This is a genomic window from Rhizobium gallicum bv. gallicum R602sp, assembly GCF_000816845.1.
In the GTDB taxonomy this organism is placed as follows: Bacteria; Pseudomonadota; Alphaproteobacteria; order Rhizobiales; family Rhizobiaceae; genus Rhizobium; species Rhizobium gallicum.
The window spans coordinates 461,374-576,716 of record NZ_CP006880.1 but is presented as its reverse complement, the minus strand read 5'-3'; the positions used below and the strand labels follow the sequence as shown (position 1 = coordinate 576,716).

At 59.8% G+C, this 115,343-nt stretch carries 104 protein-coding genes and 3 pseudogenes (1 of these 107 running past the window's edge); 47 read left to right on the top strand and 60 right to left on the bottom strand.

Translation table 11 applies throughout. The annotated features are described in order from the left end of the window. Positions 1-138 precede the first annotated feature (138 nt). From RGR602_RS25990 to RGR602_RS25970, 5 genes are all read left to right on the top strand, one after another. Positions 139-1,155, top strand: a complete 1,017-nt coding sequence (locus RGR602_RS25990) for an ABC transporter substrate-binding protein (RefSeq protein WP_040114911.1) — start codon at positions 139-141, stop codon at positions 1,153-1,155. Positions 1,156-1,221: 66 nt separating this feature from the next. Then, entirely contained in the window at positions 1,222-2,673 is a 1,452-nt protein-coding gene (locus RGR602_RS25985; RefSeq protein ID WP_040114910.1) for a sugar ABC transporter ATP-binding protein, read from the top strand. Then, positions 2,670-3,617 carry an ABC transporter permease gene (locus RGR602_RS25980; RefSeq protein ID WP_040114909.1) on the top strand — a complete coding sequence of 316 codons (948 nt, stop codon included), beginning with the start codon at positions 2,670-2,672 and terminating at the stop codon, positions 3,615-3,617. The genes RGR602_RS25985 and RGR602_RS25980 overlap by 4 nt, the downstream gene beginning before the upstream one ends. Further along, positions 3,614-4,561, top strand: coding sequence for an ABC transporter permease (locus RGR602_RS25975; RefSeq protein ID WP_040114908.1), 948 nt, complete (start codon positions 3,614-3,616; stop codon positions 4,559-4,561). Before RGR602_RS25980 ends, RGR602_RS25975 begins: the two co-directional genes overlap by 4 nt. Positions 4,562-4,575: 14 nt before the next feature. Then, positions 4,576-5,490, top strand: coding sequence for an SMP-30/gluconolactonase/LRE family protein (locus tag RGR602_RS25970; protein ID WP_040114907.1), 915 nt, complete (start codon positions 4,576-4,578; stop codon positions 5,488-5,490). 163 nt (positions 5,491-5,653) lie between these two features. Here RGR602_RS25970 and RGR602_RS25965 read toward each other — a convergent pair whose 3' ends face one another. Further along, a complete protein-coding gene (locus RGR602_RS25965) occupies positions 5,654-7,102 on the bottom strand; it encodes an ATP-binding protein (protein ID WP_040114906.1) in 1,449 nt (482 codons plus the stop codon). Then, a complete protein-coding gene (locus RGR602_RS25960; RefSeq protein ID WP_040114905.1) occupies positions 7,099-7,821 on the bottom strand; it encodes a response regulator in 723 nt (240 codons plus the stop codon). Before RGR602_RS25960 ends, RGR602_RS25965 begins: the two co-directional genes overlap by 4 nt. 360 nt (positions 7,822-8,181) lie before the next feature. On the opposite strand from RGR602_RS25960, the gene RGR602_RS25955 reads away from it, so the two are divergent. The 4 genes from RGR602_RS25955 to RGR602_RS37670 all read left to right on the top strand — a co-directional run bounded on the left by RGR602_RS25955 (position 8,182) and on the right by RGR602_RS37670 (position 12,008). Next, a complete protein-coding gene (locus RGR602_RS25955; protein WP_246703703.1) occupies positions 8,182-8,565 on the top strand; it encodes a c-type cytochrome in 384 nt (127 codons plus the stop codon). A gap of 375 nt (positions 8,566-8,940) precedes the next feature. Continuing rightward, complete coding sequence (locus tag RGR602_RS25950; RefSeq protein WP_040114904.1) at positions 8,941-9,411, top strand: (2Fe-2S)-binding protein; 471 nt, start codon at positions 8,941-8,943, stop codon at positions 9,409-9,411. A 10-nt stretch (positions 9,412-9,421) separates the two neighbouring features. Next, positions 9,422-11,599 carry a xanthine dehydrogenase family protein molybdopterin-binding subunit gene (locus tag RGR602_RS25945; protein ID WP_040114903.1) on the top strand — a complete coding sequence of 726 codons (2,178 nt, stop codon included), beginning with the start codon at positions 9,422-9,424 and terminating at the stop codon, positions 11,597-11,599. A gap of 106 nt (positions 11,600-11,705) precedes the next feature. Then, the gene (locus RGR602_RS37670) at positions 11,706-12,008 is read left to right on the top strand and encodes a hypothetical protein (protein ID WP_170250272.1); all 303 of its coding nucleotides are present in this window, start codon (positions 11,706-11,708) and stop codon (positions 12,006-12,008) included. Positions 12,009-12,244: 236 nt separating this feature from the next. On the opposite strand, the gene RGR602_RS25930 is transcribed toward RGR602_RS37670, so the two are convergent. From RGR602_RS25930 to RGR602_RS25920, 3 genes are all read right to left on the bottom strand, one after another. Next, a complete protein-coding gene (locus RGR602_RS25930; protein WP_040114900.1) occupies positions 12,245-15,640 on the bottom strand; it encodes an acyl-[ACP]--phospholipid O-acyltransferase in 3,396 nt (1,131 codons plus the stop codon). A 92-nt stretch (positions 15,641-15,732) separates the two neighbouring features. Continuing rightward, positions 15,733-16,014 carry a YiaA/YiaB family inner membrane protein gene (locus RGR602_RS25925; protein ID WP_028739465.1) on the bottom strand — a complete coding sequence of 94 codons (282 nt, stop codon included), beginning with the start codon at positions 16,012-16,014 and terminating at the stop codon, positions 15,733-15,735. A gap of 32 nt (positions 16,015-16,046) precedes the next feature. Beyond that, positions 16,047-16,733: a PspA/IM30 family protein gene (locus RGR602_RS25920; protein WP_040114899.1), complete on the bottom strand. Its 687-nt coding sequence runs from the start codon at positions 16,731-16,733 to the stop codon at positions 16,047-16,049. A 106-nt stretch (positions 16,734-16,839) separates the two neighbouring features. On the opposite strand from RGR602_RS25920, the gene RGR602_RS25915 reads away from it, so the two are divergent. Further along, positions 16,840-17,457, top strand: coding sequence for a TetR/AcrR family transcriptional regulator (locus tag RGR602_RS25915; protein WP_040114898.1), 618 nt, complete (start codon positions 16,840-16,842; stop codon positions 17,455-17,457). Between the two features lie 462 nt (positions 17,458-17,919). Here the strand turns inward: RGR602_RS25915 and RGR602_RS25910 are convergent, their stop codons facing one another. The 7 genes from RGR602_RS25910 to RGR602_RS25885 form a co-directional block, all read right to left on the bottom strand. Then, the gene (locus tag RGR602_RS25910; RefSeq protein ID WP_040114897.1) at positions 17,920-18,765 is read right to left on the bottom strand and encodes a carbohydrate ABC transporter permease; all 846 of its coding nucleotides are present in this window, start codon (positions 18,763-18,765) and stop codon (positions 17,920-17,922) included. A gap of 6 nt (positions 18,766-18,771) precedes the next feature. After that, positions 18,772-19,689 (bottom strand): carbohydrate ABC transporter permease, encoded by a 918-nt coding sequence (locus RGR602_RS25905; RefSeq protein WP_407692069.1) that lies wholly within the window; start codon positions 19,687-19,689, stop codon positions 18,772-18,774. Positions 19,690-19,810: 121 nt separating this feature from the next. Then, entirely contained in the window at positions 19,811-21,064 is a 1,254-nt protein-coding gene (locus tag RGR602_RS25900; RefSeq protein WP_040114895.1) for an ABC transporter substrate-binding protein, read from the bottom strand. A gap of 420 nt (positions 21,065-21,484) precedes the next feature. Then, a complete protein-coding gene (locus tag RGR602_RS37665) occupies positions 21,485-21,634 on the bottom strand; it encodes a hypothetical protein (protein ID WP_170250269.1) in 150 nt (49 codons plus the stop codon). 2 nt (positions 21,635-21,636) lie between these two features. Continuing rightward, positions 21,637-22,782, bottom strand: a complete 1,146-nt coding sequence (locus RGR602_RS25895) for an ABC transporter ATP-binding protein (protein WP_040114894.1) — start codon at positions 22,780-22,782, stop codon at positions 21,637-21,639. Between the two features lie 128 nt (positions 22,783-22,910). Then, a complete protein-coding gene (locus RGR602_RS25890; RefSeq protein WP_040114893.1) occupies positions 22,911-23,846 on the bottom strand; it encodes a PfkB family carbohydrate kinase in 936 nt (311 codons plus the stop codon). A gap of 3 nt (positions 23,847-23,849) precedes the next feature. After that, positions 23,850-24,650: a beta/alpha barrel domain-containing protein gene (locus tag RGR602_RS25885; RefSeq protein ID WP_022713937.1), complete on the bottom strand. Its 801-nt coding sequence runs from the start codon at positions 24,648-24,650 to the stop codon at positions 23,850-23,852. A gap of 226 nt (positions 24,651-24,876) precedes the next feature. On the opposite strand from RGR602_RS25885, the gene RGR602_RS25880 reads away from it, so the two are divergent. Together RGR602_RS25880 and RGR602_RS25875 are read left to right on the top strand one after the other, a co-directional pair. Next, positions 24,877-25,638: a DeoR/GlpR family DNA-binding transcription regulator gene (locus RGR602_RS25880; protein ID WP_040116482.1), complete on the top strand. Its 762-nt coding sequence runs from the start codon at positions 24,877-24,879 to the stop codon at positions 25,636-25,638. 156 nt (positions 25,639-25,794) lie between these two features. Then, complete coding sequence (locus RGR602_RS25875; protein ID WP_040114892.1) at positions 25,795-26,829, top strand: LacI family DNA-binding transcriptional regulator; 1,035 nt, start codon at positions 25,795-25,797, stop codon at positions 26,827-26,829. Here the strand turns inward: RGR602_RS25875 and RGR602_RS25870 are convergent. Together RGR602_RS25870 and RGR602_RS25865 are read right to left on the bottom strand one after the other, a co-directional pair. After that, a complete protein-coding gene (locus tag RGR602_RS25870; protein WP_040114891.1) occupies positions 26,817-27,770 on the bottom strand; it encodes an alpha/beta hydrolase in 954 nt (317 codons plus the stop codon). The two genes, RGR602_RS25875 and RGR602_RS25870, sit on opposite strands and share 13 nt — an antisense overlap. A 9-nt stretch (positions 27,771-27,779) precedes the next feature. Then, entirely contained in the window at positions 27,780-28,928 is a 1,149-nt protein-coding gene (locus RGR602_RS25865) for a Gfo/Idh/MocA family protein (protein ID WP_040114890.1), read from the bottom strand. A gap of 409 nt (positions 28,929-29,337) precedes the next feature. On the opposite strand from RGR602_RS25865, the gene RGR602_RS25860 reads away from it, so the two are divergent. Genes RGR602_RS25860 through RGR602_RS25835 form a run of 6 tightly spaced genes read left to right on the top strand, consistent with a single transcriptional unit; the run spans position 29,338 to position 34,557 of the window. Next, positions 29,338-30,159: a sugar phosphate isomerase/epimerase family protein gene (locus RGR602_RS25860; protein WP_040114889.1), complete on the top strand. Its 822-nt coding sequence runs from the start codon at positions 29,338-29,340 to the stop codon at positions 30,157-30,159. 10 nt (positions 30,160-30,169) lie between these two features. Further along, on the top strand, positions 30,170-31,246 hold the full coding sequence (locus RGR602_RS25855; RefSeq protein ID WP_040114888.1) for a Gfo/Idh/MocA family protein: 1,077 nt from the start codon (positions 30,170-30,172) through the stop codon (positions 31,244-31,246). Then, positions 31,246-32,067 carry a sugar phosphate isomerase/epimerase family protein gene (locus tag RGR602_RS25850; protein ID WP_040114887.1) on the top strand — a complete coding sequence of 274 codons (822 nt, stop codon included), beginning with the start codon at positions 31,246-31,248 and terminating at the stop codon, positions 32,065-32,067. Before RGR602_RS25855 ends, RGR602_RS25850 begins: the two co-directional genes overlap by 1 nt. Then, a complete protein-coding gene (locus tag RGR602_RS25845; RefSeq protein ID WP_040114886.1) occupies positions 32,064-32,897 on the top strand; it encodes an alpha/beta fold hydrolase in 834 nt (277 codons plus the stop codon). The genes RGR602_RS25850 and RGR602_RS25845 overlap by 4 nt, the downstream gene beginning before the upstream one ends. Then, a complete protein-coding gene (locus RGR602_RS25840) occupies positions 32,894-33,616 on the top strand; it encodes a ribulose-phosphate 3-epimerase (RefSeq protein WP_040114885.1) in 723 nt (240 codons plus the stop codon). The genes RGR602_RS25845 and RGR602_RS25840 overlap by 4 nt, the downstream gene beginning before the upstream one ends. Next, positions 33,613-34,557 carry an ROK family protein gene (locus RGR602_RS25835; protein ID WP_040114884.1) on the top strand — a complete coding sequence of 315 codons (945 nt, stop codon included), beginning with the start codon at positions 33,613-33,615 and terminating at the stop codon, positions 34,555-34,557. Before RGR602_RS25840 ends, RGR602_RS25835 begins: the two co-directional genes overlap by 4 nt. Positions 34,558-34,658: 101 nt before the next feature. Here RGR602_RS25835 and RGR602_RS25830 read toward each other — a convergent pair whose 3' ends face one another. The 3 genes from RGR602_RS25830 to RGR602_RS37660 all read right to left on the bottom strand — a co-directional run bounded on the left by RGR602_RS25830 (position 34,659) and on the right by RGR602_RS37660 (position 37,235). Next, entirely contained in the window at positions 34,659-35,036 is a 378-nt protein-coding gene (locus tag RGR602_RS25830; RefSeq protein ID WP_040114883.1) for a hypothetical protein, read from the bottom strand. After that, entirely contained in the window at positions 35,017-36,555 is a 1,539-nt protein-coding gene (locus RGR602_RS25825; protein ID WP_040114882.1) for an FAD-dependent oxidoreductase, read from the bottom strand. Before RGR602_RS25825 ends, RGR602_RS25830 begins: the two co-directional genes overlap by 20 nt. Positions 36,556-36,686: 131 nt before the next feature. Next, positions 36,687-37,235, bottom strand: a complete 549-nt coding sequence (locus RGR602_RS37660; RefSeq protein ID WP_170251129.1) for a hypothetical protein — start codon at positions 37,233-37,235, stop codon at positions 36,687-36,689. A gap of 173 nt (positions 37,236-37,408) precedes the next feature. On the opposite strand from RGR602_RS37660, the gene RGR602_RS25820 reads away from it, so the two are divergent. After that, positions 37,409-38,260, top strand: a complete 852-nt coding sequence (locus RGR602_RS25820; protein ID WP_040114881.1) for a LysR family transcriptional regulator — start codon at positions 37,409-37,411, stop codon at positions 38,258-38,260. Here RGR602_RS25820 and RGR602_RS25815 read toward each other — a convergent pair. The 3 genes from RGR602_RS25815 to RGR602_RS25805 all read right to left on the bottom strand — a co-directional run bounded on the left by RGR602_RS25815 (position 38,257) and on the right by RGR602_RS25805 (position 40,102). Continuing rightward, the gene (locus RGR602_RS25815) at positions 38,257-39,057 is read right to left on the bottom strand and encodes an ATP-binding protein (RefSeq protein WP_052451917.1); all 801 of its coding nucleotides are present in this window, start codon (positions 39,055-39,057) and stop codon (positions 38,257-38,259) included. The genes RGR602_RS25820 and RGR602_RS25815 overlap by 4 nt on opposite strands. Before the next feature lie 107 nt (positions 39,058-39,164). Further along, positions 39,165-39,692 carry a plastocyanin/azurin family copper-binding protein gene (locus RGR602_RS25810; protein WP_040114880.1) on the bottom strand — a complete coding sequence of 176 codons (528 nt, stop codon included), beginning with the start codon at positions 39,690-39,692 and terminating at the stop codon, positions 39,165-39,167. Continuing rightward, positions 39,689-40,102, bottom strand: coding sequence for a DUF5602 domain-containing protein (locus RGR602_RS25805; protein WP_040114879.1), 414 nt, complete (start codon positions 40,100-40,102; stop codon positions 39,689-39,691). Before RGR602_RS25805 ends, RGR602_RS25810 begins: the two co-directional genes overlap by 4 nt. Before the next feature lie 511 nt (positions 40,103-40,613). Between RGR602_RS25805 and RGR602_RS25800 the strand changes: the two genes are divergently transcribed. The 4 genes and pseudogenes from RGR602_RS25800 to RGR602_RS36440 form a co-directional block, all read left to right on the top strand. Continuing rightward, complete coding sequence (locus RGR602_RS25800) at positions 40,614-41,117, top strand: PTS sugar transporter subunit IIA (RefSeq protein WP_040114878.1); 504 nt, start codon at positions 40,614-40,616, stop codon at positions 41,115-41,117. Between the two features lie 23 nt (positions 41,118-41,140). Further along, positions 41,141-41,536, top strand: coding sequence for a nucleoside diphosphate kinase regulator (gene rnk / locus RGR602_RS25795; RefSeq protein ID WP_040114877.1), 396 nt, complete (start codon positions 41,141-41,143; stop codon positions 41,534-41,536). Between the two features lie 444 nt (positions 41,537-41,980). Beyond that, a complete protein-coding gene (locus RGR602_RS25790) occupies positions 41,981-42,772 on the top strand; it encodes a class I SAM-dependent methyltransferase (RefSeq protein WP_040114876.1) in 792 nt (263 codons plus the stop codon). 226 nt (positions 42,773-42,998) lie between these two features. Further along, positions 42,999-43,295: pseudogene (locus RGR602_RS36440) on the top strand (hypothetical protein); the annotation flags it as partial. Positions 43,296-43,491: 196 nt separating this feature from the next. Here RGR602_RS36440 and RGR602_RS25780 read toward each other — a convergent pair. Together RGR602_RS25780 and RGR602_RS25775 are read right to left on the bottom strand one after the other, a co-directional pair. Beyond that, positions 43,492-46,569: an AAA family ATPase gene (locus RGR602_RS25780; protein ID WP_040114874.1), complete on the bottom strand. Its 3,078-nt coding sequence runs from the start codon at positions 46,567-46,569 to the stop codon at positions 43,492-43,494. Further along, positions 46,566-47,708, bottom strand: coding sequence for an exonuclease SbcCD subunit D (locus RGR602_RS25775; RefSeq protein WP_040114873.1), 1,143 nt, complete (start codon positions 47,706-47,708; stop codon positions 46,566-46,568). Before RGR602_RS25775 ends, RGR602_RS25780 begins: the two co-directional genes overlap by 4 nt. 151 nt (positions 47,709-47,859) lie before the next feature. On the opposite strand from RGR602_RS25775, the gene RGR602_RS25770 reads away from it, so the two are divergent. Continuing rightward, positions 47,860-48,615, top strand: a complete 756-nt coding sequence (locus RGR602_RS25770; protein WP_203226233.1) for a hypothetical protein — start codon at positions 47,860-47,862, stop codon at positions 48,613-48,615. Between the two features lie 208 nt (positions 48,616-48,823). Here the strand turns inward: RGR602_RS25770 and RGR602_RS25765 are convergent, their stop codons facing one another. The 14 genes from RGR602_RS25765 to RGR602_RS25700 form a co-directional block, all read right to left on the bottom strand. Further along, positions 48,824-50,116, bottom strand: a complete 1,293-nt coding sequence (locus RGR602_RS25765) for a hypothetical protein (RefSeq protein ID WP_040114871.1) — start codon at positions 50,114-50,116, stop codon at positions 48,824-48,826. 44 nt (positions 50,117-50,160) lie between these two features. Next, positions 50,161-50,892 carry a histidine utilization repressor gene (hutC, locus tag RGR602_RS25760; protein WP_040114870.1) on the bottom strand — a complete coding sequence of 244 codons (732 nt, stop codon included), beginning with the start codon at positions 50,890-50,892 and terminating at the stop codon, positions 50,161-50,163. A gap of 60 nt (positions 50,893-50,952) precedes the next feature. Next, positions 50,953-51,966 carry a zinc-dependent alcohol dehydrogenase gene (locus RGR602_RS25755; RefSeq protein WP_040114869.1) on the bottom strand — a complete coding sequence of 338 codons (1,014 nt, stop codon included), beginning with the start codon at positions 51,964-51,966 and terminating at the stop codon, positions 50,953-50,955. Positions 51,967-51,968: 2 nt separating this feature from the next. After that, complete coding sequence (gene hisD, locus RGR602_RS25750) at positions 51,969-53,297, bottom strand: histidinol dehydrogenase (RefSeq protein WP_040114868.1); 1,329 nt, start codon at positions 53,295-53,297, stop codon at positions 51,969-51,971. Positions 53,298-53,340: 43 nt separating this feature from the next. After that, complete coding sequence (locus RGR602_RS25745; protein WP_040114867.1) at positions 53,341-54,141, bottom strand: ABC transporter permease; 801 nt, start codon at positions 54,139-54,141, stop codon at positions 53,341-53,343. Beyond that, a complete protein-coding gene (locus tag RGR602_RS25740; RefSeq protein ID WP_040114866.1) occupies positions 54,138-55,082 on the bottom strand; it encodes an ABC transporter permease in 945 nt (314 codons plus the stop codon). Before RGR602_RS25740 ends, RGR602_RS25745 begins: the two co-directional genes overlap by 4 nt. A gap of 70 nt (positions 55,083-55,152) precedes the next feature. After that, positions 55,153-56,268, bottom strand: coding sequence for an ABC transporter substrate-binding protein (locus RGR602_RS25735; protein ID WP_040114865.1), 1,116 nt, complete (start codon positions 56,266-56,268; stop codon positions 55,153-55,155). A gap of 33 nt (positions 56,269-56,301) precedes the next feature. Then, the gene (locus RGR602_RS25730; protein WP_040114864.1) at positions 56,302-57,435 is read right to left on the bottom strand and encodes an ABC transporter ATP-binding protein; all 1,134 of its coding nucleotides are present in this window, start codon (positions 57,433-57,435) and stop codon (positions 56,302-56,304) included. Positions 57,436-57,740: 305 nt separating this feature from the next. Beyond that, positions 57,741-58,508 carry an SDR family NAD(P)-dependent oxidoreductase gene (locus tag RGR602_RS25725; RefSeq protein WP_040114863.1) on the bottom strand — a complete coding sequence of 256 codons (768 nt, stop codon included), beginning with the start codon at positions 58,506-58,508 and terminating at the stop codon, positions 57,741-57,743. 553 nt (positions 58,509-59,061) lie between these two features. Next, a complete protein-coding gene (locus RGR602_RS25720; RefSeq protein ID WP_040114862.1) occupies positions 59,062-61,056 on the bottom strand; it encodes a glycosyltransferase in 1,995 nt (664 codons plus the stop codon). Then, complete coding sequence (locus RGR602_RS25715) at positions 61,038-62,270, bottom strand: HlyD family secretion protein (protein ID WP_040114861.1); 1,233 nt, start codon at positions 62,268-62,270, stop codon at positions 61,038-61,040. Before RGR602_RS25715 ends, RGR602_RS25720 begins: the two co-directional genes overlap by 19 nt. A 283-nt stretch (positions 62,271-62,553) precedes the next feature. Beyond that, positions 62,554-62,898, bottom strand: coding sequence for an RES domain-containing protein (locus RGR602_RS37655; RefSeq protein WP_052451761.1), 345 nt, complete (start codon positions 62,896-62,898; stop codon positions 62,554-62,556). Then, on the bottom strand, positions 62,895-63,323 hold the full coding sequence (locus RGR602_RS25705) for a DUF2384 domain-containing protein (RefSeq protein WP_052451760.1): 429 nt from the start codon (positions 63,321-63,323) through the stop codon (positions 62,895-62,897). The genes RGR602_RS37655 and RGR602_RS25705 overlap by 4 nt, the downstream gene beginning before the upstream one ends. A gap of 111 nt (positions 63,324-63,434) precedes the next feature. Further along, complete coding sequence (locus RGR602_RS25700; protein WP_040114860.1) at positions 63,435-64,448, bottom strand: LacI family DNA-binding transcriptional regulator; 1,014 nt, start codon at positions 64,446-64,448, stop codon at positions 63,435-63,437. A 117-nt stretch (positions 64,449-64,565) separates the two neighbouring features. Between RGR602_RS25700 and iolG the strand changes: the two genes are divergently transcribed. From iolG to RGR602_RS25680, 4 genes are read left to right on the top strand one after another with little or no spacing between them, the layout of a single operon-like run. Continuing rightward, complete coding sequence (gene iolG / locus RGR602_RS25695) at positions 64,566-65,573, top strand: inositol 2-dehydrogenase (protein ID WP_040114859.1); 1,008 nt, start codon at positions 64,566-64,568, stop codon at positions 65,571-65,573. A 29-nt stretch (positions 65,574-65,602) separates the two neighbouring features. Next, positions 65,603-66,517 (top strand): myo-inosose-2 dehydratase, encoded by a 915-nt coding sequence (gene iolE / locus RGR602_RS25690; protein ID WP_040114858.1) that lies wholly within the window; start codon positions 65,603-65,605, stop codon positions 66,515-66,517. 22 nt (positions 66,518-66,539) lie between these two features. After that, a complete protein-coding gene (locus tag RGR602_RS25685) occupies positions 66,540-67,712 on the top strand; it encodes a Gfo/Idh/MocA family protein (RefSeq protein ID WP_040114857.1) in 1,173 nt (390 codons plus the stop codon). A gap of 37 nt (positions 67,713-67,749) precedes the next feature. Further along, positions 67,750-68,796: a Gfo/Idh/MocA family protein gene (locus RGR602_RS25680; protein WP_040114856.1), complete on the top strand. Its 1,047-nt coding sequence runs from the start codon at positions 67,750-67,752 to the stop codon at positions 68,794-68,796. A gap of 16 nt (positions 68,797-68,812) precedes the next feature. Here the strand turns inward: RGR602_RS25680 and RGR602_RS25675 are convergent, their stop codons facing one another. The 16 genes and pseudogenes from RGR602_RS25675 to RGR602_RS25600 form a co-directional block, all read right to left on the bottom strand. Beyond that, the gene (locus tag RGR602_RS25675; RefSeq protein ID WP_040114855.1) at positions 68,813-69,655 is read right to left on the bottom strand and encodes a MurR/RpiR family transcriptional regulator; all 843 of its coding nucleotides are present in this window, start codon (positions 69,653-69,655) and stop codon (positions 68,813-68,815) included. Positions 69,656-69,728: 73 nt separating this feature from the next. Beyond that, a complete protein-coding gene (locus RGR602_RS25670) occupies positions 69,729-70,118 on the bottom strand; it encodes a tautomerase family protein (protein WP_040114854.1) in 390 nt (129 codons plus the stop codon). Positions 70,119-70,176: 58 nt separating this feature from the next. Continuing rightward, positions 70,177-70,986: a 5-deoxy-glucuronate isomerase gene (iolB, locus tag RGR602_RS25665; protein WP_040114853.1), complete on the bottom strand. Its 810-nt coding sequence runs from the start codon at positions 70,984-70,986 to the stop codon at positions 70,177-70,179. Between the two features lie 12 nt (positions 70,987-70,998). Next, entirely contained in the window at positions 70,999-71,916 is a 918-nt protein-coding gene (gene iolE / locus RGR602_RS25660) for a myo-inosose-2 dehydratase (RefSeq protein ID WP_040114852.1), read from the bottom strand. A gap of 31 nt (positions 71,917-71,947) precedes the next feature. Continuing rightward, positions 71,948-73,783: a 3D-(3,5/4)-trihydroxycyclohexane-1,2-dione acylhydrolase (decyclizing) gene (iolD, locus tag RGR602_RS25655; protein WP_040114851.1), complete on the bottom strand. Its 1,836-nt coding sequence runs from the start codon at positions 73,781-73,783 to the stop codon at positions 71,948-71,950. A gap of 1 nt (position 73,784) precedes the next feature. Then, entirely contained in the window at positions 73,785-75,722 is a 1,938-nt protein-coding gene (locus RGR602_RS25650; RefSeq protein ID WP_040114850.1) for a bifunctional 5-dehydro-2-deoxygluconokinase/5-dehydro-2-deoxyphosphogluconate aldolase, read from the bottom strand. Positions 75,723-75,803: 81 nt separating this feature from the next. Continuing rightward, positions 75,804-76,589 carry a TIM barrel protein gene (locus tag RGR602_RS25645; RefSeq protein WP_040114849.1) on the bottom strand — a complete coding sequence of 262 codons (786 nt, stop codon included), beginning with the start codon at positions 76,587-76,589 and terminating at the stop codon, positions 75,804-75,806. A gap of 8 nt (positions 76,590-76,597) precedes the next feature. Next, a complete protein-coding gene (locus RGR602_RS25640; RefSeq protein ID WP_040114848.1) occupies positions 76,598-77,608 on the bottom strand; it encodes a Gfo/Idh/MocA family protein in 1,011 nt (336 codons plus the stop codon). 10 nt (positions 77,609-77,618) lie between these two features. Next, positions 77,619-78,518: a sugar phosphate isomerase/epimerase family protein gene (locus tag RGR602_RS25635; protein WP_040114847.1), complete on the bottom strand. Its 900-nt coding sequence runs from the start codon at positions 78,516-78,518 to the stop codon at positions 77,619-77,621. 94 nt (positions 78,519-78,612) lie between these two features. Continuing rightward, positions 78,613-79,536: a substrate-binding domain-containing protein gene (locus RGR602_RS25630; RefSeq protein WP_040114846.1), complete on the bottom strand. Its 924-nt coding sequence runs from the start codon at positions 79,534-79,536 to the stop codon at positions 78,613-78,615. An 87-nt stretch (positions 79,537-79,623) separates the two neighbouring features. Next, entirely contained in the window at positions 79,624-80,640 is a 1,017-nt protein-coding gene (locus RGR602_RS25625; RefSeq protein WP_040114845.1) for an ABC transporter permease, read from the bottom strand. Positions 80,641-80,665: 25 nt separating this feature from the next. Next, entirely contained in the window at positions 80,666-82,204 is a 1,539-nt protein-coding gene (locus RGR602_RS25620) for a sugar ABC transporter ATP-binding protein (RefSeq protein WP_052451759.1), read from the bottom strand. Between the two features lie 69 nt (positions 82,205-82,273). After that, on the bottom strand, positions 82,274-83,215 hold the full coding sequence (locus RGR602_RS25615; protein WP_040114844.1) for a sugar ABC transporter substrate-binding protein: 942 nt from the start codon (positions 83,213-83,215) through the stop codon (positions 82,274-82,276). A gap of 258 nt (positions 83,216-83,473) precedes the next feature. Then, entirely contained in the window at positions 83,474-84,502 is a 1,029-nt protein-coding gene (locus tag RGR602_RS25610) for a LacI family DNA-binding transcriptional regulator (RefSeq protein WP_040114843.1), read from the bottom strand. Positions 84,503-84,752: 250 nt separating this feature from the next. Continuing rightward, positions 84,753-85,001: pseudogene (locus RGR602_RS25605) on the bottom strand (hypothetical protein); the annotation flags it as partial. A gap of 12 nt (positions 85,002-85,013) precedes the next feature. After that, complete coding sequence (locus RGR602_RS25600; RefSeq protein WP_170250285.1) at positions 85,014-85,913, bottom strand: LysR family transcriptional regulator; 900 nt, start codon at positions 85,911-85,913, stop codon at positions 85,014-85,016. 107 nt (positions 85,914-86,020) lie between these two features. Between RGR602_RS25600 and hglS the strand changes: the two genes are divergently transcribed. Genes hglS through ydiJ form a run of 4 tightly spaced genes read left to right on the top strand, consistent with a single transcriptional unit; the run spans position 86,021 to position 93,313 of the window. Continuing rightward, positions 86,021-87,415, top strand: coding sequence for a 2-oxoadipate dioxygenase/decarboxylase HglS (gene hglS, locus RGR602_RS25595; RefSeq protein ID WP_040114840.1), 1,395 nt, complete (start codon positions 86,021-86,023; stop codon positions 87,413-87,415). Between the two features lie 46 nt (positions 87,416-87,461). After that, the gene (gene amaB, locus RGR602_RS25590) at positions 87,462-88,994 is read left to right on the top strand and encodes an L-piperidine-6-carboxylate dehydrogenase (protein WP_040114839.1); all 1,533 of its coding nucleotides are present in this window, start codon (positions 87,462-87,464) and stop codon (positions 88,992-88,994) included. A gap of 14 nt (positions 88,995-89,008) precedes the next feature. Beyond that, positions 89,009-90,244 carry a pyridoxal phosphate-dependent aminotransferase gene (locus RGR602_RS25585; RefSeq protein ID WP_040114838.1) on the top strand — a complete coding sequence of 412 codons (1,236 nt, stop codon included), beginning with the start codon at positions 89,009-89,011 and terminating at the stop codon, positions 90,242-90,244. 33 nt (positions 90,245-90,277) lie between these two features. Then, the gene (ydiJ, locus tag RGR602_RS25580) at positions 90,278-93,313 is read left to right on the top strand and encodes a D-2-hydroxyglutarate dehydrogenase YdiJ (protein WP_040114837.1); all 3,036 of its coding nucleotides are present in this window, start codon (positions 90,278-90,280) and stop codon (positions 93,311-93,313) included. 54 nt (positions 93,314-93,367) lie between these two features. On the opposite strand, the pseudogene RGR602_RS38835 reads toward ydiJ, so the two are convergent. Next, a pseudogene (locus tag RGR602_RS38835) lies at positions 93,368-93,636 on the bottom strand (XRE family transcriptional regulator); the annotation flags it as partial. 356 nt (positions 93,637-93,992) lie between these two features. Between RGR602_RS38835 and RGR602_RS25570 the strand changes: the two are divergent. The 6 genes from RGR602_RS25570 (at position 93,993) to RGR602_RS25545 (ending at position 100,374) form a co-directional block, all read left to right on the top strand. Beyond that, entirely contained in the window at positions 93,993-94,982 is a 990-nt protein-coding gene (locus RGR602_RS25570) for a sugar phosphate isomerase/epimerase family protein (RefSeq protein ID WP_040114836.1), read from the top strand. A gap of 26 nt (positions 94,983-95,008) precedes the next feature. Further along, a complete protein-coding gene (locus tag RGR602_RS25565; protein WP_040114835.1) occupies positions 95,009-96,055 on the top strand; it encodes a sugar ABC transporter substrate-binding protein in 1,047 nt (348 codons plus the stop codon). A gap of 62 nt (positions 96,056-96,117) precedes the next feature. After that, positions 96,118-97,626, top strand: a complete 1,509-nt coding sequence (locus RGR602_RS25560) for a sugar ABC transporter ATP-binding protein (protein ID WP_040114834.1) — start codon at positions 96,118-96,120, stop codon at positions 97,624-97,626. Between the two features lie 17 nt (positions 97,627-97,643). Then, positions 97,644-98,618, top strand: a complete 975-nt coding sequence (locus tag RGR602_RS25555) for an ABC transporter permease (RefSeq protein WP_040116477.1) — start codon at positions 97,644-97,646, stop codon at positions 98,616-98,618. Further along, on the top strand, positions 98,615-99,487 hold the full coding sequence (locus RGR602_RS25550; RefSeq protein WP_040114833.1) for a MurR/RpiR family transcriptional regulator: 873 nt from the start codon (positions 98,615-98,617) through the stop codon (positions 99,485-99,487). The genes RGR602_RS25555 and RGR602_RS25550 overlap by 4 nt, the downstream gene beginning before the upstream one ends. After that, a complete protein-coding gene (locus RGR602_RS25545; RefSeq protein WP_040114832.1) occupies positions 99,484-100,374 on the top strand; it encodes a PfkB family carbohydrate kinase in 891 nt (296 codons plus the stop codon). The genes RGR602_RS25550 and RGR602_RS25545 overlap by 4 nt, the downstream gene beginning before the upstream one ends. Before the next feature lie 600 nt (positions 100,375-100,974). On the opposite strand, the gene RGR602_RS25540 is transcribed toward RGR602_RS25545, so the two are convergent. The 3 genes from RGR602_RS25540 to RGR602_RS25530 all read right to left on the bottom strand — a co-directional run bounded on the left by RGR602_RS25540 (position 100,975) and on the right by RGR602_RS25530 (position 104,318). Continuing rightward, on the bottom strand, positions 100,975-101,811 hold the full coding sequence (locus RGR602_RS25540; protein ID WP_040114831.1) for an alpha/beta hydrolase: 837 nt from the start codon (positions 101,809-101,811) through the stop codon (positions 100,975-100,977). A gap of 246 nt (positions 101,812-102,057) precedes the next feature. Beyond that, entirely contained in the window at positions 102,058-103,287 is a 1,230-nt protein-coding gene (locus RGR602_RS25535; RefSeq protein WP_040114830.1) for an iron-containing alcohol dehydrogenase, read from the bottom strand. Between the two features lie 5 nt (positions 103,288-103,292). Beyond that, on the bottom strand, positions 103,293-104,318 hold the full coding sequence (locus tag RGR602_RS25530; RefSeq protein ID WP_040114829.1) for an Ldh family oxidoreductase: 1,026 nt from the start codon (positions 104,316-104,318) through the stop codon (positions 103,293-103,295). A gap of 92 nt (positions 104,319-104,410) precedes the next feature. On the opposite strand from RGR602_RS25530, the gene RGR602_RS25525 reads away from it, so the two are divergent. Together RGR602_RS25525 and RGR602_RS25520 are read left to right on the top strand one after the other, a co-directional pair. After that, positions 104,411-105,109: a GntR family transcriptional regulator gene (locus RGR602_RS25525; RefSeq protein WP_040114828.1), complete on the top strand. Its 699-nt coding sequence runs from the start codon at positions 104,411-104,413 to the stop codon at positions 105,107-105,109. A 56-nt stretch (positions 105,110-105,165) separates the two neighbouring features. Beyond that, entirely contained in the window at positions 105,166-105,759 is a 594-nt protein-coding gene (locus RGR602_RS25520; RefSeq protein ID WP_040114827.1) for a DJ-1/PfpI family protein, read from the top strand. Between the two features lie 68 nt (positions 105,760-105,827). Here RGR602_RS25520 and RGR602_RS25515 read toward each other — a convergent pair whose 3' ends face one another. From RGR602_RS25515 to RGR602_RS25500, 4 genes are all read right to left on the bottom strand, one after another. After that, on the bottom strand, positions 105,828-106,967 hold the full coding sequence (locus tag RGR602_RS25515; RefSeq protein ID WP_407692068.1) for a M24 family metallopeptidase: 1,140 nt from the start codon (positions 106,965-106,967) through the stop codon (positions 105,828-105,830). 81 nt (positions 106,968-107,048) lie between these two features. Then, positions 107,049-107,462: a cupin domain-containing protein gene (locus RGR602_RS25510; protein WP_040114825.1), complete on the bottom strand. Its 414-nt coding sequence runs from the start codon at positions 107,460-107,462 to the stop codon at positions 107,049-107,051. Positions 107,463-107,487: 25 nt separating this feature from the next. Next, entirely contained in the window at positions 107,488-108,330 is an 843-nt protein-coding gene (locus tag RGR602_RS25505; protein WP_040114824.1) for a phosphoenolpyruvate hydrolase family protein, read from the bottom strand. 12 nt (positions 108,331-108,342) lie between these two features. After that, positions 108,343-109,539 (bottom strand): Tm-1-like ATP-binding domain-containing protein, encoded by a 1,197-nt coding sequence (locus RGR602_RS25500; RefSeq protein ID WP_040114823.1) that lies wholly within the window; start codon positions 109,537-109,539, stop codon positions 108,343-108,345. 101 nt (positions 109,540-109,640) lie between these two features. Between RGR602_RS25500 and RGR602_RS25495 the strand changes: the two genes are divergently transcribed. The 7 genes from RGR602_RS25495 to RGR602_RS25465 form a co-directional block, all read left to right on the top strand. Next, positions 109,641-110,282, top strand: a complete 642-nt coding sequence (locus RGR602_RS25495; RefSeq protein ID WP_040114822.1) for a TetR/AcrR family transcriptional regulator — start codon at positions 109,641-109,643, stop codon at positions 110,280-110,282. A gap of 368 nt (positions 110,283-110,650) precedes the next feature. Then, positions 110,651-111,961 (top strand): ABC transporter substrate-binding protein, encoded by a 1,311-nt coding sequence (locus RGR602_RS25490; RefSeq protein WP_040114821.1) that lies wholly within the window; start codon positions 110,651-110,653, stop codon positions 111,959-111,961. A 157-nt stretch (positions 111,962-112,118) separates the two neighbouring features. Further along, entirely contained in the window at positions 112,119-113,024 is a 906-nt protein-coding gene (locus tag RGR602_RS25485; protein ID WP_040114820.1) for a carbohydrate ABC transporter permease, read from the top strand. A gap of 1 nt (position 113,025) precedes the next feature. Next, positions 113,026-113,985 (top strand): carbohydrate ABC transporter permease, encoded by a 960-nt coding sequence (locus RGR602_RS25480; protein WP_040114819.1) that lies wholly within the window; start codon positions 113,026-113,028, stop codon positions 113,983-113,985. After that, positions 113,982-114,185, top strand: coding sequence for a hypothetical protein (locus tag RGR602_RS25475; RefSeq protein WP_040114818.1), 204 nt, complete (start codon positions 113,982-113,984; stop codon positions 114,183-114,185). Before RGR602_RS25480 ends, RGR602_RS25475 begins: the two co-directional genes overlap by 4 nt. Further along, positions 114,182-115,291 (top strand): ABC transporter ATP-binding protein, encoded by a 1,110-nt coding sequence (locus RGR602_RS25470; RefSeq protein ID WP_040114817.1) that lies wholly within the window; start codon positions 114,182-114,184, stop codon positions 115,289-115,291. Before RGR602_RS25475 ends, RGR602_RS25470 begins: the two co-directional genes overlap by 4 nt. Further along, a protein-coding gene (locus RGR602_RS25465; protein WP_040114816.1) for an ABC transporter ATP-binding protein crosses the window boundary here: on the top strand, positions 115,291-115,343 show its 5' end (the start). 1,027 nt of this gene lie beyond the right edge of the window; only the first 53 of its 1,080 coding nucleotides appear in the window; it begins with the start codon at positions 115,291-115,293; its stop codon lies beyond the right edge, outside the window. The genes RGR602_RS25470 and RGR602_RS25465 overlap by 1 nt, the downstream gene beginning before the upstream one ends.

The following is a 115,343-nucleotide window of genomic DNA, read 5'->3' as shown; positions in this document are numbered from 1 at the left end:
ACAGGCCGGTCGATCTCCCGCATCCTGCCCTTACTGAGAGGAGGATGCTCAGTGCAAGAACAATTTTCACTCGAACCCATTTTGGGCAGACAGGAGTGAAGCGATCCGCTGACCGGCGCGATCATGAGGGAGAGAGACATGACAATCCGTAAGATGCTTCTGGCATCGGCCGCTATAGCTTGCGCCGCGATGCCCGTTTCCGCCTTTGCCGAGACGTCGGCAAAGAAGATCGCCCTGTCCAACAACTATGCTGGCAACTCGTGGCGTCAAGCCATGCTGACGAGTTGGGGAAAGGTGACTGGCGAAGCCGTGAAGAGTGGCGTCGTTGCCGCAGCCGACGCTTTCACCACCGCCGAGAACCAGGCGACGGAACAGGCCGCGCAGATCCAGAACATGATCCTGCAGGGCTATGACGCAATCGTGCTGAACGCCGCCTCGCCGACGGCGCTAAACGGCGCAGTCAAGGAAGCCTGCGACGCCGGCATCACCGTCGTTTCCTTCGACGGCATCGTCACAGAACCCTGTGCCTGGCGCATCGCCGTCGACTTCAAGGAAATGGGCCGCAGCCAGGTGGAGTACTTGTCGAAGAAACTCCCAGACGGCGGCAACTTGCTCGAGATCCGCGGCCTTGCCGGTGTCTTCGTCGACGATGAGATCTCGGCGGGCATCCATGAGGGCGCCAAGCAGTTTCCGCAGTTCAAGGTGGTCGGCTCCGTTCATGGAGACTGGGCGCAGGACGTGGCGCAGAAAGCTGTTGCCGGCATCCTGCCAAGCCTACCCGACATCGTCGGCGTGGTGACGCAGGGCGGCGACGGTTATGGCGCGGCCCAGGCGATTGCCGCGACCGACCGGAAGATGCCGATCATTATCATGGGCAACCGCGAAGACGAACTGAAGTGGTGGAAAGAGCAGAAGGACGCGAAGGGCTACGAGACCATGTCCGTATCCATTGCGCCGGGCGTCTCCACGCTCGCCTTCTGGGTCGCCCAGCAGATCCTCGACGGCAAGGAGGTCAAGAAGGACCTCGTCGTACCCTTCCTGCGCATCGACCAGGACAATCTCGAAACGAACCTCGCCAATACCCAGGCCGGCGGCGTCGCCAATGTCGAATACACGCAGGAAGATGCAGTCAAGGTCATCGAGTCGGCAAAGTAAATCTCCCAGCGACTGCCGCGCGGCCGCAAATGGCAGCGTGGCATTCTTTGCGAGCAGGCGGGCAGCATGAAAGACGTATTGAAGGCCGTGATCGCGGTCGATGGCGCCAAGGTGAGCTTCGGCGCGGTCAGGGCACTCGACGGCGTGACGCTGCATGTCATGCCGGGCGAATGCGTCGGGCTCGTCGGACATAATGGAGCGGGCAAGTCCACGATCGTCAGCGTGATCAACGGCGGCCTCACACCGCACGAAGGAAGCGTCACGAGCGACGGCGAGCGGCTGGAGCGCTATGGCATCAACGTCGCACGTGCCCGCGGCGTGCGCTGTGTCTTCCAGGAACTTTCCCTCTGCCCCAACCTCTCCATCGTCGAGAACGCCCGTATCATGCATCGCGATCTCGGTGGCTTTGGTTGGCGCAGGCGCGCCGCAATAATCATTGAGAAGAGCCTCGACGCCGTCTTTCCCGGCCATGGCATTGATAGCACTCGGACCGTGGGAGATCTCTCGATCGCCGAGCGGCAGATGGTCGAGATCGCCATGGCCTTTTCCGACGCCGGCATTGCGCCGCGGCTAGTGATCCTCGACGAACCGACCTCGTCACTCGATGCAAGCCTTGCTCGCCAGATGCTCCACCATGTCCGCCGCTTCGTTGTCGCGGGCGGGTCCGTCATCTTCATCTCGCATATCCTGCACGAGATCCTCGAAACCTCCGATCGCATCGTCGTCATGAAGGACGGCCGCCTTGTCGCCGAACGTCCGGCACACGCCTTCGACCATCATGGCGTCGTGGAAGCCATGGGCACCGTTGCGAAAGAGGAGACCGGGCAGCGCTCGGCGCGCGAACAGTCCGCCGCGCCGCTCATTCTGTCTCATCAGGCAGCGGGTGTTTCCTTCATGGCGCGCAAGGGCGAGATCATTGGACTGGCGGGTCTGGCCGGCCACGGGCAGACCGAGCTCCTGCTCGCCCTGCATGCCTCCCAGTCCGGCAACTGGCTGCCTGAGCGTGATCCGCTCGTCACCTTCGTCGCCGGCGACCGCCGCCTCAACGGCGTCTTCGAGCTGTGGAGCATCCTGCGCAACTTCTCCATCGCATCGCTCGGCGACCTGTCCCGGCGCGGCCTCATACTCACAAGCGAAGAGGGGACGAAAGGCGCCGACTGGAAGCGCCGGATCGAGATCCGCACGCCCGATATGGACAACCGCATCCTGTCACTTTCCGGCGGCAACCAGCAGAAGGTACTCTTCGCGCGCGCACTTGCGACGCGTGCTCCGATTGTCCTGATGGACGATCCGATGCGCGGCGTCGACATCGGGACCAAGCAGGAGGTCTACTCAATCATCCGCGAGGAAGCTGCGCACGGCCGCACCTTCATCTGGTACTCGACGGAGATGGACGAGGTCCGCCTCTGCGACCGCGTCTACGTCTTCCGCGAGGGCCGTATCGCGGCCGAGCTCGCCGGCGACGCCGTCAACGAGACGAACATTATCGCCGCCTCCTTCGAGGGGGTCGCCGCATGACGTTCCGGCTCTCGTCCGACGCCATGCGTCTTGCCATTCCCGCCCTGTCGCTGACGATGCTGCTCGCCGCCGTCTTCTGGCTGCAGCCCCGCGCCATGAGCTATGTGGGGCTCAACCTGCTGTTCAATCTGGCTGTGCCCATCGCGCTCGCGACGATCGCCCAGATGCTCGTGATGGCCGTGAACGATCTCGATCTATCGATGGGCACCTTCGTCAGCTTCATCGCCTGCGTAACCGCGACCTTTCTGCGGGATGCCCCCGTGACCGGCGTTCTGATCCTTGCCGGCGCGATCGCGACATATGCGGCGCTCGGTGTCGTCATCCATCTGCGCAACCTGCCGTCCATCGTCGTGACCCTCGGCATGAGCTTCGTCTGGGGCGGCCTTGCCGTACTGCTGCTGCCGTCACCGGGCGGGCAGGCACCGGACTGGGTGCGCTGGTTGATGACCGTCAAACCCCCGTTGGCGCCGATGGCTATCGTCGCCAGCATCGTCGTCGCCGCCCTCGCCCATCTCGTCGTCATGCGGTCCTCGCTCGGCGTGCTTATCCGCGGCATCGGCGGCAACCAGCGCTCTGTCGAACGCGCCGGCTGGTCGATTGTCGGGGCGCGCGCCGCCGCCTATGGCCTTGCCGGCCTTTTCGCGGTTCTTGCTGGCATTGCCCTCGTCGGCCTGACCACCTCAGCCGATGCTAATATCGCGCTGCGCTACACGCTGCTGTCGATCGCCGGCGTGATTCTTGGTGGCGGCGAGTTCATCGGCGGCCGCGTCTCCCCTATCGGTGCGGTAATCGGCGCGCTGACGCTGACGCTCGCCGGCTCGTTCCTGTCCTTCCTACGCATCTCGCCGGACTGGCAGATCGGGGCTCAGGGCGCGATCCTGATCATTGTGCTCGCGCTCCGCCTGATGCTGAACCGCCTCGAGAAGCGGGAGAAACGCCGATGATCCCGCTCCGCCTTTTCGGCAAACCCTGGACCTGGTCGTGGCTTGCCGCTTTTATCGTATGGTTCCTGACGATCATGGTGACGCTCGGCGCCAGCACGCTCGGCCTGTCGCAGGCCGCGCTCACCTTCGCGGCCTTTTCGGTCATCGTCGGGATCGGCCAGATGTTCGTCATCACGCTTGGTCCTGGCAATATCGATCTCTCGGTCCCCGCCACCATGACGCTTTCCGGCACGGTGGCGCTAAAGCTCATGAATGTCGAAAACAGCATGATCCTGCCTGGCCTTCTTGTCGTCATCGTTATCGGCTTCATCGTCGGCCTCTGCAATTACGCGCTCATCAAGGCGCTGCGCATTCCGCCGATCATCGCGACGCTTTCCATGAGCTTCATCGTGCAGTCCGCCGCGATCTGGACAAATCGGGGATTGCGCATCAAGCCTCCGAGCGTGCTTGCAGAGTTCACCACGTCGAACACGCTCGGCGCGCCGAACGTGGCGATCGTAGCGCTCCTCATCTCGATCCTCGCCTGGTTCCTGCTCGAGAAGACGATCTACGGGCGCTGGATCTCGGCGATCGGCCAGAGCATGCCGGCCGCGCGCATGGCGGGCATACCGGTCGACGGCACGCGCTTCGTAACCTACCTTTTCTGCGCCGTGCTGGCATCAGTCGCAGGTTATCTGCTCGCCTGCTTCTCCGGCGGCGCAGCGCTCAACATGGGCTCGGAATATCTCCTGATGTCGATCGCCGTCGTCGTCATCGGCGGCACGGCCGTCGCGGGCGGCGATTCCAACGTGCCAGGCATCTGGGGCGCATCGCTTTTCATGTTCCTGGTCGTTTCCATGCTCAACACCTACGGGCTGGGCGCGGGCATCCGCCTCATCATGACCGGCCTCATCATCATCAGCGTCATCATGCTCGCCGGCGGTCGCCGGTTCGGCATGCGATAAACGGAAACACCGCCATGGCCGAGGCCGACATCTACGAAATCCACGACCCGCGCTTCCGGCAGATGATCGTGACCAGCGCCGGTCTCGACGAACTCTATTCCGGCTGCCGCTGGGCGGAGGGCCCCGTCTGGTTCAACGATGCGAACCAACTCCTGTGGAGCGACATTCCCAACCAGCGCATGATGCGATGGACACCCGAGAGCGGCGTGTCCGTCTATCGGCAATCGTCCAACTTCACCAACGGCCATACGCGCGACAGGCAGGGACGGCTCGTCTCCTGTGAGCACGGTACGCGCCGCGTCACACGCACCGAGGTCGACGGCTCGATCACCGTGCTCGCCGACCGTTTCGAGGGCGCACGGCTCAATTCGCCGAACGATGTGGTGGTGAAGTCCGACGGCACGGTCTGGTTCACCGATCCCACCTACGGCATCATGTCGGACTACGAAGGTTATCGCGCGGAGCCGGAGCAACCGACCCGCAATGTCTACCGGCTCGATCCGACGACCGGCGAGCTTGCGGCGGTCGCCACGGATTTCATCCAGCCGAACGGCCTTGCCTTCTCGCCCAACGAGACAATCCTCTATGTGGCGGATTCGGCAGCAAGCCATGACGAAAGCCTACCGCGTCACATCCGCGCTTTCGACGTGGTCGACGGCAGGCGGCTTGCGAACGGCCGTGTCTTCTGCCTCATCGACAACGGCATTCCAGACGGCATCCGCACAGACGTGAACGGAAACCTCTGGTCGAGCGCCGGTGATGGCGTGCATTGCTTCGACCCGACGGGCAAACTGATCGGCAAGATCCGCGTACCGCAAACCGTTGCGAACCTCACCTTCGGCGGGCCCAAACGCAACCGGCTGTTCATCGCAGCAACCCGCTCGCTCTATGCACTTTACGTCGCTGTGACCGGCTCTCAGCTGCCGTAGGATTGCCTTGGGGGATTTGACCGAAAGACCCGTCATTTCCCGATGACGATGGCCGACCGGATCGTCGTATTGCGAGATGGTTACCTCGAGCAGGTTGGATCGCCGCGCTCGATGAACGACCAGCCAACCTGTTCGGCGGCGACTGCTCCCTTACCCATCGACTTCAACCAGACATCACCTTGGGCAGAGAGACAGACGCCCGCAACCCCGGCCACTTCTGCGCCGGCCGATTCTGGGAAAGTACGATGTCCCCACCGTGGTGGCGGACGATGGCTCGGGCAATCGAAAGCCCCAGCCCGACGCCGCCAGTCTCGCGGCTGCGCGACTGCTCGAGGCGGAAGAAGGGCGCGAACACCTGTTCGGTTGCATTTTCGGGAATGCCGGGGCCGTCGTCCTCGACGACGATGTCGATCGTCGTAGGCGTATGAAAGAGATGAACCTTGGCCGCGCCGCCATAACGGACCGCGTTTTCGACCAAGTTGCGGATGGCCCGGCGCAGGCCTTCGGGGCGGCAGCGATAGTTGATCTTGGTGCCTTCGGAAAATTCCACGTTCTGCCCTATTTCCGCAAGGTCGTCGCAAAGGCTTCCGACAAGCGCGTTGAGCTCGATCGTCCTGGTTTCCTCGACGGTCGCCTCTCCTCGTGCAAACGCAAGCGTCGCCTCCGTCATGGTCTGGATTTCGTCGATCGTCGCCAGCATCCGTTGCTGTACGTCGGGATCCGAAACGAATTCGGCGCGCAAACGCAAGGATGTGAGCGGCGTGCGCAGGTCATGGCTGATCGCCGCAAGCATGCGCATCCGATCCTCAACGAAACGATGCAGCCGGGACTGCATCCGATTGAACGCCTCCGCTGTCTGGCGGATGTCGTCGGGGCCGGATTCGGGCAGCTTCTCCACGGTCTCGCCCCGCCCAAGAGCCTCGGCGGCCGAGGCAAGCCCTCGCAGCGGCCGGGTAATGCGATTGGCGGTGAAGACACCGATGATCGAAAGAACAATCGCCGTTATCCCGAGCGAGAACAGCGATTGCGTGTTCCAGAGCGTGCTCGGCATCACCTTGTGATAGGCGGAATTCAACCAGCTGCCGTCGCTGAGCCGGACGGCAAGCCCCATTCCGTTCGTTTGATCGAAATAGAGGAACTTCGCCGGATGCGGCAGGGACCATGGTCCAGACGCCAAGGTGGTCCAGTCATCGGAAGCGTTTGCAGCCGCGAAGAGGCCGTGTTCATAGCCAAGCTTCGCTGGCAGGTCCCTCGGCTGCACCTGCCAGTTCCGACGCGAGTCGGGCAAGTTCGGCAATGGTTTTGCAAGCTGTGCTACTGCCACCGTGCGCCATTGGTCCGCATCGGCCGGATCGTCGGCGGAAATCCAGAAGCGCGAGTAGCCTGTTCCACTGGCAAGCAGGACGTCCCGGCGAAGAGGAACAGGCAGGGATTCGAGCAGCCTCGCAAGAGATGCGGTGCGGCTGAAGAACTCACCCTTGGCGGCCGCCCGCAGGGCCTTGTCGCGCTCGTCCCAAGAGATAAGGAATGCAAGGGCCTGCGATATAACGAGCGCAAGCAGCATGAAGCCGATGAACTGGGCAGCAAGGCTCCTTTTCCACCATCGCGTCATCCGGATGCCACCTCCGCAGAAAAGCTGTAGCCGCCACCCCAATGGGTCTTGATGATGGCGGGATTTTTCGGATCGAACTCGATCTTCTTGCGCAACCGGCTGACTTGGTTGTCGATGCTGCGATCGAAAAAATCGGCGGTGCGGCCGACCGTCAGATCGAGAAGCTGATCTCGGCTGAGGACGAGGCCCGGATGTTCCAGGAAGGCCTTTAGCAAGCGAAACTCCGCGGTGCTGAGCGCGATACCGACGCCGTCCTCGCCGATGAGTTCCCGGCGCCCGACATCGAGCCGCCATTGATCGAAGGTCACGGTTTTCGCCTTGATCGTCTCGCGCTGCTGCGGTGGCAGGCTATTGACCCTGCGCAGCACCGCCCTGATGCGCGCCAGAAGCTCCCGCGGGTTGAAGGGCTTGGTGAGATAGTCGTCGGCGCCGAGCTCCAGCCCGATGATGCGGTCGGTATCGTCCGCCATCGCTGTCAGGAATATGATCGGTATCTCCAGTGTGCCACGCAGCTGGCGACAGACTGACAGACCATCCTCGCCCGGCATCATGACATCGAGAACGATCAGGTCCGGGGCGCCGCGTTCGACGATTCGCCGCAGTGCCGCGCCGCTATCGGCAACGCTGACGTGGTAGCCCTGCTGGGAAAGATACTTGCCGACAAGGTCACGGATGTCCCGGTGATCGTCTACGACGACGATATGGGGTGCCGATTGCATGGAGCGCCTCGCGCATGGAATGAAGACATGAACGCAATATAAAATGACGGAAAAATCCCGGCATCTCCAAAAGTGTATCAAAGTTTGTCAAAACCAGCGATCCGGTTACCTGGCGAATTGCTCGCCCTTCCAAGGTTTAGCCTGAACTGGCGCATCCGTCTTCGGTCCGGCCCCAGGCGCGTATGGATGCATATCCGGACGGCTTGAGACATTTCGCGACAATTTTCCTGACCGTCTGGCACATCTCTGCGACAAACCGCCCCTAGCCTGCAAGCGTCGAAACGATCTGCAGCGAAGCAGCCGTTCATCTGCATCCGGGCAGTCCCAACGATACAAGACGCAATGACGTGAGGATTTTCGATGAAACCAATCTGTCTCGGTTCAATGCTGGTGTTCTCGCTATCGCTCGCCGGCCAGTGCCTGGCGCAGGAGCCGGTCAATCCGGAGGGCGAAAGGCTGTTCCGCACCCGCTGCGGCACCTGCCACAGTGTCAACAGCGGCGAAAACCGGATGGGACCGCATCTTTCCGGCCTTCTCGGCCGGTCGGCGGGAACCATCGAAGGCGCACGCTATTCGAAAGCGCTCGGCGGGTCTGGCATCGTCTGGGACGAGGAGAGGCTGCAAGCCTTTCTCGCCAATCCGCGGCAGGTCGTTCCCGGCACGACGATGACCGCCAGCATTCGTGACGAGGCGCAGCGATCGGCGATCATCGCCTATCTGCGAAGCCTTTCCGCCGCCAACTAGGGCGCATGCGCCAGGCGGGGAAAAGACGGAGCGAAAGCTCCGGTAGCAGCCAGAGATCGGGACCGTCCGTCTCAGGCAATTCAAACTTCAACCAGAAGTGAGGCATCCATGAAGAATTTTCTTATCGCATTCGCAGCCTCCGTCGGCCTTCTTGCGGCGGCAGGCACTGCCTCGGCTCAAGGGTCCGGTTGCACGCGGCTCCAGTCCGCCAGCTCGCAATCGCAGCCAGTTCCCCCGGCCGACCAGTCCGGATCGGACGCGCAACGCAACGCCGGCTGACCGGATACCACACCTGCATCCTGATCGAGCGGCGCGCGATGGCGGGTAAAACCGCCATCGCATCTGGGACTTTCTTTCAAGAGATTGGAGCATGTCATGGTTCAACTCACCATTAACGGCGTGGCCCGCGATATCGACGTGGATCCGGAAACGCCTCTTTTGTGGGTCTTGCGTGAACAGGCCGGCCTGACCGGCACGAAGTTCGGCTGTGGCATTGCGCAATGCGGCGCATGCACAGTGCATATCGACGGCGTCGCCTCGCGCTCCTGTGCTATGCCGGTCAGCGCGATTGACGCAAACCAGGAGATCGTCACGATCGAAGGGCTTTCCCCGGATGGCTCCCATCCGGTCCAACAGGCATGGCTCGCGCTTGACGTGCCGCAATGCGGCTACTGTCAGGCCGGAATGATCATGGCGGCCACCGCTCTGCTGAATACGACCCCTGATCCGACGGATGACGATATCAACGCGGAAATCACCAATATCTGCCGCTGCGGCACCTATAACCGGGTGCGGGCTGCGATCAAGCTTGCCGCTGCAAACAGCAGTGCCGCGCAGAAAGGCTGAGGGTAGAACGATGAATGATGTGGTCACGCTATCACGCCGCAAGTTTCTCATCGGCACGGCCGTGGCGGCCGGCGGATTTTCACTAGGCTTTCAGATTCCACTGTCGGCAAATGCCGAGCAGGCGGCATCGGATATATTGCCAGAAGTCAATGCATGGGTTCTGATCCATCCCGACGACACCGTCGTCATCCGTATCGCCCGCTCGGAAATGGGACAAGGCACGCTCACGGGACTGGCGCAGCTAGTCGTGGAAGAGCTCGAATGCGACTGGTCCAAGGTTACGACCGAATATCCAACGCCCGGGGAGAGCCTTCGACGCGAGCGCGTCTGGGGCAGTTTCTCGACCGGGGGCAGTCAGGGGATTCGCGGCTCTCACGAATACGTCAGGCAGGGCGGAGCCGCCGCACGCGAAATGCTCATTGCAGCCGCCGCCAGTACCTGGAATGTCCCGAGTTCGGAATGCACGGTCCAGAACGGCATCATCACTCATCCCGCTTCCGGGCGTACGACGTCGTATGGCGCCGTGGCGGCGCTTGCCACACAGATGCCGGTTCCAAGCACTATCGCGCTCAAGGACCCGAAGGACTGGAAGATTGCCGGCAAGCCGCTTCCGCGGCTCGATACTGCCGACAAGCTCACCGGACGGCAGATCTATGGCGCCGATGTGCAACTGCCCGGAATGCTGAACGCCGCGGTGAAGGCCTGCCCTGCGTTCGGTGGCAAGATTGCAAGTTTCGATGCCGCCGCCGTCGCGGCGAGGCCAGGCGTGCGCAAGGTCGTGCAGGTCGATGAGGCAACCGTGGCCGTGGTTGCCGAGACGTGGTGGCAGGCGCAATCGGCGCTCAACGCGTTGCCGGTCGTCTGGGACGATGGTCCGAACACCGCCGTCACCAGTGCCTCCATCGCCGCAATGCTCGCCGAAGGCCTCGATGCCGACGATGCCTTCGTTGGCACTTCGATCGGCGACGCGCCCGCAGCACTTGAGGGAGCAGCGCGGGTCGTCACGGCAACCTATTCCTTCCCCTATCAGGCCCATGCCACGATGGAACCGATGAACGCGACGGCGCGATATACGCCAGACAAGTGCGAGGTGTGGGTGCCGACGCAAAACGGCGAAAGCAGCCTTGTCAACGTGGCGGAAGCCTCCGGCCTGCCGATCGGACAATGCGAGGTCTACAAGCTGCATCTCGGCGGCGGCTTTGGCCGGCGCGGCGCCAACGAATCCTATGTCCGCCAGGCGGTCACGCTCGCCAAGGAGTTTGCGGGCACGCCGGTCAAGCTCATCTGGTCGCGCGAGGAGGACATGCTGCACGGCTCCTATCACCCGACGACGCAGTGCAGAATGCGGGCCGCGCTTGATGCCGACGGCAATCTGACGGCGCTTCACATGCGCATCAGCGGTCAGTCCATCCTCTCCTCGCTCCGTCCCCAGATGTTTCGCGAGAACGGTCACGATCCGATCGTGTTCCAGGGGCTGAACGCCAGCGGCAGCGAAGGTGTCTTCGGCTACACCGTCGCAAATCTCCTCATCGACCATGCCATGCGCAATCCTCCAGTACCGCCCGGATTTTGGCGTGGCGTGAACCTCAACCAGAATGCCTTCTACGTGGAAACCTTCTTGGACGAGCTTGCTGATGCGGCCGGGATTGATCCCCTGGATTTCCGCCGGAAGCTGATGGCCAACCATCCGAAACATCTGGCGGTTCTGGAAGCCGTTGCCGAGCGCATCGGCTGGGAAACGCCGGCGCCGCAGGGCATATACCGTGGCCTGGCGCAGATCATGGGTTTTGCCAGCTATGTCGCCGCCGCTGCGGAAATCTCCATCACCGACGGTCAGTTGAAGATCCACCGCATCGTCGCCGCAACAGATCCCGGTCATATCGTCAACCCCGCCCAGGCCGAACGCCAGGTCGAAGGGTCCTTCGTTTACGGTCTCTCCGCCTGCCTCTACGGCGAATGCACCATCAATGGCGGCCGCGTCGAACAGGAGAATTTCGACACCTACGAGGTGATGCGGATGGAGCAGATGCCGGCGGTCGAGACGATCATCATGCCTTCAGGCGGCTTCTGGGGCGGCGTTGGCGAGCCGACCATCGCCGTCGCCGGACCGGCCGTTCTGAACGCCGTCTTCGCCGCTACCGGCAAACGGATCCGGCAACTGCCGTTCAAGAACAATAACCCTTCATGAACAAGGCGAGATGCAGCCATTTATAGGCAAAAGCGGGTTCCGCAACGAATGCCTGGCGGCCCTCCTTGCGGAGCCTTACCCCTAGAACCAACCAAGCGAGTTTGTCATGCACGACGAAGACAGAGATCAAGAGCCGGACTATCTGGAAGAGCATCTGGACCGCCGTCGGCATGCTATATCCGACTACTTCGTTGGCCTCGCACTTTTCGTATTCTCCATTCTGGCGATGGCGATAGGCCTGGAATCCGCGCCGGCGCGCACAACTTCGGCCTCCGACCAACCCCTGTCGGCATTGGTCATCGCGAGACCCGCAACGCTCTGCATCGACGACAGGAGCTCGGAGGCAATGAGATTGCGCCATGTTCCGGGCCGGAACATCAACACGTTACTTGCCCCTCGCAAAGTTTAGTGGAGATTGGTTGCAATCCGCTGGCGACACGGCAGATAGCAGCGTGTTGCGTCTCGGTATAGCGTTTCACCCCACCGGTGCGTTGAACATTGATCCCGACAGCACTTAGATCTGCAATCGAACAGATGAGATGTCCTGCCTCCGGCAGTCGATGCTCTGCGCCGAAAGGGGCGAACTTCCGTGCATATTCACACACCATTTGCGCTTCGCCGATCTGTACACGCCTTGTGTGAGCTTCACGCAGCGTGCTGCGGTGGATTCAAATTTTGGACAATCTTGCTCGCTGCAAGAAAATCCACCTTTCCCGACCCCAGCACCGGCACTTTGCCGATTTTGATTTCCGCAGGAACCATCATATCCATCGCTCCCCTGGATTTGGCAAAGGCCGCGAATTCGGCGCGAGTAGCGTTTGGCGCATCTGTCAGCAGCACCAGTCGCTCACCCTTCTTTGCATCCGGAATAGATGAAACGACCGAAAGGGCGCCGGCCCACAACTGGCCGGCAAGCGCCTCGACGGCAGCGAGGGAAATCATCTCGCCGCCGATCTTGGCGAAGCGCTTCGCGCGGCCACGGATCCTGACGAAGCCATCATCGTCGATTGTGACAATGTCGCCCGTGTCATGCCAACCATCACGGAGCAATTCGATGACGCCAGGGTTCTCAGCGCGGAGATAGCCGGCCATGACATTGGCGCCGCGGATGAAAAGGCGACCACCCTCATCGATACCCGGGACCGGCTCGAGTTTCCACTGCATTCCGGGCATGATCTTGCCGACGGTGCCTGAGCGGTTGAACATTGGCGTATTGAGGGAGATTACGGGCGCCGTCTCGGTAACACCGTAGCCTTCAAGGATACGCAGGCCGAACTTCTCCATATAGGTCTCGCGGGTGGATTGTTTGACAGGCTCGGCACCCGAAAAGATGTAGCGGATCGATCGGAAGTCATACGGGTGCGCAGTTCGGGCATAGCCGTTCAGGAAAGTATCGGTCCCAAAAATGATGGTCGCGTTGGAAGTGTAGATCAGTTCCGGCACGACGCGGTAGTGAAGTGGCGACGGATAGAAATATACCGGAACGCCCGAGACCAATGGCAGAACGGTCCCCGCCGTCAGACCAAATGAATGAAACACCGGCAAGATATTGAAGACTTTATCCCCGGAATGGAAGTCGATGCGCGAGGCCGCCTGGGCGGCGTTTGACAGAATATTGCGATGGGTGAGAACAACACCCTTCGGCGTTCCCTCCGAACCAGATGTGAACAGGATCACGGCGGCATCATCGGCCGTGCGCTTGACCAGCGGCGCGTACCTGTTGAGGAAGCCCCGAACTTTGTCCACGACGGTAACTGTCGTGCGCAGTTCGTCGAGCCAGACGATCTTCATCTCTTTTTCGAGCTCGGTGAACACGGGACCAAGCTTGCCCTGCTCGACGAAGGCACGTGAAGAAAGAACCTGCTTTACCTCTGCCGCCCTGCACGCTGACAAGATATTGGCGGCGCCGGCAGTGAAGTTCAACATCGCCGGAACCTTGCCCGCTGACATCACAGCGAGAACCGTCGTAGCAGTGCCATTGGCGTTTGGAAGCAGGACGCCAAGCGTCTGTTCATCGGGGAACAACGACTTGAACTTGGCCCCCAGAACCGCCGCGCCGGTGAGAAGCTTGGCATAGGAGAGCTGGCCGCTAATCGGATCCTCGACTGCAAGTTTTCCCCCACCTCTTTCCAAAGCTGTTTCGATGATACGGTCCAGGACCGTCAGATTGGTGTCCGTCGTACGGAACATCAACATCGACATGACCTGATACAGGGCTGCGCCTGCGGCGACACGGCGCTTGCGACCCTTGATGTCTGCGGGAACGTCGAGCTTCACCGGCTCGAGGATTGTCACTTTGACCTTAGGAAAGAGGCGACGGCGAACTTGGCCAGCCGAAAGGCGCGAGAAGTAGCTCTTCTCGAGCCCGTCGATACGGACGGGCACGATCATCGATCCTGTCTTGTCGGCAACCATAGCCGCGCCGTCGTAGACCTTCATCAGCGTCCCGGTCACCGTCAGGCGCCCCTCGGGAAAAATGCCGATCGCATTGCCCTCGTTGACAATCTTGATGAGCGAACGTGTCGCCATCGGCTTCGTCGGATCGAGCGGAAGGAATTTGCACATCCTCAGGAAAGGGCGAACCCACCAAGCCTGAGCAATCTTGTAATCGACGGCGAAAACAGGCTCTTCCTCAGTTATTGCAAGCGCCAGAGCTCCATCAAGAAAGCTCACATGATTGAGCGCGATGATCGGCGCCCGACCAGCCTTCTTGATGTTCTCCAGACCTTCCACCTCAAGGCGCAGGAAGGCACGGAACAATATGGAAATGAAATCACGGAATGGATTGGTGGGTAGCGTCTTCAACATCATCCAGGCAACGCCGACATTGATGAGCGAAAGGCCTAGGATGATCATCGGAACGGAGACACCAACGGCTTGCAAGATCGCGACCAGCGCGAGGCCGGTTGTGATAAATAACGCGGACAAAACGTTCGCAGCTCCGATCACACGGGCACGGCGGGCTTCGTTTGCCCACGCCTGCATCGCCGCGAACGTCGGCACGGCCATGAATGCGCCCCCAATAGCCATACCGGTGAGATCGAGCGCCACGCGCATGGTCTTTGTGCCGGCAAAGAAGGCGGTGATGGTTTCAGCATGAGAGGCGGACTGCAGGCCCCACAGGTTCCAGGCGAGATCTATTCCGAAGAGTGCCACTATGACGGTGCCGACTGGTGCCGGCAGCAAGACGACGCGGCCTGCCGACATCCAGCCGGCGATCGCTGAACCGACTGCAATGGAAATCGCGAAAACGGCAAGATAGGCGGGGACGACGATCTCCGAACCGCCAAGGATTTCCGTAACCATGAAGGGCAGCATCGACATGACGAATGCGCCAACGAACCAGAACCAGCAATTCATTAGCGCCGAGCGCCAGATCCGCTTGTCTTCCCGCAGTTCATTGACGAGTGTGACGCTCGAGCGGAAGACATTCCTGTCGATAACGAGGTTGGGCGCTTTTGAACCCGTCGCGGGGATCATGCGAGCGGCGAACCAGCAAAGTACCGAAAGCCCCATCATCATCGGTCCGAACACCCAGACATTCTCGCCGTTCGTGAAGGCAAGCGCTGCAACGATCGTGCCCGTCAAGATGGCTATGAAGGTGCCGCCCTCGATCCACGCGTTGGCCTTTGGCAAGTCCTTGCGTTCGAGATGATCGGGAAGAATGCCGTACTTAATCGGGCCGAAGAGCGACGAGATAACCCCGAATCCGAAAAGAGCCAGCATAAGGACCCAGATCGACGACAGCGCGATACCGATGACGGAGATCGCCGCGACTGCGATCTCGCAACGCTTGAGGATTTCGGCCATCTGCGCCTTGTCATATTTGTCGGCAAGCTCGCCGCCCGGCGCCGAAAGAAGCAGGAACGGAATGATAAAAATTCCGCCAGCGAGCGTCACGAGCCAAGCTCCCTCGGCGGCCATCTGCGCAAGGATCAGGAAGATAAGCGTCTGCTTCAGGAAATTGTCGTTGAAGGCCGAGAGAAACTGCGTCCAGAATAACGGCGCGAACTTCCTCGATGTCATAAGATTGCCGTGCATGGCTGTTTCCCCGTTAGATCGCAAGAGAAAGCCACAGAGTTGTTACGCAAAAATTGTGGACAGAAACAACTCTGTGATGTGGTTAAGAAGTCTTAGCTTTCGTTGCCACGATTGAAGTTGACGAGGAGCTTTTCAGTCTTGGCGTCCTCGATCTTGCGGATCAACTTCTCCGACTCGGCGTTGTCGCGCAGCGTCTTGGTGATGTTCACCGTCGTTTGCACCAGCATCAGTATGCCCATGGCGAGATAGCCTTTGCCCCAGAGGTCGAGCGGCATCATGTAAAGGCCGGCTGCAAGCATGAAAGCTGCCGTGCCGAAGGAGATGTATGAAAAGCTGACCCAGCTGGAGGAATGCTTCTGAAAACTGTCGTTCATCGTCGTGGTCCTTCTGTTAAGTGAAGTGCGTATCAGGCAGCGTTGTTGATACGAGTGCGGAGCCTCGCCAACACATCATCAGCCGATGACCGCAACAGCGCACCACAGTCGGCATTGGCAAGCTTCTCGATGATCCCGGCAGCGCCAGGCGCGCTGTCCATCTCCTTAAGCACAGAGGTAATCGTATCGTTCTGGTTTTGGCGAGCGCGAAGGCGCGCAAGGGTCTCCTCAGCCTCGTCGAGTGTGGCAAGACCAGATCCGGCAGCGGCGAGATCAAGTTTCTGGGCTTGTTCCGTTGCACGGGCGAGCCGCTCGCCGCGCTGCAGATCCTGCAATCGCGCTTCAGCGGCACGCACGATCCCCTTCAGCTTGGCAATCGCAGTTGTGAATTGGGCTTGGGCCTTTTCTGACGCATCCCGCTCGGCTTCGAGATAAGCGATCGCGCCGGCCGCTTCGCGGGCAAGACCCTCACTGCCTTTTTCCAATGCGGCAAGAGTGCGCGTTTCGAGATCAGTGATCCGGGACAGGATCATCGTGTGTTGGCTCTTTTCCTGCTCATTTTGTGCAATTGCCACCGCCACTGCGCGGCGGGCACACTGGATGGCGTGAGCCGCATCGCGAGTTTGCTGGCTGAGCAGAGGAATGGCGTTACGGTCGGCAAAAGCACGTTCGGCATCATGCGCCCTGCCCCGCAGCAGTGTGACAATTAAGTTGAACATTTCGAATCTCCCATTTATGAACGTTGTTCACGAAGGTGTTTTGTCACAACCTTGAACGTTGTTCAAGCTTTTTTCGAACAACGTTCACGAATGAGATGGGGTGGTTATGGCCGGTCGAAGAGAACAAAAACGCGAGGACCTGAAGGCGCGGTTAATCGAGGCCGCACGCAACAGGATAGCCAACGAAGGGCTAGCAAACTTGCGTGCACGCGACGTCACGCAGGATGCCGGTTGTGCGTTGGGAGGTCTTTATACGGTCTTTGCTGACCTCAACGAGCTCATTATCCAGGTCAACTCCTCAACGCTTAAAGCTCTGGAGGAATCGCTGGCTCTCGCGGAAGTCAAGAACCGCACCCCCGCCGATCGACTGCGCAATCTGGCGCAGGGATATCTTAGGTTTGCGCTTGCTCATCGCAATCTGTGGAAAGCCCTGTTCGATCACTATCCGCCCGAAGGCAGCCCGACGCCCCAGTGGCATCTCGATGAACATCTGTTCCTGATGGACGTGATCGCTGAGCCCCTCGCCGACCTGCAGCCGGATATGTCTACAGAGGATAGGGCGATTCGTGCTCGCACGTTGTTCGGGGCGGTGCATGGGGTGGTCAGCATCAGCCTGGAAGCGCGCTTCGTCGGCTTGCCGTCTGATAGGCTAGAACGCGAACTCGATGAATTCGTCCTGACCATCGCGGCTGGGGCGGTCGCAGGACGGGCGCCGCCGGCATGACGGGAATGTTGTTTTGAGAACGCTGCGTAATTGTTCCAACCAGGTCAGATGTCTCGCTCACCTCGCCTGCCATTTGGCGGTACCCCATGATGAGCCCGGAACGGAAAGGCGTTTCAAATCACAGCGGAACTCAATACGCCGACATCCGCGACCGTCCGGTCGGAGGTTAAAACAACACGCGAATGTGGGGCAGATCGGGATGCCCACTCAATTTGATTGACGTTGTTTAAGAAGGGCGAGATTTTTTCGGGCGGCGCTACCACCAGCCGTCGATACCGCACCCAAACCGAGCCATCATCCTTCCGCCTGGGAATCACGCCGTCAAGCGGTCGTTGTGAATAGGCGTCAAGCAATGACCCCCGCCACCTCAGCAAAAACAATTGTTTCATCTTCGAACCGGCGCCGAGACCCCATGCCGATTCCCAAACAGTAAAACATTGCTCCCGCCCGGCTGCACGCCTGCTAGCTCTTTACCGATCCGGCTGCCATGCCCGCAAGGAAGTAGCGCTGGGCGATCAGATACAGGAGCAAGAGCGGGAGTGATCCTAACACGCTCATCGCCATCATCTCGTTCCATTCGAAGGCATGTTGGCCCATAAGCAACTCGATACCAATAGGAACAGTCCGCATATCCATCGACTTCGTCAAAGTCAGAGCGAAGAGGAATTCGTTCCATGCCAACAGAAACGTGTAGACCGCGGTCGCGACGATGCCAGGCACTGACAGTGGGATGATTACACGCCACAGCGCCGTCCAACTTGACCCTCCATCGACGAGCACCGCCTCATCAAGCTCCCTTGGCAGGGTATTGAGGTAGCCGGTCATCAGAAGGATCGCATAAGGCAGGGTGAAGACCATGTACGTCAAAATCAGCGCAAAATAGGTGTTGAAAATGCCGAAGGCGACGACCATCCCGAAATACGGGATCAAAAGCGTGATCGGCGGCACGGTCTGCGTACTGATGATGAACACGTTCAGCGTATTCTTGAACCGAAATGAATACCGGCTAAAGCCATAGGCCGTCAGAATGGCGATCAGCAACGTCAGAAGTGTTACCACTCCCGCGACGAGATAGCTGTTGAGGAAGAAGCGGATCTTCGCTGGGTCGTTGAAGATCGAGAGGTAGGCGACGTTCGTGAAATGGTCGGGCAGCAGCCGCGGCGGCAGGGCAAAGATCTCGGTGTTTGACTTCAAGGAAGTGAAAAACATCCACAGGATCGGAAAGCCCGCGAAGACCAGACCAACAGCGAGCCCGAGATATGTCAGCAGCGTCGGTAGTATGGTGCGACTGAGAGAACGCTTTGCCATTGCCGGTCACCTGGCCTTCTGATGTTTGATGTAGAAATATGTGGCACCCATCGAGATGATCAGAATGAAGATTGCGCTCGCCGAGGCGCGGGAGAATTCGTAACTCGAAAACGCAAGTTTGTAGGTGTAGGTGCTAAGCACCTCGGTTGCGTAGATCGGACCGCCTCCCGTCGTCATCCACACGAGCGGAAAGACCTGCATTGTCCAGATGAAATCCAGTAAGGCAATGCTGATGATAATCGGCATCAGTTGCGGGATCGTGATGTAGCGGAATTTCTGGAACTCGTTAGCACCATCAATGCCGGCGGCCTCGTAGAGATCCTTGGGGATGCCCTGAAGACCCGCGAGAAGACTCACCATATAGAGCGGGTATCCCGCCCAGATGTTCGCGAAGGTCAAGGCGTGCAGCGCGGTTTTCGTCGAAGAGAACCACTCGACCTTGAAGTTAATGATATGCAGCGTCATCAGGATGCTGTTGATGACCCCATTGGGATCCAGGAGCAGTCGCCAGATGATGGCGATGATCACCGCTGTGAAGAGCCACGGCATAATGTAGAGAACCCGCAGGATGCTTCTGATCAACGGATCGACACGTTGGCTGTTTAGCAAAAGGGCGAAGGCCAGACCAATCAGAAGATGGAAGATGACGCTCATCACCGTGAAGTAGAGTGTCTGCCCGACAGACTGCCAGAAAACCGGATCGTTGAAGATCGTCACATAGTTCTGCAATCCGACGAAAGCCGCGTCCTTTTTCGTGATCGCGCCGTCCATCAGCGAATAGCGCAGGACGGTGATCATGGGAAACAGCATCAGAAGGCAGAATAGAAACGTCGCCGGGGCAACATAGAAGAAGGGAACAAGCCTCTTTCTCGTCTTGTAAGACAGCATGCCACGCTTGCGCGTTCTGGCTTGAGTCCGGATCATAGTTTCTGTGGCGAGGCTCATGAGATGTGAATTCCGCCTATCGTGAAACGCATCAATTCGTCCTGACGCAGCGGCAGCGCGATAGACTCTATCACGCTACCGATGATTGTCGGTGGCGTCCTTACTTGTCGAATTCGACCAACCACTGCTTTTGAGTGTTGGCGGCCGCCTCCTTAGCGGTTTGCTGACCGTCGAACATTTTTTGAACTTCAACGTTCATCTGCCGCATGAGATCTTCGGCCACCGGCAGTCCGACGAATTCGTTGGCCAGTTTCCCACTTTGAAATATCTTGAAGGCTTCTTCAAACAGCGGGTCCGATTTCGAGAAATCGGGTTTGGCGTGGATATTGCCCGGGAAGGCATTGGCGACCGACACGAGACGGCTGTTCACTTCGGGGCTCATCAAATATTCAACGAGCTTCCACGCTTCTGCCTTGTGTTCGCTTTTGTCGCTGATGCCGATACCCCAGGAAGCATAGGGCAGTCCACGTTTGCCGGTATAACCGTCGACAGCTGGAAGGGCGGAGATGCCGAACTTGAGATTGGGGTTTCGCTGGCGGATGAGATTGATGTGAGCGAGTGAATCGATCATCATACCCACGCGGCCATTGACGAATTCTTCGACCTTGTCCTGTTCCTTCTTGGCAAAAATACCAGGCGCGATGACGCCGGCGTCCTGCAGCGACTTGATATATTCAAGTGTCCCGACCACAGAGGCGTTTTCGAGATCTGGCTTGCCATCCTTCAGCATGGATGCTCCGGATGCCCAGACCCACGACATCACGTCATTCTGGATACCGCCGGGATTTTGCAACGAAAGCGGTAGCACCCAACCGTATTGGTTCTTGTCCGCATTGGTCATCTTCTTCGCCGCATCGGCGAATTCTGTCCGGTTCGTCGGCGTCTTGTCGACGCCGGCGGCCTTTGCCAGATCGAGGTTGACGAAGACCGGGTAGACGAACGAGGCAAGCGGGAACATGACGCTTTGCCCGTTGACCTTGATAATATCGGCGATCTGGCTCTGATCATATTTGGCGTCAGCCATCAGGCTGTCCATCGAAGCGATTGCGCCCTGCTTTGCCAAGCCGTTGACCCATGCTCCGTCAAGGCCGACGACATCGCTGAGTGTCCCCGACGCAGCACCAACGACGATCTGATCATGGGTGGCAGAATAAGGGCCGCTGACGAGCGTCACTTTGATGCCGGGGTTTGCGGCCTCGAAATCGTCCATGATGCTGCGCAAAGCACCGGCGGGCATTTCGGGCTCCCACCATTGAATGAACTCTAGATTGGTCTGAGCAAAGGCGCAGGTGGCGCATAGCGCCCAGACCGCCACAGCGGACTGAGCCGCCATGATATATCTTCTGACGTTCATGTTTCCCTCCCATAGAAACGATATTCTGCTCGATCCTCCCGATCGAGACCAAAGTAGGTTCCTTTCGGGGTCTAGCTGTCAATGAAGAACTGTCATCGGAACAAGCCGGCAGGCCACAGGGAGAAACAAAAAGCCAATAAGGCATTGAATAATCTGGCCTTTGCCCATGGAACCCGAAACGCTTTTTTCTAACCTGTACGTTCCTCGTGTCGCATTTTTTCTTTACTTTCGTAAACAAATGAAAGCCACCCCGCCCAAAGGAAAACAAATGAAAGCCCCGTTGATCGAACAAAGGCGAGGTTCAGCGGGGAAGCGTACGCGTCGTCGACATCGCAAAAATGCCTTCGACCAGCTGATCGTGATCAGATGCGCTCGGGTTACCATCGAGCAGCACAGAAGGACCGACTTCCAGCTGCAAAGTCACAGGGTTCCAAGACGGCGTGAGATATTGGGATCTCTATGCCGGACATGCCAAGCCGCTTGGCGTTGGGCGAAGAGCTTGGCGGCGCCGTTGCGGGCAACGAGCAGGCATTCGATCTTGCGGCCAATCATGTCCGTATCGCGGATCATGCTTAGATTGCCAAATGCGTTTGTGGATCGAAGAAGTGTAACTTGGCCGCATCGATCGCCAGATCGATCATTGCGCCCGGCTGGACCGAGCTGACGGCTTCGAATTTCGCCACGGCGTTTGCCGCACCGCTTAAATCCTCGACGGCATCGGGGTCGCCGGAGTCGATACGGACCGCTTCGATATTCAAATGAACGATCAGTTCGGACCCCAATTCCTCGATCGATCTTACAGCGGCCGGGATCGTCTCGTAGCGTGATGCCGATGCCAGGCTGCTGTCGTAAAGGTCTTCCGGGCGGATGCCGAAGATGATCGTCTTGCCCTCGAACGTCGCCAGACCGGGAGAGCGCTCGAATGCGGTCGTCGGCACCGGTATCGAAAAGGTGGGCAGATTGATCCTGCCGCTCTGCAAACGGCCTTCGAACAGGTTCATGGACGGTGAGCCGATGAAACCCGCGACGAAGGCGTTGACTGGCCGACTATACAATGTCTTTGGCGTGTCGACCTGCTGAAGGACGCCGCCCTTCAAGACCGCAACCCGGTCGCCCATGGTCAAGGCTTCGGTCTGATCGTGCGTTACATAGATTGTCGTCACGCCGAGCTGTCTTTGCAGGCTGACGATTTCGGCCCGCATCTGCACGCGCAACTTGGCATCGAGATTTGACAGGGGCTCGTCCATGAGAAAGGCCGCCGGTTCCCGCACCATTGCGCGTCCCATGGCGACCCGCTGGCGTTGACCGCCGGAAAGCGCCGCCGGTTTGCTGTCGAGCAGCGTGTGCAACTGAAGCGTCTTTGCTATTTCATGGACCCGCTTGGTGCGCTCTTCCTTGCTTTTCCCTGCAAGCTTCATCGAGAAGGCAATGTTGTCGAACACTGTCATATGCGGATACAGGGCATAGTTCTGGAAGACCATCGCTATATCCCGGTCTTTCGGCGCGAGATCCTCGACATTCTCCCCGCCGATGCTCAGGGTCCCGCTGCTGATTTCCTCCAACCCCGCGATCATGCGCAACGCCGTCGATTTTCCGCATCCCGAAGGGCCCACGAGGATAAGGAACTCGCCATCATTTATCGTCAGGCTAAGATCCTTGATTGCGTGGAATTTCGTTCCGAAGGTCTTGCAAATCTTGTCCAGTACAACAACAGCCACGGCACTTCCTCCCTACTATCACCGCCATCGAAACCTCCGGACAGCCCTCCCGGCGCGACCGCAGATCGAACCGAACCGTCATCTGCGCAGCGCTGTTGCGATCTCCAGGTCACCAGTCTAGTGAACGCTCAGCCTGGCGCGGCAATCGGTCTGGGCACGGGCGCATTATCCTTCGCCATCCACGCGACACAGGCGCTTTGATCTGGCAGGGCCATACGGCCACCCGGGCCGGTCACGGAGATCGCCGCTGCGGCAGTTGCGTAAACGGCGCAAGCGACAGGCTGCTTTCCCTGCGTAAGGGCAAAGGCATAGGCGCCGTGAAAGCAATCTCCGGCGCCGGTCGTGTCGACCGCTTTGACCTTGTAGGCCGGGACATGCCACAAAACGGCATCTCCCGTCTGCTTGATATAAGATCCTCGTTCGCCGTCGGTGAGAACGACTGCGGTACGGTCATCAGACCACAGCTTGCGCAGGATCAACGTCGGGTCGGTCTCGCAAGAATAAATCTGAGCAAATTTCAATGGCAATACCAGGTGATTGGATAAGCTCACTAACCGTTCGGTTGCAGGCCCGATCGCCCATTCAATGTCTGCCACCACCGCCAAGCCCAGCTTGCGGGCGCGCGCAACAACCATATCGGCGCTGACGGCATAGCCGTCGATCAACAGCACCTGGGCCTGCGCAAGGGTGCTATCGGTCAGCGCATCGGAGGTTCCGTGCGGCACATCATCGTCATAGGCGATAAACCTGTCGCCTTCAGGTCCGACCGTGATCACGGAACGTATGGGCCTGGCATCTGGGCGACGCGGCGCAAAGGATATATCGACTCCGTGCCGCTCAAGCTCGCGGGCGCTGACATCGGCGAGGGGATCATTCAACCAACCGATGAAACCGGCCCGCCCTCCCAGCTTTGCGACCGCTACAAGGGCCGTCGCTACATTGCCGCCGTGGTCCTGAGTGCGATTTATCACCTTCCCTTTGCCGGCACTCAGCGGTCGGTCGACGTAGATGATATCGTCGATCGCCAAGGCCCCAAAGCCCAGAACCTGAAGGTTGCGTGTCACCGTTCAACCGCCCGCGGCCGCGAGCGCCTCTTGCGGGGCCATACCACCGTGAATGACGAGCTTGAAGGCGCGCGCTGCCATCGTCGTGTCGCCGTGGCCCCAAAGGTTTCGCCCCACCACGGCACCCTTTGCCCCGGCGCGCAAGGCATCGGAGGTCTGTGTCAGGGCTCCGAGCAGATTATCCGCCTTCGGACCGCCCGCGATAACGATGGGAACCGGGCAAGTGGCGACGGTCTCTTGGAACGAAGCGAAGTCCCCGGTGTATCCGACCTTGATCACGTCGACGCCGGTCTCAAACCCGATCCGCACAGCATAGGCGATTTCGTCGGGAGTGAATACGATCTTGCCGCCGTCGGAATAATCGCGGGGATAGACATGCGCAACGACCGGCATTTCAAAGCGAGCAGCAGCGTTGACGGTATCGGTAAGCCAGCGAATGTATTCGCCTTCGGTATTGCCGCGCACCGGAATGGCAACTGCCAAAGCATCGGCACCGTAGCGCACGGCATCCTCAGGGGTCGCGATCAACTGACGGATTCGATCGTCCGGCGTAAAGCAGCCGGCTTGAATAACCAGCGCCGCCTTGCCGGCATAGGCCGGCCACAAGTGACGGGCCGCCCCAGGCTGAATGCTGATATAGTCCGGCTCTCCGGCCATCACCCGCTTCAGGGCGCCCGGCAGATCCGCAAGACCGCCCTCGCGGACATTGCCATAGCCAACGAAGTGGTCGACGGCGCCGCCGAACAAATGCCCCGACGGATGAGAAAACAGCCGTGACAGGCGAATTTTGGTTCCAAGACCCATATCAATGCCGTCCTTTAAGGTTTGATTTCGGAGACCCTAACTCGAAAGTAAACGAATACTCAATATTTCGATTTCTTTCGTTTTGATTTAAGTTTACGATTGTGCGCGCTGACGTATGCCAGTGCCGGCCTTTCTCTCGTCCTTTGAACAGTGCGGTCGACTGCGCATTTTCGAATTTCGAAAGATCGGCACCGCAACCGTTCGGAAGCCAATTCGGGGCTCACACATGCTTGCAGAACAACGTCGACATCAGATTATGCTGGAACTTCAGCGTACCGGCCAAGCGCGCACCAGCCAGCTGGCGGAAAATTTCGGCGTGTCTGAAGTGACCATCCGATCCGACCTGGAAATTCTGGACGCCAAGAAGCAGCTCATCAAGACACATGGCGGTGCGATAGCTTTGCCGGCCAGTTCGCCCGCGGCAGCCTTCGAAGAACGTATGAACCGCAATTTCGATGCCAAACGACGTATCGCTCAGATGGCGGCACGCCAGATCATCGACAACCAGTCTGTGGTGTTTGACAGCGGTTCGACGCTGCTGCAGGTCGCCATGCAAATGCCGCCGGTCAACAATGTCGTGGTGGCCACAACCGCCATGAATATTGCGCAGCATCTGATGTATCGGCCAGGCTTGGACGTGCACATGATAGGGGGGCGGGTCTTTCCCAGCACTGTCAGCACGATTGTCTCAGATTCAGACAAGGCCGTGGGTGGTCTTGTTGCCCACCAGGCGTTTCTCAGCGCTCACGCAATCGATCACTCATTTGATGTCGTCGACGTCTCGGAAGACATTGCACGGACCAAACGCAATCTGGTCCGTATGGCGAGACGCGTGATCCTTGTGGCGGATTCCAGCAAGTGGGATATTGGCGCCTCATCGAAGGCATTTTCGCTTTCACGGGTCGATTTGATTATCACCGATACTGGCATGCCGCATGGGATTCGCAGTCGATTGGACAAGCTGGGAGTCGAAGTCCGCTATGTATAGAGGGCGACTACGCTGTCGATTGTGCTTTATGTAACAAAAAATTTTGCGCATGCGATATTGTCAGGCTACAAGGGAGTTCAAAAGCTCTCACACTGACTGCCTTTGCGACATCAGCTGACGCAGATGTTCCTTGGCGCAGTGCAACCAGAATTATCAATGGATAAGATGACGATCAAAACCATGGACGATTTCGCACGGTCCTGCGGCGTTTCTCGTCCAACGCTTTCGAGGTATTTCGATAGCCCGAGCAGCGTAAAGCCGGTGACGCGCAAACGCATCGAGGACGCGCTGTCGGCATCAGACTACCGTCCCAATCTCTATGCCCGCAACCTCAATCGCAAGAGGACGCGGAACATTGGCATTCTCGTGCCTGTCATAACGGATCCATTCTATGCCGAAATGGTCAACCGTCTGGAATTACTCGTCCGCGGCGAAGGATACTGGCCAATCGTAATCTCGTCCCACGGCTTGCCAGATCTGGAAGCCGAGGCTGTGAACACATTGTTGTCATTGAAGGCTGCTGGCGCGATCATCGCGCCTCTAGGCCTCGCTTCCGAGCCTGGAATCTTCGAAAAGCTTCGGGAGAGCATTCCCATTGTCTACTTCGATACGTTCATCGAAGGCAACACGCCGTTCATTGGCAACAACAACGCCCAAAGCGTTGCGACAATTGTCGATTATCTTTGTCGATCGGGCGCGCCGCCTGCATATTTCGACATTCCGCATGTCAATCATAATTCCGGGGAGCGGCTGGCAAGCTATCTCGCCACGATGGAGTCGCTTGGATTTGAACCGGTCGTGGTTGGCGACACTGAGAGTTACAGCTGGAACTTCGAACATATGGGGTATGAGCAGACCGATGCGATGATCACGGCCGGTACGCTCCCGGCCACGACAATTCTTTGCGCGAACGATCGCCTCGCCTTCGGCGCGATGGCAGCCGCCCATGCGCGCGGCCTCCGCGTCGGCCGAAGGAGCGATAGTGATCTTCGCATCGCCGCCCATGACGACCATCCCCTCAGCCGCTACACTTGCCCGCCATTAACGACAATGGCACAGGACTTCACCTCCATGGCGCGCAGCAGCGTCGACACGCTGCTTTCCATGCTGGACGAATCCGATGATTGCGCACAGGTCATTGCCCGAAGAATCATATTCGACGGTACATTGGTGATGCGTCAGTCGGCGTGATCGACAAGGCTGCGCCATCCGGCAACTGCCTCTTCCACCGCCTGCCGCGCCGCCGGAATGTGCCGTCCCATGGAAACGAAGCCATGAATCTGATCCTGCCAACGCCGCAAGATTACGGGGATACCCGCCTCGGTAAGCCGGCTGGCATAGGCCTCGCCTTCGTCTGCGAGGATATCATGGCCCGCAATCGCGATGAAGGCCGGCGGCACACCCGCGACATTCTCGACGATCAGGGGAGACACGCGCCAATCACCAATATCAGCCGCATCGCGGACGTAATGATCCCGGAACCAACGCATCGTCGAGGTGGTCAAACCGTATCCTTCCGAAAACCTCACATAGCTGTCGGCTGTCTGTCGGGCATCGGTGTTCGGATAGAGCAGAAGTTGCGCCGAGATTTTCCGCGCAGCGCCATCTCGCGACAGAAGTGATAAGACGGCGGCCAGGTTGCCGCCGGCGCTATCGCCCGCGACCGCGATCCGGTCAGGATCGATACCAAGCCAACTTGCCTGCTCCACCACATGGGCAAGAGCCGATACGCAGTCCTCCAAGCCCGCCGGGAACTTGTGCTCCGGCGCCAGCCGATAGTCGGGGCAAAATACAATACAGGCACCGATATTTGCAAACCACCGGCAAATCTCGTCATGCGATTCAAGCGTGCCGACAACCCAGCCGCCCCCATGAAGGTAGAGAAGCGCCGGCGCATCCGCGATCGGAGCACCCACGCCGCGATAGATCCGGAGCGGGATCGGGCCGCCCGTCCCAACGACGGTCCTGTCCTCGATGGCGGCAACCAGTTCGCGATCGCCCTGCAATGTCAGGCAACCGGCGTTATAGGCAGCGCGCGCCTCCTTCGCTGTCCCGAGTTCAAAGGGTGACTGGTTGGCGGCGCGACCGAGTGCCAGGACATGCGCGGCGTCGGGATCCACTCGATGTTTCATCGCTTCACCTCAAGCGAGCAGGCTGCGGGCCTCATCTTCGCCGAGCAACGGTGGTCGCGCAACTGTGCCCGCAACCACAATCGCGCTCCGGCTCTCGCTGGATGCCAGGGTCGCTTCCATGATCTCGAGAACATGAAGCGCTAAATCGCCGGAGGCGCGCGGCGCCCTGCCATCGCCAAGCGCGCGGACGAGATCGGCAACGCCCAGCATGCGATAATTGGCGCGCTCGGGAGCGTTATACGGCCAGTTCGGGGCGCCATACAACTCGCCCTCGCTTTCGAAATTCTTCCATTCGGCACCGCGCTCGGAGAGCGAAACTGTTCCGCCGAAGGTATCAGGATCGGGCAAGCGCAACGAACCTTCCGTGCCGTGCAATTCGATCGGATGATTGGAGTGACGAAAGACATCCCACGACACACCGAAATTCACCGTCGCACCCGACTGAAACTCGAGAAGCGAAAGCACGCTAGTCGGCGTCCCAACCTTGAACGTGGAGTTCTTGAAGGGGCCGTCAGCGGTGATCAACCGCTCTTCTTGGCCTTTCGTCGCCATCGCCATGACGCTTTTCACCGGGCCGAGCAGATTGACGAGCATCGTCAGATAATAGGGCCCCATGTCAAAGAGCGGGCCGCCGCCGGGCTGATAGTAGAATTGCGGATTGGGGTGCCAATGCTCCATTCCGCGCCCAAACATGAAGGCTGTGCCGCTGACCGGGCGGCCAATCGCACCTGCATCCATCAGGCTTCGCGCACGGCGGCCGGCAGCGCCGAGGAATGTATCGGGAGCAGAACCCAACAAAAGGCTCCGACTTCTGGCTTCGGCCACAAGCTTGCGGCCCTCGGCAGCCGTCGTGGCGAGCGGCTTTTCGGTGAAGACGTGCTTGCCCGCAGAAAGCGCCGACATCGTCACGTCGAAATGGACGGCCGGGATCGTGAGGTTCACGACAAGGTCGACTTCGGGGTCGGCCAATAGCGCATCGACCTCCATTGCACGGATGCCGTATTCCTTCGCCCTCAGCGCCGACATGTCGGTTGAGATGTCGGCACATACCCTCAATTCGACTCCGGCAAACAGGGCAGCATTGCGCAGATAGGTCATCGAGATATTGCCGCAGCCGACAACCCCGATTCCGAGCTTGGTTCCCAAATATGCTTTCATAAATTGGCCTCCCCCGCCAATTCAGATATTCGATTATCGAGGGCATCGCTGCCACGAACAGGCGCCATAGAAACATTTTATTTCTTGACGCGCGATAATTTTTTATAAAACATGCGGAAATGGAGATCCGGCAGTCCTATGCGGCTCGCCGGCGAGGTCGGCGTTACTAAACTGAGAGGGCAACGAACGTCGCCTGGCGAGCGCGGAGAGCAGGTTGCGGGCAGTGCTTTGCAGTGAACATCCAGCTCTTGGTGGGTTTGGATTTCTGGCATGGTGGACACATCAGATTTCGCTTTCAGAGCGTGGGGTTTCGCCCCCATTCTCACCCATCATGCCGATAGCACCGGCCATCCCGGTACAGCAGCTTATCATCGAAGGTCTGAGGCGGGACGAGATCAAGGAATAGGGCATGAGTATCAACGACCTGAAAGTTGGCTGCCAGACGTTCACGTGGGAAATGCTCGGGAAAAACTGGAATGGCGGTCCGGACGATCTGCTGGAAGCCATTGCCGAGGGCGGCTACGCAGGCATCGAGATTACCGACACGATGATCGGCCACTACGCAGATAGTCCCAATGATTTCGCCGCGAGCCTTCACAAACATGGCCTGACGCTGGTCGCTTTCGCGATGGGCTCAAAAAGCGGCTTCACGGTCAGGGAAGAGATCGAGAACGACCTCAGGACCACACAGCGCTGGATCGATTTCGCGGCCGTCTTTTCCGGCGCCCTCGTTTCGATCGGCTCGGCGACAGTGGTCTGCGAAGGACCACGGAAGGCAAAATTCGAGATCGCCGCGGAGTTCTACAATCGGGCTGGCGAACTGGGTAAAGCTTCGGGCGTGGATATCGCCCTGCATCCCAGTTCGCACCACAACACACTTCTGTTCGACCGTGCCGATTATGACCGGATCTTCTCGCTTATTGACAAGAACCTGGTCGGCTGGGTGCCGGATACCGGCCATATCCTGCGCGGCCATGGGGACGTGATCGATACGCTGCGGACCTATCAGGACCGGATCTGCTACCTGCATCTTAAGGATGTCGATGCGAACGGCAAATGGGCCATGCTTGGCAAGGGGGTCTGCGATACGCCCGCCGTGATCGACATCGTCGCTGCGGCACCGCGCTTCAATGGCTGGCTGGTACTGGAAGAGGAATCGGACGCAGCCGCCGCTGACCCTGCCACTGCCGTCAGGACGAACCGTGAAACGATGCGCCGCTACGGCGCCTGAGGAAGAAGTCATGATCCGCAAGGAAGACCGTCGGCTGCGTGTGGGCGTGCTCGGCTGCGGCCCGATCGCACAGTTCGCCCATCTCGAATCCTGCGCGAAGGCCAGGAATGCCGACCTTTATGCAATTTGTGATGCAGCACCCGACCTGCTTGCGCGCATGGGCGCGACATATGAACCTCAAAAGATGTATGCCGATTATGACGCAATGCTGGCCGATCCGGAGCTTGAAGCCGTCATCATCGCCACATCAGACGCCTATCACGTGCCGATGTCGATCAGGGCGCTCGATGCTGGGAAACATGTGCTCTGCGAGAAGCCCACGGGTGTGACGATCGAGGCGGGCCAGGCGCTCGCCGACGCCGTCAAGCGATCCGGCAAGGTGCTGCAGGTCGGTCACATGAAGCGTTTCGACCCAGCACTGGAGGCTGCACGGGATTTTGTCCGTGACGATATCGGCGAGATTTTCGCGCTGAAAGCCTGGTACTGCGACTCCACCCACCGCTACACAAATACCGACGCGGTCCAGCCACTGCCGATCACCAGCAAGTTCGCCAGAAAACCCGCCGGAAATCCGAAGGCTGACCTGCGCCAGTATTTCATGCTGGCGCATGGCTCGCATCTCGTCGATACCGCCCGTTTCCTTTGTGGCGGGATCGTCGCAGTCCGAGCCCGCCTCCTCGAGCGCGCCAACGCCTATTGCTGGTTCGTGGAAACCGAGTTCGCCAACGGCGCGCTCGGTCATCTCGATCTGACGGTCGCGGTGCGCATGGACTGGCATGAGGGCTTCCACCTCTATGGCGAAAATGGTTCAGTGATCGCCAAGACCTTCAATCCCTGGTACCTCAGGGCGAGTGAGGTCGAGATCTTCCACGAGAAGGACGCCACCACCCGCAAGCCGCTTGGAGCCGATGGGCACTTCTTCCGCAGGCAGCTGGAAGGGCTTGCCGATACCGTGCTGAACGGCGCAGCGATGCGCGGTGCCGATATCCAGGACGGTATCGCCTCCATCCGCGCCATGGTCGCCATCGCCCGCTCGGTAGAAACGGGCGAACGTGTGGAGCTTTCAACCGTCACGGGATCGGTCTGATGCAGCTCGGCATCTTTGCAAAGACCTTCCCCGGCACCGATCCCCAGCGAGTGCTGTCGGCCGTGCGTGAAAGCGGCTTTGCGACGACGCAGTTCAATCTCGCCTGTGTCGGCCTGCCGTCGATGCCGGATGCAGTGGCACCGGAAACGATCGCCGCGATCGGGGCGGCATCCAGAGCGACCGGTGTTTCGATCGCGGCGCTTTCAGGCACCTATAACATGGTCCACCCGGACAAATCCGTGCGGGACATGGGGTTGAAACAGCTCAAGATAGTGATCGAAACAGCAGCGGCCTTGCAGATTCCGCTGGTGACGCTTTGCACCGGCAGCCGCGATGCCCAGGATCAATGGATGTATCATCCGGACAATGCGCTTCCATCTGCCTGGGCCGACATGGCGTGCGAAATGGAAAAGGCGTTGGGGTTCGCCGAGCTGCACGATATCGCTCTTGGCATCGAGCCGGAACAAGCAAACATCGTCACGTCCGCCGCGGATGCAATGCGGCTGATCGGAGAGATGGGTTCGAAGCGGCTGCGCATCGTGCTCGATCCGGCAAATCTCTTCGAGCGGGCGACGCCTGCCGAAGTATCCGACATCGTCGAAAGGGCGATCGATATCTCGGCTGGTCATGTGACGATGGCCCATGCGAAGGACCGCCATGCCGACGGCCGCATCGCGACAGCGGGTCAGGGCATCGTCGATTTCCCTGCCTTTATCGACGGTCTGCGCGTTACCGGTTTCGATGGTCCGCTCGTCACGCACGGCCTTGCAGCAGTGGAAGCACCCGCCGTCGCCAGGTTCCTTTCGGATCTTATCCGATGAAGACGCACATCACCTTCAGACGAGACGATACCGACCTTACAGTCCACGACTGCGGGACAGGCAACGCCTTGGTCTTTCAACACGGACTCGGAGGCAGCGAGGCGCAGGTCGCACAGGTTCTCCCTCAGGGGCTCGACTGGCGGCGGATCACGACTGAGTGCCGCGGGCATGGCAGCTCGACGCTTGGCACGCGACGCCCCTTCTCGATTGCGATGTTTGCAGCCGACGTCGTCGCCGCTGCAGACGAAAAGGGGATAGGCCGGTTCGTCGCTGGCGGCATCTCCATGGGCGCAGCCATCGCGTTGCATCTGGCAAAAACACATCCCGAACGCGTCAAGGGCCTCATCCTGGTACGCCCTGCCTGGTCGTTTGCCCGCGCCCCCGACAACCTCGCTCCGATCCGCGAGATTGCGGCATTGCTTCGATCCCGTTCGCTTGACGATGGGCAGGCGCTTTTTGCAAAGTCGACGTCGGCGCAACGTCTGCGTGTGGAAGCGCCGGACAACCTTGCTTCGCTGCTCGGCTATTTCGAACGCCCGGATGCGTCAGCCTTCGCCGACGTGCTGGGCGACATCGCTTCGGATGGAACCGGCGTTTCGCAAGAGGACGCGGCAAACCTCGCTATTCCCGCCCTCGTGCTCGGCAACCGGCAGGATGCCATCCACCCTCTCGCCGTCGCACAATTGATGGCTGACACGCTTCCAAATGCGCATTTCCTCGAAGTGCCTGCGAAGGCGGCGGCTACCGAAGCGCATTTCGCCGCGGTCCGAACAGTCATTCTGCAGTTCCTCAACACAGAATTCAAACATAGGAGCGATGCTCAACTATGACGTCGAAATCTCTCTCGGGCGGGGCCATCGCCTCATTGCCACGGCACAGACTGCTCGGCGAGTTTTCGCTCTGGTCCGCAGATCTTGCCAACATGGAGCGCGACCTTCACCGGATCGAGCCCTATGTCGACCTTCACCATATCGACGTTGCCGACGCGCGCTTCACGCCTGGCTTCCTGTTCTTTCCCGATTTCGTCGCCCGCATTGCCAAGCTGACGGCAAAACCTATTCATGTGCATCTGATGGTCGAGGCCGAGATCGTCGAGGAGCAAACACGCCAGTTCATCGAGGCCGGCGCCGATCTCATCAGTGTTCATGCCGAAACCGGCGAAGCCGGTTTGCGCGCAGTCGAACTCGCAAAACAGCTTGGGGCCGAAGCCGGCGTCGTACTGCGGCTGGAAACTTCGGTCCCCGAGGCAGAACCGTTCCTCGCTGAGGTCGCCTTCTTCACGCTGCTTGGGACCTCGATCGGCGTCAAGGGGCAAAGCCTTTCGGACAAAGCCTGCGACCGACTGCGCCAAGCGCGGTCGTTGATCAGGCGTGTCGGACGCGAAAAGGCAATTGTTCTTGCCGCAGACGGCGGCATTCGCGAACAGACCGTTCCACTGTTGCGGGCAGCCGGGGCGGAGACGGTGGTGCTCGGATCGCTGGCATTCGGCGACAAGGATCTGCCGGGCCGTATGGCTTGGCTGCATGCTTTGGAGACCCAGCCCCGATGAGCAGAATTGCTCTTGCATTCGATCTGGGTGGAACGGAGTTGCGCGCCGCGCTGGTTGGCGACGGCGGCAATTTGCTGGCGTTCGCGTCCACGCCAACGCGTGCGAAGGATGGACCGGATGTGGTCATCGAGCAGATCGCGATGCTCGCGGAGAGAACCTGCTCGGACGTTCCCGACGCCAAGCCGCTTGGTATCGGCATCGGAGCGCCCGGTCCGCTGGACCCGGTCGCGGGCATCCTTACTGCACCCCCGACCCTCTCGGGCTGGCGTGAAGTACCCCTTGCGGGCCGTCTTCAGGACCGCTTAAACCTGCCTGTGCGGCTGGAGAACGATGCGAACGCCGCCGCTCTCGGCGAATGGCGCTTCGGGGCGGGCCGCGGCGCGGCCTCGCTGGTTTTCGTCACCGTGTCTACCGGCATCGGCGGCGGGGTGATCTCCGATGGTCGGATCGTGCATGGGCGCCGTGGGCTCGCAGGCGAAATCGGCCATATGACGATCACCAGCGAGAGCGAACGATGCCTTTGCGGAGCGGTGGGCTGCTTCGAGGCGGTGGCGTCGGGTACTGCACTCGGCCGGCGTGCTACTGCTTTGACAAAACCAGGCGACGGCTCGGCGCTGCGAACGCTGTCCCACGACGGCGATGTGACGGGCCGACATGTCGTCGAGGCGGCGCGCAGTGGTGACGAAACAGCACTTGGGCTGATTGACAGGGAAGCCCGCTGGCTGGGCATCGGCTTTACCAATCTGCTCCATCTCTACTCGCCCGACATGATCGTCATGGGCGGTGGAATTTCCCATGGCTATGATCTCCTTCGAAAACCCATCGAGGCCACCATTCAGGAGCGAGCGATGCCCGCTTATCGCGACGTGCCGGTTGTGCCGGCGCAGCTCGGCAGGCATGCCGGCTTGGTGGGCGCCGCAAGTTTGATCTTTCTCAACTGAACGATCCCACAAATGGTCTTCTACGACGTGGCGAGCTCCAGTGCCTAGAGTGCGACTTCGCAGATTGTCGCGCAACAGCGAATTGGATGGATGCGTCATCGTCAGTCCCCATCGGTTTGCTCGAAGATGAGCCAGGCGGTGCCCTTTTCTGCGATTCGTGTCCTGCGAGCGTCTTGAACGCGCTCTGCCTGCCGTTTGGTATAAGGCCCGATCGGCTGAGTCCTTTGTTCGCCGCAGCGAATCTGGCAGTACCACTTAGTGTCATCGTTCGAGAAGATATCGACCGAGGTAGATGTCTCGTGAGGCTCATGCTTGGCGATCTCGTCGATAAACTTAATTTGCCTTGAGTAGTGCTTGGCGGGTGCAACCTGCACGCCTGAACCTGAACTGTGAAGTAAGCTCGACATAGTCAGCTCCATTTCCATCACGGCGGCGGTGACCGTTTGCGCCTGTGCATCGTCAGCGGGCCGCCATTTCACGCTCCATCGCCACCTCGATCGTCAGATTGTCGATGTCACGGGAAATCGAAGCGGCAGCCAATAAATGTCCGTCACGCTTGAAGCGCAGCAGACAGTCCTTGCCAGCGATGTCTCCTTCGACCTCGATTTTATCCCATCGCTCGGCATGGCCGACATAATTGATCCTGACGTCGTAGTGTTGGCTCCAGAAGAACGGCACGGCTGCGAACTTTTCGTTCTGACCGAGCATATTAAGCGCAGCAGTTTGCCCCTGCCTCTCGGCGACTACCCAATGTTCGACGCGAATGTCCTCTCCGCTGTAGGGATCGGGCCATCGCGCAATGTCACCGGCCGCGAAAATTCCAGGGGCGCTGGTTTGCAAAAAGCAATTCACGACGACACCGCGATCAACAGTCAGCCCTGCCGATTCCGCGAGGCTGGTCCGCGGTCGTACGCCGATGCCGGCGACAACAAGATCAGTGGTTAGCGTTTTGCCGCTGCGAAGTACCACCTCGTTGCCATTGATACTGCTCGCGATGTCCTCCATGTGAAAAACGACACCGTTCTTCTCGTGAAGCGCCCGGATAAAATCGCCCATCTGTGGACCCATAACCCGCCCCAGTGGCTGCTTGTGGGGTGCAACGACTTGCACGTCCATTCCGCGAGAGCGCAGGGCGGCGGCGACCTCGAGGCCGATAAAACTGGCGCCAAGCACGACGACGCGCTCGGCGGTCTTGGCCTGCTCAATTATGGCCCGACAATCGGCAAGCGAGCGCAGCGTATGAACATGGGGCTGGTCGGCGCCTGGAATGGTCAGGTGAACCGGTTCTGCACCGGTCGCAAGTAGCAACCTGTCATAGAAAATCGAGCCTCCGCCAGCGAGGATGACCTCACGGGTGTGCGGATCGATGCGAACCGCTTGCGTACCGAGACGGAGGTCAATCTGGTTTTTCGAATAGTAGCTCTCTCCGCGCAGTGGGAGCCAGTCCTCCGGCGCCTTACCGGCCAGGTAGTCCTTTGAAAGGTTCGGCCGGTCGACAGGCGGCGCTTCGTCGTCGCTGAGCATGACAATGCTCCCAGCATACTGCTCGCGCCGCAGCCTCTCGGCCGCGGCAAAGCCGGCCGCACCGCCGCCGACGATGACGATCTTCCCCGGCATTGCTTCCGCAGACGGCTCGCGTGTTGTTGGTTCTGCACGCTTGCGCTTTCCGACCACGAAGATCTTGCCGTCGCGTTGCTCCACCGACCAGCATGCCAGCGGCCTGAAAGCCGGTGCGCGCAGGGCCTCGCCAGTGCTCAAGTCGAAACATGCGTGATGCCAAGGGCAGCGAACGGTGTCGCCGGAGACCAGACCGTCGACGAGAGGACCGTTGTAGTGCGTACAATGTGCGTCCACGGCGAATATCTGCGGCCCGCGACGCATGAGCAGCACCTGCGCATCGCCGCAGTGGCCGACAAGCTTACTGCCGTCGGGAAGATCGGCAATCCCAATACCTCGCACCAAATCCGGACCAGTTGTGTTTGTGTGCTTAGGAGTCATTCGTCTTCTCCTTGGCTTCAGAGGGCTCCTTGGCGTGGCGAAGGGCGAACTCCGTTTCGCGCTGCCTTTGATCTCAATATTGCGCCTGCCTGTCGCCATCTCTGCCCGGCAGCTTGTTGTCATTGGACGCGTTACGCAAACGAATTTAATAGGTTGTTGCGTGCAATTTTATTGCCGGATGTGTCGTTCAAGCACCCATCAGCAAGAACCGCCTTGTGGCCCGGCGGTGAAGAAGACCAATGCGGCAGTTGACTATTGGGCGAAGGAACTGGCGCCAAGCACTCAATTGCGGAGATGGTCCGGGATACGACCGAGCCCGTTGGGAGGTATTTCACAGCCGATATTCCACGGGAATCCGGGAGCATCCCGACGTCTATCGATTGCACCACCTGGCGCTGAAAAGTCTCGTCACACTTGCTCACGGAGCGAACGACGCGATCCACAACGATACCGTCGTACTCGGGGAAATCTTGCTGGCGCATCGATAAAAGCCGCCTGTCGATAGCGCGAGTGTTTCCGGCGACTGGCGTGGATGTCGGTGGCGGCCACTCGATATGAGTTGTGCCGGTCGCGCAACTGGCTCGTTCGAAACTTTCGCCGCGGCGATAGACGAAGTATCTGCTGCCAACTGCGCCAAGCGTCGTGAGGAGGTCGCCCTCGCTCTTTTCTTTGAACGACATGGTTTGTCCTGTCACGCTGCGTATCAACGCTGCGCGGGCTTGAGCGAGTTCAGGCCACGACAACTGACGCTGTGCAGCACGGAGCGTTTGGAATTACCAAAGCTTACAGAGCGACCAGCATTTAGCAAACGAATTTGATTGACATTTGAGCGCAACGTTTATGCTATTCTTCAATGGACATTGAACTCGCCCGTACGTTCTTGGAAATAGTTTCAACGGGAAGTTTTATTCGCGCCGCTGAACGCTTGAATGTTGCCCAGACCACCGTCAGCGCGCGTATTCGCAACCTCGAGCAGCTGCTTGGCCGACCGCTCTTCGTTCGGAATAAGAGCGGAGCGTCTCTCACGCCGGCTGGCGAGCAGTTTCTGCGCCACGCACCGGCGTTCGTCCAGTTGTGGCAACGCACTCGTCAACAGGTCGCCGTGCCGGCAGGCCACCGAGCGGTGCTAACGATAGGCAGCGAAGTCACGCTTGCGCAACCACTCCTGCTGAACTGGGTCAGATGGATTCGTCATTGCCTTCCCGATATCGCGCTTCGCGTACATGTCGACGTGCCGCAGGACCTGATTAATCAGGTCGCTTCGGGGCTGGTTGATGTTGCGATCATGTATGCGCCCCAACATCGCCCCGGCCTCAAAATCGATCTCCTTATGGAAGAGAAGCTGGTGCTTGTGACAACCTATCGCGGAGCGGAGCGCCTCGAGGCGACGAACTACGTTTATATGGACTGGGGGCCGGATTTCGTGCTGCACCACGACATGAATTTCCCGGATGTCACACCCGACCTCTCGTTCGATCTCGGTCCCCTGGCGCTCAGCTATGTTCTTGCGAGCGGCGGCTCCGGATATTTCAGGATGAGCGCGGTGGAGCCGTATATTGCGGCGGGGCAGCTCCACCTAGTGCCCGAAATGCCGCAATTTTCCTACCCGGTTTACGCAGTGAGGTCTGCTAATGCTGACGAGAGCGTTGTTGGCCCCGCCCTGGTGGGGCTACGCGCCATCTGCGAGGGCAACATGGAGGCCTAAACGGCCTCTTCGGTCGATGGAAACAGAAGATCGACTGTGGTTCCGGTTCCTCGCTTACTGGCGATGCGTAGATGGCCGCCAACCAACTGTACAGTCGCGTATACCTGTGACAATCCCATTCCGGTGCCGTTTTCGCCCTTGGTCGTGAAGAATGGGTCCAGCACCTTTTGCAGAGTTTCCGACGGCATGCCGCAGCCGCGATCCTGAACGCGAAGGCGTGCATAGGTTTTCGGCGCCGGCTGGCCGGGCGCAGTATCCGCCTCGACAAGCCGCTCCGTTGCGATACAAATCTCACCGCCGCTTGGCATGGAATCGCGAGCGTTGAGGACAAGATTAAGGACGGCGGCGTCGAACAACGTCGGATCGACGAGACAACTCGGGATGTCGGAACCAAGTTCGAGCCTGACGCGGACGTGAGCGCCCGCGCCATATCTGAGGAAAGGCTCGAAAGAACGGACGAGCTCGTTCAAATCGCGCGCCTGGAGGTCGGGTTTCCTATCGCTTGCAAAGGCGAGCAACTGAGACGTCAGTTCGACGCCTCGATTGACGGCTTCCCGCGTCGCGCCGATATCCGCGCGCACGCTTTCCGGCTGATCGGCCCTTCTTTCGGCCAGCCTCAAGCCGGATTCGATGACCGTCAGAAGGTTTCTGAAATCATGGGCAATACCGCCGGTCATCTCTCCCAGGATCGCAAGCCGATTTAGCGCGCGCTCGCGCTGTTGGGCCGCCTGTTCGCGGCCACCGCGCTCCGCCTGCGATTGCACCAAAATCTCATTCGAAAACGCCATCTCCGCCATGGCCATCCACCTCCTTGTTCACCGACGGCCGTCAGAAAACTCCGGCCGTCCGCATCGCTTTTTCCTATTCATTGTCAGCCAGACAACTGCCCAACCTGTCGGGCTCTCTAAACCTGGCGGACTATCCGCTTCGCCATTATTTCTTCGACAGTCGGGAACGCCTCGAGAGCCTCATCCGGGAGGCCGCGGCTTGCAGTGACCGGCTCCATCCAGCCGCCATGGGATTCTGGTTTGCCGACGATGATGCGACCGACCATTCCAGCGTGCTCGTGGGGAATGCAATAGTAGTCATAGACCCCTTGCTTGGTGAAGATAACTGAGAAGCTCTCGTCAGGCAGGAGATAGTCTGAAGCCCAGGATTTTGCCGCTTCAGGAATGCGGAGCGGTCTTCCGAAGTTTGCCGGATGATAGGCGGTGGTCGTATGGGAATTGCCGGGGTTGAGGTTGATCCAGCGGACCGTCTGACCGGGCTTGATCAGAACACCAATCGGATCGAACCAGACATGCGAGCCATCGGCGCGCCCCTGCATCCTAATTTCCACCACCTCTTGTGCCCACACATCTCGCCCGGACAAGGAAATGGCCGCGATGAGGCCACCGCCCCAGCCGAGCATGTGTCGTCGCGCGATAGTCATTTGGCGACGCTCGCTTCGTCGGCCGCTGTGACATGCCACAGCACCACATGGACATGCGGCTCTTCCACGCCCGGATGGCCGGCATTGTAATAGACGTCGACATGGTCGACGTTGCCGCCGGGCGCCGCAAGATCGGCGAATGACTTGTCCGGATTGAGATCCTTTGTCGGCAGCATATAGATCGTACTGACAAGCCTTCCGTCGTGATCATATGCGAGGAACGGACCGGCCGGCAGTGTCGCCGGATCGACGAAGAGTTGTCCCATTCCGGGCAGGAAGTCGGGCAACTTCACCAGCTTGCTGACCTGCTGATAAGGGGCGGCCGGTGGCGATTTTGCGACTTCCTGCGCCGCCATGGCACAAAGCGAGCCGGACAGTGTCAGAGCAGATACGAGGAGGAGTTTTTTCATGGCGGAAATCCTTTTTCGTTCAAACCCGCGTCGCCGAATTTCCGGCAATCGACGGGCTGCGCACGACCTGTCGCGTAGAGCCATTCAAGAGCTGATGGGAATATTAGTCCAACGAAATAAACTGGCATTTCAGTGCAGTATTTCTGCACCTTGTTTATATCCGTCGACATCATTAGAATACAGGCATTGTATGAGAAGGATTCATCTAATCGCCGGTCATTAGCCGGAGGTAGACTGAGCGCGCGATGGTAAATTCAACTGCGATCTCAGATTTTTGACTTCTCGCTTGATTTCAAATTATTTCTCCCCATGTTTTAGCCATCATGAATACTTTCATGCATCGGCGAGAGCCAGGACGCCTTAAAGCAGGCCTCTAACCCGGGCGCGAACTCCACTGACTTCGCGTCCGGGTCCGCAAGCACCGCAATTCAATGTGACACCGCTGCAGACGGAGTGCGAAGCTAAACGCACTTTGCACACTTGCGCGGCGTTTGGCTTAGAGGCGACCACGATGATTTTCAAACACCTGTCAGAAAAAGACGTTACACTTGACCTTGTGACAAAGGGAAAGCTCTCGGCGCTGTCCAAGATAGCGGTCAGGATTGCGCGACGAGCTGGGGTCGATGATCAGGTCGTCCTTCGGCGCCTTTGGAAGCGTGAAAGTGGCGGTGCAACAGGGATTGGCCGTGGCATCGCCGTCCCGCATGCCCTGTTCCCGTCGATCTCGTGTCCTGTTGCGTCGTTCACGCGATTAGCCGCTCCTATTAATTTCGGCAGCCCCGACGGCGATCCCGTCGATCTTGTTTTCACGCTGCTCTGGCCCCGATCTGCCACTGCCACCTTCCTGCCCGCGCTCGCCCAACTGTGCCGATTGGTTCGGGCGCCTCAGATCCACGAGGGACTCCGACTGGCACAGTCCTCTGACGAGGTGATGGCAATCCTTGACAATGACATTAAGGCAACGACCGAGCTCCCAATCTCGGACCGAGCCGCTGCCTTGGTGTCGCCCAGGTGAGCGAAAAAGGACGCGTAAGAAAAATGAAGGAATACAGCAAAAAACCACGAAAACCGTCAATCGTGATAGGAAAAACGGATCAAGAGCGATTGAACAACCTTGCCCTCGTCGCGGCCGAGCGCTTTCCCGAGATTTCCGATGGACTTTTGCTCGAGCTCGAACGCGCACGTGTGGTAGCCGACGTCTCGGTGCCTCGAAACGTCGTGCGCATGGGATCGACGGTAGAGTATGAGACGGATACCGGCGATGCGCGAAGGGTGACGCTTGTTTTCCCGAGAGACGCCGATATCTCTGAAGGAAAGATATCTATCCTCACTCCCATTGGGACTGCCCTTCTCGGCTTGGCCGCCGGTCAGGCGATGAACTGGGCCGCACGAGATGGCCGGCAGCACAAGTTGACGGTTTTAACCGTCTCATAGAACGTTGTGATAGCGAGTTCGCGCTTGAAAGCAGCGGGCGATAGTTGCAGCGCTCGTTGTGCCCATCTTACGATTGACCCTGTCCATTCCTTGGTCGAATGTTTTGCAACGGAGGGTGAATTATCATCACTGGCTCCCAATGTCGGGCGGCTCGGGCACTGATCGACTTCTCGCGCGAGCGTCTCGCAATATCTGCCGGTGTTAGCATCGAATTCGTCATGGATAGGCCAGCTGCTATCATTACAAGGTATTTGCGATAGTCACGAAAATATCGCCGTTGAGATGACTTCATCACGAAGCCATGATTTGTGGCGGTATTTTTTCGAAGGTTCCAAGTTAAGGAAGTTGTCTCGATCAGAGGGGAAACTAGCCCCCGCGAGCGAAAATGCCAAAGGTCTGCGAGGTTCTTTCCTGTCGCCAGCAGGCCCTTCGAAGGAGCAAAGAGTGACCCAAGTATCTGAAGCCGAAGTTGCTGCCCGTTGGGACGACAATGCCGATCAATGGGCCCATGATGTCCGGAACGGCTACGACACTTATCGCGAACTATTCACCTTTCCGGCGTTTCAAGCCTTCCTGCCAAGCATCGCAGGATTAGACGTCATCGATTTTGGCTGCGGCGAAGGCTCCAACACCAGACGGTTCGCCGAGTTGGGTGCGCGAATGACCGGCATCGATCTTTCCGAGAAAATGATTGGACATGCACGTGAGGTCGAGCACCACGTCCCACTCTCCATCCGGTACGAGGTCGCATCCTACACCGGAGACACCGGCTTCGAGGATGCCTCCTTCGATGCCGTCGTATCGACGATGGCCTTGATGGACGGGCCGGATTTTCCAGCGGCGATGCGGGAGGCCTTCAGGCTCCTGCGGCCGGGTGGTTTCATTGCGTTCAGCGTTCTGCACCCCTGTTTCGTTACCCCCGGATTACAGTGGCACAGGGATGTCAAAGGAAAGCCGACTGGCTTGGTCGTTGCTCGATATTTCGACCAAACCAATTTTGTTGAGAGTTGGCGCTTTGGTGATCGGCCGAGCGATGAGGACGTAGTGCTGTTTGAGGTGCCTCGCTTTCCACGCACCCTCAGTGAATACCTCAATGGCATCGCCCATGCAGGGTTTCGGATTGTTGACGTCCGCGAGCCACGACCGACGCCGGAGGCGTGCGTGACCATACCGCGTTTCGCCAGATGGCGTGATCTGGCAGCGTTCGTGCTTATGATCCGGGCGGTACGCGCTTGATCAAGGCATCGTGCAATTGGAATTGTCTGTGAATGCCGAACCCCGCGGCCATACGTTTCCACAACCGGGAGGGATTTTCTGAGGGAGCCGAATCCCAAGCGGTATTGTGCACGAGGGAAATGGACGATGTCATGGTGCGTCGGCTAACCCGCTAATTGCCATCAACCGCAGGAAGCCACGCACAGCAGGTTGCGATCCTGCTGCGTGTGCAGGGCTGCCAACTATCGGCCCGCTGTGCGAGTCGGGTGACGTGCTCACCCAGGGACCGGACAGCGTTGTCGAAACCCGAAATCTGCCGCCCACCCAGGTCGGTGATTTCCTGGTTTTCCACAATGCTGGGGCTTGCGGCGCGTCAATGTCGTCGAATTACAACAGCCGCATGCATGCCGCCGAATATCTCATTGACGGCGCGGCGTCGCGGCTCATCCGCCGGCGTCAGACGATCAATGATCTTTGCGAGGCGGAGTTCATCCCAGAAAGAACCGCCGGAGGGGCGGAAGCCGCAAGAAGGTTTTGCGAATGAATGCCCTGATGCGAACCGCAATGCATTTGAAGGAGCTAACAGGCGCACATCCACGGAAATGACTAGAATAACCTGTTTAAAACCTAGCACATCGGCCCACGACAAAGCTTGGCTGAGGCCCCGAGTGGGTCAGGAAACCGCAGACGCCGTCTCTCCTCCCCGAACAAAGCGATCAACCATTTGCCACGGCCATGTATCAATTCATTCCTCGTGCCTCGACGAAACTTCCCCGCGGTTCTTTTCGCACATAGAATCCGTTCGGAATCGTCTCCTGCACCAATGGAACGTGAGAAATCAGACCCACCACGCGCCTCTGACCTACGAGATTGGTAAGTACCTGCAGGACCTGATCGAGCGTGCCGGACTCATTTTGGGTATCGAGACTCCCAAAACCTTCGTCGATGAAAATGGTATCGAGCCGCACCTGGCCGCTCACGCTCTCGACGATATCGGAAAGACCAAGCGCCAGGGCCAAGGCGGCCATGAACGTCTCCCCACCTGACAGTGTCGACGTGGGACGTGCCTTACCGGTGTGTACATCAAACACCCGGATACCAAGGCCGCGGCGCGAGCGGCCTGCTCCACCTTCGATTTCACGTTCGAGGCTGAAGCGACCACCGCTCATAGGACCAAGCCGTTGGTTTGCTGCGACCAGCACTTGGTCGAACATCGCACCGATCGCATAGGTCTCAAGGTCCAACCGCAGGGGATTTTCAGCATTGAACAGGGCCGCAAGCGTTCGCAGCGAGGCCGTCTCAGTTTCGATCTCGTCGAGGCGCTTCAGTTGACCGGCGATATCAAGCTGAAGTTTCTCGAGTTGCCGTAACCGCGCCTGCGCCTGGGCGCGCGCCGTCTTGGCAAGATCGAGCATCTCGTCTGCTGTGTCATAAGCCTCTTGCAAGATACGGGTATCTGGACGTTCGCGGCCCTCCACCGCGCGCGTCGAAGTCTCTTCGTTGCTATGCGCTATCGCCAATGCATTGCCGTAGTCTGCGATCTCCTGAGCATCAGCCTCGATCGCGTCGACCAGCTGCTTGAAGCCGCTGAATTGAGGTTTCGTCAAGCCGCTCTTCGCCAGACGGGCCTGGAACTCCGCTTGGGCCTTATCTCGGCGAACTATTGCATTCTCATACGCCTGCCTGGCCGCGTCTGCTGCCGTATTGGCAATGATCGCGGCTTCACGGGATCGGCGTGCAGCATCCTCCGCAACTCTTGCCGCATCCATTCGAGCTGCGAGCTGGCGTTCATGTTCGGCGCGCATGGCAATCAGAGCGCCCGGCGTCCGCAGTTCCTGGGGAACTGTTGCGATCGCCTGCTCGAACCTGTCGCGCGCGAGCGCTTCATTGGTTTTCGATGTCTCGAACGCCGTACGGAGGCTGTCGCGCTCCTGTTCCGTTGAGCCAATCTCGGTCGCCAATGTGGTCAGTGCGGCCTCAGCCTGGGCGAGATCGATCGCCGGGCCGAGCTCTTCGATCTGCCGGCCCAACCCAGCAATCGTGGTGCGGTAATCGGCGGCCGGCCGTTCAGGCTTAGGGAGTGCGCCAAGTCTTTCCTGGCGTTCCTGCCATTTCGCTTGCGCCGAAGCGAAAAGGCGAGAAGCGTCCTGCTCGGACCTTTGCGCTTCCTCCCATTGAGCCTTCGCATCTCTAAACGACTGATCGAGACCGGCATGCTCAGCCCTGCCGACAGCGGGCAGAGGGTGCTCGGTCGATCCGCAGACAGGGCAGGCCTCGCCCGCTGCAAGCTTGGCAGCCAAATGAATAGCTTGGGCCTCAGCAAGGGCGGCCTCTGCAGCGTCAAAGCGCGACCGCGCGGCCTGTGCCCACTGGACCGCCTCTTCGTTGTCCGCTTTCAACGCCTGCATTTCGACGCGCGCCTTGTCGGCGACGTCGAGAGCAGCCTGATGGAGCTCGGCTGTTTTAAGCTCATTTTCAACGAGCAATCGCTGATGGACTAGCCGCTGGCGCGCGGCATCATTCTTTCGAGTGGATCCGAGTGCCCGCTCCTTTTCGAGTTTCCGGCCATGCATTTCCTCGATACGCGCCTCGACGCAATCGAAAGCCTTCTTCGCCTGCTGAACGGCCTTTAAGGCTGCATCCGCCTTCTGGGCGTAAAGGCTTGCATCGGAAAGGGTCAGTTGATGGCGTCCAAGCGTACCGACCGCTTGCCGCAGGGCCTCAATTTCTCCCGATCTTTCCCGTTCCTCTTCGTGCGTTCTGGAGGCGGCGCCAGCCTTTTCCGCCGCTGCGCTGTTTGCCTCCGCGGCCGCTCTCATTGTTTCCTCAGCTTCGAGGCATTCGGTCTCGGCACCTTTCGCGTGGCGCTCGACGTCCAGGAGCGCTTGGGCACGCTTGGCATTGTCGGCGCGCCCCTGCAGTTCACGGATATGCTCAGCTTTTCCAACGAGGGCTTCGACATCCGACCTGGCTTTCTCGGCGGCTCGAAACTGGTCCTCGAGCTGACGGGCGGCAGCAAGTGCCGTCCGTGAAGCATCGAACACCTGGTCGGCCGCCATCTCCTTCAGCGTTTCCGTGTCATGGACGACCTGCGCCTCGCCAATGCCGGTTGCAAGCGCGTCGGGACTCTCAAAACCCTCGGCCGAAAGTCGCCCTGCGCACACTTCACGTTCTTGCCGAACCCGCCGCTCAGCTGCCGCCGCATCCTCCTTGAACTTTGCCGCCATGCGCCGATACATGGAAACATCAAAGAGCTCACGCAGGATCTCGAGCCGCTTATCGGTCTTTGCCGCCATGAACGTCTCGAACTTACCCTGTGGCAACAGCACGATCTGACGGAATTGTTCAGCACCGTAGCCGAGGAGCTGGAACACAGCCTCTTTGACTGGACCGGTCTTCTTTTCCGCAATGACCTGGCCGGGGTTCGCGTCGGTTATGTCCTCGAGTGCAAGACCGGTCGCGTCAAAAATCCAGGCTTCATGGGTATCCCGGGTCTCACCGTCACCACGCTGTTTGGGCCGGGTCTGCTCCGGCCGCCGCCGCAGAACATATCGCTTGTCAGCGATATCGAATACGAACTCGACTTCGGTCGGAACGCCGGGATCAGCATGATCGGAGCGAAGCGACGCTGTCTCTTGTTCAGCTTTGGCCGCCTCGCCGAACAGCGCGAAGGTCATGGCACTGAAGATCGACGACTTGCCGGACCCTGTCGGCCCATAGATGCCGAAAAGGCCCGAGGCAATTGCGTCACGGAAGTCCACCACGACCCTGCCGGCATAAGGACCGAATGCCTGCATCGTCAGTCTGACCGGCCTCATACCTGCGCCTCCACGCTTCGAAGATCAGAAAGGGCAGAACCGATCAACGCCAACTCCGCATCGACCGGGTCTTCGCTGCGAACCTGCGTCAGGAACTCCCGAATGACCTTTGCCGGATCATGCAGAGTGGCTTGCACCTTGATTTCGGACATGATGTCGAGCGCCCGCTCATCTCGTGCATAAGTCAGCTGACAGGCATTCGGGTATAGCTCGCGAAGACGCTTCATCGGATCGATCAGCGGCGCATCATTCGTCAGCACTGCCTTGATGAAATCGGTCGATGGTTCCCCGTGCAGCAGGTCAGCGAACTTGCCGCGCAAGACCCTAACGCCCCGGGTAGGCGCGAATGGGAGTGCAATGATCGCTACCCTGCCCTGTTCATCGAGATCGACGAGGCTCATCGACTTTACGCTTCCAGCCTCGTCGAAACCGAATGCCAGCGGAGCACCGGCATAGCGGATGTGCGGCATGCCGACCGAATGCGGCAGATGCAGGTGACCAAGCGCCACGTAGTGAGCGCCATCGAACATGTCGTGGCGAACCGTCTCGATGCCACCGACCCGTGCCAGGGGCCGCTCTCCTTCACTGGAACTGCCGCCCTCTACAAAGGCGTGGGCAACCACGACCCAGCGCGCTCCTTCCGGAAGATGCCGCCGCGCCGCGGTGACCTGGGCGCGAATGACATGTTCGGGCATTGCGATCGACTCATCGCCGAAGCAGTCGCGTGCGGCGAATTCGTAGCCGTATGGCAGGGCGGAAATGGCAACCGGACCAGCTGCGTCACGCAGGATCAGAGGTGTTTCGTCCGCCAAAAGCGGTCCACGGATCAATGCTCGCCGTACGTCCGTCAGGACTGACATGGCGCCGATCCTGTCGCCAGAATCATGATTGCCGGCAATCATGACCACGGCCGCTTCCGTCTCTCGGGCCACTCGACCGAGAAAGGCATTGAATTGCCGCACCGAGGTTGCGGGAGGAGATGCGCGATCGAAAATGTCGCCGGCGATTATGAAGACATCGGGTCGGTGCGTGTTTATCGCTTGCAGGATCTGGTCGAGGATCGCCGCATGGTCATCCTCAAGCGAAATGCCATGGAACTGACGCCCGAGATGCAAGTCCGCAGTGTGAAGCAGTCGCATGAGTAGATCCGTCTATTTTTTACATGTATAATTTTTAGATGGACAGCCGCTCGCGAGTCAAGCTACTTTTCCCGCTATGGAATTCGACGACCTGAAACATGCTCAGCGCGAGCGACTGATCTTTCTCGATCAGTGTCTGACGTGGCGTGGCATGGCCAACCGGCGCGATCTGATCGACCGCTTTGACATCTCTACCGCTCAGGCAGCCCTCGACTTCCGCCTCTATCTTGAGCGCGCCAGGCATACGCCTCCCACCTACGATCCTGTGCGGAAGACCTATCTGGCAGCCCTCGACCACAAGCCTCTTGTCCCTTCCACGTTGAACGAGGCTTTTGCGTCCGTGCTGGCTGAAAACAACCTGCCCCTCTCTGTCGCCCTACCCCAGCCGGAACGTCGCGCTGATGCTTCTGTGGTGTCGCGTCTTTATCAGGCGATGAGGAACAGGTGGGCGATTCACGTCCAGTATACGTCGATGACGTCAGGTGCGGATGCCGGACAATGGATTGTCCCCACACATTTCGTGTCAGACGGCGAAAAAGTTCACGTGAGAGCCTTCAGCTTCAAGCATGAGGCGTATCGAACCTATCTGCCCATTCGCGTCAGCACCGGCAGCAGTTTTGAGACGCGTGCACTGTCAGAGCAATTCCCCGACGACATGGATTGGAATACGCGGGCAAGGATATGGCTCAGGCCAAAAACCGGCCTCACACCGGAGCAGGCGGCCGTCGTGCGGACCGAATACGGCTTCGAAGGGGAATTCCTCTGCGTCGAGACACGAAAAGCTCTCGAATTCTTTGTCGATCGCCGATGGGGTCTGGACCAGGAAGACGCCCGACTCGAACGGGTAAGGACGGAGTACGATGACGACCTGGAGAAGACCGGGCGCCGGTCAGTCAAAAGCGGTTGACCGACTGGATGCGACCGAACGACCCTATAGGTTGTCGCGCTCAATTTCATTTATCCTCAACGTTTCGGCCTTTCGGGCAGCGCCTTGATCGGCATTTATGCATTCTCGAGCACTTGAGGCAGCGCAGGCCGACCGGTCCGCGGTATTTGCGGGAGCGACAATTTGATCTCCGTTACATCCTCAAAACGGCCAGGATAGTAGGATCATGTCAGCCTCTGTCGGGATCGATCATGTCCAGGAGGCGGGAAACTGCATCCTCGCCTGCCACTGGCTCGCTGCCAGCCATCACCGCGACGGAAAAGCCGATGAGCGAGGAAACGGGGTTATGGGTCGTGGCGCCGGCCCGCAGGTTCATCACCAACGTCGGGCAGAGGAAAAGGCCCAGCCGGATGACCCGGCGCCAGTCGGCCGGAAGCATGCCCCGCGCCTTCAGTTCGCCAAGCAGGGGACGCCAAAGAGCTTCGGCCTTTACGTCCAGAAGGGAGCGTCGGACCGGGCTCGGCCCGAAATCGGTCGTGACCCGCAGCAGATCGCCGTCAAGCACCACGCTGGCCTCGTAGTACTCGGCCGCCATGGCAGGATCATAGAGCCATAGCGGATGGGCGAGGATGTTGTGGAAGGTCGTCTTCACCTCGGCGAGCAGCGTTGGAATGTTCTCGCCGGCGAATGCGGGGTCGAAGAAGGACAAACGTGCCTCGCCGCCGTCCTCCTCGTACCAGACATTCGCGTTATGGGCGTCGCCATGTGCAGTAACACCGCCCGCATCCGCCAGCCGCGTCGGATCGAGCCGCTCGTGCGCTTGATGGAAGAGGGCACCGATGCTGTCCCGGTATTCGATGCCGTTGACCGAAATGCGACAGCGTGAAAACGTCTCCCAATCGAGCGTCAAGTCGGGAAAGACGAAGTCCTTGCCGACATAGAAGCTCGCCATGCGCCCGCCCGGATAGGTGCCGGCGGTTGGATCAATCAGCCGCTCGGAGAACAGCCGGTGGATCGGCTCGGCCGCAACCTGATCGGCGCTCACGGGATGGAGCGTGTCGAGATAGACCTTCAACACGGCTTCGTTCAGCCTGCGTTCGGCGTCCACAGCCCTTTTGCGCGCCGCGGCATCGTCCGTCAGGTCCAACGTCCGCAGCACATCGGAGAAGCGCGGATCGGTCCGCCGGCGATAGACGAGGATCTGTTCACCCGCAAGCGCCGACATCAGCACAGGCTGGTCCACCGGCAGGCCAGCCCGTGCCAGGATGTCGGCGCGGTAATATTCGCCGCTCATGGCCTCCTCGCCCTCTTCCTGGTGGAACTTGAAGAAGAATGCACCATCGGCGGTCTCGAAGAAGCCGTTGAGCGAATTGAGGCTGTATTGATCGTGATTGATCACGACATTCTTCGGCTCGATCTCGAAAAGGTCGCGCAGCAGTTCGGCCAGTAATCGTTCCGCCTTGTCGTCCCCTACTTTGGCTATCTTCCTGATTTCCGCAGTGCGGCTCATGGTCTGGCTCATGACATTCTTTCCGGATGGGTCGTCCCAAATATGAGGATCGGCGGTCACTTGCCGCCGTGCAGATAGCGGCTGCCGAGCGAATAGCGGCTGCCGACATAGGTGAACGTGTTGACGGTCGCGACGACCGGCCCGGTCCAGGTCTTGCGATGCAGAACCAGGCAGCAGTCGGTGGGACGAATGTGCAGTAGGCGCCCCGGGTTGTCGCCGGCCGGAAGGGCACTGATGAGATGCTCCACCTCGGTCAGCGGGGTGGCGTTCTGCAGGTAATCATAGGTGGCGAGGGCGCTGAAATCCTGGTCGATATAGCCGGAAACGAGGTCGGGATTGACATAGCGTTCCTCGAGTTGGACCGGCAGGTCGTTCTCGAAATGGATCACGACCGAATGGTCGACGGGTTTCACGGTTTCGAACTCGAGGGCGAGCAGAAGCTCGGCTTCCGGTTGTTCGATACGCTCGAGCACGACCACCTCGGCCCGGTGCCGGCTGCCGCGCGCCTTGATCTCGGTGATGATGTTGCTGATCTCGATCAGCGTCGATTGCGGCCTGGGCGGGGCGATGAAGGTGCCGACGCCCTGGATGCGGCGCAGATGCCCCTCGGAGGTGAGTTCGCGCAGCGCCCGGTGGACGGTCATGCGGGAGACACCCAGCGCCGAGACGAGTTCGTTCTCCGACGGAAGGCGGCTGTTGCGGGCCCACTTGCCGCTGCCAATATTGCCGAGGACAAATACCTTCACCTTCTCGTAAAGCGGCGATGCGGAATCTGAAAGTGCATTCATGGTTCACTGCCTCTCCCGCCGCCTTGAAAGGCTGGCATCCGGAATCATGGACGGGCCGGACTAGCCCGCCACCTCGACGATCGTCTTCAGGGCCTTGCTCTCGCCCCGCAACAGCTGTTCGTAAGCCTCGGGCACGTCGTCGAGAGCCGGCAGCACCATGATGAAGCGTTGAAGCGCGGGCGCGAGCTCGACAAGCAGCCCGACGGCCTCGGGCAGTTCGCCGGCGAAGGCATGGCTGCCGATGAGCGATATCTCCCGCTCGACCAGGATGTTCGGGTCGAAGTCGAGCTTGCCGTGGCCGATACCGACGAGGGCAAGCGCTCCACCGCTCGACATGATGTCAAGCGCCAGTTCAATCGCCTGGATACTGCCGGTGGCATCGAGGGCATGACGCAGCCGTCCGCCGGAAAGTGCTGCTTCGATCTTTGCCTTGTCAAGAGAAACGACCGTGCCGCCGGTCACCTCGGAAACGAGAGCCGACCTTTCAGCATTGAGATCGGCCAGCAGCAGCGGGCCGTCATGCAGCCGGCGGAGAAGAAGGGCGCTCAGCCCGCCGATCGTGCCGCAACCGATCACGAGAACCGGTTCCCCGGCCGGGACGGCGAGACGGCGCACGGCGTGCAGCGCTACTGCGAGCGGCTCGGCCATGGCGGCGATATGCGGCGAAAGCTGCGGATCGTGACGGACGACCAGCCGGGCCGGTAGTTGCACCGCCTCGGCAAAGCCGCCGTCGCAGACCTCGCCGACGAAGCCCAGCGTCTCGCAGACGTTGCTGCGGCCGCTCATACAGGCTGGGCAGGTGCCGCACGATACGCGCGAATCCGCAGAGACGACATCCCCAACCGCAACATGGCTGACGCCTTCTCCGACAGCCGTCACGCGGCCGCAGAATTCATGCCCGGCCGTGGAGGGACGACGCGAGATCCACTGACCGGTGCGGTAGTTGTGAAGGTCGGAACCGCAGATACCGGCGGCCCTGATCAGGAGATTGACGAAGCCCGGTGGCGGGGCCGATGGCTCGGCCACTTCCTCCACCCGCAGGACCTTGGTATCGTGGAGCCGCACGGCCTTCATGTTCAGGCGTCCTTCTTCAGGTAGGCATCGCGCACCGGCGAGACGGCCAGAGCGTGCGAAGAGAAGCCCTCGTAGACTGCCAGATTGTGCGAGTGCCGGGCAAATTCCGGATAGGCAGATGCCGTTACAAAGCCGACGGAGCTACGCTTGACGAAATCCGCAACCGACAGCGGGCCGAAGGTGCGCGCCCAGCGGCTGGTTGGCAGCACGGCATTTGGGCCGAGCGAGAAATTGGCGATGCTGACCGGCGTGTGGGTGCCCATCAGGATTTCGGAAGCCTCGGTGATATGGCCGAGATGGATAAACGGCTCTTCCGACAGAAGCTCCAGATGCTCCGGCGCATAGGCGTTGACGAACTCGTAGCTCTCCTCGATCGAGGAGGTGAGCACCACGCCGCCCGACTTGCCGGTCAGCACGGCCTTGGAGAAAGCGACGCGCTGCTCGGTCATCTTCGTCCAGTGCTCGGGAAGCGCGGCGAGCGCCTCTTCGGCGACCCGGCGGCTGTGGGTGACGAGATAGGCCGACGAATCCGCGCCGTGTTCCGCCTCAATCAAAAGGTCGAGTGCTGCAAGTCCACCATGGACCGTATCGTCGGCAAGAATGATCACCTCGGACGGGCCGGCCGGAAGGCCGGTATCGATGACGCCGAAGAGCGAGCGCTTGGCAGCGACAACCCACGGGCTGCCGGGGCCGACGATCTTCAGTGCCGGCTTGACGGTTTCGGTTCCGTAGGCAACCGCCGCTACGGCCTGGGCACCGCCGACCTTGTAGACGGTCTCGACGCCTGCAAGTCGTGCTGCAACGAGAGTTGCGCCATCGACGGAGCCGTCCGGCGCCGGTGGTGTGACGATGGCGAGGTTCGGGACGCCCGCTACCGCGGCCGGAACCGAGGTCATCATCGTCACCGACGGGAAGGAACCCTTGCCACGCGGCACGTAGAGCGCGACCGACTGGATTGGCGTAAAGCGGTCACCGGCAAAGGCGCCGGGACGGATTTCCTTCAGCCACATGGCTTCCGGCTTCTGCTCCTCATGGAACTTGCGGATATTGTCGATGCCGAACTTTATGGATTCGATGACGCTCGCATCGACCAGCTTGAAGGCCGCATCGAACTCCGCCTCGGTGACCTTGAGATTGGCCTCGGTGATATCTGCCTTGTCGAATTCGCGGCCGAACCGGGCAAGCGCCTTGTCACCCTCTGTGCGCACGGCTTCGAGGATCGGCGCGACCTTTTCGACGAAACTCGAGATGTCGGTTTCCGAGCGGCGCAGCAGCGCCGCCTTTTCCTCGACGTTTAGCTTGGAATAATCGTAGAAAGACACGTTGGTCATCGTTTTGTCCTTGATGTCTGACCGGCCGCGGGGGCCGAAGAGGTCATTTCGATTTGAGGAAGATGTCGAGACCGACCAGGCGGTCGAGCAATGCGATCGCAAGCCCGGCGCAGGCGATGAATACCACCGAGATGGCAGCCAAATCAGGCGTAATGATCGAGCGGATGGAATTGTAGATCTGCACCGGCAGTGTCACGCTTCGGGCATCGACGAGCAGCAGGCTGACTAGGAACTCGTTGAGCGCGAGGATGAACATCAGCAGCGATCCGGTGATCACGCCCGGCAGCACTGCTGGAAGGGTAATGTAGAGGAAGCGCTGCAGCGGCGGGGCCCCGCAATTGGCCGCTGCCAGCTCGAGATCCGGCGACAGGTTGCTGGCACTCGCCGTTACGGCCCAGATCATGAAGGGCAGGTTGATGACGCAGCACGCAATACCCACCGGCCACAGCCTGCCCAGGACGTTCATCTGTCCGAAGACAAGCATCATGCCGATGCCGGAGCCGATCAGCGGAATGGTGAAGGGCAGCAGTAGGTAGATCTGGATGGAGCGAGCAAACCGTACCTGGTACTTGGCGAGTGCGATGCCGGCGAGCGTGCCGACGGGGATGGCGGTCGCCGTGCATATCGCAGCGACGATCAGCGAACGCAGGAAGGCCTGCCGGAGATCGCTCGCTTGCGCGATTGCGCCATACCATTTCAGCGACAATCCATCCGGTGGGAAGGTGATGATGTTTCCGGCCGTGAAGGAGGCTCCGAGCACCACGATAGTGGGTGCTGAAAGCATGACCAGCGCAGTTGCGACGAATGCCCAGATGACGATGAACTTGCTTCGGCTGCCGGTCATTTGCGGTCTCCCCCGATGGCGAGGGTGCCAGCGCCGAAGAGCGCGAACACGACGCCGACGAGGATGGAGCCCACAGCGACAAGCATAAGCGACAGCGTCGCCCCTAGACCCTGGTCGGAGGTGCGGAAGAACTGGTCGTAGATCGCGTTGGCGATGAAGTCCTGAGTGCCGCCGCCGAGGATGGCGGGAATGGCAAAATCGGTGAGCGAGAGCGTGACGACCACGAGCCCCGCGCCGACGAGGCCTGGCCGGGAGAGCGGCAGGACGATATGGCGGAAGGTGCGGACCCAGTCGGCGCCGAGGGAGGCCGCCGCCGCCTCGAGCTCGCTCGGGATCGCGGTCAGAGCAGGCGCCAGCATCAGGACGGCGAAGGGCAGCATGTATTGCACAAGGCCGAAAAGAACTGCAGGGTAGTTGTAGAGGAGTCGCATAGGCGGCACACCGACGAGACCGAGCGCCTCGTTGACCATTCCCTGGTTGCCGAGAATGATGAGCCAGCCATAGGCGCGCACCACCTGGCCGATGAAGAAGGGCAAGAAGAGCGCCACGAGCAGGAACCTGCGAAGCGCCGACGACGGCGTGCGCACCATCAGGTAGGCGTATGGGAAGGCGAACAGCAGCGTGATTGCCGTGACAATCACTGCGCCCATGAGGCTGCGGCCGGCCACCGTCGCGAAGAATTTCTCAGTCAGAACGCGCTGGTAGTTGGCGAGCGTGTAGTTCTCCGACATTAGGAAGGTATTGGTATCGAGCGTTCTCAGGCTCGTGTCGCCGATCTGGACGAGACCGAGCACGAGCAGCCCCACGAGCACAACCGCCGGCAGCAACAAGAGATAAGGCAGGCCTGGCCGGAAACTCGATGGCCAGACGATAGCCGCAAAGCCTTCAAGCACATCCATGACGCGCCATGTCAGAGGATATGCGGCACGGGGAGCGCGCATGATACCGATCCTGTTTGACTAAAGAAGGAGTGCCCGCCGCCAGAGGGGACGCGGCGGGCAGGACAAGGCTTCAGCCCTGCATGATTTCCTTGAACTTGGCGAACCACTGGCTCTCGTTTTCGACCTGCACCTTGGACGAGATGCGGATCAGATGTTTGAAGTCCTCTTCCTTAGTCGGATAGGACGGATCGCCCACGAGATCGGCCGGCGGATTGACGCCAGGGACGACGCCTGGCAGACCGAGACCGTCGAGCCAGATCTGCTGGGCTTCCTTGGTGAGGGCGTGGTTGATGTACTGCTTGGCCCAGTAAAGCTCGTTCTCCGGCAGGCCTTTTGGGATCCACAGGCCGTCAGTATCGAACTTGGCGCCTTCCTCCGGCACGACCCACGCGATCTCAATGCCATTTTTCTTGGCTTCGCGCGCGTTGGTCGAGATGGTGCAGGCGGCGTCGATCTCGCCCTTCTGGAACCAGGTGGTGAAATCCGGGTCCTCGCCGAGCAGCGGCTGCTGTTCCTTGATCTTGGAAATGAAGTCCCAGGCCGGCTGCATGTTGCCCGGAATGTCCTCGAGCTTGCCGCCGCCAGCGACCTGGGCCGGGAAATGGAAGCCGATGCCATCATTGTAGAGCGCGATGCGACCCTTGAGCTTGGGATCGAGCAGGTCCTTCCAGGACCTCGGCGCACCGTTCGGGAAGGCAGACGGGCGATAGGCGAGCACGTAGACATAGCCGTATGTGTTGACAATCGGATAGCCCCCGAGACCGACCGGCTTGGCAAGATCGGTAGCGTTCTTGAGGTTCGGCAAGTCCGACAGGTCCTCGGTCACCCCGCGCAGCGCCGACTTGGTCGCGTTCGTCGTCGTGTCCCAGTTGATGTGGATCGGCGGGACACGCTTCTGGGCAACAGCGGCCCAGACCTTCGGCTGGATCTCGTTGTCCTCGGTCAGGTCGTGGCGAACAGCGATGCCGGTCATCTTGGTGAAGCTGTCGGACACGCCGGCCTTGAGCGCATCGACCCAGCTACCACCCCAGGCGCGAACGATGATCTCGGCCGGCTTTTCCGGCTCCTGGGCAAAGGCGCGGCTGACGCCGAGCGTCGAAAGGCCGGCCGAGGCGCCGGCTGCGGCCATGGACGCAAGCAGCGTCCGGCGGCAGATCTGCGCGGACAGGAACTTTTCATGCGACATTACACATTCTCCTCTGGCTGGACCTTCTCGGGGTCATTTTTGAAAGACATGCATATCTCTGGCATTCCAGCCGAGACGAACTTCTTCGCCAGGACCGAACTGCAAGTGGGATTCGGGATCGTGGTTGAAGACGCGCATCAGCACGCCGGCCAGCCCCGGAACCCGAATTTCGTAGACGACGCGCTCGCCTTCAAAGATGCAGTCGACCACCTGGCCGTCCACCACCGTTTCGAGACCGTCGAGGCTCCCGCCCTTTTGTGCGATGCGGATCTGCTCGGCACGAACGGCAGCGGCGCAGGGCAAACCTGCCGCAAGCGCGGCATCGGCAACCACGCCGGTAAGGCGCAGGCCGTTCGCTTCGAACACGACGCGTGAAGAAGTCAGGTCGACGACCTTGCCGTCAATGAAATTGGTGACACCGATGAAGTTGGCGACGAAGGCATTGCACGGCGCGCGATAAGCGTCGACTGGACGGGCTTTCTGCTGGATTTCGCCGCCGCTCATGACGATGACCTCGTCGGACACCACCAGGGCCTCGCGCTGGTCATGGGTGACATTGATCGTCGTTACCCCGAGTTCCTTCTGGATGCGGCGGAACTCTAGCTGCATCTCCTCGCGCAGCTTGCGGTCGAGCGCGGCAAGCGGTTCATCAAGCAGGAGCAGGTCTGGCTCGAACACCAGGGCGCGGGCGATGGCGACACGCTGCTGCTGTCCGCCGGACAACTCGTTGATGCGCCTGTTGCCATAGCCGCCCAGTCGGACGAGATCGAGATAGCGCTCGACCTTTTCCGGGATCGTGCGCGCATCGTGGCGGCGCATCTTGAGCGGAAAGGCGACGTTCTCCGCCGCCGTCATGTGCGGGAAGAGTGCGAGCTTTTGGAACACCATGCCGATCGCGCGCCTGTGGGGCGGCACAGCACTGACCGGTTGACCGTTGATGAAGATTTCCCCGCTGGTTGGTTGGTCGAAACCGGCGATCATGCGCAGAAGAGTCGTCTTGCCGGAACCGGACGGGCCGAGAATGGTCAAGAACCGTCCCTTCGGCAGGTCGAAGACGGCATTCCTGACGGCATGGACATCACCGAAGACCATGCCGACATCCTTAACGGAAACGGCGATCTGACCGGTTGATCCAGCCGGACAGAGTTCAGCAGCAACAACGCCCATGACATTCCCCTGTCTTGCTCCGTTCGACGAACGAGGCCGACGCGAAGCTTCATTCTACCGTTCCGGTCGACAGGCAACCGACCGAGTTTGGCGTTAAGTTGTCTATACATATTTGTACAAGTACCGTCAATCAAGCTTGCGTATTTTTTGCGCCATAAAGTCGCCTGACCAATATTTGTGCAGTACGAAAAGCAGGCCCAACTCCACCGACAGTGTTGTCGTCGGCGAAAAGAAAGGCAAGCACGCCCGACGAGTGTCCGGTACGGCTTGCACTATCGGACGAACCATCCGTGCGACGCTCCATCTCAGATCGAGGCGAGATAGCCGCCGTCGACTGGAATGCAGTGACCGGTGACGTAAGCTGCAGCATCGCTGCAAAGGAAGACCGCGACGCCACCGATGTCGCTCTCCTTGCCAAAACGGCGCTGCGGGATCTTGGCCAGCATGCGCGACTGCCAGTCCTCGTTCTCGTAGAAGACCTCGGTCATGGCCGTGCGGAAATAGCCGGGCGCAATGGCGTTGACGCGGATGTTGTGCGCCGCCCATTCGGTGGCCAGCGCCCGCGTCACGCCGAGAAGGCCTGACTTCGAGGCGCCATAGGGCGCTGCCGTCGGAATACCGACATAGGAGGTCAACGAGCAGAGATTGACGATAGCTCCACCGCGTGCCTCCGCCATGATCCGGCCGGCCGCCTGAGCGCAGAAGAACGCCCCCTTCAAATTGGTCTCCAGGATCGATTCCCAAAGCGCCTCGTCCACGTCGAAGGACGGCCGAACATTCTCGAGCCCGGCATTGTTGACAAGAATATCGAGGCCGCCCAGCGCCTCGGCCGCAGCTCCCGTGACGCTTCTGCAGGCCTCGATGTCGCGCACGTCCTGGGCAAGCGTCACCGACCGGCTGCCGGACTTCTCGATCCGTTCCCGGGTTTCGGCCAGCCCCTCGACCGCCCGCGCTGTGATCGCCACGTCCGCACCGGCCTCCGCCAATGCAATCGCGATTGCCTGACCTATGCCGCGGCTTGCTCCGGTGACGAGGGCGCGGCGACCAGAAAGATCAAATTTCGAATGGGTCATGACGGCTCCTTGTTCTGGGTTCCCGACGAGACGGCAGCATTTTTGCGGTAACATGTCTATACATATATTCAGACCATGAAGCCCCCTTATGGATGTCCCTGGCAACGCACCCTATGGAGACTGTAAATGGCTAACCCTTCAAGCCCTATCCTTGAGGAAATTCGCTCGATCTCTCGTTCCAATGCCGGACGGACGTGCGGGCGTAATGTCACGTCGGTGATACCGCAAGGCTTGGCTCTTGCGAGAACTTCACCGGCCTCGCAGCGACCGTAATATCGACGATGTCATCGCGCGAGGCAGTCGGATCCTCCTGTTCCAGGCAACGCCCAGCGCGAACGGAATGCCGTTCCTGCAAGCAGGCCAGTTCGACATGCCGCATGTTCAGCGTCGGAGCCGGGTCAAACTGCAGTCTCTTTTCAGAGATCGATGCGCCAAGGGTCAGCCGGGATCATGCCGGCACGGTCATTCCTCGCCTGCCGGCAGCGAAACAGCCATTTCCGCTGTCCGGTCCCACTATTATTATGCCTATCTGCAGGCCGGGAAAATACATCGCTCAAAGCGTCCGGGTTCGACCGAACGTCCTAAGCAGCAGGTTGATAGAGACAGCGACTTTGTCAATGTCACGAACGTCCTGGGAGTAACGGCCGGTATAGAGCTTGACGATCATTTTATCGCGGGCCGCCCCGCTAAGATCGAAATGGAGGTGCAGGTAGAAGGCCTCCTTGTCGCCATGGCGAGCAACGCTCCTTCGTCTTTGAGTGACCATCCTTAGTTCCGTTTTGAAGGGTGAAAAACCTTCGAGCGAAAGCGTGACATCGGCAGATTCAAAGCGCGCCTCCGTCGGCACGGCAACGACTGCCTTGTCAAGTGCCAGACTGACCATGCGTCCGGGAACGCCATCCACGTGAACCGCTTCATCGAGTTTGAACGCATTGAAGAGCCGTCGCGGTTTCTCAAAGCAGATCAAGGACGCGATAGCGAGAACAAGAATGTTGATGCCCGACCAGCAAGCCGCAATCGGAGAGAACTGCGCCTCGACATGGGAGGTCTCAGGCACAATATTGATGATAAGACCGACGGCCGTCGCCAATATCAACGCCGCTATCCAGGAAAAGCTGTATCCATCAAATCCAATGGCTTCGTTGCCGCTGCCCTTCGGGGTTACCCTGAACGGTTTGCCGAAGGGCCGCACCACACTGGAAATGACAGTTGGTAACATCCGAAACGTCGAAAAAGCTCCGACGGCACTCGATACGACGGGCAAATACCGCGTCGGCGTTATCCAGAGCATCAAAAGGAAATAGGCCGTCAGCAACGGCACCTGATTGGAGATATAATCCGCAGCGTTGGTGAAGTAGAGCGGCAACAAGCCGAACCAGAGATATATGATCGGGATGATCAGTATCGTAAAGCGCACCAGATACTGGACCAACCACGATAGCGGAAGGAACATGATGCGTTGAAAGAGCGAGAGGCCAGGACCGCGTAGTGGGCCGTTGTGAAGATAGAGTGTTTGAATTCCCCCCTGGCACCAGCGCTCACGCTGTACGAAATAGCCAGTCAAATTCTCTGCGGCCAATCCCATCGACAGGCGCTCATTCAGGTAACGGGTCTTGTAACCCTTGTTGAGCATGGAAAGAGTGGTCAACAAATCCTCCGTGATGGATTCCGTCGGAAAGCCCCCAATCGCATCGATCGCCTTGCGTCGCGAGATCGAACATGACCCACAGCAGAAACTGACGTCCCAGATATCTCGGCTCGGTGCAATTTCATCAAAAAACAAACGCTGCTCGTCCGGCCAGATATTTTCGAGACCAAGATTTGTCTGCACCGGATCGGTATTGAAGAAATGCTGCGGCGTTTGAACGATGCCGATGGTTGCATCGGAAAAGAAGGGAAGCGTGCGGCGCAGGAAGTGACGATAGGGCACGAAGTCAGCATCGAATATCGCGATGAAGTCGCCGGAGCTGACCTTTAAACCGTTGTTCATGTTGCCGGCTTTGGCATGGCTGTTGTCGGGCCGTGTGACGTGGATTGCTCCCCTCTCCTTGCAGTACGCCTTAAGCCAATCACGACGCTGATCGTCGAGCACGTAGACTTTCAGCTTGTCTTTTGGATAGTCGAGCGCAAGCGCCCCTATAATCGTCCTTTCCAGGACGTCGAGCGGCTCGTTGTAGGTAGGAATGAACACATCCACCGTGGGCAATTCATCCTCGTCACCTCTAAAGAAGTCTCGCGCGAGCCTGTCCGCTTCTGCGCTCCGGTCCACGTATCGACTCATCAAGACCAGGAAGAGGACGACTTCAAAGAACGCGAGAATTTCTACGATGAACAGAAACCAGACCCAGTAGAAGTTGGGACCATCGTTGGGATAAGGGAGTACCGTCTCGAATAACCGCCAGAGTATATAGCGCAATGCAATGGCGCCAACGACAGCGCATGTGATCGCGCGCGTCCAGCTATGGTTACGCGACCAGTTGAAAGGCCCAAGCAAAAAGAACGCCAAAACCAAAAACGTCGGCGCCAGTGCTATGAGATACTGAACCACAGGCCTTCCACCCAGTTCCATATGCGGATGTTAGGTTTGGGCAGGCGCACCTGAACAGAACGCCCCACCTGGCAAAAGTTCGCAAAATCCGTATTGAGAGCGGAGGAAGCCAGGCCCACGCGGATTCGATCGTTGCGTTTGGTTGTTTCGGGCTGATTGGCTGCCAGCGTATCCTTCTCGGCGACCGCGGAGCTGCCTCTTACCGATAGGACCACGCCCTTGAAGAGGTCGCCTGCGCCTAACAAGCGCACCTCTGCAGTAAGGCCCGGATAAATCTCTTGGTAATCGACCTCCGGAACAAGGATATCGACGAACAGATCGCTGCAATCGAGGATGCGCACCAGCTCGTTATTGAGGATGACGTTCGAGCCGTTGACGACGTTGCTACTCCATACGACTCCATCGAAAGGTGATGGAACTGATGCCGAAGTGAGACTGCGGACGCGGTTTTCCTCCTCAATCAGCTGCTTTTGCACCTGTGCGGCCCGTGTTTCGTTTTCCGCGATGCGCGTGTTGAGATCGTTGATACGAACAATCACCTCATCCTGGCGCTGGCGGGAGTAGGGCACGTCGTTCTGGCCGTCACCTAGAACGAAAACACCCTGGCGAACGGCTTCCAGCTTTTGTTCGAGCTGCGCAACGGTCAAGCCACTGATTTCGAGTTCGCCCCCCGTCGCTTCCCAGGCGGCTCGGGCGGACTCGACCATCTTGGTGGAGAGGATACCCTTCGCCTCGAGCGCCAGCCGCCGGTCAAAGTCAACCTGCGCGACATTGTCCTGCGCCTTGGAAACCTTGACCCGCTTGTTTAGAATCTCGACTTGTCGCTCCAAGTCGGCAATGGTTGTACGCGTGAAGACTTCCATGCGTACACCCAACTGATCACGAAGCCGTACAAGCTCATCGCGTTCCCGCTTTAGCGCCGCAACATGTTCGACGGCAGTCATGCGGTCGGCCTGCAGCGAAGTCAGTATTGCGCGGTTCACGCGGGCATTGCGTATCAAGGCGAGCGGCTCTCCTGCCAACACGCGCGCACCGACTTTTGGGGGCGTTCCTACGAGCTCGCCGTCGATAGGGGCGTTCACGATCGCAAATCGCCCATTCACTGTACCGTCGAGGCTTGTAAAGCCAGTCAGGCTGGGCAGCATAAGAACGATCACAAGCGCCAGCAGCGATATGCCGACCAGAATACGGGTGATGCGGTGGTTCCAAATCATTGGCATTTCCGAAAACTATCAACCGCAAGGCACTCATACGAGGCTAGCATAAAGTGAATGCAACCTCTTCTTGTGGTGATCTAGGCGCATCATAGCCGTGGGCAAGGGGGAGAGCTGGCTGCGCGCGATACGTGCAGTAGAATGTTGCAAGGCTAACCTTGGATCAGCTGTGAACTGCAGCGGAGGCTCGGTTTGTCTCATGATGGATGTTGACGCGCTTTTGGCGACGTTGCCGGTCGTTGGTCCTTCCAGCCCAAATGGTCCCAGTAGGATGCAGAGCAGCTCAAATCGAGCCAGTCCGCGCAAGGTTGAAGCAGTGGGCATCGTGGTATTTCAGCCCGCTGGAAAGCCTCACCAGCGGCACAGGAACAGCAACTAGGAAGGCAGGATTGATCAAAGAACGTACTGGCGAGCGGAGGAATGTCTCTGCGAAGGCTCCGGGGATTTCCTGCGCCACGTAGAGCACACCGTACGATCCGTCTGGCGCATTGAAGCGGCCGAGGTCGGACCGATCGAAATAGATAGGATCATATGCGGCTGTATAAAACCGATGGAGATCGGTTCCGTCCGGAAGCGTCATCAGCTCAGGGTGGCGCGACTGCAGATCGTTCGGCGGAAGTGGGGTCACGCACCTTGCTCGCCATATCGGCGCGCCGCTTCCACAACGAGGGAAATATCGGCGATCTTCAAGACGTCGATCGGCTTGCGGCCGCCGAGCCGCGCCTCAGGCCGCGTGAGGAAATTCAGGATCACCCAAGCGTTGTCAGTGGGCAATGCCTGGCGAACCTCCTTTAGGCCTGAGACAATCGAACCATCACGGTTGAACTGCAGCGTCGGATAGGCGCGCCGATTGCGAGGCCGGGGGACCGCCAGCAGGCTGCCGTCATTGACCCGCTTGTCGACCGCCTGACGAGAGACGCCTTGGATCAAGGTCCGGACCTGATCGAGGTCATTGGCGCCGCCGGCCTCCTCCAGGTCCTTCTGGGCGATCCTCACACCCTCGACCAATGCAAGACTGAGCGCATCGGGCTCGAACGCGGCTTGATTGATCACCGTCTTCTTTCCCGCGGGGCCGGCAGTTCCTGGCGACCACCCGCCGGTAGGGCAAAAAAACGACGCACTTCTTGGCGTTTTGGCGCCACAAGAGACAGCAAATATGTTGCCTCAACAATTCTCGATCATGTGAATGTGGATCGAGGTGGTAAGGCAAACAGGCGGGTCGTCCTTGCGACCGAAATGGGCAGCCAGTGCTTCAACTGCCGCTCGCACTTCAAGCACTGGATCCTGATCGATGATGGCATCAATCAGGCCCTCGCGCATCAATTGGCGGCGTTCGTCAGTCAATTCGTGGGTGATGAAGATGATGTCATTCCTCCTCCCGAGAGCATTCATCGCGCTGACCACCGATCGCGCTCCCGCCGACGCATTGTAAATGCCTCGAATGCGAGGGTTGCCCTTCAAGGCATTAAAGACGAGGTCACCTGCCCTTTCCCCACGCTCCATACTTTCGAGGACTTCTGCCACCTTGCACTGGGGATAGCGCTCGCGCAAAACTGCGCGAAAACCCATCTCGCGCTCCTCGTGGCCAATCATGCTGAGCATGCCGGAGATGACGACGATCTCACCCCCTTCGCCGCCAAGCAGGCGCCCCATCAAATCGCCTGCGACACGGCCTGCCTTCCTGTTGTCTGGTCCAACATAAGCGTATCTTTCGGCATCACGAATATCGGTCGCCAGAGTGATGACAGGCTTTCCGTTCCGGCCGAATGCCCTGAGGGCGGCTGCGATATCCTCGTTCTGGGGGCTGACGATGACCAGTGCATCACAGCGCGAGGAGAGTGCATTTATGAGGGCCACCGTCGCCGCCGGCCGCGTTGGATCGATGTGGTGGACTTGAAACTGAAGATTATACTGGCGGAAATCCCTATTTGCGGCTTCAAAACTGTCCTGCACCGCAGCGTGAAACGGATTGGCGCGTGACTGAAGCAACACGGCGATGCGAAGGGTGCGTGCGGCTCGCTGATTTAGCGCCCGGTCGATCTTAAGCTTGCGCGCATGTTCGAGCACGCGACGTTCCTTATCCTCGCTTACTCCGCCGCGGTTGTTGAGAACTCGGTCGACCGTGGACAGCGATACCCCTGCCGCAGCAGCCAGATCCTGCGCCGTCGGTTTTCCCATCGCTCGTTCCCCGTTTGAAGAAATCTCTTCAAAATTGACGTTCTCCTTCAGTAGCACTCGGCTAATCTGCAGGCAACGGGATGGGAAACGGCGCCCGGCAAGATTGGGAGGCAATCAATGACGGATCTCGCTGTCTTCGGCGCGGGTCGTATCGGGCGTGTGCATGGGTTGAACGCGGCCAGCTTGCCTTCGGTGCGAGTAAAGTACCTTGTCGACCCGGTCGCAAGCGAGCAGCGGGCCGGCCTTGCGGCAAGGATCGGGGCGGACATCGTCTCGTCCGATACCGTGTTTTCCGACGCGTCGGTCGACGGCATCATCATTGCCAGCTCGACCGATACGCATGCCGGGCTGCTCCTTCAGGCGGCCCGCGCCGGCAAAGCGATCTTCTGCGAGAAGCCGGTCAGCCTCGATTTCGTAACGGTGGAAGCCGTCACCAGCGCTGTCGAGACCTCCGGCGTTGTCTGCCTTCTGGCATTCCAGCGCCGCTATGATCCCGATTTCCGCTTCGTGCGCGAGCGGATCGTCAGCGGCGAGGCGGGTGCCCTTGAGCACATCGTCATGCATACCCGCGATCCCGCGCCGCCGTCGCGCGCTTATGTCGAGCGCTCCGGCGGCATGTTCCGCGACCAGGCCATCCATGATTTCGACATGGCTCGCTATCTGCTCGGCGAGGACATTGCCATCGTCTACGCCGTCGGCAACTGTCTCATCGATGCCGAGATCGGCGCAGCCGGCGACATCGACACGGCGATGGTGACGCTGACCTCCGTCTCCGGCCGGTTCGTGCAGATGGTCAACTGCCGCCGCGCGCCGTTCGGCTATGATCAACGGCTGGAAGTGCTGTGCTCGAAGGAGGTGCTCTATGTGGAGAACCGGCCGCAGCGTGGAGTGACCATCGCCGATGCCGACGGTTTTCGCGCCTCCACCCCGATGAATTACTTCATCGAGCGCTTCGCCGATGCCTATCGCAATGAGATGGCGGCCTTTGTCTCCCTGATCGAAACAGGAGGCCGGCCGCTTGCCGGCATCCGGGACGGACTGGAGGCGCAACGTATCGCCGAGGCGGCACTTGTCTCCATGCAGAGTGGCATGCCTGTCCGCATCGGGCCGGACTGGCGACCTTAGCGCCTTCACTTTCATCCAGGGAGGACATCATGACGAAAGAGAAATTGGCGGCGCTGCCGGACGGGGTACGCCTTGCTGTAAGCCCGCTTTCCTGGACCAATGAGGTGCTTAAGGATCTCGGCGCTGATATAGCGGTCGAGACCTGCCTGGACGATGCCGCCCATGCCGGCTACCAAGGCGTCGAGCTAGGGCGTAAGCTGCCGCGCAGCCGCGAGGCGCTGGCGCCGCTCCTGGAAAGCCGTGGCCTTGCGCTCGCCTCAGGCTGGCATTCCGGAGAGCTCGCCGAGCGCGGAGTCGAGGCGGAGATGGCCGCGGTTGCCGCTCACGCCGAACTCCTGCGCGCCATGGGGTCAACGGTGCTGGTCTATGGCGAGGTGGCGATGATGGCGCCCGGTGCGCCGCTTGATGCGCCGATGTCGGCACGGTGCGTGATGCCGAAGGAGGTTATCGCCACCTACGCGGCCAGGCTTACCGACTTCAGCGCAAGGCTGGCCGGAGAATACGGGCTGGCGCTGGCCTATCACCATCACCTCATGATGGTGGCGGAAACATTTGACGAGGTCTCTGCCCTGTTCGACAAGGCGGGATCGGCCGCCGGACTGCTGCTCGACACCGGCCATGCCGCCGCAGGCGGCTTCGACTACACCCGGCTGATCGAGCGCTTCGGCGACCGCATCGTCCATATTCACCTGAAGGACGTGCGCGGGCCGGTCATCGCCGAGGTCCGTGCCGGCGACCTCAGCTTCAATGCCGGCGTGCGCAGGGGCATGTTCACCGTGCCCGGCGACGGAATCGTCGACTTCGCCCCGCTTGCAGCCTTTGTTCGGCAAAGCCGCTATCAGGGCTGGCTGGTGGTCGAGGCGGAGCAGGATCCGGCGCTTGCACCGCCGCTGCCGGCCGTCACCGCGGCATTCCACCACGTCCTCGACACTTTTGCCGCCTGAGCAGCTTCATCGGGAGAAAATTATGGGCAAGACAATCCTCAACATCGGCCTGATCGGCTCCGGATTCATGGGTCAGGCCCATGCCGATGCCTATCGCCGCGCGGGTATGCTCTACCGCGACTTGCCCGCCATTCCGCGCCTCTGCCTGCTAGCTGATGCCACCGAGGAGCTGGCGGCCGGGGCCGCTGCGCGCTATGGCTTCGAGAGGAGCACGGGCGACTGGCGCAAGCTGGTCGAGGACCCCGAGGTGGACGTCGTCGACATTACCTCGCCCAACGCTCTGCATCATGAGATGGCGCTCGCCGCAATTGCGGCCGGCAAGCATGTCTATTGCGAAAAGCCCCTCTCCGTTACGCTGGGCCAAGCCGAGGAGATGGCCGCCGCCGCAAAGCGCAAGGGCGTCAAGACCATGGTCGCCTTCAACAATATCAAGACGCCCGCCGCCATGCTCGCCAAGCACTTGATCGACAGGGGCGACATCGGAGTGCCGATGCGGTTTCGGGGCTGGTTCGACCAGGGCTTCTTCAACGATCCCGACCTGCCGTTTTCCTGGCGCTGCACGCGCAAGGACGCCGGCTCCGGCGCGCTCGGCGACCTCGGCAGCCATGTGATTTCCGTCGCGCAGTATCTGATGGGCGACGTCGACAGTGTCATCGCGCAGACGCAGACCTTCTTTCCGACGCGGCCGGTTCCGCAAGGCGGCTCCGGCTACGGTGCAAAGGTCGGCAGCGACGCACCGCGCGCGGTGGTGGAAAACGAGGATCAGATCCAGACGCTCGTTCGCTTCAAAAGCGGCGCTGGCGGCACGATCGAAGCGTCGCGCGTGGCAGCGGGAAAGGTCTTCGGCATCTACTGGGAAGTGTCGGGCACGGAGGGCACGATCATCATGGACGGCGAGCGGTTCAACGAGCTGAAGATCGCGCGCTTCAATGATCCGAAGCCCGACCGCGGCTTCAAGACGATCTATGCCGGCAGTCAGGTGCCGCAGTTTTCCGCCTTCTTCGGCTTCGACTTCGCCGGCGGCGGCCTCGGCTACTTCGACGTCAAGGTCATCGAGGTGCGCGACTTGATCGAGGGCATCGTCGACGCGCCGGACTGCTTTCCGAACTTCGAGTTCGGCCTTGCCAACGAGCGCATCATCGACGCGATGGAACGGTCACTGGAGAAGAAGACCTGGCAGATGATCGCCGGCTGAGCGACGGGCGCTCACCAATCATGGGAGATAAAAAGACATGTCGTTTCCGCAAACCCTGCCGGCTGCGCGGACCCGGTCGGCCATGGAAGCCCCGCCCCTTCGCTGGGGCATTCTCGGCTCCGGCTGGATCGCCGCCAAGTTCACGGAATCGGTCAAGGCTCATACGCGCCAGGATATTGCCGCCGTCGGCTCGCGATCGCGCGCGGCGGCGGATACATTTGCGGCGCAGTGGGGGATCGCACGGGCCTATGACAGCTACGAGGCGCTCGTCACCGCCGACGATCTTGACGTCATCTATGTAGCGACGCCCCACAATCTGCATCACGCACATGTGCAGCTGGCGATCGAGGCGGGGAAACATGTGCTCGTCGAGAAGCCTATGGCACTCAACTGCGCACAGGCCGAAGGCATGGTCGCAGCCGCCCGCGGCAAGGGGGTGTTCTTCGCGGAAGCACTGTGGACCTATTTCCTGCCGAAATTCGATGTGCTCCAACAGGTACTGGATGCTGGAGCAATCGGAGACATCCTGTCCGTTTACACCGAGTACGGCGAATATCTGCCGCGCAAGCACCGTATTTTCGACGCGCGCCTTGCCGGCGGACCGCTTCTCGACCTCGGCACCTATCCGGTCTCGCTGCTGGCAAAACTCCTCGGCGTGCCAAAGAAGGTCGTTGGCATCGGACAGGCCGATTGCGCCGGCGTCAACGGGCAGCTGTCGGTCGTTCTCGCCAACGCCAGAGGAGCGCTCGGCACGATGTCGACCACGCTCTACGGCTTCACTCCGACGAACGCTGCCATCGTCGGGACCAGTGGGTCGATCCGGTTCAACACGGAATTCCACCTGCCCGGCTCCTTCGAAGTCTGGTCATTGGACGGATCCGCCCGGCTCCAATACGATGAGCCCAGGGGCGGGCATTTCGAGGGCCTCTACTATGAAGCTGCGGCCGTCGCATGGGCGATTTCGGAAGGACAACTGGAAAGCATCTGGCGGCCGCTGGATGCATCACTTGCCACGATGGAAACACTCGACGCGATCCGGAATGCTATCGGTATAAGCTTCACCGAAGCGGGGCTGACCGAATAAACCTTGAAGAAGCGGGTTATAGAGCGTTGGCTGCGTTCTGTCGGGTCTGTCGCGTGCAAATTGCCAAGGCTTCGCTGAGCGCGATCCCAGCCGTGGCGAGCAAGAGCCCATCATGGCCCGACTCAATCACCCTGAACCTGACCGAAGCGAGTTCCGACAATGGCGAAAAGTTGGAGTCCGTCAGAGCAATCACGGGAACTCTTCGATCCGACAGGTTTGATGCATGTATCGTCGTTTCCTCAGCATAGGGCGCGCAACTGATGATGACAGCCGCATCGTCCGGCGTTGCAAATGCGAGCACATCGTCGCCGCCGACAATGTCCGTTAGCAAGGTCGAACGAATTCTCAATCGGGTCAGGCAATGCTGAAGCAAGGCAGCCATCGGAAAAGTGCCGTTACCCGCAAGGATGAACACGCAGTTGGCTGAGGAAAGAATTCCCGCTGCAGCCTTGATGTCAGCCACGCGGATTGTCTTGGACAATGTTTCGAGCGAATGATGACAGGCCTCTATCGTTTCATAAAACACCTGCGCTTCGCGTACGACACCTTCCCGTCCTGATTGGCGGCTTCCGCCTTTTTCGCCTGGCGCGATCTTTGCGCGGACAGCCTCTCGAAAAATCGCTTGTAGCGTGCTGAAGCCGTCATAGCCGAGAAACTGGGCGAAACGTATCAGGGTTGAAGGCGTTACCTGCGCTGCAGTTGCGATGGAGGCGATCGAACCCAACGCAACCTCATCAGGATTATCGAGAACATGGCGCGCAACTTGGGCAAGGCGCTTAGGAAACAGCGCGTGCTTGGCATTGATTAGGGACCGCAATGCTTCGAAATCTTCTGGCGGCCGTCGGTCATCGCTGCTCATTCGACCCCCCTCACAAACATTCGGTTCGCATCGACGATGCCTGACGGTACGTAGGCGGATCCTCCAAAAGTCTTCATAATTCGCCAGTGACGAACTGCGCTACTCCCGCGCCGAAGGACCAATCTTCATCGGTATTTTCCACGAACGACACCATGATGTCAGAGGCAGAAACCCCGCATTTTTCTTCAAATTGCGCGGCCAAGCCTTGATAGAAGACAAGCTTTTCCGTCCTAGACCGAGGCCGCGAGACGACTTCGACAAGAACAAAATTCTGCGTTCGCTCAAAACCAAGGCCAGTATCAAGAGCACGAAAATGCGAAGCCTGGTGTTCGAAGACCAATTGATAGCGGTCACGTTCTGGCACGCTGAACGCGGACAGCATGACCTCATGAACCGTATCGAGTAGCAGTTCGACTTCGGCTTCGGAGCGGCCTTTTTGTATGTGAAGTTTGATGAGGGGCAAGGGAGATCCTATTAACCGTTGGCCGATAGCGCCCCTACAGGCACTGCGGGTTATTCACCTAGCGTGCATCACGATCCATGATCCATTGGACCGCTGGATCAGGAACGAAGCGCCAATTGCGCAAAGGGCCTGCCATGACGTTGAGGTAATACATTTCAAACCCGTAAGGCGCGCCACAGGGGTGATGGCCGCGAGGGACGAGCACCACGTCGTGGTTTTTCACCGCGATCGTCTCGTCAAGCGAGCCGTCATCGGTATAGACCCGTTGCACGCCAAAACCCTGCTCCGGATTGAGGCGGTGATAGTAGGTTTCTTCGAGATAAGTGATCCGCGGGAAATCGTCCTCGTCGTGACGGTGGCTCGGATAGGATGACCAGTTGCCGGCCGGCGTGAAGACCTCCGTCACCAGCAGGCTGTCGCAATCGTCCTCGGCCTCCATCGCGATGTTGTTGATGAAACGCTGGTTGGCGCCCACCCCGCGCGGCGTGAGCTGGATGCCATCCGGGCCGATGCGTCGTGCCTTGTGGCCACCCTTGCCGGGGGCAAGGCAAACGCCGACCGTGCAATCGGTCGTGGCGCGCGCTTCCCACTGCTCGCCATTCGGCACGTAGAGGCAATGGGGCGGGGTCTTTTCGAAGACGTTCATGCGTTCGCCCAGTTCACCCCAATCCTTGCCGGCCGCGGTGAAGCGGGCCTTGCCCTCGACCATGACCACGACCGCTTCCATGCCGCCGGTCGCCTCGCCGACGCCTTCGCCTTCCCGCAGGCGGAAGAGGCTGAAGCCGACATAGCGCCAGCCCGCCGATTGCGGGGTAATCTCGTGGACCTTGCCATGACTGCCGAACGGTCGGCGCAGGAGAATGCTCATTGCGCTTCTTCCTTATCCGGCTGCTCTGGCTGCAGCCTTGTCCAGTCCGACGTCGCGCGCGATCGAGTTCAACGCCTTCAGGCCCATGTTCTGGTAGTGGAAGGGCTCGCGAACCGCGCTGTCCTGCTCGGCCTCGATCACCAGCCAGCCCGAATAGTCATGTTCGGCCGCGATCTTCAGAACCGGCGCGAAATCGACGCAGCCTTCCGCATCGCCCGGAACCGTGAACACGCCCCGGCGCACGCCTTCGAGGAAGGAAAGGTTTTGGGAACGGACCTGCTTCATGATTTCCAGACGGATGTTCTTTGCATGAATATGGGTCACGCGGCCCATGTATTTCTTCGCCACTTCTTCCGGGTTCGCCCCGCCGAAGGTGCAATGGCCGGTGTCGAGCAGAAGACGGGTGTAGGGGCCAGCCATCGTCATGAAACGGTCGATGTCGTCGGCACTCTCGATGATCGTGCCCATGTGATGGTGATAGCCCATCTTGACGCCCCGATCGGCAGCATATTTGGAAAGCGCCTCATAGCCTTCCGAGAAGCGCTGCCACTGTTCGTCGTTCATGACCGGGCGGTTGTTGACTGGCGTTCCGTCGCTGCCGTGCACGGTGTTGGAGCATTCGCAGGCGTTGATGTGGTCGCCGCCGGCCGCCTTCGTCATATCGATGAACTTCTGCAGCGCCGCCTTCTCGGTGACGATGTCGTTCACCAGAAGATTCGTCGAATGCCAGCCGCCAATGAAGCGCAGGCCGAACGCGCCGAGCTTGGCCTTCAGCGCGCCGCCCTCGTTGGGCATCTTGTGGCCCTTCTCGATGCCGTCGAACCCAATCTTGCGGCAATCCGACAGGCAATCCTCCAATGTCAGATGCGCGCCGATCGTCTGGTCGTCGTCGTTGGACCAGGCAATGGGATTTGTTCCGTAAAATATCATGGTTCGGTCCTTCCAGGCATTGTCGCGAGGGTTAGTTGATGCGTTGGCGGGCCACGTTCGCCTCATAGTGCGCGCGGGCCTCCTTGAGCTTTTCGGTGGTGCCGACTTCCGGCACGGCGACATCCCACCAGGCGCCGCCGATGCCGGCTCCGGTTTCCGCTTCCGTATCGATGACGACCACCGTGGGAACGTCCCGGCTGCGCGCCGAGACGATCTCGGTTTCGAGCTGCGCGATGTCGGCGGCCTTGACGGCATACGCGCCCATCGACGTCGCATGCGCGACGAAGTCGATCTCCGGCTGGGTCTCGATATTGCAGTCCTTGTACATGTTATTGAATTCAGCACCGCCGCATTCCTGCTGCAGACGGTTGATGCAGCCATAGCCGCGATTGTCCGTCAGCACGATGGTGAAGGGCACGCGCAGCATGACGGCGGTCGCGAGCTCGGAATTGGCCATCATGTAGCTGCCGTCGCCGACGAAGCACACGACTTCCTTTTCCGGCGCCGCGAGCTTGATGCCGAAAGCGCCGGCGACCTCGTAGCCCATGCAGGAATAGCCGTATTCCATGTGATAGCCACCGGCGGCCGACCGCCACAGCACCTGCAGGGCGCCGGGCATGGTGCCAGCCGCGCACATCGCAACCGTCTTTGGACCCGAAATTCGCTGCACCGCTCCAATGACCTGGGCATCGGAAGGCCGGAAATTCGGCTTCGGCGTTCCAGGGCCCGCTATGACGGCATCGGTCGCCTTGAACCAGGCCCCGCGCGCGGCGAAATCCGGATCGGCGAAACGGTGGGAACCGAGCGCAGTGGAAATGCGCCCCAGCGCCACCTTGGCGTCGGAGACCAGCGGGATGGCGCCGTGCTTGGCCGCGTCATAGCCGGCGAGGTTGATCGAGACGAGCTTGCGGCTCGGATTGCTGAAGATCGCCCAGCTGCCGGTCGTGAAGTCCTGGAAGCGGGTGCCGACGCCAAGGATCAGGTCGGCTCTGGCGGCGGTCTTGTTGCCGCAATCGGTGCCGGTGACGCCCGGCGAGCCGAAATTGAGCCTTTCTTGCCAGTCGATTGCACCCTTGCCGGCCTGCGTCTCGACGATCGGTATATTGTGCGCCTTGGCGAAGGCGAGCAGATCGGCTTCCGCGCCGGAATACAGCACACCGCCACCTGCGACGATGACCGGGTGTGAAGAGGCCTTGAGCACTGCGACGACATCGTCGACTTCGCGCGGATCTGGCTCTGGACGACGGATGCGCCAAGTCTTCGACTCAAAGAAGCTTTCCGGCCAGTCGTAGGCCTCGGCCTGCACGTCCTGGCAAAATGCAAGTGTGACCGGGCCGCAATTTGCGGGATCGGTCATCACCTGCATCGCGCGAGGCAGGACGGTCAGCAGATGCTCGGGACGGGTGATGCGGTCGAAATAGCGGCTGACCGGGCGGAAGCAGTCCGTCACGGTGACAGTGCCGTCATCGAAATCCTCGATCTGCTGCAGAACCGGGTCCGGCCGGCGGTTGGCGAACACATCGCCGGGGATGAATAATACGGGCAGGCGGTTCACATGGGCGAGCGCTGCAGCCGTCACCATGTTCGTCGCGCCCGGGCCGATGGACGAGGTGATCGCCATTGCCTTGCGCCGGCGCTTGGTCTTGGCATAGGCAATTGCCGCATGGGCCATGGTCTGCTCGTTCTGGCCACGCCAGGTGGGCAGTTTATCGCCAATGCCATGCAGAGCCTCGCCAATTCCAGCGACGTTGCCGTGGCCGAAGATCGCCCAGACGCCTTCGATGAAGCGCTCCCCCTCCTCAGTCATCTGTACGGCCAGCCAGCGGAACATGGCCTGTGCTGCCGTAAGGCGAATGGTTCCTGTCATGTCATACCCTCCTGCGCGACGGTCCCGCCGCGTTATTGTCCTGGCTTGCGCTGCGCGCTTCGTCCCAGATTGTGCAGAGCCGCTGATAGCGGGCCTGAATATCCTCGATCGCCTCAGCATCGGCGATGGTGCCAGCAAGCCAGTCGCGTGCGGCCTGCGCGAAGATCGTGCGGCCGACCGCGAAGCCCTTCACCAGCGGGAAGCCGGCCGCGACCTTGAAGCTCGCTGCGAGTTCGGCCTCCGGCGCGTCGAGACCGAGCACCACGATGCCGCGCGTGTGCGGATCGTTTTCATTGATCGCAGCGCAAGCCTTTTCCCAGGCGGCACTGCTTGCCATCGGCTCAAGTTTCCACCAGTCCGGATAGATGCCGATCTCGTAGAACCGCCGGATCAGGACCGCCGTCGTGTCGTCATCGACCGGACCGACCTTGGACGGAATGATCTCGAGCAGGAATTCCAGCCGGTTGCGACGGGTCGCCGCGAACAGCCGCTTGATCGTCTCTTCGTGCGAAGCTCGCATCTGCGCATCGTCGTCGGGATGGCAAAAGCACAAGACCTTGACGACGTTTTCAAGCGCCCACTCGTCAAGTCCACCGAAGTCGGGGCCAAGTTCGGGTTCCAGCGTCAGCGGACGCGAGCCCGGCCATTCGACCGGTCGGCCGACCCAAAGGCCAGTGCCTGACGCGGCGTGAAGCGCACGGCGGCCGAGGCGGTTGTCGCACAGGATGCCATAGCCCGGTCGTCCGCCCTGAACCTCAAGGGCCGCCTTCAGGCAGAGTTCTTTGAAACGGCCAATCTTTTCGGGCGTGGCACCTGCCATGGCCTCCAGCTGCATGCGGTGGTCGAAGGCGAAGACGCGCATGGTGGACCAGTCATTGTGGCGGTTCGTCGCCCAGTGGATCTGCTCGAGTTCGCCATCCTTGCGCAGCGCCTTGTCTTTGATGCCGCGCTTCAGGAAGAAGTCGAGCTCCTCCAACGACGGATAGGCCGGCGTGCAGCCATGGCGGCTGACGGCGAAGGCCCCGCAGGCATTGGCATACTGAAGCGCGCGTGGCCAGGGCGCATCCTCCAGCCAGCCCTTGATGAGACCCGACATGAAGCCATCGCCTGCGCCGAGAACGTTGAAAACCTCGATCGGATAGCCGGGGCCGCTTTCTCCCTCGTCGAGCCTATCCGGTATCGCACCGGTCAGGGCGACGGCGCCGGCCGCGCCGCGCTTGCAGATGAGCGTGGCGGTGGAGACGGCACGCACGGCACGCAGAGCCTCGATCGTGTTCGTCGAGCCGCCGGCGATATGGAATTCCTCCTCCGTGCCGACGATCAGGTCAAAGAGACGCAGCGTCGATTGCAGTTTGGCGGTCACCTTGCCGGATTCGACGAAGCGGCTCTCGCCGTCGCCATGGCCGGCCACGCCCCAGAGGTTCGGACGGTAATCTATGTCGAGCGCGGTCCGCGCGCCATGCTTGCGCGCGAGCTCCAGCGCCTTGAGCACGGCCTTTTCGGTGCGCGGATGGCTGAGATGGGTACCGGTCGCGACAACCGAGCGGGAACGGGCGATCAGCGCCTCGTCGATATCGTCTTCGCAGAGCGCCATGTCGGCGCAGTTCTCGCGGTAGAAGATCAACGGAAAGCGGTCCTCGTCCCGGATGCCGAGGAGCACGAGGGCCGTTAGCCGCTCGGGATCGGTCTTGACCCCGGTGACGTCGACGCCTTCGCGTGCAAGCTCCTCGCGAATGAAGCGGCCCATGTGCTCGTCGCCGACGCGGGTGATCAGCGCCGAGCGCAGGCCGAGGCGGGCGGTGCCGGCAGCCATGTTGGTCGGCGAGCCGCCGATATATTTGTGGAACGACCCCATGTCTTCCAGCCGGCCGCCGATCTGTACCCCGTAAAGATCCACGGACGAGCGTCCGATCGTGATGACATCCAATGACTTGTTCATTTCTTCCTCCGGCACCCGGCTGCAATTGCCTGACGTGCATGGTGCCCGCGCCGCTCGAGGCGCAGGCAGCGGGTTGTCGGCTCAGAGCTTGCCCGAAACGTAGCTGATGCTCTCGCGCACGGCGGTTTCCGGATCTGCCAGTCCATGCACTTCCTCGGCAAAAGGCTCGAAGCTGTAGGGGCCGTCGAAGCCTGCCGCGATGAGCGCCTTGATCTGCGGAATGTTCTCCAGCCGATCTTTGGCATCGACGAGCACGCGGTGGGCGTCGAGCATGTCATCCACTGCGACATTGGGATCGACGACGCCCGAGATGTGGACCAGACCCGTCCTTTCCGCGAAGAACTCTGTCTCGCCGGCCAGGTGGTGATGGAAGGTATCGTGCACGAGTTTGTAGATGCCGCCGCCTTCAGCCGCGTCGATGGCGCGAAGCGCTTCCTTCTTGGTCCTCAGCGAGGAGATCGGGAAGCCGAGAGGTTCAACCAGGCCTGTCAGTCCGCGCTCCTCAAGGATCGGCTTCATGGCCTTCAGCGCCGCGACGAGATCATCGAACGACACTTTCGTGCCGTCGTTTAGCGGGCACATGACAAGCGCTTTGGCGCCGGAAGCGGCCGCATAGTCGGCGAGCGTCACAGCCTTCTTCGGTAATTCACCCGACCAGACGTTGAACGGATAGAGCGCGTTGATCGAGATGATCGTGACGCCGGCGCTCGCTGCAGCCTTTTTGACGACTTCAGGCTCCACCTTCCCAACGATGTCGGGAAGATCGTTGCGGATCTCGACCTCCGTCAGACCCAGATTGCGAGCCGCCGCAAAGAAGTTTTCAAGCGACAGCTTGGGCGCGGTGATGTGGTTGATGGCAAAACGCATGGAGGACCTCAGTTGTAAAGCGCAGGGCGAGCGGGAAGATTAATCGCGACTGCGGCACCCTCTGCTTCCTGCGCGGCTACGCAGGCATCGGATGTGATTGCCGCCACATAACCGTCCCAGGAGTTCGGGCCAGCCGCCGTGCCTTTGGCAGCGGCATTGATGAAGTCCTGCAGCTCAACGTCATAGCTGGCGATGAAGCGATCCTTCCAATCGGTGAGGATATCGTTTTGAAGCTTGGCGCCGAGACGCGTCTGGATTGCCATCGGCTCAGGCAAAGTGGCAACACCGTCTTCGCCAACGACCTCGCACTGAATGTCGTAGCCGTAGTGGCAGTTGACGAAGATTTCGACATCGATGGTCGTGCCCTTGGCAGTCTCCAGAATGACAATCTGGGGATCCCTAAGCTTGGCATGACTGCGCGCTGCCGAACGCGGAAACAGCACACGAGCAGAAACGTAGTCGTCATTCAACAGCCAGCGCAGCACGTCGATTTCGTGAATCATCGTATCGTGGATGGCCATCGGCGTAACATATTGCTCGGGGACGGCCGGGTTGCGATGGGCGGCATGAACCATGATCGGCGCACCGATCTTGGTATCCACGAACTGCTTCAGGGCGACATAACCCGCATCATATCTGCGCATGAAACCGACCTGTACAAGTCGTTTGCCGTGCGCAACTTCTGCATCAACGATGCGCTTGGCGCCATCGGCGGTCGTCGCCAGAGGCTTTTCGCAGAAGCATGGCCTACCGGCAGCGATCGCGGCCAGTACATATTGTTCGTGAGTGGCACCCCAAGAGGTGACAAGCACAGCGTCGACATCGGGTGAGGAAATCAGTTCCTCCCCGGTGGTGAAAATTGCAGCATCAGGCGCAATGTCGCTTTTCACCGCTTCGGCCGAGGCGCGGTTCACGTCACTCAACGCGACGACTGTCGCCCCGCCAAGAACCTGATTGATGCGGCGTGCATGGTCTCGGCCGATTGCACCGGTGCCGATGACACCTATTCTAACAGTCATTTGGAAAGCCTCACTTTCGGTACTTTTTGATGTAATTGTTCATTTCGCTACACATGAACCGTCCAGACTCGTCTGCCTTGTCCTCCCAGGCGAAGACGCAGGAGGTCATAATACCGTCGAAGCCAATATCGGCGAGCGTGCCGAAGAAGTCGTCCCAGGGGACCTCGCCTTGGCCGATATTGAGATGTTGGTGAACACGCGCCTGGGTACCCGGTGGGTTGAGAATATAGCGCAGACCCGACGACGCTTTGTGATTGAAGGTATCGCCCACATGAACGTGCGCGAGAACGTCCTTGGCCTCGCGCAGCATCGCCTTGGTATCGTCGCCAAAGTAAAAGGTGTGCGGGGCGCAATAGAGGAACTTGACGTTCTTCGAATTCACCGTGCGGATGATGTCGAGCGCGGGCTGCAATGTTTCGCACCAGTCTTCCGGATGCGGCTCGACGTGTAAACTGATGTTCTCACGTTCGAAGATCGGTACAAGTTCCTCCATCGAGCGCCACCATGCGTCTTCACAGGCCTCGATCATCGACCCGGTGTGGCAGCAGTAGCACGAGCCTTTGTCGGGGTGCGGACCGCGCCCGAATTCCGAATTCATCGTATCGACTTCCATCTCCACCGCGATTTCGATGGCGCGCTTCCAGTGACGCACAGCGGCCTGACGCTCGGTCTCGTCATTCGAGGCCCAGCGATACATCGGCAACAATGAGGCGATCTTCACACCCTCGGCGGCCAGCGCTTTCTTGAAGGTTTTGATACGCTCAGGGAAAACCCGGGGTGCCTTGAACCATTCCAGAAAATCGGCGCGGGGGCTCAGTTCAATCCATTCATAGCCGAGCTCGCGGACCTTCCGCGGCAGCTCCTCGAGGCTGAGATGACGATGCATGAACGGGTCAAGGGCGATACGCATATGTTGGTTCCTTCGTGTTTTAGCGACATGCCTCAGAAGGCGTCGATTGGTGGGGCCGCGGGATCCGGGAGGAGATCGACCGCGGCCACGGCCGTCATTTTTGGTAGGCGGCCATGTTGTCGGGGGTGACGAGTTCGAACGGTACCCAAAGGGTGCGCTCGCTGGCCTGCTTTCCTGCCAATCTGACAGCCGTCTGGACTGCGGCTTCGCCTTGCTTTGTTGCGTTCTGGAAAACTGTCGCGTCGATGTCTCCGGCCTCCATGGCGGCCAGTCCATCTGGCGTGGCATCGATGCCGGTGATGACAACGTCGTTCATCGCGACGCCAGCCGCCTTCAAAGCCTGAGCCGCGCCAATGGCCATCTCGTCGTTATTGGCAACCACCGCATCGAACTTCAGCCCGGCCGTCAGCCAGGAAGAGACGAGGTCCTGCGCCTGGGTCCTGTTCCAGTTCGCTGTCTGCTTTTCGACGATATCGATCCGGCAACCGGGTTGAGAAAAGACGGCCTCGACATCCTTTGTGCGCACAAGGGCTGCATGGTTTTCAAGCGGCCCCATCAGAATGACGACGCGACCTTTGCCGCCCAGAAGCTTGCAGGCAGCTTTCGCTTCCATCGTGCCGGAATCGAGTTCGTTGGAACCGACAAAGGCTGTGCCTTCCGGCAATCCCGAAGCAAGTTCGGCCGGCGGATGGTTGACGTAGACGAGCGGGATCTCCGCATCAGCTGCCGCCCGTGTGATCGCGGCCGTCGAGTCGCCGTCAACGGCATTCACGATGATTGCATCAACACCGTTGGCAATGAAGTTTTGGATTTGGTTGAGCTGTTTGGCAGGATCGAGTTGAGCGTCCTCTGTGAGGAGTTCGACATTTTTTACCCGTTTTGCTTCATCGCGGATTCCGTTCAGCAGAATCGTCAGAAATGGGTTATCGAACGACGTCATTGTCACCGCCACGCGCGTGCCAGCAAAGGCCGGGGCGGCTAGAAGGCAAAGCGCGGTCGTTATTAAAAGCTGTCTCATTGCAGTTCTCACAAATCGAACTTGGTTTTGGCGCCACAGCTCAGCAAAAGAGGGACGGCCGACCGGCCCTCTTTTGCTTTTGCGAATTCAGGATTTCACGCGCTTGCGTTGCCGGTACACGTCCGCCACCACGGCTGCGACAATGATCACCCCCTTGAGCATTTCTTGGTAATAGGCATCGAGGCGCAGAAAGGTGAAGCCGGAGATAATCACGCCGAAGATGACCATGCCGATCATGGTGCCCGGGATCGATCCGCGCCCGCCCGAGAGCGACACCCCTCCGATAACGGCCATCGCGATCGCATCGAGCTCATAACCTGTTCCCATACCGGCTTGTGCGGTCAGTCCGCGGGAAGCCACCACGATTCCTGCCAGTGCGGATAGAAGACCGGCAACCGCATAGACCTTGACCGTATGCCGTTCGACGTTGATCCCGGACACACGTGCGGCCTGCCGGTTCGCGCCGATCGCATAGGTAAATTTGCCGTAGCGGGTGTAGCGTAGAACAACATGCATGACCGCTGCCACCGCAAGGAAAATAAGCACCGGTGCGAGGCCCTTGCCGATCGCAGCAAAGCTGTCGGTTGGGAAGCTGATGGGTTGGCCCTTGGTGTACCACTTCGCGAACCCGCGTGCCGTCACCATCATGCCAAGCGTTGCAATGAAGGGAGGGATCCTGCTGTAGGCGATCAGGAAACCATTGATCGCTCCACAGGCAACGCCGACCAACAACCCGGCCGCGACCGGCGCGACGACGGGAAGATCGGTCAAACCGGGGTAAAGTGCCCTCGGGAAGGAACTCGCCTGCGCCAGACTCATCGAAATCATGGCGGTCGCACCGACGATCGAGCCGGAACTGAGATCGATGCCGTCGGAGATGATCACCTGGGTGACGCCGATCGCGATGATCCCGATCACCGATACTTGCAGGATCATGATCGCAAGGCGTTGCGTGTTCGCCAGAAAACTTTGTCCCTGCAGAATCCACCCAAGTATCTCGAACGTCAAGGAAATGCCAACGAGCACGAGGAGAATTGTAAGCTCGGACGGCAGACGACGCCGTGACGGGGTGATCTGCGGAATGGTCTGTGTTGTGGTGTTCATGGTGCGTTTCCTCCCGTGTGCGCGGCTAACGCGCAGCAAGGTCCATTATCTTGACTTGATTTGCCTCGGCGCGATCGAGAACGCCCGACACACGGCCTTCATGCATGACGACAATGCGGTCACTCATTCCCAGCACTTCCGGCAGCTCCGACGAGATCATCAGTACGGCGACCCCCTCCGACGCCAGAGCTGTTATCAACCGGTGTATTTCCGCCTTGGCGCCGACATCGATGCCGCGTGTCGGCTCGTCGAGAATAAGGATGCGAGGCTTGGTCAGGAGCCAGCGTGCGATCAGCAACTTCTGCTGGTTGCCGCCTGAGAGATTCTCGACAGCCTCATATAGATTTGGCGTTTTTACCCGAAGCGTTGCTGCCATTTCCTCCGCAAGCTTCGTCACCGTCGATTCATCGACAAACCCCGCCTTTACATGGGATCGCGTAATCAATGCGGATTGGATGTTTTCCAGGCAATTCAGTATCAGGAAGCAGCCAGTTTCCTTGCGATCCTCGGTAAGAAAGGCAAAGCCGTGCGACATTGCCGCGCTGGGACTGTCGATGGTAACCGGCTTACTCTCGACCAGGATTTCACCCGACGTTGCCGGCGTGACGCCAAAAATGGCCTCAGCAACATTGGATCGCTTGGATCCCACCAGGCCAGCCAATCCGAGAATTTCTCCTCGTCTCAGAGAGAAGGAGATGTCGTAGAAGACACCGGGGATGGTGAGGTTCTTGACCTCAAGGACCACGTCACCAATCGGGCAATCGATCTTGGGAAACATATCGGTGATGTCGCGCCCAACCATCATACGGATGATGTCGTCACGGGTTACATCCTTTGAAGAGTGCGTACCGACATATTTTCCGTCACGAAAAACCGTGAACTCGTCGGCAATCTCGAAGAGCTCGTTCATCTTGTGGGTGATGTAGACAATGCCGATTCCGCGTTTCCGCAAGTCGCGGATAATGGAAAAGAGGTGATCCACCTCTCGGTCGGTCAGCGCCGATGTCGGCTCGTCCATGATGAGGACAGAGGATTCGTAGCTAACTGCGCGCGCAATCTCGACCATCTGTTTTTGAGCTACTGTCAGTTCGGACACTTGAGCTCGCGGATCGAGTACGATGTTCAGGCGAGCAAAAAGCTCCTCCGTCATCGTCACCATCTTGGAATGGTCGATGAGTCCAACGCGGTTCTTGGGTTCGCGTCTGATCCAGATGTTCTCCGCCACTGTCATCCAGTTCATCAACTGGAGCTCCTGGTGGATCATCGCGATCCCTTGCTCCAGCGCGTCAAGCGGTGACTTCAGCACTGTCGGGACACCGCGAAGACGTATTTCACCAGCGTCCGGCTGGTATATCCCGGCGATGATTTTCATGAGCGTCGACTTGCCAGCCCCGTTTTCGCCCATCAATGCGTGGACAGTTCCGGGTCTGACGCGAAGCTGCACGTTGTCGAGCGCCAAAACACCCGGGAACTCTTTGCGAATACCCTCGATTGCAAGCAGGCCGTCGGCTTCCGTGGCCTCGAGTACGCGCTTGATAGCTGCCGCTGTGGTGGGACTTACCATGGCTTATCCTCCATCGCTTCGAAATCGAAGGAGGCGGCATATCCGCCTCCTTCGACGCTACGATCTGTTTTAGTTCTTGGCCTGGTAGTCTTTGAGATTTGCCGGGGTGACGAGTTCGAACGGCACATAGCCTTTCTTCTCGACGGTCTCGCCGCGCGCAATCTTCAGGGCCGCGTCTACAGCGCCCTTTCCCTGCCCCGCAGCATTCTGGAAGACGGAGACATCGAGGTCGCCAGCGGCCATGGCAGCAAGCGCATCTTGAGTGGCGTCCACGCCGGAGACAATCACGTCTTTCATGTCTTTTCCGGCAGCTTTCAGCGACTGGATCGCGCCAATTGCCATCTCGTCGTTGTTGGCAATGACAGCGTCAAACTCCACGCCGGCAGATAGCCAGTTGGTCATCAGGTCGGCGCCCTGTGGGCGCGACCAGTTGGCGGTCTGCTCCTCAACGATCTTGATGAAACTGCACTCGGGTGTCGCAATCACGTCCTTGATGTCCTGCGTGCGCATGCGGGCGGCCTGGTTGGAGAGCTCGCCCATCATGACGACGGCTTTCGCCTCTGTCTTCCCAGCCTCCTTCAGAAGGCGGCAAACTTCCTTGGTTTCGAGCGTTCCGGACTCTTTTTCGTCGGAAGCCACGAAGGCCTGCTTTTCGGGAAGCTGGTCCACGTTGACTGGCTGACGGTTCACATAAATCAAAGGAATACCTGCCGCATCGGCAGCCTGCGAGAGCGCAACGGTCGCATCCGTATCAACTGGATTGACGATAATGGCGTCGACGCCGGAGGCGACAAAGTTCTGGACCTGGCTGAGCTGCTTACCAACGTCGTTTTGCGCATCTTCGATCTGAAGTGTAACGCCGTCCTGGGTCTTGGCGTAGTCGGTCATGCCGTTTCGAAGAACCGTGAGAAAATTATCGTCGAAGAGCGCCATCGAGACGCCGATCGTCTCGGCCGACGCGGTCGTCGCCAACATGCTGGCGAAAGCTGCAATAATCAGGTGTTTTTTCATTTCATTCTCCTCCAGAGGTTATCGCGGCGCCAAAAGCCCAGGTCAGCCATTTGGCAACAAGAATTCGCTGACGAAGATCAATGATCTCCATCATCGGTTGGTCAGGATTTTCGTTATCCCGGTGGGGCAGCCTCCTGTCTCCACCACCCGGCAGGACAATTTCCTAGTGGAGGGCCGTCGTCAACGTCTCGTGACGGCTACCGGCTATCAGCGCTGATAGAAACCATGCAGCTGTTCATGATAGAATCCATCAAACCATCACAGACTCTCAGGCACCCAAAGTTGCGCAGGCAGGAAGCGTTGTCCTGGCGTTTCTGCCATGCCGTGTTCGATCGTGTGAACCATGGTGCCAATGAGGTCAGCGCATAATTCACGCAGGGGCGTCTGAAATACGCCGGTGATGCGCCGTTCAAGCAGCGCCTGTCGTGATTCCGGCGTCAGTTCGTTGACGAGGCAGCCGATCTTTTCGCCTTTGTTCGTTTCCTGCAAAGCTTCGATCGCGCCTTCCATCCCGCCCCCGATGCAGTAAACACCCACCAGGTCATCATGGCGAGAAACGGCGTCCATCAGCAGTTCATACGTCAAGCGCCGGGTTTCAAGGTTGATAAGCGCATCCAGCACCTCGAACTCCGGAGCGTATTCCCGCATATAACTGCGAAATCCAGTCTCGCGTAGCGAATGCCCGTGAAATCGGTGACCACCTAGAAGCAGGAGCAGTTTTCCGGGTGAATGCGACAGCTTGGACAGGAGCCATGCGGCGGTCCGCCCCACTTTCATGTTGTTAGTGCCGAGATATGCCTCACGCACGCCTTGGGCAAAGTCGGAAAGCAGCGAGAAGGTAGGAATACCCTTGGATTTGAGCGTGCTCACCGCCGATGTGACGTCATGATGGTCTGGTCCGATAGCACCAACGGCCTGCACCTTTCCCTTCATGCCAAGCAGCAGCTCTGAAATCTCACCGGGCTCACCGGACTTTGCAAACTGCACATGCACTTGAAGACGCCGGTCCTTGACAGCACGTGCGGCGGCCTGCAGTTCTTCGGCAAATGCTTGATAGAAGGCGTGGCGTTCTTTGCGCAAAACAACGCCCAGATTGTAGGAAGGCATATCTGCCAGCATTCGCTGCCGAATTATATTTGCGCCGTGAAATCCGACCCGCTCGGCAGCAGAGAACACTCGTTTTGATGTTTCTTCGCGCACCGGGAGTCGGGCATTCAACACGCGATCGACTGTTGCAACGCTAACGCCAGCCGCTTCTGCGACGTCCGCAATCGTGGGACGCTTCATCGAGATCACCTCAGGGAAAGACAGGATTTCTTCACAATGTGACATAGATTGTCATGCGGATTGAGAGAAACCAATCAGCAATGCAAAAAATATCTGTCCTTGTTCTAGCTGCAGGGCGATGAGGCCCTTTCGCTCATGATTTAGGTGGAGTTTGATGCGTCACGTCGCCTCGCCGCCGGCGTCAAGTCCAGAATCGAGGTCGCCGCAAGGTCATCGTTTGGACCGACGATCGCCGAGCTCCGATCAACAGTCACGCGGCATAATCCCCCTGGACACGGCTGCGGACGGGATGGTCCGGCAATCGGAACTGACCAACGATCTCCATAAGCGTTTCGGCCTCGTCGGCGCGTTGCCGGGTCGCCGCGTTGGTTTCTTCGACCATAGCCGCATTGCGCTGCGTCATCTGGTCCATTTCGTTGACAGATGCATTGACTTCGGCAAGCGCGTTTGACTGATCACGGCTCGCAGTCGCTATCGTCGCCACCCTCTCGGCGACCGTATCCGCACGCATTTATTCCTCTCGTACTTCAGAGCGTAGCCACTCCTGAAACTCATCGGCGATGGGAAGGCTCTGTTTTTCCTCGGGGCGGACGACGTAATACGCGTTTTCGGTTCTCATCGTGCTGGACGTCAGGGGTAGGAGCATGCCGGTCCTTAGCTCCTCCTCTATCAGATAAGTTGGCAGAAGCGCCGCACCGAGCCCGGCTATCGCTGCTGCAACCATCATCGAAAACTGGTCAAATCGGAGCCCGACATACGCATTGTCTACGATCGAACTTTGTAGTCGAAACCAGTCCGACCATAGCTTTGGCCGCGTCGTAAGGTGTAGCAATGGAATGGTAGAGAGATCGCCTGCTGCCTCTCGCCTCGCCCGTTCGGCGAGTGCTGAACTTGCTATCGGCATAACGGTCTCATGGCAGAGGAACGTCGGGGTGCCACCTGCCCATATAGGTTGTCCGTAATGGATAGCGAGATCGAAACTATCCTCCATGAAGCTGAAGGGCTTCGAACGAGATTCTATCGTTAGCGCAACATCTTGATGCGTCTCGAGGAAACGCCCTAGGCGGGGGACGAGCCATTTCGCGCCAAAGGTTGGAAGTGTCGCTATCTTTAGCGATGCGCGCGTGCGACCTGCTGCCGCCGCATCGATCATAAGCCGTTCCGATCGTGCAAGAAGATCCTTAACCTCCGGCAGCAGCCTTTGTCCGGCCTCAGAAAGGATGACACGTTGACGAATGCGCTCGAAAAGCTTGAGGCCAGTCTGCCGTTCCAGATCTGCAATCTGGCGGCTGATCGCGCTCTGGGTCAGGTTTAGCTCTTCTGCTGCGCGCGAGAAATTCGCGTGGCGGGCCGCACATTCAAACGCTTGAAGGGTCACAATGTCTGGCACCAGGCTTCGACGCATACCTATTCCATTTTCGCATAAAGTTAACCGCACAAGTCACAACACGTGGCTGCCACAGAAGAGTATATTGCATTTCCAGCATCAAGTCACAAACTCTTCAAAGGTCTAAAACAATGACGAAGCATGTCACATCGAGCGACATCCGCGCCGCGTTTTCTGAAGCGATGTCGGCCATGTATCGCACCGAGGTCCCTGCTTACGGAACTCTGATGGATCTCGTGGCCCGGGTTAACAAGGAAGCACTTGCCGCCAATCCCGCACTTAGGGCTCGCCTTAAAGCGACAGACAATCTTGATCGGATATCTGAGGAGCGTCACGGTGCAATCCGCTTGGGAACGGCGGACGAGCTTGCGATGATGCGGCGCGTCTTTGCGGTCATGGGTATGTATCCGGTTGGCTACTACGATCTATCCACGGCAGGAGTGCCCGTCCATTCGACTGCGTTTCGGCCGGTCGGCGAGGAAGCCCTTAAGCGCAACCCTTTTCGGGTCTTTACGTCTTTGCTTCGCCTCGACCTTATCGCGGACGAGACCTTGCGCAAAGAAGCGGCCGACATTCTCGCCAAGCGGCAGATTTTCACCAGCGGCGCAGTCGAGCTGACCGAAAAGGCGGAAGTCGAAGGTGGGCTGTCCAAAGAGGATGCGGATCGTTTCGTTGCGGAAGTGTTGGAGGCATTCCGCTGGCATGACAAAGCTTTAGTCGATGCCGATATGTATCATCGTCTGCACGATGCCCATCGCCTGATCGCCGATGTCGTTTCCTTCAAGGGACCACACATCAACCACCTCACCCCTCGCGCGCTTGATATCGACAAAGTGCAGGCGCTGATGCCCGAATACGGAATTTCCCCGAAAGCAGTCGTTGAAGGACCGCCGACGCGCGACTGCCCGGTCCTGCTGCGCCAGACCTCTTTTAAGGCGCTTGAAGAATCGGTGTCATTTGAAGACGGTCGGGGACGCTGGAAAGCCGGCTCCCATACGGCGCGCTTCGGCGAGATCGAACAGCGGGGCATTGCCCTTACCCCAAAAGGCAGGGCTCTTTACGACAAGCTTCTCGACAATTCCCGCAAGGTCGTGCGTCCGGCGGCGGATGGCTCGAACGCCAAGGCCTACGAAGCGGCGCTTGCGCAAACGTTTCATGTATTCCCCGACAACTGGGCGGCCATCCGCGCTGATGGGCTAGGGTATTTCAGTTACTCGCTCACGGAGAAAGGGAAGAAAGGCTCTGTGCTGCCGGATGCAAGCATAGATTGCCTCATTGCAGACGGCCTGATCCAGTTTGATCCCATCGTTTACGAGGATTTCCTTCCCGTCAGCGCCGCGGGCATTTTTCAGTCGAATCTTGGCGACGGCGCACAGCAGGAATTCGTGGCTGGTCCAAATCAAAAGCGCTTCGAAGCAGACCTCGGTGCGCAAGTTCTGAACGAATTTGATCATTATGCGCACATTGAGAAAGCTTCACTGGATGCCTGCGTCTCGCAGCTGAAAAATCGTCCCGCCGCCGAGTGAACCGTCACAGAAATCGCGCAAGCAGAAGCCGACCTGGAGTCCCAAAATGAACGTTTCCGTAAAGACTGTTTCCGTTACTGAAGAAGCCACCGCGATACTCGGCCGCCTCGGCGTGGCAAAATCACGTTACAGCGAAGGCGACCTTGTTGCCTTCTCTCCGATTACTGGCGAACAAACGGGCAAGCTGAAAGCGATGAGTTCGGCAGAGGCGACCAAGCTGATCGACCAGGCTCACGAGGCCTTCCAGACGTGGCGCCTCGTGCCCGCACCAAAACGCGGCGAACTTGTTCGTCTCCTCGGCGAGGAACTCCGTGCCGCCAAGACGGATCTGGGCCGCCTCGTTTCGATCGAAGCAGGCAAAATTCCGTCCGAGGGATTGGGCGAAGTGCAGGAAATGATCGACATCTGCGATTTTGCTGTCGGCCTTTCCCGCCAGCTTTACGGTCTCACAATTGCTACCGAGCGCCCGGGCCACCGTATGATGGAAACCTGGCATCCCCTCGGTGTCATCGGCATCATTTCCGCCTTCAATTTCCCGGTCGCCGTTTGGGCCTGGAACGCAGCATTGGCTTTGGTCTGCGGCAACAGCATCGTGTGGAAACCATCGGAGAAGTCGCTGCTTACAGCATTGGCGTCGCAGGCAATTCTCGAACGCGCCCTCAAGCGTTATGGCGAGGCTCCGGAAGGCCTCTCGCAGGTTCTGATCGGCAATCGAGCGATCGGTGAGGTGCTCGTTGATCATCCAAAGGTTCCGCTCGTGTCAGCGACGGGTTCCACTCGCATGGGCCGCGACGTCGGCCCGCGGCTGGCCAAGCGTTTCGCTCGCGCCATCTTGGAACTTGGCGGCAACAACGGCGGCATCGTATGTCCCTCAGCTGATCTCGACATGAGCCTTCGAGCCGTCGCCTTTGGCGCGATGGGCACGGCTGGCCAACGGTGCACGACCTTGCGTCGCCTGTTCGTCCATGAAAGCATCTATGATCAGCTCGTACCGCGCCTGAAAAACGCCTATGAGAGCGTTACTGTCGGGGATCCGCTGCAGTCGACAGCGTTGGTCGGACCGCTTATCGACAAAATCGCTTTTGAAAACATGCAGAAGGCACTTGTTGAAGCCAAGGCGCACGGCGGCACCATTTCCGGTGGGCAACGTGTGGATGTCGGTCACGATCTGGCATTCTACGTCAGGCCGGCGCTTGTCGAAATGCCCAAACATGAAGGCCCGGTTCTGGAAGAGACCTTCGCACCTATTCTGTACGTCATGAGATACAGCGATTTCGATGCCGTCATCGCCGATCACAATGCGGTGGGTGCGGGCTTGTCTTCCTCGATCTTCACCCTGGACATGAGGGAAGCCGAGCGATTCGTAGCTGCCGATGGCTCCGATTGTGGCATCGCCAACGTGAACATCGGCACGTCGGGTGCAGAGATCGGCGGTGCGTTCGGAGGCGAAAAAGAAACCGGAGGCGGCCGTGAATCCGGCTCCGATGCCTGGAGAGCCTACATGCGTCGTACGACGAACACGATCAACTATTCGAAATCGCTGCCCCTGGCACAGGGCGTTTCTTTTGACATCGAATAGGACGTGCGCGTTTCATGACGATCTCAACAAAAATCGAAGAAGCGGGCTTTAAACCGGCTTCGCGGATCGCCTCGATTGGCGTTTCGAAGATTCTCCAGGTCGGCGCACGCGCCGCTGCTATGAAGCGCGATGGTCTGCCGGTCATCGTGCTGGGGGCGGGCGAGCCTGATTTCGATACGCCGGAGAACGTCAAGGAGGCGGCTAAGGCCGCCATCGACGCTGGCGAAACGAAATACACCGCTCTGGACGGCACGCCAGCCCTGAAGAAGGCGATCGTCGAAAAGTTCAGACGGGAAAACGGCATCGACTACGATATCGACGAGGTTACAGTTGCGACAGGCGCCAAGCAGATCCTGTTCAACGCCTTTATGGCGACGCTCGATCCCGGCGACGAAGTGATCATCCCGACGCCTTACTGGACTTCCTATTCCGACATCGTCGAGATTTGCGGTGGTGTGTCAGTCCTTATACCGTGCGACGCCAAGGCCAACTTCCGTCTCCAGGCCGAACAGCTGGAAACGGCAATCACATCGAAAACCCGTTGGATTCTTCTTAACTCGCCGTCCAACCCATCGGGCGCTGCCTACAGCGCCGAGGATTACCGCCCCCTCCTGGATGTTTTGATTCGTCATCCGCATGTCTGGTTGATGGTCGACGACATGTACGAGCACATCGTCTATGACGATTTCGCAGTTGCGACACCTGTCGCGATCGAGCCTCGACTGAAGAATCGGACATTGACGATCAACGGTGTATCGAAAGCCTACGCGATGACGGGCTGGCGCATCGGTTATGCGGGTGGCCCGAAGGCTTTGATCAAAGCGATGGCGGTGATTCAAAGCCAGGCGACGTCCTGCCCCTGTTCGGTCAGCCAGGCTGCCGCGGTCGAGGCTCTGAACGGGCCCCAGAAGTTTCTGAAGGAGAGACAGGAGAGCTTCCGTCGTCGTCGCGATCTTGTTGTCGAGCGCCTGAACGATATCGACGGGTTGGATTGCCGTACTCCTGAGGGTGCTTTCTATACTTTTTCCAGTTGCGCCGGCGTTTTGGGCAAACTGACGCCGAAAGGTAGGAAGATCGAGGCCGACCATGACTTCACCGACTATCTTTTAGAAGAGGCCCACGTCGCGGTCGTCCCTGGCTCGGCCTTTGGCCTATCTCCCTATTTTCGGATTTCGTACGCGACTTCGCAAGCCGAATTGATGGAAGCGCTCAATCGTATCAAGCATGCTTGCTCTGCATTGCGGAATTGATGTCATTGCCTGGTTCGAGGTGTGTATAGACTGATGATACCGCGTCTCCATTCCGCTTCTGGAAAACAGCAGTTGCCGCCCGGCTTTGTCGAGAGGCTCAGCGAAGTCGGGTTCGATGGCGACGTGGAACAGCGTGCAATGTCGCGCACTGTCTTCGCAACTGACAATTCTATCTACCAGGTAACCCCGACAGCAATTCTGTTTCCACGAGATGCCGACGACCTGAAGAAGATTGCAAAGGCGCTTTCCGATCCTCGTTTTGCGGATCTCACCATCGCCCCGCGCGGGGGCGGCACGGGGACGAACGGCCAGTCGCTCACCTCGGGTATCGTGGTGGACTGCTCACGGTACATGAACCAGATCCTGGAAATTGATCCGGCGAGAAAGGTGGCCCGAGTCCAGGCAGGTGTTGTCAAGGACCAGTTGAACCGAGCCTTGGAGCCACACGGATTGTTCTTTGCCCCGGAGCTTTCGACCTCGAACCGGGCCACAATCGGTGGCATGGTGTCGACCGACGCCTGCGGCCAAGGATCGTGCCTTTACGGCAAGACCTCGAATCACGTGGTTGGGCTTCGTATCGTGCTCATGGACGGCTCCGACTGGTGGTCGCGTCCGATGGATGAAGAAGCATTTGCCAAGACCCTGGCGAGGGGTGACCGGATCGGCGACGTTCACAGGACGGTTGAACGCATCGCACGAGAAAAGCGCGAACGCATAGAGGAGGTTTTTCCCAACCTCAATCGCTACATGACAGGCTACGATCTAGCTCATATCCGTCGCGCCGACGGCCGCTTCGATTTGAACGCCGTTCTGTGCGGCTCGGAAGGCACCCTTGCCATGATCGCCGAGGCAGAACTCAATCTTCTGCCGATCCCGGCGCAGGTCGCCCTCCTCAACATCCGCTACAGCGACTTCAACGCCGCGCTGGAAGACGCTCGCACCCTGAGCGCCCTCAATGTCGCCTCTGTCGAGACGATCGACGAGAAGGTGCTGGGGCTTGCAAAGAACGATATCGTCTGGACCGACATAGCCCGGTTCTTCCCCGAGAACCACACAGACGTGGCAAACGGCATCAATCTCGTCGAGGTGCTGGCCGACGATGAGGCCGAACTCCAACGAAAGCTTGCCGCGGTCACGGCGGTGCTCGATGAAGAACTGGATACCAACCGCCTCAGCTATACTGTGGCGCGCGGACATGCCGACGTCGAGGCGATATGGAATATGCGCAAGCGCGCTGTCGGATTGCTCGGCAATGTGGACGGCCCCGTCCGTCCTGTCGCCTTCGTCGAGGATACAGCTGTCCCGCCTGAGAATTTGGCTGCCTATATCCGCGAATTTCGCGCGCTACTTGACAAGGCGGGCCTCTCCTACGGGATGTTCGGTCATGTCGACGCGGGGGTGCTGCACGTACGGCCGGCACTCGACTTGACCCGTGACGATCACGTACCTTTGCTGCGCCACATCAGCGACGCCGTAGTGGCGCTCACTCGCAAACACGGCGGCGTTCTGTGGGGCGAGCACGGTAAGGGCGTGCGCTCGGAATATGTGCCGGAATTCTTCGGCGACCTTTATCCTTGCCTCCAAGACATCAAACGGGCTTTCGATCCGAACAACCGCCTCAACCCGGGCAAGATCGCCGCGCCGTCCACAGCGTCACTGCTCAAGATCGACGAAGTGCCTTTAAGGGGCGCTTTCGATCGCATAATCGGTAACGAAATACGCGCAGCCTTCGACAATGCCGCCTATTGCAACGGCAACAGCGCTTGTTTCGACTTCGACGAGACGAGCCCCATGTGTCCCTCCTACAAGGCGACCCGCGATCGGCGATACTCGCCAAAAGGACGCGCCATGCTTGTGCGGGAATGGCTGCGCCTGCTTGGCGAGAAGGGCATTGATCCACGCAAGGAGTCCGTGCGTCTGCGCCGGCGACACCCATTCTTGAGCCTGACGGCACGTGTCATAAACAGCCTTAACCCAAGAAATCGCAACGACTTTTCCCACGAGGTTCGAGAAGCAATGGACACCTGCCTTGCGTGCAAGGCTTGTGCCGGGCAGTGTCCCGTGAAGGTCAGTGTGCCGGCGTTCCGCTCTAAGTTTCTGGAGCTGTATTATGGCCGTTACTTGCGTCCACTAAAGGACTCGATGGTTTCCGGTATCGAAACCACCCTCCCTTTGATGGCGCGCACCCGTCCGCTCTACAATCTCGTCGCCGGCACATCGCCTGGCAGGCGGCTGATGCGGGAGATTGGGTTGACGGCACTTCCACTTCTACCGCGGCGCTCATTTTACGAGGAAGTCCGCCGTTTGGGTGTGGAGATCGCTCACGCGAGAGAGATCGAGAAGCTATCGCCAGATGAAAAGGATCGGGTTGTCGTATTTGTTTTCGACAGCTTCACATCCCATTTCGAACCAAACGTGCCGGTTGCAGCCATTCGCGTTGCTCGTAAGATGAACTTGATCCCGTACCTCGCCGCATACCATCACAATGGTAAAGCATTGCACGTTCATGGGTACCTCGGTCGTTTCGAGAAAGCGGCCGCAAAGACGGAACGTTACCTCCGAGCCCTAGCAGACGCCGGCATTGCTCTCGTTGGGCTGGATCCCTCAATGACGCTTGTCTACCGCAGCGAGTATCTCGGATTATGGACGAGCGGACGCAAGGCGACCGTTCTTCTTCCGCAAGAATGGCTTGCAGAGAATTTGAGCAGGCTATCGATTAAACCTATTCCATCGCCATCACCCAAATACAGCCTCCTTCCTCATTGCACCGAGCGTAGCAACCTTCCGTCCGCCCCAAACCAGTGGAAGTCGGTTTTTCAGGCTCTTGGCGCAAGTGTGCATGTAGAAATTGTAGGATGTTGCGGAATGGCCGGAACCTTTGGTCACGAGGTCCGCAACCGCGGCATCTCGGAGCAGCTTTACGCCATGAGTTGGGCGCGATCTGTAGCTGAAGCATCGAAAGACAAGGTCGTCATGGCCACAGGTTATTCGTGCCGATGCCAGGCAAAGATAATCGATGGCAGGTCTCTACCTCACCCGCTGGAGGTGATCTACACCATGCTCGATTGAAGTGTCGTTTCGTTTCAGCCGGAGGCTGAGTTGCTATTGTGAGGTTCGACAGCGGTCCAAAACGAGTTGCCATGACGGGAATCGGGAACCCGTTTGGCTCCGTCGAGACCGTGAACCTGTCCATTCTGACGATTTGTAGTGGCAGTGACACGCGAAATGCCTGGCAGATCCGCGAACGATTCCGCGCTCAGCATCTCGTCCTCGGCGAGGATTTCCGCCACGCGGCGGCGGCCGCGTTCCCGTGCGGCGGCAAGCGCGCCCTGCAGTTCATCAGCCGGCTCAGTCACTTCCTCTACCGGAAATAAATCCTCGCGAGCCAGCGGCCCTTGATGGGAATCCAACCCTTGGCCCTGCAATCTTGGAGCATCGGCCGAGTGTGCCTTACGCAGACTTGCTGGAAGACCGGAAATCTGCTGCTCAGCTATTGCTGCCGCGAGGCTCGAAAGCATCGTCTGGTAGCCGGTGAGGAGGCGACGAGGCACTTGGGACTGAGCAGATCGAACCGTGAAATTGGGTTTTCGGGCTAACTCACTCAGCGGCATCAACCTGCCGCAGGAGTCAGGTAGTGTCTGCATTTTGCAATGCAGCACACAATTCCTGCACCGAAAAACGATTCCTACTTTACAACGATATTATAATCTGTGAAGTAGTGCATCACTTCACAGATGGGACTGATGCCTTGAACCCGACACGCTTTGCCACCCGCCTCAATTCATTTGCTTCTGCCGCTCACCGGGAATGGCCGGGCCAGCCTACAAAGCCGTCGGTCGTGCAGATGGCCAACCGCGCCGCCCGGGTGAAAGGACTGACCGACCTCGACCTGAACTACCCCGACCACGTGACTGAGAATCCAAAGGAACTTTCGCAAAGGCTCAGCAATCTCGGACTTTCGATCAATGGCTTCGCTATGCGCTACTATACAAATCCTGCCTTCAAGCTCGGCGCCTTCACACATCCGGATGAAGTCGTCCGGCGCGAGGCGATCGATCTGACGAAGAAAGGGATCGATGCCGCCCGTGAAGCCGGGTCGAGCTTGATGACGATATGGCTCGGCCAAGACGGCTTCGATTACGCATTCCAAGTCGATTATGAGAAGATGTGGCAACACGAAATAGATGGTATCCGTGAAGTTTGCGAGCACGATCCCGATTGCCTGATCTCGATCGAGTATAAGCCGAACGAGCCCCGCTCGTATAGCCTGATGCCCGATGCGGCCACGACGTTGCTCGCCATCAAGGATGTCGGCGCAAAGAATCTGGGCGTCACGCTCGACTTCGCGCATGTCCTCTACGCCGATGAGCAGCCTGCATTCGCTGCCGCCATGATCGCCCGCCACAGCCGCGTGCTCGGTGTCCATCTCAATGACGGCTATGCGAAGCGCGACGACGGGCTGATGGTCGGGGCAGTCCATACCCTTCAGACGATCGAGTTGCTCCGCCAGATCAGGCGCGACGGCTACGACGGCGCGATTTATTTCGACACGTTCCCAGATATGACCGGGCTCGATCCGGTTCACGAATGCGAGGTCAACATCAAGACTGTCCAGCGGATGTTGAAGGTCGTTGACCGCCTCGAGCAGGACAATCGTCTCGCAAGCGCGATTGTCCGACAGGACGCCGTTTCTACGCAGGCCATCGTACAGGAGCTGATGTTCGGCGCGGAGCACTGAACCACCAAGCCCTCCGGGAGGAAAACATGAAGAGAATTTTCGCTGTGGCTCTCGCCGCAACCCTTTGTGCTGGCATCGCGACAGCACAGGAACTGAAGCCCCTCAATTCGGATTCTGAACCAGACCGCATGGACTGGTCCGAACTGGAAACGAAATTCGGTGCGCTACCGACGCTGCCCGAAGCTTTCAGGGTCGGTGGCGTCTCCAAGACCCTGACCAATGAATACTGGCGTTCGCTCGGCCAAGGCTATCAGAAGTTCGCGGACAAGGTCGGCGTGACGGTGGCCTATCAGGCCGCCCAGAGCGAGGGCGACCAGCTCGGCCAGCTGACGATCGCCGAGGGCATGGTCACGCAGGGCTACAACGTGCTGCTGGTGTCGCCGCAAACCGACGCCAACCTCCAGCCCGTCATTGAACAGGCGAAGGCTGCCAACGTGCCTGTCGTTAACGTCAACGATGCTGTGATCCCGCAGGCGGAGCATTACGTCGGCAATGTCCAGCGAGACAACGGCGTCCGAGTCGCAAAATGGTTCATCGAGAACCGTCCGAATGGCGGCAAAGTCGCGATAGTCGAGGGTCAGGCGGGTGTTTATGCAGCCGTCCAGCGCACTGATGGCTTCAAGAGCACGATCGAAGACGGCGGCAAATTCACCGTCGTCGCGAGCGTGCCCGGCAATTGGGACCGCCAGATGTCCTATGATGCGGCAACCAATATCCTCCAGCAGCATCCCGACCTCGTCGGCTTCTACTGCAACAACGACGGCATGGCGCTTGGCGTTGTCGAGGCCGTGAAGGCCGTGGGCCTGGAGGACAAGGTCGTCGTCTTCGGCACGGACGGCATTTCTGATGCCTACAAGTCGATCGCAGCTGGCGAACTGACGGGCACCGTCGACAGCTTCCCGGTGTTGACGGGTGAGGTCGCGATGGAAGTGGCGCTCCGCCTCGTCGCAGACCAGAAGTTGCCGCGCGTGGTCGCAACGCCTCAGGCTCTCATCACCAAGGAAAACATCAACGACTTCCAAGGCGAAGGTGTCGATGTGCGCACGGTGCTGATGAAAGCGGCCGGAAAGTAGACGCCTCCCAAGCGGGACGGTCGGCATAGCCGGCCGTCCAAACTCTCAAAGGTTGGATTTCCATGGCTGTTCCCAGATTGGCGTTCGAGAATATCTCCAAAGTCTTTCCCGGCGTCAAAGCGCTCTCCGACGTCTCCTTCGATGTCGCGCCCGGTGAGATCCATGCGCTGCTTGGCGAGAACGGTGCCGGCAAGTCGACGCTGCTTCGCATCCTGTCGGGTGTCTTTCGTGCGACGGAAGGGGAAATCAAGATCGACGGCGCGGCCCATCACTTCAAGCGTCCCGAAAGCGCTCGCCAGGCCGGGATCGCCATGATCCACCAGGAGCTGCAACAGGTGCCGCATCTCACTGTGGCGCAGAACATGTTCCTCGGTCACTCGCTGACCCGTTTCGGCGGCATCGTGGTCAATCGCCGGGAACAGGAACGGCGCGCCGCCGAGGCCCTCGCGATGATCGATCCTACCATCAATCCGGCCGCTCCCATTTCCACGCTGAAGGTTGCGCAGCGGCAGGTCGTCGAAATCGCCCGCGCGCTGTTGGACAAGGCGAAGATCATCGCCATGGACGAACCCACGTCGAGCCTGACACCGAGCGAATTCGAACGATTGGCCGATATCATCGAGCGGCTGTCGACGCGCGGCGTCTCAATCATCTACGTGTCCCACAAGATGGACGAGGTGTTCCGCGTCTGCCAGCGCGCCACGGTCATGCGCGACGGTAAGGTCGTCGGGATGGTCGATCTGAAGAAGACCGCAACGGCCGAGGTCATCGCAATGATGGTTGGCCGCGAGCTCCTGGCCGAGGAGCACCACTCGCATGCAACGACGACGACGAGTGTCGAGGCGCGGAATCTCAACACAGCTCGCGTCCGCGACATTTCCTTTGACCTTCACAAAGGCGAGGTCCTGGGCGTGGCAGGTCTCGTTGGTTCGGGTAGGACTGAACTCTTGCGCGCGCTCTCAGGCGCCGACAAGGTGACGTCGGGCACCATCAAGGTCGACGGGAAGCTGCTCACTCTCTCCAATCCACGCGCGGCCATTGCCGCAGGCATCGGCCTCCTTCCCGAAGAGCGCAAGCGCGAAGGCATCATTCCAGACCGGTCCGTCACCATCAATATGGCGCTGCCATCGATGAACCGTTTCTCGAAAGGCGGGTTCATCAACCACCGGAAACTCAAGCGGGCTGCAGAAGACCTGCTCAAACGCGTCAACCTGAGACCATTCCAGCTCGATCGGCAGATCCGGTTGTTTAGTGGCGGCAACCAGCAGAAGGCGATCATCGCACGGTGGCTGGCGGCGGGCTCGCGCATTCTGTTGTTCGACGAACCGACGCGAGGCATCGACGTTGGCGCGAAATCCGAAATCTACCACCTCATCGAGGTCCTCGCTGCAGAAGGTCATTCGGTGATTGTCGTCTCCTCAGAGCTTCCGGAAGTGATGCGGGTCTCCGACCGCGTCCTCGTCATGCGTGACGGCATTATTGTCGCAGAACTCGGTCGCGACGAGCTTTCCGAAGAAACCATCGTCTCCCATGCCGTTGGGAAGGCCGACAGTCGCCCTGGCGCGGCATGACCAACAGGAACAATTCCATGTCTGACACGACCCAGAATGCCGCAGTGCCCTCGTCCAAACTGTTCGGATCCTTCTCGGTACGAGATACCGGCACCTTGATCGGCCTGATTGCCATCGTGGTGCTCTTCGGATTGCTTGCCCCTGACTTTGTATCCCAGCGAAATCTGCTCAACATCCTGCAGCAATCGAGCATCAATGCATGCCTGGCCCTCGGGATGACGCTGGTGATCATCTCTGGCGGCATTGATCTTTCGGTCGGCCCTACCGCGGCAATCGCCGCCGTGATCACAGCGACGCTGCTTGTTGCGGGCATACCCGTTCCGCTCGCCATTCTGGCCGGCCTCGGCATCGGCGTCATTTGCGGTCTCGTCAACGGTGTGCTCGTAGCTTACGCCGGATTGCAACCGTTTATCGTCACGCTCGGCACACTGAGCACATACCGCGCCATTGCGCTGATCTATACGGGCGGCAATCCGGTGCTTGGCGTTCCCCAGGGCTTCCGGTCGCTGTTCAACGGCTCTCTCCTGGGCATTCCCAATGCGGTCATCATGGTCGCTGTCGTCGCCTTGCTGGCCTGGATGCTCCTCAAAAAGACACCTCTGGGTGAATACCTCTTGGCCGTTGGCGGGAACGAAGAGGCCGCCTATGTCGCCGGGGTTCCGATCGCCGTCACCAAAATCACAGCCTATGTGATCTCAGCTGTCCTCGCCGCCCTGGCCTCCATGATCCTGATCGGTCGCCTTGGCGCAGCTGAGCCCATCCTTGGCAATCTCTGGGAACTCGACGCGATCGCAGCGGCCGCGATCGGCGGGGCATCCTTGATGGGCGGCAAGGGAAGCGTCATTGGCACGATCCTCGGCGCGATCATCCTCGGCGCGATGCGCAACGGACTGACGCTGATGAACGTCCAAGCCTTCTATCAACTTCTGGCCACTGGTCTTATTATCCTGGTCGCGATGATGATCGATCGCGTCACAAGGGGTAGAGGATGAATTCTTCAAATGATCTCAAGGCGGTGGGGCCGCGCATCCGGATGATGATGCCGCGGCTCACGCCTTTGGAAGTACGGGTCGTGGAAACGGTGTTCGGATTGCGTGATTTCTCGGAGGACACCGCGCTCAAGGACATCGCAACCGAGGCCGGGGTATCCGAGGCCATGGTGGTGAAGATCACTAAAAAGCTCGGTTTCAGCGGCTACCGGGATTTCCGCTCGGCGGTGTCGAACTACAACAAGCTTCCGACGGCCGAGATGCATCAGGAGCTTTCCGTTGAAGATAGCTCGCGGGAGATCATCCAGAAGGTATTCAGGACCTCGATCCACGCGCTCGAGGAAACGCTGGCGATTCTGGACGTCGATGCTTTCGACAGAGCGGCGGACCTCCTTATGAAGGCTGGGCAGAGGGATTTCTATGGCGTCGGCGGGTCTGCGCAGATCGCGAGAGACGTCGCCCATAAGTTCCTGCGGATCGGGGTAAGAGCAGGCGTGCAGGACGATTCTCATATGATGCTTATGTCGGCTTCGTTGCTGGGAGCGGATGATGTGGCGGTCGCCTTCTCTCATTCCGGCAACACCACGGCAGTGATCGATGCAGTGCAACTGGCCAGAAGGAGTGGCGCACGAACGATCGCGATCACCAATTACGGGGGCTCGCCCTTGGCGCAGATCGCCGACATCGTTCTCTGCTCGACGGCCCAGGGCTCCCCTTTGATGGGTGAAAACGCTGCTGCCCGGATCGCCCAGCTCAACATTCTCGACGCGCTCTTTGTCGCGGTCGCTCAACGCAACTACGACGCCGCGGAAAAGAACCTCGAAAAAACGATGTCGGCGGTGGCATCAAAACGAAAGGACAAGATCGTATGACGATTGCCTCCCCCTCCGTTATTGTCTTCGGAAGTCTGCACTATGACATCATGGTGCATGGCCCGGCGCGACCGCGAAAAGGCGAAACGGTGGCGGGAGAGAGCTGGCATCCCAAATGCGGCGGCAAGGGCGGCAACCAGGCGGTCTCCGCGGCGAAGACCGGCATCCGGACCGCTATGATTGGCGCGGTCGCCGATGATGCCTTCGGCCGCGCGCTCGTGGAAAATCTCGGTCGTCAAGGCGTCGACTACCGCTTCGTCAAGGTGGCGGATGGCGTTGGCAGCGGCATGAGCGTGGCGATCTTCGACAGCGAGGGCGACTATGGAGCGGTGATCGTGTCCGGAAGCAATCTCCTCCTCGGACAATCGGATGTGGATCGAGCAGCGGAGCTGTTCAACGAGCAAAGCGTTCTTGTTCTGCAAAACGAGGTGCCCGACCTGGCCAATGTCGCCGCCGCCAAGGCAATGAAAGCAGCCGGCGGGCGCGTCATCCTCAACGCAGCCCCGGCTCGCGATCTGTCTCCCTTACTGTGCGAACTGGTCGACGTCATCGTCGTGAACGCCATCGAAGCCGAGCAACTGACCGATGTCGCCGTGGTCGACTCCCTCGCGGGCGCTCTCGACGCCGCGCGCCTGCTTGCCCAAACGTATCCAGCCGCAGTCGTCACAGCGGGGGGCGAGGGCCTTGCCTGCGCGACGAAGTCGGACAAGGAATTTTTGATCGAGGCTATCACGGTAAGGCTCGTCAGCACCCATGGCGCCGGTGACGAATTCACTGGCGTGCTGGCCGCTGAAATCGCAAGCGGGACCGGAATGGAGGACGCGCTCCGCGCCGCCAATCAAGCAGCCGCTGTGCTTGTCAGCACGCCGCGCGACACCGTTCAGTAGTTGATATTCGGCTGTTCATCGAAACGGGGAGGCGCCTGTGCTCAAGGGAGTCGATCCAAGACCATCCTCGATGTGTGAAGCCGGAAGGTCGTCAATCGTCTCGAGGTCCGGCGGGCGGTCGGGAATGGCCGCTCACTTCGTCTTTCTTTCCAATGTGACCGGCAGGGCCGAAGCGGCTCCTAACGCCTCGTCGTCGATCCTTCTGATTTTTCTTCATGGCGAAGCGCGACGCGCGGGTCTGTTCAGTTTCGCCCCAAAGATCGGGAGCGAGCGGGGTAATGAACTCTTGTATTCCACGGAGTTTCGCCGTGACGGACCAGATAGAGCATTGAGTTGCGTCCGCATTTGCAGTTTGCCAACGATTTGGATGGAACTCGCGCTCAGACCGCACGGGCGCACTGACGCGCCCTCGCAGAAGAGATGTTTTCGGCAATTGCCTGAAGGACGCGTGAGCTGCGCACTGTCACGGGAGAGCTGCTATAGTTTTCGGCGCCTATCAGGATGATGCCTAGCGGATGATTTTGAACAGTTCTTGTGCGACCCTCGCGGTCGATTACGCCTACGAATATCTTTGCGACAGTCCGAACGGTTGAGCCATTCTCACCTCAGTTTCTCGCAGGCATCATTCGCAATTAAGGCGTGCAATGCGGCCGCTACAGGTGTGCCAACGACGGCGAGATCGCGTACCGTGCTCATGTGATCCCCGTCTACAACGCGCGATGCTCGCACTTCAAGCCCTTGGGTGACAAGAAGGTCTTTGAAGGCATTTGCCTGGATTTTGAAGGGGTTAGTCTCCAGTTCGCCGGTCATGATAGCTACCCGCGTTGCAGGGTCGTGCTCACGATGCATCGGCGTAAACCGTCGCACCTCTTCGTCGCTCAAGGCGATCTCGTCACGGAGGAAAGATGTCTGCAAGGGTTCGAGATCGTATAGCCCCCCAAGCAGGAAAGCAGCAATTACACCCGAGGGCACTACCGAGCGATTGAAGAGAAAGGTCGCAAGATGTGCACCAGCGGAGTGGCCGCTGACGGAAAATCTCCCGGGCGTAGCGCCAAAGCGATCGGCATGCGCCTGCAGAAAAGCCTTGGCTTTCAGGACCTGACCGATCAGGACCTCCATCCTCGCGGTGGGCATCAACGAATAATCGACGATAGCGGCGACCGCGCCTGCGCGGGTGATGGTCTCAGCGACGCAGGAATAGTCTTCCTTGGAGAACATACGCCAATAGCCGCCGTGGATGAACATGTGGATCGGCATGCCCGAACCGGCACTATTTGGCACGAATATATCGAGCGTCTCACCCGACTCGCAACCGTAGGCGACGTTGGCCTCCATGGCGACGGTGCGGCGAGTGGCGCTGCTGCGGGTACGAATATCGTCGACGAGGTCGTCGAAATTTGCGACATGGTCACGAATGCGGAACGGATCGGCGGCCACAGGTTCCTCCTTCAGAAACTTGTCGCAATGTACTTGGCTTCCATGAACTCCGCGATCCCGTGATGCTGCCCTCCCTCACTTTCGAGGCCGTTCTGCTATCGAGGGACCGATCACTCTGATCCTCGCCCGCGGCCGGCCGCCAGGTGCCGCCAATATAGAGGCCGTGGGAGAACAAATGGAAACCCGAAGCGATCCTGGTCGGGATGCGACGGATGCTGGTTGGCGATCATGGTTGTTTTCTCAAGGTCAGAGGGCGGAAGCGGCCAGGTCGCCGTCATAGGCGGCGCGAACCAGGCCGCGCATGGCGGCCGAATCGAAGGAGCGCGGATTGTTCTTGATCAGCCGGCCGATGCCGAGCGCCTGCTCAGCGGTCCAGTCAAGCCGGTCTTCCGGCAGGCCGAGCCTGGCGAGCGTCGGCGAGATGCCGATCGCGGCGAAGAGGCGCCTTACCTCGCCGATCGCCGCATCGGCAAGCGTCTCCTCGTCCTCCACGCCGGCCGGGTCGAGGCCGAGCGCCCTGCCGACAGCAGCGATTTCCCCGGCAGCGACGCGGCGATTATAGGTCATCACATAGGGCAGCATGGTGGCGACCCCGAGGCCGTGCGCCGTATGGGTCACGGCACCGACCGGATATTGCACCGCATGGGCCGCAGCGGTGCCCGCTGTGCCGAAGGCGCAGCCGGCGGCGAGCGCGCCCATCATCACATCGGCGCGCGCATCGATGTCCGAGCCGTAGACGAAGGCCTTTTCCAGGCTCCGGCCGAGGAGCCTGATGGCATGAAGCGCGAATTGATCGGAAAGATCGCTCTTGCCGACGAAGACATGCTGCTGAGCGAGTTCCGCATCGCCGGGGCGGCGCATGGCGGTGAAGGCTTCGATCGCATGCGTCAGCGCATCCGCACCTGCAATCGCCGTGAGGCCCGGCGGGCAGGAGAGCGTGAGTTCCGGGTCGCATATCGCCGCTGCGGCGATGAGATAGGGGCTCGAAATGCCGACCTTCAGGGTGCGGTCTGGATCGGAGACGACCGCGACGGGCGTGACCTCGGAGCCGGTGCCCGCAGTCGTCGGCACGGCGATGACCGGCAGGACGGGTCCTGGCACCTTGAACTCACCATAGTAATCGGTGAGCCCGCCGCCATGGGCGAGCAGCAACGAGGCGCATTTCGCCATGTCGAGGCAACTGCCACCGCCGATGCCGATCACCATATCGGGCGCAAAGCCACCCGTGGCCTCCACGCAACCCGCGACGGTATCGCGCGGCACGTCCGGCAGCGTCTGGTCATTCACCAGCACCGCGATGCCGGCAGCTTCGAGCGCGGCGATCATTTCAGCGAAGAACGGTGTCGCGGCAAAACGCGCATCCGTGCAAACGAGTGCGCGCTGGCCGGTCCTACCGGCGACACTTGCGAGCGCATGGCGCTGGCCGATGCCAAACAGGATTTCGCGCGGCAGCCTCAGGACGGCAAACAGGCTCATGATCTTTATCCTTCGAAGGCCGGTATGCGGGAGGGGGAAAGCGCGTTGAGGTCTTCCCACAGGCGCGGGTCGATATCGAAACCGTCGCGGCTCGCCGCCGCCCGTCGCCGGCGGGCACGATCGCCCGGTACGAGGACCGGCTCGCTGGCCTGGGCCGGCGGTGAAGCGCGGACGGCATCGAGATAGGCCGACAGCCGCGCAGGCAGTCCCGGCGCCAGACTGGGCTCGATCAATATGAAGACGTCGCCCTTGTTGCATGGCGAATGGCTGTCCAGTGTGCCGCGCACATCGGGCGCGAGCGCCGAGCCCGCAAGGGCTGCCACCAGCAGTTCCATCGCAATGCCGAGGCCATAGCCCTTTGCGTCGCCGAAGGGCGCGATCGCGCCGGACTTGGCACGAACCGGATCGGTCGTCGGGTAGCCCTCCGCATCGCGCGCCCATCCTTCGGGAAGAGGTCTGCCGGTCGCCGCGTGGTGATGGATCCTGCCCATCGACACGAGGCTGGTGGCAAGATCGAGCACGAGCGGCTCCTCGGCGGTCGGCACGGCGATCGCGACGGGGTTGGTGCCGAGCATGGCCCGCGTGCCACCGAAGGGATGAACCAGCGACTCGCTTGAAGAAAGCGCTATGCCGACGAAACCCATCTCGGCGATGGCCTCCACATAATGCGCGAGCATTCCGAGGTGGTTCGCATTGCGCACGGCGACAAGGCCGATGCCCAGATCGGGAATGTGGGGTGCAAGCCGCTCGATCGCCGCCATGGCGACGACAGGGCCGAACCCCGAAGAACCCTCCACCTCCAGCACCGCATCGGCCCGCCAGCGCTGCGTGCCCTTCATCTCAGGGTTAATGACGCCGCGCTCGATCCGGTCGATCAGTCGCGGGAGGCGGTGCAGGCCATGCGAAGGGTGTCCCTTCATCTCGGCCGTCACCAGGACACGAGCCTGCAGGAGCGCATGGTCGCGCGGTGCGCCGTGCTCTTCCAGCAGGCGGGTGGCGAGCGTAAGGGCTGCCGCTTCGGATATTCGCATATTCCCCCCTATATTAAATCGTATAGGATATAGGATTGTATTGGTCGCAGCATCGTGCTAGCGATTGAACCTGTCAAGAGGCAAGACAGCAGATGATTTTGACGAGACCCAACGAACCTTCAGCGGACGCGACCCAGATACAGCGTGCCAACAGCCTGGCCGGAGACGTCTACGAAGCGATCTTCAACCAGCTTATGTCGTTGAAGATCGCGCCGGGTGCGCGCATCACGGTCGACAACCTGGTCAAGGCGTTTAATGTCTCCCACACGCCGATCCGCGAAGCACTCGGCCGGCTTGAAGGCGAGGGTCTCGTCGTCAAGCAGCATCTCGTCGGCTATCGTGCCGCAGCCCAGATCACGCGCCGCCGCTTCGACGAACTCTATGAACTCCGCTTGCTGCTTGAACCCGCCGGCGCTGCGAAGGCGGCCCAAGCGATGAACGACGAAAGGCTCGCTATCCTGACGGAGGCCGCAGGCGTGATGACGCGTAGTGACAACAGGGATGAGCGGACGAACTATTCGACCTTCGCCCGCCAGGACGCTATCTTCCACGACCGCATCATGGAATTTGCCGGCAACGAACTGATCCGCGAGATGCTGACATTCCAGCACACCCATTTCCACATCTTCCGCCTGATGTTTCATCGTCGCGTGACCGAGGAGGCGCTCGGCGAGCATCAGGCACTGCTCGATGCTTTCGCGGCTCAAGACCCCGAGGCCGCGGCGAACGCAATGCGCATCCATATCGAACACTCGCGCGACCGGCTGCTGCCGGCATTCGACGAATTCTGAGCAAACCCGACAGGCAAAGACGTGCCTGTCAGACCTGACAACGAGGAGGAGAACCCATGCCAGGCAAGAAAATCCTGATGCTCACCGGCGATTTCACCGAGGAGTACGAAATCTTCGTCTACCAGCAGGCCATGGAGGCCGTCGGCCATACGGTACACGTCGTCTGCCCCGACAAGAAAGCGGGCGACATTCTGAAGACGTCGCTGCACGACTTCGAGGGCGACCAGACCTATACGGAAAAGCTCGGGCACAACGTCGTCATCAACAAGACCTTCTCGGAGGCCGAGGCGCAACTCGACGGATACCACGCCGTCTACTGCGCGGGCGGTCGCGGGCCTGAATACATTCGTACCGACAAGCGCGTTCAGACGATCGTCCGCCACTTCCATGAAACGCAGAAGCCGATCTTCACTATCTGCCACGGCGTCCAGATCCTGATCGCCGTCGATGGCGTCGTGCGCGGCAAGAAGGTGGGCGCGCTTGGCGCTTGTGAACCGGAAGTGACGCTGGCCGGCGGCACCTATATCGATCTGTCGCCGACGGAGGCTTACGTCGATGGCACGATGGTCTCGGCCAAGGGCTGGACAGCGCTCGCCGCCTTCATCCGCGAATGCCTAAAGGTTCTCGGCACGGAAATCCATCACGCCTGACACAAGGGGCAAAAAGAAAGGCCCGGCAGGTGACGTTTGCCGGACCTTTTTTTGCGATGGGCCTGCAATCACGCGCCGCCGCGGTTCCAGCCCCGGCCCGTGCTGCCGAACATCTCGTAACCCGTCTCGGTGACCGCTAGCGTATCCTCGAGCTTGATGAAGCCGCGCTTCGGATGCAGCATCGTCGTCTCCACCGACAGCACCATGCCGGCCTCCAGCGGCCGGTCCGCGTCGATCCCCTCATAAGCGACCGGGTGATTGGTCATCAGGAACGGCGCCTCGTGGCTGATCAGGCCCATGCCGTGACAGAAGAAATCGGTAAAGCCCGCAGAAGGCGACGCTTTCAGTTCCGCCTCGGCCGCCTCGATCATCTCGCGGCCGAAAGCGCCAGCTTGAACCCTGGCAAAAGCCTTATGCTGGATCGCGTCGACCTCGGAGAGCAAATCCTCGAGCTCGCCGTCCGGCTCGCCCAATACGCCCATGCGGCAGAGGTCGCCAATATAACCGTGATAATTCCCGCCGGAATCGATCGACAGCACCTCGCCCTTCCCCCAGGCCTGCGGCGAGGCCGCGCGGTTGTGGCTGGAGCCGAGCGTCAGCAGGCAATATTCGAAGTGGAGCCCGCGGGTCGTCTCCTCGCGCCGGAGTTGCTCGATGATCTCCGTTTTCGTCGAACCCTCCCGGGCGCCGGCGATCGTCGCGTTCATCGCTTCCGTTATGAGTTCGGAAGCCGTCCGCAGCTTGGCAAGCTCGTCCGGCGTCTTGATCGCGCGCAGGCGTTCGAGCGTATGCGTCGCATCGACGAAACGCGCGCCCTTAAGCCCTGCGGCAAGCGCATCGCGGGCATCCGAGGGCAGGAATGCCGGCTCGATGCCGATGCGCGTAGCCGCCTTGCCGATCTTCTTCAGATGTTCGACGGCAAGTGCTGCGGCATCGATCGTGCCCCAGGTCGCCGTGTGCACGGTCGGCGTCCAGAATGGATTGTTCTGGTGCTCGCCGCCTTCCATTCGGTTGCCGAGATAGGCCGCGTGGTCAGGTGCGCCCCTCTCGTAGACGACGACGGGCAGGTACCGGCTGTGGCCGATGGCATCCATGGCCACAAAGAAGATGAACTTGTAGCCGCCCATCAGATATTGCGTGTTGTGCTTGGAGGTGGCGACGATGACGTCGATATCTGCCTCCTCCATGAGCCGGTCGAGCTTGGCCATATCGAACGGCGGCACGGCGGGCCTTGTTTCACTTGCGTTGATGTTCACCGTTTCTCCTCCCAGAAAAAGAATGGCCCGGCTTCAGGAGCCCGGCGGCAGCAGGCGGAAGTCCGGCAGCTCGCGAAGCGCAAGCTCCGGCCCCGCCGGCGAATAGACGACGAAGAGCTGCATGGGCTCGGCGCCTGTATTTTTCGTCGAATGGAAGCGGCTTTCCGGAACATAGACCGTGCAGCCAGGCCCCACCTTCGTCGTGATAGGATTGCCGTTCTCGTCCTCAACCATCTGCTCGCCCTCGCCGGAGATGACGAAGATGATCTCTTCCGCACCAGGATGATTGTGGCGGGCATGGCCCTTGCCACTCGGCAGGTCGACGACACCACCGGAAAAACGGTTGGCGCAGTTGACCTCCGGCGCCACCGTCAGCGACAGCTTGCCCCAGTCGAACCCGAAGGCACTCACATCCTTTGGATAGATGAAATAGGCGTCCTTTGCCATGAAACGGCCTCCTCCGTGTCAGTCCTCAGACGACCGCGCCGATGGCGAGCGCCTTGAATTCTTCCGTCTGCTTGCGGATCGCCGCCTCTGCCGGCAGGCGCTCCATCGAGCTTGCGCCGTAAAAGCCGTGGCAGCCAGGGCAATGCTCCAGGATGAAGCGCGCATCCTTTGGCATCGAAATCGGGCCGCCGTGGCAGAGCACGATGACGTCGTCGCGCACGGAGCGCGCGGCCTTGGCAATCGCCGTGATCTCATCGACGCAGTCATCGAGCGACTTGCCGGAGGTGGCGCCGATCGTGCCGCCGGTCGTCACCCCCATATGCGCCACGACGATGTCGGCGCCGGCAATCGTCATGTCGATCGCCTCGCTCTCATTGAAGACATAGGGCGTCGTCAAAAGGTCGAGCCCGTGGGCGATGCCGATCATCTCGACTTCCAGACCGTAGCCCATGCCCGTCTCCTCGAAACTCTGTCGCATCCGGCCGTCGAAGAGGCCAATTGTGGGGAAGTTCTGCACGCCGGAAAAGCCCATTGCCTTGAGGTCGGCGAGAAAGCGCGGCATCAGCACGAAGGGGTCCGTGCCGTTGACGCCGGCAAGCACCGGCGTCTTTTTCACGACGGGAAGCACCTCGAGCGCCATGTCCTTCACGATCTCGTTGGCATTGCCATAGGCGAGCAGGCCGGCCGCCGAGCCGCGCCCCGCCATGCGATAGCGCCCCGAATTGTAAATGATGATGAGGTCGATGCCGCCCGCCTCCTCCGCCTTGGCGGAGATGCCCGTGCCGGCGCCTCCGCCGACGATCGGCACCCCGGCTGAGATCATGCCGTGGAATTTTTCGAGGATGGTTTTGCGAGGTATGGCTGGCATTGATCTTGTCTCTCAGGGGTTAGCGATGTCATGATAGGCCGCGACGGCGGCGTCGGCGAATTGCGGGTCGTTGATATGGAGCGGCAAGCGGACGATGCGCCGCGCCGCCGTCGGTTTCACGGACGCCGCCAGCGCGGCAAAGAGCGCGGCGTCAGCTTGCGGGTCGAAGAATGCACCGCCTTCAATGTCGAGGGCCGAGACGCCCTTCTCGGGGATGAGGAAGCGTACGGGGCCGTGGCAGAGATTGAGCTTCTCGCCGATCCAGCGTCCGATCTGCGCACATTCGGCGGGCGTCGTGCGCATCAGCGTGACGTTCGGGTTGTGGCGGTAGAAGAGCCGGTCGGCATAGTGCCCCGGCACCGTCTCCGGCGCCCAGAAATTTACCATGTCCAGCGCGCCGACGGAGCCGACATAGGGCAAGCCTGTGCGAGCGATCGCGCCGAAACGGTCCGGGGTGGCAGGCAGGACGCCGCCGAAAAGAAGGTCGCAGACCTCGGTGGTCGTGATGTCGAGCACACCGGAGACGAGCCCGCTGTCGGCAAGCTTCTCCATCGTGCGTCCGCCCGTGCCGGTGGCGTGGAAGACCAGACAATCGTAGTCCGCCCTGAGGCGCTCGACGATGGCGGTGACTGCAGGTGTCGTTACCCCGAACATGGTAAGCCCGAGGGCCGGTTTGAATGCCGTCATCTCAGCGGGCCGGCTGGCCATGGCCGTGATCGCCTGGGCCGCATTGTGCAGGATGACCCGGCTAAGCCGGTTCAGGCCCGCCATGTCGGTGACCGACGGCATCATCACGATGTCGGAAACATCGACATAGGGAGCGACATCGCCGGACGCGAGCGTCGAGACCATGATCTTTGGCAGGCCGAGCCGCAATTGGCGCATGCCTGCGGTGACGATCGAGGTGCCACCGCCTCCGCCGATACCGATGACCCCGGCAATGTCCGGGCGCTCGGCGAGGAAGCGCGAGAAGGCAATGCCCATCGCCTCGACCGCCCTGCCGCGGTCGTCGCAGGCAAGGACGGCTCCAACACCCTGCGGATGGAAGGCCGCAACCGTCCCGGCATTTATATCGACGGCGGTCGCAGGCTCGCGCGTGCCGACATCGACGCGCACGACACTGCCGCCTGCCGTCTCGACGCAAGCGGCCAGATAGGCAAGCTCCTCGCCCTTCGTGTCGGCGGTTCCGACCACGTAGATGTGCTTCATTTCTCCTCCCCGACCGGGTGGCTTCCCACCCCGCCATATCCCACTTTTACAGCCACTCCATCGGCTCTTGCAAATTTTTGAGACGCGAGTATCATAAAGACATGCATGTCTCACGTCAACAGAACGAAACCGCCAAAACCGTCGAGCGAGGCCCGCGTGCCCGCACGCGGAAACTAATGCTCGAAACGGCAACGCGGCTTATGCAATCGGGCATTACTCCGTCGGTAAGCGAAGTCGCCGAGGCTGCCGAAGTGTCGCGCGCAACGGCCTACCGTTACTTTCCAAGCCAGGCTGCGCTGGTGTATGCGGTGGTTGACGAGGCTTTGGGGCCCATACTCGACTGGTCGTCCGACAGTCTTGACGCGCGCACCCGCGTTGCCGACCTGCTGGCGACCGCGATGCCGCGCATTGACGAGTTCGAGGCCACCTTCAAGGCGGCGTTGAAGCTTTCGCTGGACCAGTGGGCGCAGCGCCAGGCCGGCACGCTCGGTAACGAGCCGCTGTTCACGCGCGGCCACCGCGTCGATCTCCTGAAGAGCGCAACCAGGCCGCTGCAAGGCACCGTGCCGCCCGAGGCCCGGGAGCGCCTTGCACAGGCGCTCTCCCTCGTATTCGGCGTCGAGGTGCTGATCGTGTTAAAGGATATCTGGGGGCTTACCTTCGAAAGCGCACAGTCTGTTGCCGCATGGGCGGCCAAGGCGCTCGTTGAAGCTGCGCTACGGGAGGCGGGAGGCGAGGCATGACATTGATCAACCTCCGACGTAAAATGAAAACTGGTTCGACCAGTTCAGTTAGTATCCTTTTATATCGTTGTCCGGATCGGCCACGATCAATCAGAATGCCCGATAAGACCACATCAAGAAATGAGAGATTATCGGTGCGATCTAGAGACTTTGAAGGCGATCCGGAGGCGGAAGCTCCGCCGAAAGTTGCTCTTGACGCTAGTTCTATTTGGTACTACCAGATGAAAAACCAGCATTGAGACTGGAGATCTGAAACGGGCAAGGGTCGGGGAGGCCCGCCAGAGCGACAAACACCCATGAGGATCGAAAAAGTCGGATCGGAAGACCTGCAACGAAGCGGGAAGCGTGCATAAATGGGAGGATACGTTATGCGCAAAACTATGACCGGTCTGTTGGCCGGTATCGGCTTGATGTGGGCCTGCGGAACATCCGCGCAAGCCCAAGAACTGACGATCTTCTGGGCCGAGTGGGACCCGGCAAACTACCTTCAGGAGCTTGTGAACGAATACGAGAAGGAGACCGGCGTGAAGGTCACTGTCGAGACCACGCCGTGGGCCGACTTCCAGACCAAGGCCTTCACCGAGTTTAACGCCAAGGGCTCAGCCTACGACATGGTCGTCGGCGACAGCCAGTGGATCGGCGCTGCGTCCGAAGCCGGGCACTATGTCGATCTCACCGACTTCTTCAATAAGCACAAGCTCAACGAAGTCATGGCGCCGGCAACGGTGAAATACTACGCCGAGTATCCCTCGAACTCGAAAAAATACTGGTCGATCCCGGCCGAAGGCGACGCCGTCGGTTGGTCCTACCGGAAGGACTGGTTCGAAGATCCTAAGGAGATGGAAGCATTCAAGGCGAAGTACGGCTACGACCTCGCTCCGCCTAAGGACTGGAAGCAGCTTCGCGACATCGCGGAATTCTTTCACCGTCCGGACGAGAAGCGCTACGGCATCGCGATCTACACCGACAACTCCTATGACGGCCTTGTCATGGGCGTCGAGAACGCGATCTTCTCCTTCGGCGGCGAGCTTGGCGATTATGCCACCTATAAGGTCGACGGCATCATCAATTCGGAGAAGAACGTAAAGGCGCTGGAGCTCTACCGCGAGCTTTACGGCTTCACGCCTCCCGGCTGGGCGAAGAGTTTCTTCGTTGAGAACAACCAGGCAATCACCGAGAACCTGGCGGCGATGAGCATGAACTACTTCGCCTTCTTCCCGGCGCTGGTGAACGAGGCCTCTAACCCGAACGCCAAAGTGACCGGTTTCTTCGCCAACCCGGCCGGCCCGGACGGCCACCAGTACGCTGCGCTCGGCGGCCAAGGCATCTCGATCGTCTCCTATTCCGAAAACAAGGAAGAGGCGATGAAATTCCTGGAATGGTTCGTCAAGGACGAGACCCAGAAGCGCTGGGCCGAGCTCGGCGGCTACACGGCAAGCGCCAAGGTGCTTGAATCGCCGGAATTCCAGAATGCGACGCCCTATAATAAGGCCTTCTACGAGACCATGTTCAAGGTGAAGGACTTTTGGGCGACGCCTGAATATGCCGAACTGCTGATCCAGATGAACCAGCGCATTTATCCCTTCGTCACCGCCGGCCAAGGCACGGCGAAGGAAGCGCTCGACTCTCTGGCAGCGGACTGGAAAGCTACCTTCGATAAATACGGACGCAACAAGTAGCGAGCGCGCCCGCGGAGGGGCCTTTGCCCCTCCCCTTTTCATTCTGCATCTCCGCGCCGAAGGGCGCGGTTCGAGCGGGCGCGGCACCCGACATTAACTTCGCGCACCGTGATGCTCGTTCCGGCATCCGGCGCCGAACTCTCGGAGGAGGAGAGTATTGGCCACCGCAGTCATTACATCGCTGGACACGAAATCACGTGCCGCATCCCACGGCATGAGCGACATCCGGATCCGCAATCTCTTCATCATTCCGACGATCCTGTTCCTGATCGTCTTCAACATCTTTCCGCTGATCTATTCGCTAGGCTATTCCTTTACCGACTTCCGTGCCTCGTCGAACGCGCCGGCCAATTTCGTCGGCCTGCAGAACTACCGCGAGCTGCTCAACGATACCTTCATCTGGTCGAACTTCGCCATCACCGCGAAGTATGTGATCGTCTCTGTGACGGGGCAGGTGATCGTCGGCTTCGGCACCGCGATGCTGCTCAACCGCGACATTCCGTTCAAGGGCCTGCTGACCACGCTGCTGCTCCTGCCGATGATGCTGTCGATGGCGGTGGTCGGCCTGTTCTGGAAGCTGCTCTACGACCCGTCCTTTGGTATCATCAACCACGCGCTCGGCTTCGGCCGTTTCGAATGGCTGTCGAACCCCGACATGGCGCTCTACGCCGTGGCGATCACCGACATCTGGATGTGGTCGCCCTTCGTGATGCTGCTTTCGCTCGCCGGCCTTTCTGCCGTGCCGAAGCATCTCTACGAGGCGGCGGCGATTGACCGGGCGGGACCGTTCTACACGTTCTTCCGAATCACGCTGCCCCTCGTCGCCCCCATCCTGATGATCGCAATCATCTTCCGCACGATGGAGGCCTTCAAGACCTTCGACCTCGCCTACATCCTCACAAGCCAGCCGACGACCGAGGTGATCTCTATCCGGCTCTACAAGATGGCCTTCCAGGAATGGCAGACGGGGCGGTCCTGCGCGCTCGCCTACATCGTGCTCATCATGGTGCTCGCCATCACCAACATCTACGTCAAGTACCTCAACAAGGTGAAGGAGCGCTAAGATGGCTGCCGTCCAAACCCGCTCCGAACGCGCGTTGAACCGGGTGGCGATCGCCGCCGTATTGGTCATCACGCTGATCTTCCTGGCGCCGATCTACTGGATCACCTCGACGGCCTTCAAGCCGCGCAACCTCGCCACCACCATTCCGCCGACCGTGCTCTTCGAGCCGGAAATCTCGCCCTTCGTCAAGCTCTTCACCAAGCGCTCGCAACTGCGCGGTGCGCCGACTCCTGAAGAATATGCCGCCGCCCCCTGGTGGGAGCGCATGGTGTTCGACGGGGGTGAGAAGATCGTGCGCTCCGGCCGCGGCGAAATCCAGCCGTCCGGCTATCCGAACCGCTTCATGAACTCGCTGATCGTCGCCATCACGTCCACGGTGCTGGCCGTCGGCATGGGCACCTTCACGGCCTACGGCTTCTCGCGCTTCAAGGTGAAGGGAGAAGCGGACCTTCTCTTCTTTATCCTGTCGACTCGCATGCTGCCGCCCGTCGTGGTCGCCATCCCTATGTTCCTTATGTACCGGGCCGTCGGCCTCAACGACACGCACTGGGGCCTCATCATACTCTACACTGCCTTCAACCTCTCCTTCTCCGTCTGGCTCATGAAGGGCTTCATCGACGAGATCCCGAAGGAATATGAGGAGGCGGCACTCGTCGACGGCTACACCCGCATCCAGGCCTTCTTCAAGATCGTGATCCCGGAAGCCGCGACAGGCATCGCCGCCACCGCCGTCTTCTGCTTCATCACAGCCTGGAACGAATATGCATTCGCGCTCATCATGACGAACCGGCGCGCGCAGACCGCGCCGCCCTTCATCCCGAGCCAGGTCGGCTCGGGCCTGCCGGACTGGACGGTGATTGCGGCCGGCACATTCCTGTTCCTGCTGCCGGTCGCCATCTTCACCTTCCTGCTCAGGAACCATCTCCTGCGCGGCATGAGCTTCGGAGCGATCCGCAAATGACCTTCCGCGCCCTGAACCAGAAATATCTCGAACCCGGTTCGCAGTACCTGATGATCTTCGGCATCATCGCGCTCTGCCAACCCTGGAACCTGTTTCTCCACCGCTACGGCATGACGATGACGCTCGTCGGACTGATCGCCTTCATGGTGACGACCAAAATCCCGCGGGACGACCAACGAGACGAAGGCAGCCATTCATGACGCAGATCGAACTTCGCGGCATCCAGAAATATTTTGGTGCCGTCCAGGTCATCAAGAACTTCAATCTCGCCATCGCCGACAACGAATTCATCGTGCTGCTCGGACAATCCGGCTGCGGCAAGACGACGACCTTGCGCGCCATTGCGGGCCTGGAGACCGTCGACGAAGGCGACATCCTGATCGACGGTCAGCCGGTACAGCACATGAAGGCGTCGGATCGGGACATCGCCATGGTGTTTCAGTCCTTCTCACTCTATCCGCACATGACGGTGTACGAAAACATCGCCTTTCCGCTGCGCGCGACGCGCATGAGCAAGGGCGACATCGACACGGCGGTGCGCGAGATCGCGCGCGTGCTGCGCATCACGGAGTTTCTCGGCCGTAAGCCCTCGGCGCTTTCGGGCGGCGACATGCAACGCGTGGCGATCGGCCGGGCGCTCGTGCGCCGGCCAAAGGCCATGCTAATGGACGAGCCGATCGGCGCGCTTGACGCAAAACTGCGCGAGGAGATGCGCGCCGAAATCAAGCGCCTGCATATCAAGCAGGGTTCCACCACCATCTACGTGACCCACGATCAGGTCGAGGCCATGTCGCTCGCCGACCGTATCGTCATCATGCACGAGGGCATTCTCCAGCAGGTCGGAAGCCCGTCCGAGGTCTATGCCTTTCCGGCGAACATGTTCGTCGCGCAATTCGTCGGCAGTCCCGTCATGAACATGGCGCCGGCGACCGTCAGCGAAACGGCCGGCCATGCCATCGTGCAGGTCAGCGGTGGGGCAAAGGGATTCGAGTTCCCCGCCGCCCTTGCCAACCGCCTCTCGGACGCGAAGGCCGAGAACGGCAAGCTGACGCTCGGCGTCCGGCCAGAGGGGGTACTCATCTCGCGCGAGGCCCGCGAGGGCTTCATGCAAGTCGAGGCGCATATCATCGAACCGCTCGGCTCGCACGACATCGTCGACCTGAAGGTCGGCGACCAGATGATCAGGGCCCGCACCAAGAGCGGGTTCGTGCCCGGTCCGGGCGAAGCCGTCTGGGCGCGGATCGACCCGGACCAGGCGCATTTCTTCAACACGGCGACCGGCTCGTCGCTCGGGATCAGACTCTGATGGCGCATATCGAACTCAAGGGTATCACCAAGACCTTCGGCAACCACGCGGC

Bases quoted from the DNA above. Each gene is read 5' to 3' on its own strand.
- RGR602_RS25685 (WP_040114857.1), top strand. From the start codon at position 66,540: ATGGGCAAGACAATCCTCAACATCGGCCTGATCGGCTCCGGATTCATG.
- RGR602_RS25530 (WP_040114829.1), bottom strand. From the start codon at position 104,318: ATGCGAATATCCGAAGCGGCAGCCCTTACGCTCGCCACCCGCCTGCTG.
- RGR602_RS25630 (WP_040114846.1), bottom strand. From the start codon at position 79,536: ATGAGACAGCTTTTAATAACGACCGCGCTTTGCCTTCTAGCCGCCCCG.
- RGR602_RS25500 (WP_040114823.1), bottom strand. From the start codon at position 109,539: ATGAAGCACATCTACGTGGTCGGAACCGCCGACACGAAGGGCGAGGAG.
- RGR602_RS37660 (WP_170251129.1), bottom strand. From the start codon at position 37,235: ATGTCGTTCAAAGAAAAGAGCGAGGGCGACCTCCTCACGACGCTTGGC.
- RGR602_RS25700 (WP_040114860.1), bottom strand. From the start codon at position 64,448: ATGGGAAAACCGACGGCGCAGGATCTGGCTGCTGCGGCAGGGGTATCG.
- RGR602_RS25535 (WP_040114830.1), bottom strand. From the start codon at position 103,287: ATGAGCCTGTTTGCCGTCCTGAGGCTGCCGCGCGAAATCCTGTTTGGC.
- RGR602_RS25640 (WP_040114848.1), bottom strand. From the start codon at position 77,608: ATGACTGTTAGAATAGGTGTCATCGGCACCGGTGCAATCGGCCGAGAC.
- RGR602_RS25635 (WP_040114847.1), bottom strand. From the start codon at position 78,518: ATGCGTATCGCCCTTGACCCGTTCATGCATCGTCATCTCAGCCTCGAG.
- iolB (WP_040114853.1), bottom strand. From the start codon at position 70,986: ATGAGCATTCTCCTGCGCCGACCGTTCGGCAGTCATGGCAAGGTCCAC.
- iolE (WP_040114852.1), bottom strand. From the start codon at position 71,916: ATGATATTTTACGGAACAAATCCCATTGCCTGGTCCAACGACGACGAC.
- RGR602_RS25865 (WP_040114890.1), bottom strand. From the start codon at position 28,928: ATGAAAGCATATTTGGGAACCAAGCTCGGAATCGGGGTTGTCGGCTGC.
- RGR602_RS25800 (WP_040114878.1), top strand. From the start codon at position 40,614: ATGATTTTCAAACACCTGTCAGAAAAAGACGTTACACTTGACCTTGTG.
- RGR602_RS25475 (WP_040114818.1), top strand. From the start codon at position 113,982: ATGACCTTCCGCGCCCTGAACCAGAAATATCTCGAACCCGGTTCGCAG.
- RGR602_RS25820 (WP_040114881.1), top strand. From the start codon at position 37,409: ATGGACATTGAACTCGCCCGTACGTTCTTGGAAATAGTTTCAACGGGA.
- RGR602_RS25615 (WP_040114844.1), bottom strand. From the start codon at position 83,215: ATGAAAAAACACCTGATTATTGCAGCTTTCGCCAGCATGTTGGCGACG.
- RGR602_RS25505 (WP_040114824.1), bottom strand. From the start codon at position 108,330: ATGCCAGCCATACCTCGCAAAACCATCCTCGAAAAATTCCACGGCATG.
- RGR602_RS25925 (WP_028739465.1), bottom strand. From the start codon at position 16,014: ATGAACGACAGTTTTCAGAAGCATTCCTCCAGCTGGGTCAGCTTTTCA.
- RGR602_RS37670 (WP_170250272.1), top strand. From the start codon at position 11,706: ATGCACGACGAAGACAGAGATCAAGAGCCGGACTATCTGGAAGAGCAT.
- RGR602_RS25900 (WP_040114895.1), bottom strand. From the start codon at position 21,064: ATGAACGTCAGAAGATATATCATGGCGGCTCAGTCCGCTGTGGCGGTC.
- RGR602_RS25960 (WP_040114905.1), bottom strand. From the start codon at position 7,821: ATGCAATCGGCACCCCATATCGTCGTCGTAGACGATCACCGGGACATC.
- RGR602_RS25870 (WP_040114891.1), bottom strand. From the start codon at position 27,770: ATGAAACATCGAGTGGATCCCGACGCCGCGCATGTCCTGGCACTCGGT.
- RGR602_RS25930 (WP_040114900.1), bottom strand. From the start codon at position 15,640: ATGCACGGCAATCTTATGACATCGAGGAAGTTCGCGCCGTTATTCTGG.
- RGR602_RS25805 (WP_040114879.1), bottom strand. From the start codon at position 40,102: ATGAAAAAACTCCTCCTCGTATCTGCTCTGACACTGTCCGGCTCGCTT.
- RGR602_RS25510 (WP_040114825.1), bottom strand. From the start codon at position 107,462: ATGGCAAAGGACGCCTATTTCATCTATCCAAAGGATGTGAGTGCCTTC.
- hutC (WP_040114870.1), bottom strand. From the start codon at position 50,892: ATGAATGCACTTTCAGATTCCGCATCGCCGCTTTACGAGAAGGTGAAG.
- RGR602_RS25470 (WP_040114817.1), top strand. From the start codon at position 114,182: ATGACGCAGATCGAACTTCGCGGCATCCAGAAATATTTTGGTGCCGTC.
- RGR602_RS25950 (WP_040114904.1), top strand. From the start codon at position 8,941: ATGGTTCAACTCACCATTAACGGCGTGGCCCGCGATATCGACGTGGAT.
- RGR602_RS25840 (WP_040114885.1), top strand. From the start codon at position 32,894: ATGACGTCGAAATCTCTCTCGGGCGGGGCCATCGCCTCATTGCCACGG.
- RGR602_RS25585 (WP_040114838.1), top strand. From the start codon at position 89,009: ATGACGATCTCAACAAAAATCGAAGAAGCGGGCTTTAAACCGGCTTCG.
- RGR602_RS25850 (WP_040114887.1), top strand. From the start codon at position 31,246: ATGCAGCTCGGCATCTTTGCAAAGACCTTCCCCGGCACCGATCCCCAG.
- RGR602_RS25625 (WP_040114845.1), bottom strand. From the start codon at position 80,640: ATGAACACCACAACACAGACCATTCCGCAGATCACCCCGTCACGGCGT.
- RGR602_RS25645 (WP_040114849.1), bottom strand. From the start codon at position 76,589: ATGCGTTTTGCCATCAACCACATCACCGCGCCCAAGCTGTCGCTTGAA.
- RGR602_RS25740 (WP_040114866.1), bottom strand. From the start codon at position 55,082: ATGCGCGCTCCCCGTGCCGCATATCCTCTGACATGGCGCGTCATGGAT.
- hglS (WP_040114840.1), top strand. From the start codon at position 86,021: ATGACGAAGCATGTCACATCGAGCGACATCCGCGCCGCGTTTTCTGAA.
- ydiJ (WP_040114837.1), top strand. From the start codon at position 90,278: ATGATACCGCGTCTCCATTCCGCTTCTGGAAAACAGCAGTTGCCGCCC.
- RGR602_RS25755 (WP_040114869.1), bottom strand. From the start codon at position 51,966: ATGAAGGCCGTGCGGCTCCACGATACCAAGGTCCTGCGGGTGGAGGAA.
- hisD (WP_040114868.1), bottom strand. From the start codon at position 53,297: ATGACCAACGTGTCTTTCTACGATTATTCCAAGCTAAACGTCGAGGAA.
- RGR602_RS25915 (WP_040114898.1), top strand. From the start codon at position 16,840: ATGGCCGGTCGAAGAGAACAAAAACGCGAGGACCTGAAGGCGCGGTTA.
- RGR602_RS25880 (WP_040116482.1), top strand. From the start codon at position 24,877: ATGCTTGCAGAACAACGTCGACATCAGATTATGCTGGAACTTCAGCGT.
- RGR602_RS25515 (WP_407692068.1), bottom strand. From the start codon at position 106,967: ATGGCCAAGCTCGACCGGCTCATGGAGGAGGCAGATATCGACGTCATC.
- RGR602_RS25730 (WP_040114864.1), bottom strand. From the start codon at position 57,435: ATGGGCGTTGTTGCTGCTGAACTCTGTCCGGCTGGATCAACCGGTCAG.
- RGR602_RS25770 (WP_203226233.1), top strand. From the start codon at position 47,860: ATGGCCAACCGGCGCGATCTGATCGACCGCTTTGACATCTCTACCGCT.
- RGR602_RS25555 (WP_040116477.1), top strand. From the start codon at position 97,644: ATGTCTGACACGACCCAGAATGCCGCAGTGCCCTCGTCCAAACTGTTC.
- RGR602_RS25980 (WP_040114909.1), top strand. From the start codon at position 2,670: ATGACGTTCCGGCTCTCGTCCGACGCCATGCGTCTTGCCATTCCCGCC.
- RGR602_RS25620 (WP_052451759.1), bottom strand. From the start codon at position 82,204: ATGGTAAGTCCCACCACAGCGGCAGCTATCAAGCGCGTACTCGAGGCC.
- RGR602_RS25955 (WP_246703703.1), top strand. From the start codon at position 8,182: ATGAAACCAATCTGTCTCGGTTCAATGCTGGTGTTCTCGCTATCGCTC.
- RGR602_RS25835 (WP_040114884.1), top strand. From the start codon at position 33,613: ATGAGCAGAATTGCTCTTGCATTCGATCTGGGTGGAACGGAGTTGCGC.
- RGR602_RS25725 (WP_040114863.1), bottom strand. From the start codon at position 58,508: ATGACCCATTCGAAATTTGATCTTTCTGGTCGCCGCGCCCTCGTCACC.
- RGR602_RS25480 (WP_040114819.1), top strand. From the start codon at position 113,026: ATGGCTGCCGTCCAAACCCGCTCCGAACGCGCGTTGAACCGGGTGGCG.
- RGR602_RS25745 (WP_040114867.1), bottom strand. From the start codon at position 54,141: ATGACCGGCAGCCGAAGCAAGTTCATCGTCATCTGGGCATTCGTCGCA.
- RGR602_RS25970 (WP_040114907.1), top strand. From the start codon at position 4,576: ATGGCCGAGGCCGACATCTACGAAATCCACGACCCGCGCTTCCGGCAG.
- RGR602_RS25775 (WP_040114873.1), bottom strand. From the start codon at position 47,708: ATGCGACTGCTTCACACTGCGGACTTGCATCTCGGGCGTCAGTTCCAT.
- RGR602_RS25735 (WP_040114865.1), bottom strand. From the start codon at position 56,268: ATGTCGCATGAAAAGTTCCTGTCCGCGCAGATCTGCCGCCGGACGCTG.
- RGR602_RS25550 (WP_040114833.1), top strand. From the start codon at position 98,615: ATGAATTCTTCAAATGATCTCAAGGCGGTGGGGCCGCGCATCCGGATG.
- RGR602_RS25810 (WP_040114880.1), bottom strand. From the start codon at position 39,692: ATGACTATCGCGCGACGACACATGCTCGGCTGGGGCGGTGGCCTCATC.
- RGR602_RS25905 (WP_407692069.1), bottom strand. From the start codon at position 19,689: ATGATCCGGACTCAAGCCAGAACGCGCAAGCGTGGCATGCTGTCTTAC.
- RGR602_RS25920 (WP_040114899.1), bottom strand. From the start codon at position 16,733: ATGTTCAACTTAATTGTCACACTGCTGCGGGGCAGGGCGCATGATGCC.
- iolD (WP_040114851.1), bottom strand. From the start codon at position 73,783: ATGACAGGAACCATTCGCCTTACGGCAGCACAGGCCATGTTCCGCTGG.
- RGR602_RS25945 (WP_040114903.1), top strand. From the start codon at position 9,422: ATGAATGATGTGGTCACGCTATCACGCCGCAAGTTTCTCATCGGCACG.
- RGR602_RS25545 (WP_040114832.1), top strand. From the start codon at position 99,484: ATGACGATTGCCTCCCCCTCCGTTATTGTCTTCGGAAGTCTGCACTAT.
- iolG (WP_040114859.1), top strand. From the start codon at position 64,566: ATGACGGATCTCGCTGTCTTCGGCGCGGGTCGTATCGGGCGTGTGCAT.
- RGR602_RS25490 (WP_040114821.1), top strand. From the start codon at position 110,651: ATGCGCAAAACTATGACCGGTCTGTTGGCCGGTATCGGCTTGATGTGG.
- RGR602_RS25910 (WP_040114897.1), bottom strand. From the start codon at position 18,765: ATGGCAAAGCGTTCTCTCAGTCGCACCATACTACCGACGCTGCTGACA.
- RGR602_RS25675 (WP_040114855.1), bottom strand. From the start codon at position 69,655: ATGAGCAGCGATGACCGACGGCCGCCAGAAGATTTCGAAGCATTGCGG.
- RGR602_RS25715 (WP_040114861.1), bottom strand. From the start codon at position 62,270: ATGATTTGGAACCACCGCATCACCCGTATTCTGGTCGGCATATCGCTG.
- RGR602_RS25520 (WP_040114827.1), top strand. From the start codon at position 105,166: ATGCCAGGCAAGAAAATCCTGATGCTCACCGGCGATTTCACCGAGGAG.
- RGR602_RS25975 (WP_040114908.1), top strand. From the start codon at position 3,614: ATGATCCCGCTCCGCCTTTTCGGCAAACCCTGGACCTGGTCGTGGCTT.
- RGR602_RS25875 (WP_040114892.1), top strand. From the start codon at position 25,795: ATGGATAAGATGACGATCAAAACCATGGACGATTTCGCACGGTCCTGC.
- RGR602_RS25845 (WP_040114886.1), top strand. From the start codon at position 32,064: ATGAAGACGCACATCACCTTCAGACGAGACGATACCGACCTTACAGTC.
- RGR602_RS25610 (WP_040114843.1), bottom strand. From the start codon at position 84,502: ATGAAGCGTCCCACGATTGCGGACGTCGCAGAAGCGGCTGGCGTTAGC.
- RGR602_RS25815 (WP_052451917.1), bottom strand. From the start codon at position 39,057: ATGGCGGAGATGGCGTTTTCGAATGAGATTTTGGTGCAATCGCAGGCG.
- amaB (WP_040114839.1), top strand. From the start codon at position 87,462: ATGAACGTTTCCGTAAAGACTGTTTCCGTTACTGAAGAAGCCACCGCG.
- RGR602_RS25525 (WP_040114828.1), top strand. From the start codon at position 104,411: ATGATTTTGACGAGACCCAACGAACCTTCAGCGGACGCGACCCAGATA.
- RGR602_RS25860 (WP_040114889.1), top strand. From the start codon at position 29,338: ATGAGTATCAACGACCTGAAAGTTGGCTGCCAGACGTTCACGTGGGAA.
- RGR602_RS25990 (WP_040114911.1), top strand. From the start codon at position 139: ATGACAATCCGTAAGATGCTTCTGGCATCGGCCGCTATAGCTTGCGCC.
- RGR602_RS25650 (WP_040114850.1), bottom strand. From the start codon at position 75,722: ATGAACAAGTCATTGGATGTCATCACGATCGGACGCTCGTCCGTGGAT.
- RGR602_RS25780 (WP_040114874.1), bottom strand. From the start codon at position 46,569: ATGAGGCCGGTCAGACTGACGATGCAGGCATTCGGTCCTTATGCCGGC.
- RGR602_RS25680 (WP_040114856.1), top strand. From the start codon at position 67,750: ATGTCGTTTCCGCAAACCCTGCCGGCTGCGCGGACCCGGTCGGCCATG.
- RGR602_RS25765 (WP_040114871.1), bottom strand. From the start codon at position 50,116: ATGAGCCAGACCATGAGCCGCACTGCGGAAATCAGGAAGATAGCCAAA.
- iolE (WP_040114858.1), top strand. From the start codon at position 65,603: ATGACGAAAGAGAAATTGGCGGCGCTGCCGGACGGGGTACGCCTTGCT.
- RGR602_RS37665 (WP_170250269.1), bottom strand. From the start codon at position 21,634: ATGATCCGCGATACGGACATGATTGGCCGCAAGATCGAATGCCTGCTC.
- RGR602_RS25965 (WP_040114906.1), bottom strand. From the start codon at position 7,102: ATGACGCGATGGTGGAAAAGGAGCCTTGCTGCCCAGTTCATCGGCTTC.
- RGR602_RS25985 (WP_040114910.1), top strand. From the start codon at position 1,222: ATGAAAGACGTATTGAAGGCCGTGATCGCGGTCGATGGCGCCAAGGTG.
- RGR602_RS25885 (WP_022713937.1), bottom strand. From the start codon at position 24,650: ATGGGTCTTGGAACCAAAATTCGCCTGTCACGGCTGTTTTCTCATCCG.
- rnk (WP_040114877.1), top strand. From the start codon at position 41,141: ATGAAGGAATACAGCAAAAAACCACGAAAACCGTCAATCGTGATAGGA.
- RGR602_RS25855 (WP_040114888.1), top strand. From the start codon at position 30,170: ATGATCCGCAAGGAAGACCGTCGGCTGCGTGTGGGCGTGCTCGGCTGC.
- RGR602_RS25560 (WP_040114834.1), top strand. From the start codon at position 96,118: ATGGCTGTTCCCAGATTGGCGTTCGAGAATATCTCCAAAGTCTTTCCC.
- RGR602_RS25565 (WP_040114835.1), top strand. From the start codon at position 95,009: ATGAAGAGAATTTTCGCTGTGGCTCTCGCCGCAACCCTTTGTGCTGGC.
- RGR602_RS25495 (WP_040114822.1), top strand. From the start codon at position 109,641: ATGCATGTCTCACGTCAACAGAACGAAACCGCCAAAACCGTCGAGCGA.
- RGR602_RS25825 (WP_040114882.1), bottom strand. From the start codon at position 36,555: ATGACTCCTAAGCACACAAACACAACTGGTCCGGATTTGGTGCGAGGT.